General features: G+C 74.7%; 92 protein-coding genes, 2 pseudogenes and 1 riboswitch. Of the genes and pseudogenes, 41 read left to right on the top strand and 53 right to left on the bottom strand.

Annotated features, from left to right (window positions below; genetic code table 11):
• Positions 1-277, top strand: a 277-nt coding sequence (locus ACF1AK_RS31375) for a hypothetical protein (RefSeq protein ID WP_391502235.1), incomplete at its 5' end; no start/stop codon positions are given.
• Positions 278-433: 156 nt separating this feature from the next.
• Here the strand turns inward: ACF1AK_RS31375 and tyrS are convergent.
• Positions 434-1,696, bottom strand: coding sequence for a tyrosine--tRNA ligase (gene tyrS, locus ACF1AK_RS31370; RefSeq protein WP_391502239.1), 1,263 nt, complete (start codon positions 1,694-1,696; stop codon positions 434-436).
• A 303-nt stretch (positions 1,697-1,999) separates the two neighbouring features.
• On the opposite strand from tyrS, the gene ACF1AK_RS31365 reads away from it, so the two are divergent.
• Positions 2,000-2,539 (top strand): HNH endonuclease, encoded by a 540-nt coding sequence (locus ACF1AK_RS31365; protein ID WP_391502234.1) that lies wholly within the window; start codon positions 2,000-2,002, stop codon positions 2,537-2,539.
• Between the two features lie 58 nt (positions 2,540-2,597).
• On the opposite strand, the gene ACF1AK_RS31360 is transcribed toward ACF1AK_RS31365, so the two are convergent.
• The 6 genes from ACF1AK_RS31360 to ACF1AK_RS31335 form a co-directional block, all read right to left on the bottom strand.
• The gene (locus ACF1AK_RS31360; RefSeq protein WP_391502233.1) at positions 2,598-4,343 is read right to left on the bottom strand and encodes a PQQ-binding-like beta-propeller repeat protein; all 1,746 of its coding nucleotides are present in this window, start codon (positions 4,341-4,343) and stop codon (positions 2,598-2,600) included.
• 99 nt (positions 4,344-4,442) lie between these two features.
• On the bottom strand, positions 4,443-4,745 hold the full coding sequence (locus ACF1AK_RS31355) for a 4a-hydroxytetrahydrobiopterin dehydratase (protein ID WP_391502232.1): 303 nt from the start codon (positions 4,743-4,745) through the stop codon (positions 4,443-4,445).
• A gap of 108 nt (positions 4,746-4,853) precedes the next feature.
• On the bottom strand, positions 4,854-5,612 hold the full coding sequence (locus tag ACF1AK_RS31350) for a sulfite exporter TauE/SafE family protein (protein WP_391502231.1): 759 nt from the start codon (positions 5,610-5,612) through the stop codon (positions 4,854-4,856).
• 166 nt (positions 5,613-5,778) lie between these two features.
• Complete coding sequence (locus ACF1AK_RS31345; protein WP_391502230.1) at positions 5,779-6,837, bottom strand: SPFH domain-containing protein; 1,059 nt, start codon at positions 6,835-6,837, stop codon at positions 5,779-5,781.
• 10 nt (positions 6,838-6,847) lie between these two features.
• Entirely contained in the window at positions 6,848-7,258 is a 411-nt protein-coding gene (locus ACF1AK_RS31340; protein WP_380298316.1) for an NfeD family protein, read from the bottom strand.
• Between the two features lie 186 nt (positions 7,259-7,444).
• Entirely contained in the window at positions 7,445-8,236 is a 792-nt protein-coding gene (locus tag ACF1AK_RS31335) for an ABC transporter ATP-binding protein (protein ID WP_380298310.1), read from the bottom strand.
• A gap of 148 nt (positions 8,237-8,384) precedes the next feature.
• Between ACF1AK_RS31335 and ACF1AK_RS31330 the strand changes: the two genes are divergently transcribed.
• Positions 8,385-9,185, top strand: coding sequence for a hypothetical protein (locus ACF1AK_RS31330; protein ID WP_391502229.1), 801 nt, complete (start codon positions 8,385-8,387; stop codon positions 9,183-9,185).
• A 16-nt stretch (positions 9,186-9,201) separates the two neighbouring features.
• Here ACF1AK_RS31330 and ACF1AK_RS31325 read toward each other — a convergent pair whose 3' ends face one another.
• The 3 genes from ACF1AK_RS31325 to ACF1AK_RS31315 form a co-directional block, all read right to left on the bottom strand.
• Positions 9,202-9,852 (bottom strand): response regulator, encoded by a 651-nt coding sequence (locus ACF1AK_RS31325; RefSeq protein ID WP_391502228.1) that lies wholly within the window; start codon positions 9,850-9,852, stop codon positions 9,202-9,204.
• On the bottom strand, positions 9,845-10,939 hold the full coding sequence (locus tag ACF1AK_RS31320) for a GAF domain-containing sensor histidine kinase (protein WP_391502238.1): 1,095 nt from the start codon (positions 10,937-10,939) through the stop codon (positions 9,845-9,847). The genes ACF1AK_RS31325 and ACF1AK_RS31320 overlap by 8 nt, the downstream gene beginning before the upstream one ends.
• Positions 10,940-11,248: 309 nt before the next feature.
• Positions 11,249-13,864: an FHA domain-containing protein gene (locus ACF1AK_RS31315; RefSeq protein WP_391502227.1), complete on the bottom strand. Its 2,616-nt coding sequence runs from the start codon at positions 13,862-13,864 to the stop codon at positions 11,249-11,251.
• A 316-nt stretch (positions 13,865-14,180) separates the two neighbouring features.
• Between ACF1AK_RS31315 and serB the strand changes: the two are divergent.
• Positions 14,181-15,407: pseudogene (gene serB / locus ACF1AK_RS31310) on the top strand (phosphoserine phosphatase SerB); the annotation flags it as partial.
• A gap of 123 nt (positions 15,408-15,530) precedes the next feature.
• Here serB and ACF1AK_RS31305 read toward each other — a convergent pair.
• The 3 genes from ACF1AK_RS31305 to ACF1AK_RS31295 all read right to left on the bottom strand — a co-directional run bounded on the left by ACF1AK_RS31305 (position 15,531) and on the right by ACF1AK_RS31295 (position 17,663).
• Positions 15,531-16,058, bottom strand: a complete 528-nt coding sequence (locus ACF1AK_RS31305; protein WP_391502237.1) for a SixA phosphatase family protein — start codon at positions 16,056-16,058, stop codon at positions 15,531-15,533.
• 112 nt (positions 16,059-16,170) lie between these two features.
• A complete protein-coding gene (locus ACF1AK_RS31300) occupies positions 16,171-16,293 on the bottom strand; it encodes an SGM_5486 family transporter-associated protein (protein ID WP_344333909.1) in 123 nt (40 codons plus the stop codon).
• A gap of 62 nt (positions 16,294-16,355) precedes the next feature.
• Positions 16,356-17,663 carry a CynX/NimT family MFS transporter gene (locus ACF1AK_RS31295; protein WP_391502226.1) on the bottom strand — a complete coding sequence of 436 codons (1,308 nt, stop codon included), beginning with the start codon at positions 17,661-17,663 and terminating at the stop codon, positions 16,356-16,358.
• An 85-nt stretch (positions 17,664-17,748) separates the two neighbouring features.
• Here ACF1AK_RS31295 and ACF1AK_RS31290 point away from each other — a divergent pair, with 85 nt between their 5' ends.
• From ACF1AK_RS31290 to ACF1AK_RS31275, 4 genes are all read left to right on the top strand, one after another.
• Positions 17,749-18,423 (top strand): FadR/GntR family transcriptional regulator, encoded by a 675-nt coding sequence (locus ACF1AK_RS31290; protein ID WP_380287711.1) that lies wholly within the window; start codon positions 17,749-17,751, stop codon positions 18,421-18,423.
• A 125-nt stretch (positions 18,424-18,548) separates the two neighbouring features.
• On the top strand, positions 18,549-18,887 hold the full coding sequence (locus tag ACF1AK_RS31285) for a WXG100 family type VII secretion target (RefSeq protein WP_391502225.1): 339 nt from the start codon (positions 18,549-18,551) through the stop codon (positions 18,885-18,887).
• A 4-nt stretch (positions 18,888-18,891) separates the two neighbouring features.
• Positions 18,892-21,063: a DUF6571 family protein gene (locus ACF1AK_RS31280; protein ID WP_391502224.1), complete on the top strand. Its 2,172-nt coding sequence runs from the start codon at positions 18,892-18,894 to the stop codon at positions 21,061-21,063.
• On the top strand, positions 21,060-22,115 hold the full coding sequence (locus ACF1AK_RS31275) for a hypothetical protein (RefSeq protein WP_391502223.1): 1,056 nt from the start codon (positions 21,060-21,062) through the stop codon (positions 22,113-22,115). The genes ACF1AK_RS31280 and ACF1AK_RS31275 overlap by 4 nt, the downstream gene beginning before the upstream one ends.
• Positions 22,116-22,184: 69 nt before the next feature.
• Here the strand turns inward: ACF1AK_RS31275 and fabI are convergent, their stop codons facing one another.
• Both fabI and fabG read right to left on the bottom strand, forming a co-directional pair.
• Entirely contained in the window at positions 22,185-22,952 is a 768-nt protein-coding gene (gene fabI, locus ACF1AK_RS31270; protein ID WP_391502222.1) for an enoyl-ACP reductase FabI, read from the bottom strand.
• A 3-nt stretch (positions 22,953-22,955) separates the two neighbouring features.
• Positions 22,956-23,675, bottom strand: a complete 720-nt coding sequence (gene fabG / locus ACF1AK_RS31265; protein ID WP_380287706.1) for a 3-oxoacyl-[acyl-carrier-protein] reductase — start codon at positions 23,673-23,675, stop codon at positions 22,956-22,958.
• Positions 23,676-24,047: 372 nt separating this feature from the next.
• On the opposite strand from fabG, the gene ACF1AK_RS31260 reads away from it, so the two are divergent.
• The 6 genes from ACF1AK_RS31260 (at position 24,048) to ACF1AK_RS31235 (ending at position 29,874) form a co-directional block, all read left to right on the top strand.
• Positions 24,048-25,193: an MBL fold metallo-hydrolase gene (locus tag ACF1AK_RS31260; RefSeq protein WP_391502221.1), complete on the top strand. Its 1,146-nt coding sequence runs from the start codon at positions 24,048-24,050 to the stop codon at positions 25,191-25,193.
• Positions 25,194-25,324: 131 nt separating this feature from the next.
• The gene (locus ACF1AK_RS31255; protein WP_391502236.1) at positions 25,325-26,887 is read left to right on the top strand and encodes a TldD/PmbA family protein; all 1,563 of its coding nucleotides are present in this window, start codon (positions 25,325-25,327) and stop codon (positions 26,885-26,887) included.
• Positions 26,884-28,290: a metallopeptidase TldD-related protein gene (locus tag ACF1AK_RS31250; RefSeq protein ID WP_391502220.1), complete on the top strand. Its 1,407-nt coding sequence runs from the start codon at positions 26,884-26,886 to the stop codon at positions 28,288-28,290. The genes ACF1AK_RS31255 and ACF1AK_RS31250 overlap by 4 nt, the downstream gene beginning before the upstream one ends.
• Before the next feature lie 32 nt (positions 28,291-28,322).
• The gene (locus ACF1AK_RS31245) at positions 28,323-28,868 is read left to right on the top strand and encodes an RNA 2'-phosphotransferase (protein ID WP_391502219.1); all 546 of its coding nucleotides are present in this window, start codon (positions 28,323-28,325) and stop codon (positions 28,866-28,868) included.
• Positions 28,869-28,984: 116 nt separating this feature from the next.
• Entirely contained in the window at positions 28,985-29,374 is a 390-nt protein-coding gene (locus ACF1AK_RS31240) for a DUF3099 domain-containing protein (protein WP_391502218.1), read from the top strand.
• Between the two features lie 266 nt (positions 29,375-29,640).
• Positions 29,641-29,874 (top strand): hypothetical protein, encoded by a 234-nt coding sequence (locus tag ACF1AK_RS31235; RefSeq protein ID WP_391502217.1) that lies wholly within the window; start codon positions 29,641-29,643, stop codon positions 29,872-29,874.
• 3 nt (positions 29,875-29,877) lie between these two features.
• Here the strand turns inward: ACF1AK_RS31235 and moaA are convergent, their stop codons facing one another.
• From moaA to ACF1AK_RS31215, 4 genes are all read right to left on the bottom strand, one after another.
• Positions 29,878-30,867, bottom strand: coding sequence for a GTP 3',8-cyclase MoaA (gene moaA / locus ACF1AK_RS31230; protein ID WP_391502216.1), 990 nt, complete (start codon positions 30,865-30,867; stop codon positions 29,878-29,880).
• A gap of 91 nt (positions 30,868-30,958) precedes the next feature.
• Positions 30,959-32,569 carry a cation acetate symporter gene (locus tag ACF1AK_RS31225; RefSeq protein WP_391502215.1) on the bottom strand — a complete coding sequence of 537 codons (1,611 nt, stop codon included), beginning with the start codon at positions 32,567-32,569 and terminating at the stop codon, positions 30,959-30,961.
• A complete protein-coding gene (locus ACF1AK_RS31220; protein ID WP_391502214.1) occupies positions 32,566-32,922 on the bottom strand; it encodes a DUF485 domain-containing protein in 357 nt (118 codons plus the stop codon). The genes ACF1AK_RS31225 and ACF1AK_RS31220 overlap by 4 nt, the downstream gene beginning before the upstream one ends.
• Positions 32,923-33,171: 249 nt before the next feature.
• Positions 33,172-34,215, bottom strand: a complete 1,044-nt coding sequence (locus ACF1AK_RS31215; RefSeq protein ID WP_391502213.1) for a zinc-dependent alcohol dehydrogenase family protein — start codon at positions 34,213-34,215, stop codon at positions 33,172-33,174.
• A gap of 183 nt (positions 34,216-34,398) precedes the next feature.
• On the opposite strand from ACF1AK_RS31215, the gene ACF1AK_RS31210 reads away from it, so the two are divergent.
• Together ACF1AK_RS31210 and ACF1AK_RS31205 are read left to right on the top strand one after the other, a co-directional pair.
• Positions 34,399-35,397: a DEDDh family exonuclease gene (locus ACF1AK_RS31210; protein ID WP_391502212.1), complete on the top strand. Its 999-nt coding sequence runs from the start codon at positions 34,399-34,401 to the stop codon at positions 35,395-35,397.
• Between the two features lie 31 nt (positions 35,398-35,428).
• Positions 35,429-36,226 (top strand): SURF1 family protein, encoded by a 798-nt coding sequence (locus tag ACF1AK_RS31205; protein WP_391502211.1) that lies wholly within the window; start codon positions 35,429-35,431, stop codon positions 36,224-36,226.
• A 20-nt stretch (positions 36,227-36,246) separates the two neighbouring features.
• Here the strand turns inward: ACF1AK_RS31205 and trxA are convergent, their stop codons facing one another.
• From trxA to ACF1AK_RS31190, 3 genes are all read right to left on the bottom strand, one after another.
• Positions 36,247-36,579: a thioredoxin gene (gene trxA / locus ACF1AK_RS31200; protein ID WP_380628038.1), complete on the bottom strand. Its 333-nt coding sequence runs from the start codon at positions 36,577-36,579 to the stop codon at positions 36,247-36,249.
• A 3-nt stretch (positions 36,580-36,582) separates the two neighbouring features.
• A complete protein-coding gene (locus ACF1AK_RS31195) occupies positions 36,583-37,032 on the bottom strand; it encodes a MerR family transcriptional regulator (RefSeq protein ID WP_391502210.1) in 450 nt (149 codons plus the stop codon).
• 113 nt (positions 37,033-37,145) lie between these two features.
• Positions 37,146-37,721, bottom strand: a complete 576-nt coding sequence (locus ACF1AK_RS31190) for a hypothetical protein (protein ID WP_391502209.1) — start codon at positions 37,719-37,721, stop codon at positions 37,146-37,148.
• A 172-nt stretch (positions 37,722-37,893) separates the two neighbouring features.
• Between ACF1AK_RS31190 and ACF1AK_RS31185 the strand changes: the two genes are divergently transcribed.
• Entirely contained in the window at positions 37,894-38,667 is a 774-nt protein-coding gene (locus tag ACF1AK_RS31185) for an SDR family oxidoreductase (protein ID WP_391502208.1), read from the top strand.
• A gap of 16 nt (positions 38,668-38,683) precedes the next feature.
• Here ACF1AK_RS31185 and ACF1AK_RS31180 read toward each other — a convergent pair whose 3' ends face one another.
• The 9 genes from ACF1AK_RS31180 to ACF1AK_RS31140 all read right to left on the bottom strand — a co-directional run bounded on the left by ACF1AK_RS31180 (position 38,684) and on the right by ACF1AK_RS31140 (position 45,783).
• Positions 38,684-39,325, bottom strand: coding sequence for an alkaline shock response membrane anchor protein AmaP (locus ACF1AK_RS31180; RefSeq protein ID WP_391502207.1), 642 nt, complete (start codon positions 39,323-39,325; stop codon positions 38,684-38,686).
• Positions 39,322-40,125 (bottom strand): DUF6286 domain-containing protein, encoded by an 804-nt coding sequence (locus tag ACF1AK_RS31175; RefSeq protein WP_391502206.1) that lies wholly within the window; start codon positions 40,123-40,125, stop codon positions 39,322-39,324. Before ACF1AK_RS31175 ends, ACF1AK_RS31180 begins: the two co-directional genes overlap by 4 nt.
• Positions 40,122-40,481 carry a hypothetical protein gene (locus ACF1AK_RS31170; protein ID WP_391502205.1) on the bottom strand — a complete coding sequence of 120 codons (360 nt, stop codon included), beginning with the start codon at positions 40,479-40,481 and terminating at the stop codon, positions 40,122-40,124. Before ACF1AK_RS31170 ends, ACF1AK_RS31175 begins: the two co-directional genes overlap by 4 nt.
• The gene (locus tag ACF1AK_RS31165; protein ID WP_380287688.1) at positions 40,481-40,672 is read right to left on the bottom strand and encodes a hypothetical protein; all 192 of its coding nucleotides are present in this window, start codon (positions 40,670-40,672) and stop codon (positions 40,481-40,483) included. Before ACF1AK_RS31165 ends, ACF1AK_RS31170 begins: the two co-directional genes overlap by 1 nt.
• A gap of 36 nt (positions 40,673-40,708) precedes the next feature.
• Positions 40,709-41,227, bottom strand: a complete 519-nt coding sequence (locus tag ACF1AK_RS31160; protein ID WP_391502204.1) for an Asp23/Gls24 family envelope stress response protein — start codon at positions 41,225-41,227, stop codon at positions 40,709-40,711.
• A 163-nt stretch (positions 41,228-41,390) separates the two neighbouring features.
• Positions 41,391-42,197, bottom strand: coding sequence for an enoyl-CoA hydratase/isomerase family protein (locus ACF1AK_RS31155; RefSeq protein WP_391502203.1), 807 nt, complete (start codon positions 42,195-42,197; stop codon positions 41,391-41,393).
• A gap of 232 nt (positions 42,198-42,429) precedes the next feature.
• A complete protein-coding gene (locus tag ACF1AK_RS31150; RefSeq protein WP_350548483.1) occupies positions 42,430-42,663 on the bottom strand; it encodes a helix-turn-helix domain-containing protein in 234 nt (77 codons plus the stop codon).
• 388 nt (positions 42,664-43,051) lie between these two features.
• Positions 43,052-44,650 (bottom strand): ribosomal protection-like ABC-F family protein, encoded by a 1,599-nt coding sequence (gene abc-f / locus ACF1AK_RS31145; protein ID WP_380287685.1) that lies wholly within the window; start codon positions 44,648-44,650, stop codon positions 43,052-43,054.
• Between the two features lie 209 nt (positions 44,651-44,859).
• Positions 44,860-45,783, bottom strand: coding sequence for a hypothetical protein (locus ACF1AK_RS31140; protein ID WP_391502202.1), 924 nt, complete (start codon positions 45,781-45,783; stop codon positions 44,860-44,862).
• Positions 45,784-46,182: 399 nt separating this feature from the next.
• On the opposite strand from ACF1AK_RS31140, the gene ACF1AK_RS31135 reads away from it, so the two are divergent.
• On the top strand, positions 46,183-47,310 hold the full coding sequence (locus tag ACF1AK_RS31135; RefSeq protein ID WP_391502201.1) for a glycoside hydrolase family 26 protein: 1,128 nt from the start codon (positions 46,183-46,185) through the stop codon (positions 47,308-47,310).
• Positions 47,311-47,324: 14 nt separating this feature from the next.
• Here the strand turns inward: ACF1AK_RS31135 and ACF1AK_RS31130 are convergent, their stop codons facing one another.
• The 9 genes from ACF1AK_RS31130 to ACF1AK_RS31090 form a co-directional block, all read right to left on the bottom strand.
• Positions 47,325-48,491: a GNAT family N-acetyltransferase gene (locus ACF1AK_RS31130; protein WP_391502200.1), complete on the bottom strand. Its 1,167-nt coding sequence runs from the start codon at positions 48,489-48,491 to the stop codon at positions 47,325-47,327.
• Positions 48,488-49,231, bottom strand: a complete 744-nt coding sequence (locus ACF1AK_RS31125; RefSeq protein WP_391502199.1) for a hypothetical protein — start codon at positions 49,229-49,231, stop codon at positions 48,488-48,490. Before ACF1AK_RS31125 ends, ACF1AK_RS31130 begins: the two co-directional genes overlap by 4 nt.
• A gap of 65 nt (positions 49,232-49,296) precedes the next feature.
• On the bottom strand, positions 49,297-50,421 hold the full coding sequence (locus tag ACF1AK_RS31120) for a glycosyltransferase (RefSeq protein ID WP_391502198.1): 1,125 nt from the start codon (positions 50,419-50,421) through the stop codon (positions 49,297-49,299).
• Between the two features lie 3 nt (positions 50,422-50,424).
• The gene (locus ACF1AK_RS31115) at positions 50,425-51,360 is read right to left on the bottom strand and encodes a polysaccharide deacetylase family protein (RefSeq protein WP_391502197.1); all 936 of its coding nucleotides are present in this window, start codon (positions 51,358-51,360) and stop codon (positions 50,425-50,427) included.
• Complete coding sequence (locus ACF1AK_RS31110) at positions 51,350-53,083, bottom strand: lipid II flippase MurJ (RefSeq protein WP_391502196.1); 1,734 nt, start codon at positions 53,081-53,083, stop codon at positions 51,350-51,352. Before ACF1AK_RS31110 ends, ACF1AK_RS31115 begins: the two co-directional genes overlap by 11 nt.
• A complete protein-coding gene (locus tag ACF1AK_RS31105; RefSeq protein ID WP_391502195.1) occupies positions 53,080-54,399 on the bottom strand; it encodes an O-antigen ligase family protein in 1,320 nt (439 codons plus the stop codon). The genes ACF1AK_RS31110 and ACF1AK_RS31105 overlap by 4 nt, the downstream gene beginning before the upstream one ends.
• An 8-nt stretch (positions 54,400-54,407) precedes the next feature.
• Entirely contained in the window at positions 54,408-55,931 is a 1,524-nt protein-coding gene (locus ACF1AK_RS31100) for an exopolysaccharide biosynthesis polyprenyl glycosylphosphotransferase (RefSeq protein ID WP_391502194.1), read from the bottom strand.
• Positions 55,932-56,264: 333 nt separating this feature from the next.
• Complete coding sequence (locus ACF1AK_RS31095) at positions 56,265-57,419, bottom strand: glycosyltransferase (RefSeq protein ID WP_391502193.1); 1,155 nt, start codon at positions 57,417-57,419, stop codon at positions 56,265-56,267.
• Positions 57,420-57,607: 188 nt separating this feature from the next.
• On the bottom strand, positions 57,608-58,048 hold the full coding sequence (locus ACF1AK_RS31090; RefSeq protein ID WP_391502192.1) for an SRPBCC family protein: 441 nt from the start codon (positions 58,046-58,048) through the stop codon (positions 57,608-57,610).
• A 158-nt stretch (positions 58,049-58,206) separates the two neighbouring features.
• Here ACF1AK_RS31090 and ACF1AK_RS31085 point away from each other — a divergent pair, with 158 nt between their 5' ends.
• Positions 58,207-59,100, top strand: coding sequence for a HipA family kinase (locus ACF1AK_RS31085; RefSeq protein WP_391502191.1), 894 nt, complete (start codon positions 58,207-58,209; stop codon positions 59,098-59,100).
• A 172-nt stretch (positions 59,101-59,272) separates the two neighbouring features.
• Here the strand turns inward: ACF1AK_RS31085 and ACF1AK_RS31080 are convergent, their stop codons facing one another.
• Both ACF1AK_RS31080 and ACF1AK_RS31075 read right to left on the bottom strand, forming a co-directional pair.
• Entirely contained in the window at positions 59,273-60,763 is a 1,491-nt protein-coding gene (locus ACF1AK_RS31080; RefSeq protein ID WP_391502190.1) for a S8 family serine peptidase, read from the bottom strand.
• A 452-nt stretch (positions 60,764-61,215) separates the two neighbouring features.
• The gene (locus ACF1AK_RS31075; protein WP_391502189.1) at positions 61,216-62,676 is read right to left on the bottom strand and encodes a glutamine synthetase; all 1,461 of its coding nucleotides are present in this window, start codon (positions 62,674-62,676) and stop codon (positions 61,216-61,218) included.
• A 498-nt stretch (positions 62,677-63,174) separates the two neighbouring features.
• Here ACF1AK_RS31075 and ACF1AK_RS31070 point away from each other — a divergent pair, with 498 nt between their 5' ends.
• The 9 genes from ACF1AK_RS31070 to ACF1AK_RS31030 all read left to right on the top strand — a co-directional run bounded on the left by ACF1AK_RS31070 (position 63,175) and on the right by ACF1AK_RS31030 (position 74,716).
• Positions 63,175-64,950 (top strand): 3-hydroxyacyl-CoA dehydrogenase family protein, encoded by a 1,776-nt coding sequence (locus ACF1AK_RS31070; protein WP_391502188.1) that lies wholly within the window; start codon positions 63,175-63,177, stop codon positions 64,948-64,950.
• A 179-nt stretch (positions 64,951-65,129) separates the two neighbouring features.
• Positions 65,130-66,035, top strand: a complete 906-nt coding sequence (locus ACF1AK_RS31065; RefSeq protein WP_391502187.1) for a TetR family transcriptional regulator — start codon at positions 65,130-65,132, stop codon at positions 66,033-66,035.
• 359 nt (positions 66,036-66,394) lie between these two features.
• Positions 66,395-67,765: a crotonyl-CoA carboxylase/reductase gene (gene ccrA / locus ACF1AK_RS31060; RefSeq protein ID WP_391502186.1), complete on the top strand. Its 1,371-nt coding sequence runs from the start codon at positions 66,395-66,397 to the stop codon at positions 67,763-67,765.
• 20 nt (positions 67,766-67,785) lie between these two features.
• The gene (locus ACF1AK_RS31055; RefSeq protein ID WP_391502185.1) at positions 67,786-69,813 is read left to right on the top strand and encodes a protein meaA; all 2,028 of its coding nucleotides are present in this window, start codon (positions 67,786-67,788) and stop codon (positions 69,811-69,813) included.
• Between the two features lie 22 nt (positions 69,814-69,835).
• A complete protein-coding gene (locus ACF1AK_RS31050) occupies positions 69,836-70,795 on the top strand; it encodes an HpcH/HpaI aldolase/citrate lyase family protein (RefSeq protein WP_391502184.1) in 960 nt (319 codons plus the stop codon).
• A 28-nt stretch (positions 70,796-70,823) separates the two neighbouring features.
• Positions 70,824-71,327, top strand: a complete 504-nt coding sequence (locus ACF1AK_RS31045; RefSeq protein ID WP_391502183.1) for a MaoC family dehydratase — start codon at positions 70,824-70,826, stop codon at positions 71,325-71,327.
• 158 nt (positions 71,328-71,485) lie between these two features.
• Complete coding sequence (locus tag ACF1AK_RS31040; RefSeq protein WP_391502182.1) at positions 71,486-72,697, top strand: acyl-CoA dehydrogenase family protein; 1,212 nt, start codon at positions 71,486-71,488, stop codon at positions 72,695-72,697.
• 461 nt (positions 72,698-73,158) lie between these two features.
• Positions 73,159-73,851: a phosphatidylserine decarboxylase gene (locus tag ACF1AK_RS31035; protein WP_391502181.1), complete on the top strand. Its 693-nt coding sequence runs from the start codon at positions 73,159-73,161 to the stop codon at positions 73,849-73,851.
• Positions 73,838-74,716 (top strand): CDP-alcohol phosphatidyltransferase family protein, encoded by an 879-nt coding sequence (locus tag ACF1AK_RS31030; RefSeq protein WP_391502180.1) that lies wholly within the window; start codon positions 73,838-73,840, stop codon positions 74,714-74,716. The genes ACF1AK_RS31035 and ACF1AK_RS31030 overlap by 14 nt, the downstream gene beginning before the upstream one ends.
• 78 nt (positions 74,717-74,794) lie before the next feature.
• Here ACF1AK_RS31030 and ACF1AK_RS31025 read toward each other — a convergent pair whose 3' ends face one another.
• Positions 74,795-76,327 (bottom strand): hypothetical protein, encoded by a 1,533-nt coding sequence (locus ACF1AK_RS31025; protein WP_391502179.1) that lies wholly within the window; start codon positions 76,325-76,327, stop codon positions 74,795-74,797.
• Positions 76,328-76,488: 161 nt separating this feature from the next.
• Positions 76,489-77,604 carry an alpha/beta hydrolase family protein gene (locus ACF1AK_RS31020; protein ID WP_391502178.1) on the bottom strand — a complete coding sequence of 372 codons (1,116 nt, stop codon included), beginning with the start codon at positions 77,602-77,604 and terminating at the stop codon, positions 76,489-76,491.
• A 179-nt stretch (positions 77,605-77,783) separates the two neighbouring features.
• A riboswitch (cobalamin riboswitch) is annotated at positions 77,784-77,996 on the top strand.
• A 33-nt stretch (positions 77,997-78,029) separates the two neighbouring features.
• Here ACF1AK_RS31020 and ACF1AK_RS31015 point away from each other — a divergent pair.
• From ACF1AK_RS31015 to ACF1AK_RS30990, 6 genes are all read left to right on the top strand, one after another.
• Positions 78,030-79,016 (top strand): cobalamin biosynthesis protein, encoded by a 987-nt coding sequence (locus ACF1AK_RS31015; RefSeq protein ID WP_391502177.1) that lies wholly within the window; start codon positions 78,030-78,032, stop codon positions 79,014-79,016.
• On the top strand, positions 79,013-80,530 hold the full coding sequence (locus tag ACF1AK_RS31010; protein ID WP_391502176.1) for a cobyric acid synthase: 1,518 nt from the start codon (positions 79,013-79,015) through the stop codon (positions 80,528-80,530). Before ACF1AK_RS31015 ends, ACF1AK_RS31010 begins: the two co-directional genes overlap by 4 nt.
• Positions 80,523-82,631, top strand: coding sequence for a putative cobaltochelatase (locus ACF1AK_RS31005; protein WP_391502175.1), 2,109 nt, complete (start codon positions 80,523-80,525; stop codon positions 82,629-82,631). Before ACF1AK_RS31010 ends, ACF1AK_RS31005 begins: the two co-directional genes overlap by 8 nt.
• A gap of 6 nt (positions 82,632-82,637) precedes the next feature.
• A complete protein-coding gene (gene cobO, locus ACF1AK_RS31000; RefSeq protein ID WP_391502174.1) occupies positions 82,638-83,243 on the top strand; it encodes a cob(I)yrinic acid a,c-diamide adenosyltransferase in 606 nt (201 codons plus the stop codon).
• 21 nt (positions 83,244-83,264) lie between these two features.
• Entirely contained in the window at positions 83,265-84,653 is a 1,389-nt protein-coding gene (locus ACF1AK_RS30995; RefSeq protein ID WP_391502173.1) for a cobyrinate a,c-diamide synthase, read from the top strand.
• Between the two features lie 237 nt (positions 84,654-84,890).
• Entirely contained in the window at positions 84,891-86,366 is a 1,476-nt protein-coding gene (locus tag ACF1AK_RS30990; RefSeq protein ID WP_391502172.1) for a M6 family metalloprotease domain-containing protein, read from the top strand.
• A gap of 241 nt (positions 86,367-86,607) precedes the next feature.
• Here the strand turns inward: ACF1AK_RS30990 and ACF1AK_RS30985 are convergent, their stop codons facing one another.
• The gene (locus tag ACF1AK_RS30985; protein ID WP_391502171.1) at positions 86,608-87,582 is read right to left on the bottom strand and encodes an oxidoreductase; all 975 of its coding nucleotides are present in this window, start codon (positions 87,580-87,582) and stop codon (positions 86,608-86,610) included.
• 80 nt (positions 87,583-87,662) lie between these two features.
• On the opposite strand from ACF1AK_RS30985, the gene ACF1AK_RS30980 reads away from it, so the two are divergent.
• Positions 87,663-88,295, top strand: coding sequence for a TetR family transcriptional regulator (locus tag ACF1AK_RS30980; RefSeq protein WP_391502170.1), 633 nt, complete (start codon positions 87,663-87,665; stop codon positions 88,293-88,295).
• Here the strand turns inward: ACF1AK_RS30980 and ACF1AK_RS30975 are convergent.
• Entirely contained in the window at positions 88,292-88,888 is a 597-nt protein-coding gene (locus ACF1AK_RS30975; protein ID WP_391502169.1) for a TetR/AcrR family transcriptional regulator, read from the bottom strand. The two genes, ACF1AK_RS30980 and ACF1AK_RS30975, sit on opposite strands and share 4 nt — an antisense overlap.
• Positions 88,889-89,002: 114 nt before the next feature.
• Here ACF1AK_RS30975 and ACF1AK_RS30970 point away from each other — a divergent pair, with 114 nt between their 5' ends.
• Positions 89,003-90,217: an FAD-dependent monooxygenase gene (locus ACF1AK_RS30970; protein WP_391502168.1), complete on the top strand. Its 1,215-nt coding sequence runs from the start codon at positions 89,003-89,005 to the stop codon at positions 90,215-90,217.
• 96 nt (positions 90,218-90,313) lie between these two features.
• Here ACF1AK_RS30970 and ACF1AK_RS30965 read toward each other — a convergent pair whose 3' ends face one another.
• From ACF1AK_RS30965 to ACF1AK_RS30945, 5 genes are all read right to left on the bottom strand, one after another.
• Positions 90,314-91,558 (bottom strand): sensor histidine kinase, encoded by a 1,245-nt coding sequence (locus ACF1AK_RS30965; RefSeq protein WP_391502167.1) that lies wholly within the window; start codon positions 91,556-91,558, stop codon positions 90,314-90,316.
• Complete coding sequence (locus ACF1AK_RS30960; protein WP_391502166.1) at positions 91,555-92,349, bottom strand: response regulator; 795 nt, start codon at positions 92,347-92,349, stop codon at positions 91,555-91,557. Before ACF1AK_RS30960 ends, ACF1AK_RS30965 begins: the two co-directional genes overlap by 4 nt.
• The gene (locus ACF1AK_RS30955) at positions 92,346-93,308 is read right to left on the bottom strand and encodes a hypothetical protein (RefSeq protein ID WP_391502165.1); all 963 of its coding nucleotides are present in this window, start codon (positions 93,306-93,308) and stop codon (positions 92,346-92,348) included. Before ACF1AK_RS30955 ends, ACF1AK_RS30960 begins: the two co-directional genes overlap by 4 nt.
• 118 nt (positions 93,309-93,426) lie before the next feature.
• Positions 93,427-94,116, bottom strand: a complete 690-nt coding sequence (locus tag ACF1AK_RS30950; RefSeq protein ID WP_391502164.1) for a class F sortase — start codon at positions 94,114-94,116, stop codon at positions 93,427-93,429.
• Between the two features lie 82 nt (positions 94,117-94,198).
• On the bottom strand, positions 94,199-94,729 hold the full coding sequence (locus ACF1AK_RS30945; protein WP_391502163.1) for a hypothetical protein: 531 nt from the start codon (positions 94,727-94,729) through the stop codon (positions 94,199-94,201).
• A gap of 307 nt (positions 94,730-95,036) precedes the next feature.
• Between ACF1AK_RS30945 and ACF1AK_RS30940 the strand changes: the two genes are divergently transcribed.
• The gene (locus ACF1AK_RS30940) at positions 95,037-95,969 is read left to right on the top strand and encodes an arylamine N-acetyltransferase (protein WP_391502162.1); all 933 of its coding nucleotides are present in this window, start codon (positions 95,037-95,039) and stop codon (positions 95,967-95,969) included.
• 332 nt (positions 95,970-96,301) lie between these two features.
• Here the strand turns inward: ACF1AK_RS30940 and ACF1AK_RS30935 are convergent.
• Positions 96,302-96,511, bottom strand: a pseudogene (locus ACF1AK_RS30935) (TetR/AcrR family transcriptional regulator); the annotation flags it as partial.
• Between the two features lie 127 nt (positions 96,512-96,638).
• Here ACF1AK_RS30935 and ACF1AK_RS30930 point away from each other — a divergent pair.
• Positions 96,639-97,475 carry an SDR family oxidoreductase gene (locus ACF1AK_RS30930; protein WP_391502161.1) on the top strand — a complete coding sequence of 279 codons (837 nt, stop codon included), beginning with the start codon at positions 96,639-96,641 and terminating at the stop codon, positions 97,473-97,475.
• A gap of 79 nt (positions 97,476-97,554) precedes the next feature.
• On the opposite strand, the gene ACF1AK_RS30925 is transcribed toward ACF1AK_RS30930, so the two are convergent.
• Positions 97,555-97,950: a hypothetical protein gene (locus ACF1AK_RS30925; protein WP_391502160.1), complete on the bottom strand. Its 396-nt coding sequence runs from the start codon at positions 97,948-97,950 to the stop codon at positions 97,555-97,557.
• Positions 97,951-98,059: 109 nt separating this feature from the next.
• On the opposite strand from ACF1AK_RS30925, the gene sigJ reads away from it, so the two are divergent.
• From sigJ to ACF1AK_RS30910, 3 genes are all read left to right on the top strand, one after another.
• Positions 98,060-98,983 carry an RNA polymerase sigma factor SigJ gene (gene sigJ / locus ACF1AK_RS30920; RefSeq protein WP_391502159.1) on the top strand — a complete coding sequence of 308 codons (924 nt, stop codon included), beginning with the start codon at positions 98,060-98,062 and terminating at the stop codon, positions 98,981-98,983.
• An 83-nt stretch (positions 98,984-99,066) separates the two neighbouring features.
• Positions 99,067-100,227, top strand: coding sequence for a serine hydrolase domain-containing protein (locus tag ACF1AK_RS30915; RefSeq protein WP_391502158.1), 1,161 nt, complete (start codon positions 99,067-99,069; stop codon positions 100,225-100,227).
• A 645-nt stretch (positions 100,228-100,872) separates the two neighbouring features.
• A complete protein-coding gene (locus ACF1AK_RS30910; RefSeq protein ID WP_391502157.1) occupies positions 100,873-102,270 on the top strand; it encodes a hypothetical protein in 1,398 nt (465 codons plus the stop codon).
• Positions 102,271-102,440 lie beyond the last annotated feature (170 nt).

Genomic DNA, 102,440 nt, shown 5'->3' with positions numbered 1-102,440 from the left:
GAGGACCGAGGCCGGGGATGTCAACATATCTGGCGTTGACTTTTGGCACGCTGTTGAGTTCTCAAGGAACGGACGCTTCCATCGGGCGGCTTTCATACCGACCCTCCGGGCGCTTCGTTCTTTCGTGTTTCCAGCTTACCAGATGTTTTCCGCTCCGTTTTCCGGAGTTTCATTCATCCGATTTCCCGAACTGGCCGGGGTCACTTTCCGCAACGCCCTCCACATTAGCGCATTCCGAGTGTCACTCGAAATTCATGCTGTGAGCGTGACGCGCTGAGTGGGTGGCCGCTTCAGCGACTCGTTCAACACTAGGCCACCTGGAGGACATCGTCAAACATCAGGGGCGGGATCCGGCTGGATCCCGCCCCTGATGGGTGAAGCCGCAGGTCAGCGGCCTTGCGTTTCGGCCATCGCGGCCGGTTCGATCACGTGGTCAGCCGGTCAGCTCGGCCGCGGCCAGGTTGCGCTTGCCGCGGCGCAGGACCAGCCAGCGACCGTGCAGCAGATCGGCCTCGGCCGGCACCGCCTCCTCGTCCGTCACCTTGACGTTGTTGAGGTAGGCGCCGCCCTCCTTGATCGTCCGGCGGGCGGCCGAACGGCTCGGGGAGAGTCCGACGGCGACCAGCAGGTCGACGACCGACTGGAGCTCGGTGACCGCGGCCTTCGGGACCTCGGCGAGCGCGGCGGCCAGGGTGGGGGCCTCCAGGTCGGCGAGGTCGCCCTGGCCGAACAGCGCCTTGGAGGCGGCGACCGCGCGCTCGTACTGGTCGGCGCCGTGCACCAGGGTGGTCAGCTCCTCGGCGAGGGCACGCTGGGCGAGGCGGGCGGCCGGGCGCTCGGTGGTCTCGCGCTCCAGCTCCTCGATCTCCTCCTTCGAGCGGAAGCTGAAGATCCGCAGGAAGTTGGGGACGTCCCGGTCGTCCGCGTTCAGCCAGAACTGGTAGAAGGCGTACGGGGTGGTCAGCTCGGGGTCGAGCCAGACCGTGCCGGACTCCGTCTTGCCGAACTTGGTGCCGTCGGCCTTGACGATCAGCGGCGTGGCCAGCGCGTGCACCGAGGTGCCGTCGGCCTTGCGGATGAGGTCCGTGCCGGCGGTGAGGTTGCCCCACTGGTCGCTGCCGCCGGTCTGCAGGGTGCAGCCGTAGCGGCGGTTCAGCTCCAGGTAGTCCATGCCCTGGAGGATCTGGTAGCTGAACTCGGTGTAGCTGATGCCCGCGTCGGAGTTGAGCCGTCGGGCCACGGCCTCCTTGGCGATCATGTTGTTGACCCGGAAGTACTTGCCCACGTCGCGCAGCAGGCTGATCGCGGACATCCCGGAGGTCCAGTCCAGGTTGTTGACCATGCGCGCCGCGTACGGGCCCTCGAAGTCGAGGAACCGGGAGATCTGCCCGCGCAGGCGCTCCACCCAGCCGGCCACCGTCTCGGGGTCGTTGAGCACGCGCTCGGCGGTGGGCTTCGGGTCGCCGATCAGGCCGGTGGCACCGCCGACCAGGCCGAGCGGGAGGTTCCCCGCCTGCTGGATGCGGCGCATGGTGAGGATCTGGACCAGGTTGCCGAGGTGCAGGCTGGGGGCCGTCGGGTCGAAGCCGCAATAGAACGTGACCGGGCCGTCCGCGAACGCCTTGCGCAGTGCGTCCTCGTCGGTGGACAGGGCGATCAGCCCCCGCCACCGCAGCTCGTCGACGATGTCCGTCACGGTCACGCTTCTCCTTCGGTCGGGCGTCCCGCCCGGTGCGGGCCCGGTTCGGCCGGGCCCCGGTGCGGGACGACTCCAGCGTTGTAGAGCCTACGCGGTCCCGGCCAGCGAGTTTTCGCCGTATCGGCGCGGACGCGCGGGACCGGCCCCGGTCACGACGTGGTCATGCCCCTCCGTGACACCGGAAATTCCGTTGTTCGACGGCGGGGAGCCCCTTCACAGTGGTCCCACCGCCGCGCGGCGGCAGTGACGTGTGTGAGGACGGTCGTGCCGCCGCGGCACGACCGCGGAAGGGTGGCCGAGGTGCGCAGCACGCTGGTTCTGAACGCAAGCTACGAACCGCTGACGACGGTGTCGCTCCAGCGTGCCGTGGTCCTGGTGCTCCAGGACAAGGCCGTCGTCGAGCAGGCCCACCCGCTGCGCACCATGCGCGGGACCGGGGTGACCGTACCGGTGCCGCGGGTGATCAGACTCCAGCGGTACGTGCGGGTGCCGTTCCGACAACAGGCTCCGTGGTCGCGCCGCGGGGTGCTCGTCCGGGACCAGCACCTGTGTGCCTACTGCGGGCGGCGGGCCACCACGGTGGACCACCTGCAGCCCAGGTCGCGCGGTGGCGGGGACACCTGGCTGAACACGGTGGCCGCCTGCTCGGAGGACAACCAGCGCAAGGCCGACCGGACGCCGGAGCAGGCGGGGATGAAGCTGCTGCGCAAGCCGTTCGTCCCGACGCCGCAGGCGACGCTGATGATGGCGCTGGGGCTGCGGGTCTCGGACCTGCGGGAGCTGGCCGACTGGCTGCCGGCGGCCCAGCCGGTCGCCGCGCCCGCGCCGTCCGCCGCCTGAGACGGCCCGGGAGCCGCACCGGGCCGGGGGGAGCGGCCCCCGGCCCCCTGGCCCGGGTTCATTCCTTCGCCCGGAAGCCCGTCGCGGTGCCGAAGTTGGTGGAGTGTTCGGGGACGGCGACGACCCTGCCGCCGCCGATCAGGACCCGGCCGGAGACCAGCAGCGAGCCGGTGCCGGGCGGGAAGCCGCCGCCGGCCGTCTCCTGCCCGCCGTCCAGTGCGAAGCGGCTCAGGTGCGCCGGCTGGTCGGCCCGCTCGTCGACGGCGATCACCAGCGCGCCGCGGTCCACGCCGACGGCCCGGGCGGCGCCCTTCTCCCGGGCGGTGGTCCGCCAGCGCTGCTTGCCGGTGTCCAGGTCGTAGCCGGCCACCGCGACCGGCCCGCCGGCGCCGTTCGCCGGGGCGGGGGTGGTGAGGGTGGTGACCATCGTGCGGTCGTGGAAGAAGACCCCGGGGGTGGCCGAGAACGATCCGTGGGCGACGTCCAGCCGGCCCCCGGCGTCGGCGACCGGGATCTCGGCGGCGGGGTCGCCGGCCGGGCCCCAGGCGAGCACCCGGTCGTCCTCGGGCTTCTCGCCGGTGGTGAGGACGACGGGGGGCTCGGCCGAGAGCACGGTCGCCGTCCTGGGCCGGTTCCCCAGGCCGCGCCACCAGGCGACCTTGCCGTCGGCGGTGTTCAGCGCGACGGCCTGGTCGACGGGGTCGGAGTCGGCGCAGCTGCTGGCCACCAGGACGGTCGTGCCGGAGACGCCGCCGGAGAGGGTGCAGAACTTCCCCTGCCCGGTGTACTGCCAGACGTCGACGCCGTCGGCGGACTGCCAGGCGACGGCGTGGCTGTCGCCGATCGCGATCACCTTGTCGTCCGTGACGCCGACGCGCGCGCCGTAGGCGCCCTTGGCCTCGGTGAGCGGCTTGGTCCAGGCCGTCCGGCCGTCCTCGGTGTCGACGGCGGCGACCAGGGAGCACGGGGCCTTCGGGTCGGCCCGGGGCCGGAACAGCGCGGCGCCGAGGCCGGCCCGGTTGACGGTCGGGGACAGGCCGCACGGGACGGCGCCGGCGGCGGGCGGCTCCACGGCCCAGAGGGGTTTGCCGTCGGTCAGGTCGTAGGCGCGCACGCCGGTGGCGTCGGCGCGCACCACCGCGCCGTCGAGCAGCCAGCTGCCGACGAGGGTGTCGTCGCCGCCGGGCCCGGCGGCCTCGGCCCGGGCGGCCCAGGTCCGGGTGTGGGCGGCGCTGAAGCCGGGTTCGCCGGCGGCGTCGGCGGAGGCGCCGTCGCCCTCGGCGCTCACCGTCAGGCCGGCCGCGACCAGGACGCCGAGTGCGGCGAGGCCGGCGCCGGTGCGCACCAGCAGGGCGCGCCGGCCGGGGGTGTAGCGGGTGGTCCCGGCGTCGGCGGCGGGGCGGGCCCTGGCCCCGCGGGCCTTCCCGCCGCGGCCGGCACGGCGGGAGGGGGCCGGAGCGGCGGCCGGTGCGGGTTCCGGTCCGGGCTCGGGCTCCGGCTCGGGTTCGGGCTCGGGTTCGAGGTGCACATAGCCGTCGTCGGTGTACTCGGCACCGGCGGGCACGTACAGCTCGCCGCCGCCGGGCTGCTGGGGGACGACCACGTACGGCGCGTACTGGTCCTGGCGGTGCGGCCCGTCGTACGCGGGGTACGCGTCCGGGACGTAGACGTCGGGCTGCTGCGGCAGCCGGCCGTGGGGGTGGTACGGGTCGTACGGGAGGTGGGGGGCGTCCGGGACGTAGACGTCGGGCTGCTGCGGGTACCAGGGCTGCGGGTGGCCGTGGCCGAGGGGGTCCTGCGCCATCCGTTCCGTCCCTCCCGGCCGCCTGCACTGCGGCAGCCAGCATCTCACGGCGCCGCAGCGGCACCCGAGCGGCCCGGAGGGGACGGTTCCGCCGCCCTCCTAGCCGGCCGACTCGGCGGCCAGCGCCTCGTCGATCCGGGCGGCGAGGGCGAGGTCGAGGGCGGTGAGGCCGCCGGCGCTGTGGGTGGAGAGGGCGAAGCGCAGGGTGCGCCAGCGGATGTCGATGTCGGGGTGGTGGTCCATCGCCTCGGCGATCGCGGCGACCGCGGTGACGACCCGGATCGCGGCGGGGAAGTCGGGGGCGTCGGCGGTGCGGACGACGGTGCCGCCCTCGCGCGTCCAGTGCGGCAGGCCGGCCAGCCCCGCGGTGATCTCGTCCTCGGTCAGCCGTTCGCGGCTCATCGCCCACTCCTGTCACCGGTCGCTGTCGGTCGTCCGTGCGGAACGCGCACGCGTAGGACGATATAGAGGCCGGGCCGCCGGAGGGCGGCGACACCTCGAAGGGTGTCCTCAGTCGGTGAGCAGCTTGACGACGGCGGCCAGGCCGACGATCACGATGATCGCCCGCAGCACCTGCGGCGGCAGTCTGCGGCCGACCCTGGCGCCGGCCACCCCGCCGACCAGCGAGCCGACCGCGATGAGTCCGGCGGCGGCCCAGTTCACCGTGGAGGTGAAGAGGAAGAACAGGGCCGCGACGCTGTTGACGATCATCGCGAGGGCGTTCTTCACCCCGTTGATCCGCTGGAGGTCCTCCTGGAGCAGCATGCCCATCAGGGCCAGCAGCAGCACGCCCTGGGCGGCGCCGAAGTAGCCGCCGTAGACGCCGGTGAGGAAGATCCCGACGAGCAGCAGCAGTCCGCCGTGCGGGTCGCCGTCGGGGCGGCGGCGGGCGGCGACGGCCCGGGCGACCCGGGGCTGGAGCACCACCAGGACGAGGGCGAGCAGGATCAGTACCGGGACGACGGCGTCGAAGGCGGCGGTGGGCAGTTCGATCAGCAGGTAGGCGCCGAGCACGCCGCCGAGCAGTGAGGCGGTGCCGAAGCGGACGAGCCGGGCGCCCTGGTCGGCCAGCTCGCGGCGGTAGCCGATCACGCCGCTGAGCGAGCCGGGCACCAGGCCGAAGGCGTTGGAGACGTTGGCGGTGACCGGCGGGAGTCCGACGGCGAGCAGCACCGGGAAGGTGATGAGGGTTCCGGAGCCCACGATGACATTGATCATTCCGGCACCGACGCCTGCCGCCAGGACGGCGATCGCCTCCCAGACCGTCATGAGCCACCTCCCGTGGGGGTCCTGTCGCCGCGATCATGCCGGACGGGGCGGCGGGGGTTCCAGAGGCCCCCGGAATTCGGGATGTTCGACACAGTCGGGGCCAGGACGCCCGCGGGCCCGCCCCCGTGCGGTATGGGGGCGGGCCCGCGGGCGTCGGACGGGCCGGTCACTCCGGGTCGGACTTGCGGTACTCGCGGAGCGGGTCGATCCGGGGCCGCGCGGACCCCTTGGTGTCGGTGTCCAGCGGGCGCGGGCCCGCGGACGGGTCGATCGGGACCTGGGTGGCGGCCGGCGGGGCGGCCGGGGCGGCGCTGGGGGCGGCCATCGCGCTGCCGTTGGCACCGCCGCCGTTGCCGGTCAGCCCGGTGAACGCGCCGCCGAGGCCCTTGAGGGCGTCGCCGACCTCGCTGGGGATGATCCAGAGCTTGTTGGCGTCGCCCTTGGCCAGCTCGGGCAGGGTCTGGAGGTACTGGTAGGCGAGCAGCTTCTGGTCGGCGTCGCCCTGGTGGATCGCCTCGAAGACGGTCCGGATGGCGGCGGCCTCACCGTCGGCGCGCAGCACCGCGGCCTGGGCCTCACCCTCGGCCTTGAGGACCTCGGCCTGCTTCTCGCCCTCGGCGCGCAGGATCTGCGACTGCCGGTTGCCCTCGGCGGTGAGGATCGCGGCGCGCTTGTCCCGCTCGGCGCGCATCTGCTTCTCCATCGAGTCCTGGATGGAGGTCGGCGGCTCGATGGCCTTCAGCTCGACGCGGTTGACCCGGATGCCCCACTTGCCGGTGGCCTCGTCGAGCACCCCGCGCAGGCCCGCGTTGATGACCTCGCGGGAGGTGAGGGTGGATTCGAGGTCCATCGAGCCGATGATGTTGCGCAGCGTGGTGACGGTGAGCTGCTCGATCGCCTGGATGTAGCTGGCGACCTCGTAGGTGGCCGCCCGGGGGTCGGTGACCTGGTAGTAGATCACCGTGTCGATGTTGACGACCAGGTTGTCCTGGGTGATCACGGGCTGCGGCGGGAACGGCACGACCTGCTCGCGCAGGTCGATCCGGTTGCGGACGCGGTCGATGAACGGGACGACGATGTTCAGGCCCGCGTTGAGCGTCCGGGTGTAGCGGCCGAAGCGCTCCACGATCGCGGCGCTGGCCTGTGGGATGACCTGAATCGTCTTGATCAGCGCGATGAAGGCCACCACGACCAGGACGACCAGGACGATAAGGACGGGTTCCACGGACTCTCCCCTAGACGACCAGGGCGGTCGCGCCCTGGATTTCGACGACGTCGACCTGCTCCCCCGGCTGGTACACCTGCTCGGGGTGGAGCGCGCGTGCCGACCAGATCTCGCCGTTGAGCTTGATCCGGCCGCCCTCCGCGTCGACCCTTTCCGCGACGACCGCGGTGGCGCCCTTGAGCGCCTCGATGCCCATCTTGATCTGCGGGCCCTTCCGCAGTGCCCGGTAGGCGATGGGGCGGACGACGACCAGTTGCGCGACCGAGGCCGCGACGAAGGTCAGGACCTGCCAGACCGGGTCGGCGCCCAGCGCCGCGACTCCGGCCGCGACGAGCGCGCCGACGGCGAACATGGCGAGTTCCGGCATGGCCGTGATCACCAACGGTATGCCGAGGCCGACGGCGGCCAGGAGCCACCAGATCCAGCTGTCCACGTGTCCATCCTAGGGAGGGAAGGGCCTTCGAGGCGGTCAGTTCCCGCAGGTGGAGGGGCGGAAACCGGTCGCACGTGCGACCGGTTCCGGTTCGGGTGGCTTCAGCGGGGGTTCGACGGGTCCGGCGCGGCCCCGTCGGACCCGCGCCGGACCCGCGCCGGATCCGACGCGGTGTCAGCCGAGCGGCAGGCCCTGGGCAGACCAGCGGTCGCCGTGGCGCTCCAGGGTCAGCGGCAGGCCGAAGCACTTGGAGAGGTTGCGGGCGGTCAGCTCGGTGTCGATCGGGCCGGCGACGAGCACCTTGCCCTGACGGATCATCAGGACGTGGGTGAAGCCGGGGGCGATCTCCTCGACGTGGTGGGTGACCATGGCCATGGCCGGCGCGAACTCGTCCTGGGCCAGTGCGCCGAGGCGGCGGACGAGGTCCTCGCGGCCGCCGAGGTCGAGACCGGCGGCGGGCTCGTCGAGCAGCAGCAGTTCGGGGTCGGTCATCAGCGCGCGGGCGATCAGGGTGCGCTTGCGCTCGCCCTCGGAGAGGGTGCCGAAGCGGCGGTCGGTCAGGCCGGCCATGCCGAGGCGGTCGAGCAGGGCGAGCGCGCGGGACTCGTCGGACTGCTCGTAGGTCTCCTGCCAGGTGACGGTCATGCCGTACGCGGCGGTGAGCACCGTCTGCAGGACGGTCTGCTCGGCGGGCAGCTTGTCGAACATCGCGGCGCCGGCCAGGCCGATCCGCGAGCGCAGTTCGAAGACGTCGACCTCGCCGAGCTTCTCGCCGAGGACGGTGACCTTGCCGGCGGTCGGGAAGAGGTACGAGGACGCGATCTGCAGCAGGGTGGTCTTGCCGGCGCCGTTCGGGCCGAGGATGACCCAGCGCTCTCCCTCGGAGATGGACCACGAGACCTGGTCGACCAGCGCGCGCCCCTCCCGGACCACGGAAACGTCCACCAGCTCCAGCACGTCGCTCATGCCTACGCCTTCCCCAAAAACAGATATCTCGGCCGTCGGTGCGGGCGGGCGGCCACTCCGGCGGCCGGTGGGCACGGAGTGGGTGCGCCGCACACGCATGGGCAAACCTACGCCACGCGGATGGCCGCCGATTCCGTAGGCTGGCCGGATGCTCGCCACTCCTGCCGACAATCCGTACGAAGAGCCCCGTTCGGGGCGGCTGGCCGCCTGGGGCAACGCCCTGCTGGCCGGTCTGGTGCCGCCCGACAACGCCGCGGCGGCGGTGCTGGGGGCCGACGAGAGCCATCGGGTGACCGGCCTTCCCGGCGACGGCCCGGACGAGCGGCACGGGCTCACCTGGGCGCTGGGCCGGCTGCGGGTGCTGGGCGTGACGGGGCTGCGGCTGGCGCTGCCGTCGGCCGGGCACCCGCTCGGCCTGACCGGGCCGGCGCCGTTCAACGAGCGGGCGATGGCGGCCGGCGAGGCAGTGCTGGCGGTCGGCGTGCCGCTGGGGCTGGTGCCCGAGGTGGAGGTGTTCGGCCCGGCCGGGGACCGCTCGGCGATCGTGCTGTGGCGGTGTTCCGAGGTGAACGACGCGCCGCCGGCGGACGTGCCGTCGCTGCACGAGGCGGAGTTCGAGCTGGCGGACGGGCTGCACCGGGCGACCCGGCTGCTGACCCGGCTGGACGTGGCGGGCGCCGGGCCCGAGGCGCTGCGGGCGTTGGAGGCGTACCGGCGGCGCGGGCACGACGAGCTGCTCGCCCCCGGGTACCCCCCGCGCGCGGTGCGGGTGCTGGAGTCGGCGCGGCAGGTGGCGGCGCTGCTGTCGATCGCCTCGGGCGGTCACGGCGCGGCGGTGAGCGCCTCGGAGATCGCGGCCCGGCAGGCGGCGCTGGCGCCGCTGTGGCGCACGGCCCGCCGGGCCCAGGTGGCGGCGTACAACGCGCTGGTGGACGAGCAGCGGGACTGAACCCCGGGGACGGGTCTCAGCGGGTCTCGCCGTTGCGGACGGCCCAGAGCGCGGCCTGGGTGCGGTCGGCGAGGTCCAGCTTCATCAGGATGTTGGAGACGTGGGTCTTCACCGTCTTCTCGGACAGGTGGAGGCTGCGGGCGATCTCCCGGTTGGAGCGGCCGTCGGAGATGTGGCCGAGCACCTCGCGCTCGCGCTCGGTGAGGGTGCCGCCGCGGCCCTGCGGGGCGCGCGGGCCGTCGTCGGCGAGCAGGGCCTCGGCGAGTTCCGGCTGGAGCAGGACGTGGCCGGCGTGGACCGAGCGGATCGCGCCGGCCAGCGCCTCCGGGTCGACGTCCTTGTAGACGTACCCGGCGGCGCCGGCCCGCAGGGCGGGGACCATGGTGCGGTGCTCGGTGAAGCTGGTGACGATCAGGATCCGGGCCCGGCTGCCCTCCTCCTTGAGGGTGCGCAGCGCCTCGATGCCGTCGACGCCGGGCATCTTGAGGTCCATCAGCACGACGTCGGGGTCGAGGGCGCGGGCCCGGTCGACGCCCTCGGCGCCGTCGGCGGCCTCGCCGACCACCTCGATGTCGTCCTGCACCTCCAGGAAGGTGCGCAGGCCGCGGCGGACCACCTGGTGGTCGTCGACCAGCAGGACGCGGATCGCGGGCGCGGTGTCAGGCACCGGGGACCTCCATCTCGACGACCGTGCCCTTTCCGGGGGCGGATTCCAGGGTGAGCCGGCCGCCGACGGCGGCGGCGCGGTCGCGCATCGAGACCAGTCCGAGGTGGCGGCCCGCCCGGCGCACCGACTCCGGGTCGAAGCCCCGGCCGTTGTCACTGATCCGCAGCAGGGCGCCGCGGGCGGGCGTGCCGGCCAGGGTGACGGTGACGCGGGCGGCGCCGGAGTGGCGCAGCGCGTTGTGCAGGGCCTCCTGGGCGACCCGCAGCAGGGCGGCCTCCTGGGCCTGCGGCAGGGCGCGGACGCGGTCGGCGGCGAAGGCGATGTCGGCGGTGTGGGCGCGGTCGAGGACCTGCACCTGGGAGGCGAGGGTGGCGCTCAGGCCGTCCTCCTCCAGGGCGGCGGGGCGCAGTTCGACGACGACGGCGCGCAGTTCGTCGGCGGCCTCGGCGGCGAGCCGGGCGACCTCGGCGAGTTCCTCGCGGGCGCGGGCCGGGTCGCGGTCGACGAGCTTGGCGGCGGCCTTGGCGGTCAGGCGCAGCGAGAAGAGCTTCTGGGAGACGGCGTCGTGCAGGTCGTGGGCGATCCGGGCGCGTTCGCCGGCCAGGGTGAGTTCGCGGCTGCGCTCGTAGAGGCGGGCGTTGGACAGGGCGAGGGCCGCGTGGGCGGCGAGTATCCGCAGGAGTTCCTCGTCGTGGTCGGTGAAGCCGCCGCCCGCCTTGTTGGCGAGGTAGATGACGCCGAGCACGGCGGGTTCGTCCTCGGCGTGGTCGGGGTCGACGATCGGCATGCCGAGGAAGGCGTCCAGTTCGGGGTGGGCGTCGGGCCAGCCGCCGAAGGAGGGGGCGCCCCGGACGTCGTCGAGCCGGACCGGGCCGCCCTCGTCGAACATCGCGGCGAGCACGCCGTGCTGGCGGGGCAGCGGGCCGATCGCCTTCCACTGCTCGTCGGTGACGCCGTCGACGACGAACTGGGCGAAGCCGCCGTGGTCGTCGGGGACGCCGAGGGCGGCGTACTCGGCGCCGAGCAGGCGGCGGGCGGAGGCGGTGATCCGGCGCAGGACCTCGCGCACCTCCAGGTGGCGGCTCATCGCGAGCAGGGCCTGGCTGACGGCCTCGATGCCGGCGAGGCAGGGTTCGCAGGCGGGCAGGGTGCCGTCGGGCGGCGGGCCGACCGGGATCCGGTCGGTGGGCAGCGCTCCGGCGTGCCGGTGATCGCGTGGCACGGTGGGCATGACGCCAACCTACCGCTGTGCGCGGGGCCCGTGCGTCCGTCCCGGGCCCTACCGGGGGCCCGGGACCGCAGACCTAGGCCCTGGCCGCCCCGCCCGGGAAACGCCGGAGGGGCGGCCCTCCCCGGGTGGGGCGGGCCGCCCCTCGGGCGGTCGGCGGGCGGGCGGTCAGCCCTTCTGCATGACCTCGGGCTCGTGGCGGCGCTGGAGGCGGGTCACGACGATGCCGATGACGACCGACATCAGGACCAGGATCCCGGCGTCGAACCAGAACTGGCCGGCGTTGTGGCCCCAGATCGCGTCGTACTCGGGGTTCTGGAAGTCCTTGTTCCAGGGGCCGAGCAGGTGCGAGAGGTCGAGGGTGGTGGCGACCATGCCGGTGCCCCAGCGGGCCGGCATCAGCCAGGCGAACTGCTCCAGGCCGGGCTTGGAGAAGACCTGGAAGAGGCAGCCGGTGAAGACGACCTGGATGATCGCGAACATGACCAGCAGCGGCATGGTCTTCTCGGCGGTCTTGACCAGTGCGGAGATCGCCAGGCCGAACATCATCGAGGCGAAGCTGAGCAGGATCAGGCCGAAGCTCATCTCCAGGACCGGCAGGTTCTTGATCACCAGGCCCTCGGAGGGCAGCTTGCGCGGCAGGAAACCGACGGCGGAGATGATCGCGCCCTGGACGACGCTGAAGAAGCCCAGCACGATGATCTTGGACATCATGTACGCCGAGCGGGACAGCCCGGTGGCCCGTTCCCGCTCGTAGATCGCCCGTTCCTTGATCAGTTCGCGGACCGAGTTGGCCGCCCCGGAGAAGCAGGCGCCGATCGCCAGGATCAGCATGATCGTCGCGGCGCCGCTGTTCAGCCCGAGCTGCGACTTCGGGTTCGGCGCGAGGCCGGCGTCGTTCGGGATCAGCACGCTGACCGCGCCGAGCACCGCCGGCAGCAGCACCGACAGCGCCAGGAAGCCCCGGTCGGAGGCGAGCACCGCGGCGTAGCGGCGGATCAGCGTCCACAGCTGCGAGCCCCAGCTCTGCGGCTTCGGCGGGCGGACGGCCTCCTGCACGATCGGCGCGGACTGCGCGGCGGCGCCGGAGTCCACGTCCGCCGAGTACTGCTGGTAGTGCACCGAGCCGCGGTAGCGGCCGGCCCAGTCGTGGTCCGGGTAGTTCTCGAACGCCTGGAAGACGTCGGCCCAGGTCTCGTACCCGAAGAAGTGCAGGGCCTCGTCCGGCGGGCCGAAGTAGGCCACCGAGCCGCCCGGCGCCATCACCAGCAGCCGGTCGCAGAGGGCGAGTTCGGCCACCGAGTGGGTGACGACCAGGATGGTGCGGCCGTCGTCGGCGAGGCCGCGCAGCATCTGCATGACCTCGCGGTCCATGCCCGGGTCGAGGCCCGAGGTGGGCTCGTCCAGGAAGATCAGCGAGGGCTTGGTGAGCAGCTCCAGGGCAACCGAGACGCGCTTCTGCTGGCCGCCGGAGAGCGCGGTGATCCGGTTGTCGGCGCGCTTGTCCAGGCGCAGCTCGTAGAGCACCTCGTCGATCCGCGCCTCGCGCTCGCGCGCCTCGGTGTCCCCGGGGAAGCGCAGCCGGGCCGCGTACTTGAGGCCGGTGCGGACGGTCAGCTCCTTGTGCAGGATCTCCGACTGCGGCACCAGGCCGATCCGCGAGCGCAGCTCGGCGAACTGCTTGTAGAGGTTGCGGCCGTCGTAGAGGACGTCGCCGCGGTCGGCCGGGCGGTAGCCGGTGAGGGCGCGCAGCAGGGTCGACTTCCCGGAGCCGGACGGGCCGATGACCGCGACCAGGGACTTCTCCGGGACGCCGAAGCTGACGTCGTTGAGCAGGATCTTCTTCCCGCCCTTGTGCTCGACCTCGACCGTCAGGTGGCGGGCGGAGAAGGAGACCGCGCCGGTGTCGACGAACTCCTGGAGCTGGTCGCCGACCAGGACGAAGCTGGAGTGGCCGACCGTCAGCCGGTCCTGGGCACCGATCAGCTGGCGCTCGACGCGCTGGCCGTTGAGGAAGATGCCGTTGTGGCTGCCGAGGTCGACGATCTCGTAGCGGCCGTCCGGCAGCTGGCGCAGCTCGGCGTGGTGGCGGGAGACCTGGAGGTCGGAGACCACGATGTCGTTGTCGAGCGCGCGGCCGATCCGGATGGTCTTCATGCCGGCGGTCAGGTTGCGGATGATCGTCGGCTGCGGGCCGCCGTCGTGCTCGGCGGGCGACGGCTGCGGGAAGCCCTGCTGCTGCGGGAACGGCTGCGGCTGGGCCTGCGGGTGCGGCTGGGCCTGCGGGAACGGCTGCGGCTGGGGCTGGGCGTGCTGCTGCGGCCACTGCTGCTGGTGCGGCGGCTGGGCCTGCGCCTGCGGCGGGTAGGGCTGCTGCGGCGCCGGGGCCTGCCACTGCTGCTGGTGCGGCGCGGCGACGTGCGGCGGCGCGGCGGGGCTGCGGCTGGTGGTCGCCTCGTGCCAGGCCTGCGCCGGTGCGGCGGGCTGGACGGCCGGCGCGGAGAAGGCGAGCCGGGGGCCGTTGTCGGCGTTGCCGAGGTGGACGACGGCTCCCGGGAACAGCTGCGCCTGGAGGGTGCGGGCGCCGCCGGTGAAGGTGCCGTTGGTGCTCCCGTGGTCGTCCAGCTGCCAACCCGCCCCGTTGAAGGAGATGGTGGCGTGTTGCCAGGAGACCCGCGCGTCGTCGAACTGGAAGTCCGACTGCGGGTTGCGACCGATGGTGTAGGACCGCCCGGGTTCCAGGACCCGCTGCTGTCCGTTGATCTCGATGACGAGTTGCGGCACTGCTCGTCTGCCCCGCTCTCTCGGTTCCCCCGATGGTGCGCCCCGGTCAGGTCGGGGCGAAATGATCGTGAATCTGACGGGGGAATCATTCCAGCCCGCCGGGCGCGGGTGAAAGCCGCCCCCGCGGACTGTGACCAGGCGGCAACGATTCGCGGACCACCCGTGGACGGCCGGCTCCGCCGCACGTCGGCGGGCACGTCCGCGGGCCGGTCCGCGGGCACGTCCGCGGACCGGCCGGCGAGCCGGCCCGGACGCCCGTCCACGACCCGGACGGGTGCCGTGGCCGTGACGGGCTGCGGGTAGCGTGGGAGGCACCATGAACGCATCGCCCTTGGCCGCCGAGCCGCTCCCCGCATCGCAGCCCCGGACCGAGGACGGGCGCACCCTGCTCGTCAAGGTGTTCGGCAAGGACCGCCCCGGGATCACCACCGGGCTCTTCGCCACCCTGGCCGGGTACGGCGTCGAGGTCGTCGACATCGAGCAGGTGGTGACCCGCGGCCGGATAACGCTGTGCGCCCTGGTCACCGCTCCCCCGGCGCCCGGCGCGGAGGGCGGTCTGCGGGCCGTCGTGCACCGCTGGGCCGAGGACCAGAAGCTCCAGGCCGAGATCATCTCCGGGACCGGCGACAACCGGCCGCGGCGCGAGGGCCGCTCGCACGTCACCGTCCTCGGCCACCCGCTGACGGCCTCCGCCGTCGCCGCGCTCACCTCCCGGATCACCGGGTCCGGCGGCAACATCGACCGTGTCTTCCGGCTCGCCAAGTACCCGGTGACCGCCGTCGAGCTGGCCGTCTCGGGCGTGGCCACCGAGCAGCTGCGCGCCGAGCTGGCGCAGGAGGCGGCCACCCAGCGGGTGGACGTCGCGGTGGTGGCGGCCGGGCTGGAGCGGCGGGCCAAGCGGCTGGTGGTCATGGACGTCGACTCCACGCTGATCCAGGACGAGGTGATCGAGCTGTTCGCCGCCCACGCGGGCTGCGAGGAGCAGGTCGCCGAGGTGACGGCGGCGGCGATGCGCGGCGAGCTGGACTTCGCCGAGTCGCTGCACGCCCGGGTGGCGCTGCTGGCCGGACTGGACGCCACGGTGACCGAGAAGGTGCGCGCGGAGGTCCGGTTCACCCCGGGGGCGCGCACCCTGATCCGCACGCTGCAGCGGCTGGGCTTCCAGGTCGCGGTGGTGTCCGGCGGGTTCACCCAGGTCACCGACCACCTGGTGGAGCAGCTGGGGCTGGACTTCGCGGCCGCGAACACCCTGGAGGTGGTGGACGGGAAGTTCACCGGCCGGGTGGTCGGCGAGATCGTCGACCGGGCGGGCAAGGCGCGCTGGCTGGCCCGGTTCGCCGAGCAGGCCCGGGTGCCGCTGGAGCAGACGGTGGCGATCGGCGACGGCGCCAACGACCTGGACATGCTGAACGCGGCCGGGCTGGGCGTGGCGTTCAACGCCAAGCCCGTGGTGCGGCAGGCGGCGGACACCGCCGTGAACGTGCCCTTCCTGGACACCGTGCTCTACCTGCTGGGGATCACCCGCGAGGAGGTCGAGGCGGCCGGCGTCGGGGGGGGCCTGGCGGGGGGGGCCCCGCGGGCGGGCGGCTCCCGGCCCCGACCACCCCCGGGGGGGGGGGCGCCCGGGGCCCCCCCGCCCCTCGGTCGTTCATCGGGCCGCGCCCGCTCAGTCCTGCGGCGTGAAGTACGAGACCAGCTCGGCGACGCCCGGCTCCACGCCCTTCCAGGAGCCGGAGAAGCTGAGCACCGCGATGGCGGCGGTCGGGAAGCCGCCGAGGCGCAGCCGCTCCAGTGCGTCCCGGTCGCCCTCGTCCCCGGCCAGCACCTGGGTCAGGCCCAGCACGCCCGGGTTGTGGCCGACCAGGACGAGGTCGGCGTACTCCTCCGGGGTCTCCTGGAGGACGGCGATGATCGCACCGGGGGTGGCCTCGTAGACCCGTCCGTCGTAGACGGTCCTGCGCGAGCGCTTCGGGAGCTCGTGCGCGGCGAGCTTCCACGTCTCCCGGGTGCGCAGGGCGTCGGAGCAGAGCACGTAGTCGGGGTTGATGCCGGAGTCGGCGAGCCAGCGTCCGGCCTCCGGGGCCTGGTGGCGGCCCCGGTCGGCCAGCGGCCGCTCGTGGTCGTCGACGCCGTCCGGCCAGTCGGCCTTGGCATGGCGGAGAACGATGATCCTGCGGGGCGTGTCGGCGCTCATACCCAGCAAGCTTGGCAGAAAAGCCGGCCGGGAGCGCGATGCTGCCCGATGCGGCCACCCGGAGGGGCGGGCGGTGCCGTCGTGCGCGGTCCGCGCGGAGGCCGTCCGGCCGTCAGCCCAGGTTCTGGGCGACGGTCGCGACGATGATCAGCAGGACGACGATGCCGCCGATGATCGCGGCGAGCTGGCCGAGCTTCTTGTGGCCGTCGGTGGGGTTCGGTTCGAGAACGGGCATGCCCGGATTCTCCCACCCCGGACACGCCCGTCCACCACCGCCCCCGCCGGCGGGCCGCCTCGTCAGGCCGAGGCGGCGGCGGCCTGCGCCGGGACGGCCTCGTCCTCGATGTGCCGGGACCGGGCGGCCCGCAGGCCGAACAGCATCTGCGGCACCAGCAGCAGCGCCAGGAAGCCGAGCGGCAGGTACCACTCGCCGGTCGCCTGGTAGAGCCGGCCGATCAGGATCGGGCCGGGGATCGAGATCAGGTAGCCGACGCCCTGGGCGAAGGCCGACAGCTGGGCCACCCCGCCGGCCGTCCGGGCGCGCAGGCCGATCATGGTCAGCACCAGCGGGAAGGCGCAGTTGGACAGGCCCACCAGGACCGCCCACACCCAGGGCGCGGCGGCCGGGGCGAAGGCCAGGCCGAGGTAGCCGGCGATGCCGAAGGCCGCCAGCACCACCACGAACAGCCGCTGGTCACCGCGGCGGGCGGCCAGGTTGGGCAGCACGAAGGAGACCGGTACGCCGATCACCATGGTCAGCGCCAGCAGCACGCCGGAGGTGCCCTCGGAGATGCCGGAGTCCTGGAAGATCTTCGGCAGCCAGCCCATCACCACGTAGGCGCCGGTCGCCTGGCAGCCGAAGAAGCAGGCCAGCGCCCAGGCGGTGCGGCTGCGGGTGATCGGCAGCTTCACCGCGCCGGCCGCGCCGCCGGGCGCCGCGCCGGCCTCCTGGCGCCGGGTGAGCAGCGCCGGCAGCCAGAGCAGCAGCGCGAGGGCGCCGAGCGCGGCCCACACCCCGAGGCCGACCCGCCAGTCCCCGCCGAGCGCGCTGGTCAGCGGGACGGTGACGGCCGCGGCCAGCGCGGTGCCGGCGGACAGCGCCATCGAGTACAGGCCGATCATCGGCCCGACCTTCTCCGGGAAGTACCGCTTGATCACCACCGGGATCAGCACGTTGGCGACCGCGACACCGGCCAGCGCGAGCGAGGTCAGCAGCAGGAAGACGGCCGTGTTGCCCGCGAAGGACCGGGCCAGCACGCCCGCGGTGATCGCGCCCATGCCCGCGGTGACCACCGCGACCGGGCCGAGCCGGCGGGCCAGGCCGGGCGCGGCGAAGCCGAACAGGGCGAAGCAGAGCGAGGGGACGGCGGTGAGCAGGCCGGCCACCGTCGGGCTCATCCCGAGGTCGGCGCGGACCTGGTCGAGCAGCGGACCGAGGCTGGTGACCACGGGCCGCAGGTTGAAGGCGGCGGCGGCGATCGCGAGGGCGAACAGCCAGCCGAGGGTGCTGCGGCCGGCCGGGGCGGCGGACCGTTCGGTCTGCGGCCGGGGACCGGTCCGGGGGGAGGTGGTGGCGGGGTCTGCGGTGTCTGCGGCGGACGACATGCGAGTCATCATAGAATGATGGGATGAATTAGCGCATCCACGAATTGGCATGATGGCCCGACCCGTCCGACCCAAGGAGTCCCCCGTGGCGCTGTCCTCGCCGAGGCGCACCCCGCTGTCCGACCAGGTGATCGCCCAGCTCCGGGCCCAGATCACCTCCGGCGAGTGGGCGGTCGGCTCGCGCATCCCCACCGAGGCCGCCCTCGTCGAACAGCTCGGTGTGGCCAGGAACACGGTGCGCGAGGCCGTCCGGGCGCTCGCCCACAACGGCCTGCTGGACATCCGCCAGGGCTCCGGCACCTACGTCCTGGCCACCAGCGAACTCGCCGGGGTGATGCACCGCCGCTTCGCCGACGCCGACCGCGCCCAGGTCGCCGAACTGCGGGCCACCCTGGAGACCTCGGCCGCCGGCCTCGCCGCCACCCGCCGCACCGACCGCGACCTCGCCCTCATCGACGCCGCCCTCGCCCGCCGCGAGGACGCCTGGCGCGCCGGCGACGCCGAGGACTTCGTGCAGGCCGACGCCGCCTTCCACCAGGCCGTCGTCGCCGCCGCCCACAACGACGTCCTCGCCGCCGTCTACGCCGACCTCGGCGAGGTCACCCGCGCCCACCTGCGCCACGACGTCGGCCCCGAACTCATCGCCGAGCGCTACCTCGGCCACGACAAGATCGTCGACGCCATCCGCGCCCGCGACCCCCAGCGCGCCTCCCACGAGGCCGGCCGCGCCATCGGCGCCTGCAACGACCCCGACGCCTGACCCGTCCCGGTTCCGTGCGCAGCGGCCTCTCACCTTGCGGGGGGCCGCTTTTGACGTGCTAACGTCCCGTGAAAATTCGCGGACGGCCGGACTCCGGCCGGGTGTGGACACCACGGGGAGAAGTGATGGCGGATCCGGACCTGAAACTGGGCCAGGGACCGGGGGGCGGGCCGACGAAGGTGTCGACGCCGGCCCTGGACAAGGCGGCCACCTCGTTGGACGGCATCGCCAACGACAGCACCGCGGCCGGGAAGACGGCCGACGAGTCGACCGAGGCCGCGGCCTCGAAGCTGAGCGGCTGGGACTCCGCGGCCGCGCTGCGCGGGGCGCTCAAGGAGTGGCACGAGCAGGTGTCGCAGCTCAACGGCCGGCTCAACCAGGAGGCCGGGATGATGCGGCAGACCCACAGCAACTACCTGAGCGTCGAGCACGGCATCGCCACGTCGTTCAGCGGAAAGGCGTGATCGCGTGAGCCTGCTCGGTTTCGAGGATGTCATGAAGGCCGACCCGTCCGCGATGGCCAAGGCCGCCGCCGACTGGACGGCGATGGCCGGCAAGTACCAGCAGATCCAGCACCGGCTGGAGACCGAGGTGCTCGCCGTCACCGGCAACCAGGGCCTGTGGATGGGCTCCACCGCGTTCGCCGCCAACGCCCACGTCGACCGGACCCGCCAGCAGAGCATCGACGCGCAGACCGAGGCCAAGGCCGTCGCGTCGATCATCACCGACGCCAAGAACGACTTCGAGGCGGCGCAGCGGAAGCTGAAGCAGACCGTCGCCGACGCCCAGGCCGACGGCATGAAGGTGACCGGCACCGGCGCCGTGATGTTCGACGTCGGCGCGCTCGACCCGGCCACCCGGCAGGAGTACCACCACGACCGGGAGTACCAGCAGGAGCGCAGCCAGGCCGCCGGCCAGTGGGCGCAGAAGATCAAGATCTACGTGGAGGAGGCGACCGCCGCCGACCAGCGGGCCGCCCTCCAGCTGCGCCGCGCCGCCAAGGTCGGCGACCTGGTGAACGAGTTCAACGGCCAGGCCGTCGGCGGCGGCGACGAGGCGGACGGCAAGCGGGCCGCCGAACTCGCCGCCCGGCTCAAGGACGGCAAGAGCCTCGGCCCGGACGAGCTCGCCGAGCTCAACAACCTGATGAAGGCCAACTCCGGCAGCCCCGTCTACGGCCAGACCCTGCTCAACGCGCTCGGCCCCGAGGGCACCCTGCTGCTCGCCGACGAGCTGGAGGTCCGGATCAACGACCGGGGCGGCAAGAACAAGGGCGAGTACGGCGAGCTGCAGACCAACCTCGCCAACACCATCGCCGGCGCCACCCGGGACACCGGCGGCACGTTCTACCGGGACTTCCGCAAGGGCCTCCAGGAAGCCGGCGTCAAGAACGTCAACGAGCGGCACTTCGGCGGCAAGAGCGAGCCGATCTACGGCTACCAGACGCTGGCCACCCTGCTCCAGCACGGCAACGCCGGGTACGGCTCGCAGTTCCTGAACGACCTCGGCACCGACATCCTCGCCGCCGAGCGCGGCGACAAGAACCGCTGGTCCTCGCACCAGTTCAACGGACCGCGCCCGGACCTGGAGTACGACCCGGTGAACGGCGTGCTCAAGCTGATGGGCCAGAACCCGGACGCCGCCACGCAGTTCCTCGATCCCAAGGGCCCCGGCGCCGAGGACCGCCTCACGTACCTGCTGCGCGAGCGCGAGTGGCCCACCTCGTACGTCAACACCCTGTACGGCCCGCCGATGATCGACAAGACCACCCACCAGGACGGCCTCGCCGCCGCCCTGGAGGCCGCCGCCACCGGTGACGTCCCCGGCGAGGGCACCCACAACGGCGGCCCGCACACCCCGGCGCAGGCCCGGGTGATGCAGGGCGTCGTCGACGCGCTGGACGCCGAGGGCAAGGGCGCGGAGGACGTGCACGACGACCTGAAGAAGCCGATCGCCAACGCGCTGTCGGACTACGTCGACGACACGCACCTGATACTCAGCGAGGACGTCTCCACCGCCCAGCACAACGGCGCCTGGGAGAAGAACGGCGAGGGCCACCTCGGCGGCAGCTCCGACCACCTCGTCCGGGTCATGCGCGGCGTCTCCGACGACCCGGAGGCCTATGCCACGCTCTACGGCGCCGAGCGGGCCAAGGCGGCCGAGGCCCTGGCCGCCCTCCCGCCCGATCCGCAGCACGCCGCGGAGGAGCGGGACATCCCGGCCCGACAGGTCGGCACGGCGCTCGGTGCCTACGACGCGATCCGCTCCTCCGTCATCCTGGACGAGAAGGACGACCGGATGGAATGGGCCGAGAAGACCGGCGAGCTCGCCTCCATGGTGAACGGCAACGTGACCGGGTTCATCCCCGAGGTCGGCGACCTCGCGGGCGGCCTCGTCGACCTGGGCATCTCCGAGTGGACCGACAACATCAAGGAGGACGCCCAGAACGCGGGCAACTCCAAGTCCGCCGACGCCCACTACGCCGCGCTGACCCAGGGCAAGGTCATGGCGGCGGGCTGGGGCGAGGCGACCCACGCGAGCAGCGGGGCGGCCAACGTGGTCAACCAGGAGATGGCCACCGGCCACACCACCGGCCACGCGAACGCGATGAGCGCCCTCGGACGGAACGGTCAGAAGTGAGGCTCTCCCGGCGCGCCTGGACGCTCGTCGCCGCCGCCCTCGTCCTCGTGCTGGGGGCCGGCGGCTTCGCGACCTGGCGCTACACCAACCTCTTCGTCCCGGACCGCCTCTGCGACGGCGCCGTCGCGACGAAGGACGTCCAGCGGCTCCTGGGCGACGGCAGGATCGAGGTCGTCCAGAGCCGCCTCGCCGGGGACCGCGCCGCGCCGGAGGGCCGCTGCGTGATCGAGGTCGCGGGCGGCGCCGACCTCACCCTGCAGACCCACGGCGTCGACCGCGCCGACGAGCGCAGTCCCGTCGACCCCGCGATGTCGCAGCCGGACCGGGGGCCGCTCGGCGCCTTCGCCAACGACACCGGCTGGCTGGTCCTGCCGGCGGGCTGCCGCAAGGCCTCGGGCAGCGGGACGGAGGCCTTCCCGGACCGGGACGCCGACATCCTCAGCGCCGATGTGCGCCACCGCGGCAAGCACGGCCTCAGGTGGCAGGACGAGCCGTCGAAGGAGACTCCGGACCAGGAGGCCCGCTCCGCCCTGGCCCGGCTCGCCGCCGACTTCGGCGCGGCGCTCGCCAGGTCGTCCGGCTGCGGCTCCGGCGACGTCCCGGACATGCACCTCACGGCTCCCGGCACGGCCGTCGAGCCCGCCACCGACGGGCGGCTGTGCGGTCTGCCGGGGGTGGGCACCGGCGAGAACAAGCAGGACCTGGCCCAGCGGGTCAGCGACCCGGCGGCGCCGCTGCAGTCCTGCTGGGTCTACAGCCGGATCATGAGCGAGCCCGCGATCCGCTTCACCAGCACCACCGACACCCGCTATCCGGCCTTCGTCGCCCGGCGGGCGACGCTGGACGCCCCCCTGCCGGCGGGCTGGCGGGGCACGGGCTCGCACGGCGACGTCCACGCGCCGTGCGGGAAGGACGACCTCTTCCTCCACCTGTCCGGACGGGAGGACCTCACCGCTCCCCGCGACAGGTCGGCCTTCAGCACGCCGCTGTTCACCTCCTGGGTCAACGCCGTCGCCGCGCAGCGCGGCTGCGAGCCGGTCGCGCCCCGGTAGCACCGACGCCGCGGCCCGGCGCCCCACCCGAGCGGGAGGGGCGCCGGGCCGCGGCGGGTGCGGGAGGCGTCAGGCGCCGATGGCGTGCAGGCCGCCGTCGACGTGGACGATCTCGCCGGTGGTCTTCGGGAACCAGTCCGACAGCAGGGCGACGACGCCGCGGCCGGCCGGCTCCGGGTCGTTCAGGTCCCACTTCATCGGCGAGCGGTTGTCCCAGGTGGCGGCCAGGTCGCCGAAGCCCGGGATGGACTTGGCGGCCATCGAGCCGAGCGGGCCGGCCGAGACCAGGTTGCAGCGGATGTCCCGCTCGCCCAGGTAGCGGGCCAGGTAGCGGTTGGTGGACTCCAGGGCGGCCTTGGCCGGGCCCATCCAGTCGTACTGCGGCCAGGCGAACTGCGCGTCGAAGGTGAGGCCGACGACCGAGCCGCCGTCCTGCATCAGCGGCAGCAGCGCCGTGGTCAGCGACTTCAGCGAGTACGCCGAGACGTGCATGGCGGTGGCCACGGACTCCCACGGCGTGTTCAGGAAGTTGCCGCCCAGGGCGTCCTGCGGGGCGAAGCCGATCGAGTGGACGATGCCGTCCAGGCTCGGCAGGTACTCGCGCACCTGGTCGGCGATGCCGGCCAGCTGCTCCGGGCTGGAGACGTCCAGCTCCAGGACCTTGACCGGGTTCGGCAGCTTCTTGGCGACGCGCTCGGTCAGGCTCGGCCGCGGGAAGGCGGTCAGGATGACCTCGGCGCCCTGCTCCTGGGCCAGCTTGGCGGCGTGGAAGGCGATGGAGGACTCCAGCAGCACACCGGTGATCAGGATGCGCTTGCCCTCAAGGATTCCGCTCATGTCTCAGTGACCCATGCCCAATCCGCCGTCGACGGGAATGACGGCTCCGGTGATGTACGCGGCCTCGTCCGAACCGAGGAACCGCACGGTGGAAGCGACCTCGGCGGGCGCCGCGTAGCGGCCCAGGGGCACGCCGGCGACGATCTCCGCGCGGCGCTCGTCGCTGAGCACCGCGGTCATGTCGGTGTCCACGAAGCCGGGGGCGACCACGTTGACGGTGATGTTGCGCGGGCCCAGCTCGCGGGCCAGCGAACGGGCGAAGCCGACCAGGCCCGCCTTGGACGCGGCGTAGTTGGCCTGGCCCGGGGAGCCGGAGAGGCCGACGACCGAGGAGATCAGCACGATCCGGCCCTTGCGGGCGCGCATCATCAGCTTGGAGGCGCGCTTCACGACGCGGAAGGTACCGGTGAGGTTGGTGTCCAGGACGGACGTGAAGGCCTCCTCCGACATCCGCAGCAGCAGGGTGTCGTTGGTGATCCCGGCGTTGGCGACCAGCACCTCGACGGCGCCGTGCGCGGCCTCGACCTCGGTCAGGGCGGCGTCCACCTGGGCGCTGTCGGTGATGTCGCAGCGCACCGCGAGCACGTCGTACTTGGCCAGCTGCTCGGGCACCTCACCCGACCGGCTGGTGATGGCGACCTTGTCGCCCGCCTCGGCGAAGGCCTGGGCGATCGCGAGGCCGATGCCCCGGTTGCCTCCGGTGACGAGAACCGAGCGGCTCAACGATCCACCTCTCTCCGTTGGGTGCGCACGCCGTGATGCCCGCGCGCCACTGCGTGATGTCCGCGTACGTCGCAACGAGTACGCGATGCTTGACGCTATCGGTCGTTCCCGCGCCGCGACGAATCGGTCTCCCACAGCGCCGCACCGACGGAACTGTCGGTACCCGACAATCCGTGTCCGGCCGGCTTCCCGCTATGCGCCCGGCGGTCCCCGCCGCGTTGTCGTGTCCACTGAGCCGGCCGTCCGGGAACCCCACGCCGGGGCATGCCCGTTGTGCCCCTGGTGCGGCACCACGCCGGGGCCGCCGCACCGGGCCCGCAGCGGCCCGCAGCCGGAAACCGGCCCCGGTGACGAGCGGAGGCGGAGCGCGCAATGAGCGAGGCACGGGCCGGGACCACCCAACGGCGCGGACGACTGGCGGCCCTGGCCGCGCTGGCGGCCGGCGCGGGAGCGGTCGCCTGGGCGCTGCGCGACCTCCCGGCGGCGTTCGGCCGCCGGCCGGACGGCGAGCGGGAGGAGCGGCTGCGCAACTCCCCCCAGTACCGCGACGGGGTCTTCCACAACGCGCCCTCCGTGCTGGCCCGGGCGTCCGCGCCGACTGGCATCGACCCGGGCACGCTGCGCCGGGTGCTGTTCCAGCGCGAGGGCCGCACGCCGGGCCGGCCGGTGCCCACCGTCCGCCCGGCCGACGCCGCGGGCCCGGCCGCCGAGGGCGTGGCGGTCACCTGGTACGGGCACGCCTCGGCGCTGGTGGAGATCGAGGGGTCACGGGTGCTGCTCGACCCGGTGTGGAGCGAGCGCTGCTCCCCCGCCGCGCAGGTCGGCCCGCGCCGGCTGCACCCGGTGCCGGTGGAGCTGGAGGAGCTGCCGCAGGTGGACGCGGTGCTCATCTCGCACGACCACTACGACCACCTGGACCTGGCGACGGTCCGGCGGCTGGTGCGCAGCCAGTCCGCGCCGTTCGCGGTCCCGCTCGGCATCGGCGCCCACCTGCGCCGCTGGGGCGTGCCCGAACACCGGATCATCGAGCTGGACTGGGACGAGACCTGCACCCTCGGCGACCTGGCGCTCACCCTGACCGCCGCCCACCACTTCTCCGGCCGCGGCCTGACCCGCAACACCACCCTGTGGGGCTCCTGGGTGATCGCCGGGCCGGGCCGCAAGGTCTACTACACCGGCGACTCCGGCTACTTCGAGGGCTACGCGCGGATCGGCGCCGAGCACGGCCCGTTCGACGCCGCGCTGATGCAGGTCGGCGCCTACGACCCGGCCTGGGCGGACATCCACATGACGCCCGAGGACGCCGTCCTCGCCCACCGGGAGCTGAACGCCGGACTGCTGCTGCCGGTGCACTGGTGCACCTTCAACCTGGGGCTGCACCCGTGGGCCGAGCCGGTCGAGCGGCTGGTGGTGGCCGCCAAGGAGCAGAGCGTGCCGCTGGCGGTCCCGCGCCCCGGCGAGCGGGTGGACGTCGACAACCCGCCGGAGCTGGACGGCTGGTGGGAGGGCGTCCGGTAGCCGCCCGGCCGCCGCACCGGAAATGCGCTGGCCGAAACCCCCTTGACGGGCAATGATGCGGTTCGGGCGTCCTTGTCCGTATCGGGGCGCCGCACCGCCGTCCGCCCGACCAGGGAGCCCGATTGCCTCCGCTGCCCCCGACCAGCACGCCCGCGTCCCGCGGCGGCGCCGCGCGCGCCGTCGACCCGCTCTTCCTCGGCCACCCGCTGCGCGCCCTCGCCGACGCCGCCCTCACCCGGGCCCGCGAACTCGGCGCCGGCCACGCCGATTTCCGTCTGGAGCGGGTGCGCAGCGCCTCCTGGCGGCTGCGCGACGCCCGCCCGTCCGGCACCTCCGACAGCGTCCAGCTCGGCTTCGCCGTGCGGGTGCTGCTGGACGGCGCCTGGGGCTTCGCCGCCGGGGTGGACCTCACCCCGGACGCCGCGGCCCGGGTGGCCGGGCAGGCCGTCGCGGTGGCCAGGCTCTCCGGCGGGATCAGCCGCGCGGCGGGATCGGCGCAGCGGGTCGAACTGGCCGACGAGCCGGTGCACCGCGACGTCACCTGGGTCTCCGCGTACGACGTGAACCCCTTCGAGGTGCCGGACGCCGAGAAGACGGCGCTGCTCGCCGAGTGGAGCACCCGGCTGCTGGCCGCCGAGGGCGTCTCGCACGTCCAGGCGACCCTGCTGACCGTCCAGGAGAACAAGTTCTACGCGGACACCTCCGGGACCGTCACCACCCAGCAGCGGGTGCGGCTGCACCCGGTGCTGGAGGCCACCTCGGTGGACGGGCGCACCGGCGCCTTCGACTCGATGCGCACCCTGGCGCCGCCGGCGGGGCGCGGCTGGGAGTACCTGACGGGCACCGGGTGGGACTGGGACGCCGAGCTCGCGGAACTGCCCGCCCTGCTGGCCGAGAAGATGAAGGCGCCGAGCGTCGAGGCGGGCCGCTACGACCTGGTGATCGACCCGTCCAACCTGTGGCTGACCATCCACGAGTCGATCGGCCACGCCACCGAGCTGGACCGGGCCCTCGGCTACGAGGCCGCCTACGCGGGCACCTCCTTCGCCACCTTCGACCAGCTCGGCTCGCTGAGGTACGGCTCCGAGCTGATGCACGTCACCGGCGACCGCACCGCCGAGCACGGGCTGTCCACCGTCGGCTACGACGACGAGGGGGTGGCCGCGCAGTCCTGGGACCTCGTCAAGGACGGCGTCCTGGTCGGCTACCAGCTCGACCGCGCGATGGCGGGGCTCAAGGGCTTCGAGCGCTCCAACGGCTGCGCCTTCGCCGATTCCCCCGCGCACGTCCCGGTGCAGCGGATGGCCAATGTCTCGCTGCGGCCGGCCGAGGCCGGCCCGTCCACCGAGGGCCTGTTCGCGGGTGTCGAGAACGGCCTCTACATCGTCGGAGACCGTTCGTGGTCGATCGACATGCAGCGGTACAACTTCCAGTTCACCGGCCAGCGTGCCTACGCCATCAAGAACGGCGAACTCGCGGGCCAGGTCAAGGACTTCGCCTACCAGGCCACCACCACCGACTTCTGGGGCTCGATGGCGGCCGTCGGCGGCCCGCAGACCTACGTCCTGGGCGGCGCCTTCAACTGCGGCAAGGCGCAGCCCGGCCAGGTCGCCGCGGTCAGCCACGGCTGCCCCTCGGCCCTGTTCCGCAACGTCAACGTGCTCAACACCCAGCAGGAGGCGGGTCACCGATGACCGCGACGACGCAGCCCCACGAACTCGTCGAGCTGGCGCTCGGCCTCTCCCGCGCCGACGGCTGCGTGGTGATCGCCGACGAGGAGTCGACCGCCAACCTGCGCTGGGCCGGCAACGCGCTCACCACCAACGGCGTCACCCGGGGCCGGCGGCTCACCGTGATCGCCACGGTGGCCGGCGCCGAGGGCACCGCCTCCGGCGTGGTCTCCCGCGAGGCCGTCGGCCCCGGGGAGGTGGCGGACCTGGTGCGGGCCGCCGAGGACGCCGCCCGCGCGGCCGGCCCCGCCGAGGACGCGCAGCCGCTGGTCACCGCCGGCGAGCAGGCGAACTCGCCGCACTTCACCGAGCCGCCCGCCGAGACCTCGATCGCCGTGTTCGAGGAGTTCGGCCCGGCCCTGGGCCGGGCCTTCGCCCGCGCCGCCGACCAGGGCGAGCTGCTGTACGGCTTCGCCCGGCACGAGCTGGTCACCAGCTACCTGGGCACCTCCACCGGTCTGCGGCTGCGCCACGACCAGCCGACCGGCATGGTCGAGCTGAACGCCAAGACCGCCGACCTGTCCGGCTCGGCCTGGACCGGCGCCTCCACCCGGGACTTCGCCGACGTGGACGTCACCGCCCTGCACGCCGAGGCGACCCGGCGGCTCGGCTGGGGCAGCCGCCGGATCGACCTGCCGGCCGGCCGCTACGAGACGCTGCTGCCGCCGTCCGCCGTCGCCGACCTCATGGTGTACCTGACGTGGTCGGCCGGCGGCCGGGACGCCTTCGAGGGCCGCACGGTCTTCTCCAGGCCCGGCGGCGGGACGCGGATCGGCGAGAAGCTGGCCGGGCTGCCGCTGACGCTGCGCTCGGACCCGCACGAGCCGGGCCTGGAGTGCGCGCCGTTCGTGCTGGCCCCCGCCGGCGAGGGCGAGTCCTCGGTGTTCGACAACGGCCTGCCACTGACCGCCACCGACTGGATCCGCGACGGCGAGCTGACCGCCCTGGTCACCAACCGGCACTCGGCGGCCCTGGGCGGACTGCCGGTGCGCCCGGAGGTCGGCAACCTCGTGCTGGAGACGGCCGGCCAGGAGGACGCGCCGACCCTGGAGGAGATGATCGCCCGGACCGAGCGCGGCCTGCTGCTCACCTGCCTCTGGTACATCCGCGAGGTGGACCCGGCGACGCTGCTGCTGACCGGCCTGACCCGGGACGGCGTCTACCTGGTGGAGAACGGCGAGGTGGTCGGGGCGGTCAACAACTTCCGCTTCAACGAGTCGCCGGTGGACCTGCTCGGGCGGATCACCGAGGCCGGCCGCACGGAGCGCTGCCTGCCGCGCGAGTGGAGCGACTGGTTCACCCGGACGGCGATGCCGCCGGTGCGGGTGTCCGGATTCAACATGAGCTCGGTCAGCCAGGCCTCGTAGCCGGGCGGCCCGACCGGAGAGGAACGACAGGCGTGGACGAGAAGCGCGTGGTGCGGACCAGCAGGATGCTGTCGGGCATCCTGCGGCACGACCCGGGCCGGGTGGGGATCACCCTGGACGCGGCCGGCTGGGTGCGGGTGGACGTGCTGCTCGGCGCGCTGGCGGCCCGGGGCACCCGGCTGACCAGGGCCGAGCTGGACCACGTGGTGGCCACCAACAACAAGCGCCGCTTCGCCTACTCGCCGGACGGCCTGTCGATCCGGGCCAGCCAGGGGCACTCGGTGGCGGTCGACCTCGGTCTGGCCGCCACCGAGCCCCCGCCGGTGCTGTTCCACGGCACCGCGACCCGCAGCCTGGCGGCGATCCTCCGGGAGGGGCTGCGTCCGATGAGCCGCCAGGACGTCCACCTGTCGGCGGACACCGGGACCGCGGTCCGGGTGGGCGCCCGGCACGGCCGGCCGGTGGTGCTCCGGGTGGACGCGGCCGCGATGGCGGCGGCGGGCCACGCGTTCCGGGTGAGCGCCAACGGGGTCTGGCTGACGGACGCGGTGCCGCCGCAGTACCTCTCCCGGGACTGACCGGGGCCGTTCGGGGGACGCCCGCGGACCCGGTCTCGTCGCCGGCGCCCTCCCGGCGTACCGTGAGATGGCCGCGCGGCGAGGCGCGCGGGTGCGTGGACGAGGGCGGTTGGGACATGGGCAAGAGTGCCGGCGGCGGTCGGGTCTACCGGATCACGGGGGCCCGCAGCAGCCTCAGCGAGGACGTCCGCGGGCGGCAGCGCCGGTACGTGGCCTCGATGCTGCTGCGGACGGTCTGCGTGCTGCTCGCGGTGGTGCTGTGGGACGTCCAGCGATGGCTGGCTTTCGCCGCTCTGGCGGGCGGGGTGCTGCTGCCGTACTTCGCGGTGCTGCTCGCCAACGCGGGCCGGGAGCGAGCCCCGGGTCTGCCGTCCACCTTCGACGTACCGCCCACCACGCCGCTGATGCTGGGCCCCGGCGGCTCCGGTCCGCTCGGTGCTGATGTGACGCAGGGTGCTGATGGGGCCGGGCGTGCGCCCACCGATTCTTCACAGGGCCGGAGCTGACCGTCCGTTTTGAGCCACTATCCACCGCTTGTGGGGCCGGAAAGCTCAAAAGAAGCTCAGATTAATCATGCAAGACCTCCCCATACCCACCCCGGGCCGTGACATACTGCGTACGCGCTCCGCATCCCCCGTCGGAGCGACGGACCGACGCCGGGCGGCTCCCCCCGTGGCTGCCCGGCGTCGCCATGCGCGCTTTCTCCCGGCCCCCCGGTGCGTGACAGACTGACGGTGACCACGCCCCGCCGACCGCCCGAGGACGACCGCCGATGCTGCTCCCCGACGCCCCCCAGCCGCAGACCCCGATCTGCTCCGCCAAGGGCTGCCGCGCGGAAGCGGTCTGGGTGCTGGTGTGGAACAACCCCAAGCTGCACACCCCGGACCGCCGGAAGACCTGGCTGGCCTGCGACGAGCACCGCGAGCACCTCTCGCAGTTCCTCGGGGTGCGCGGCTTCCTCAAGGAGGTCACGGCCTTCGCCGAGTGGACCCCCGCGGAGGACTGACCCTCAGCCGCCGATGGCCGACATCGGCCGCTGCGGCTGGTGGAAGTCCGGGTCGTCGATGCCGGCGCCGGCCTTCTTGCCCCACATCGCGGCCCGCCACAGCGCGGCCAGTGCGGCATCGTCGGCGCCCGAGCGCAGGGCGGTGCGCAGATCGGTCTCCCCGGTGGCGAACAGGCAGTTGCGGACCTGGCCGTCGGCGGTCAGCCGGGTGCGGTCGCAGGCGCGGCAGAACGGGCGGGTCACCGAGGCGATCACGCCGACCCGCCCCGGGCCGCCGTCCACCAGCCAGCGTTCGGCGGGGGCCGCGCCGCGGGCGGCGGAGGGCTCGGGGGTGAGGGTGAACCGGGCGGACAGCCGCTCCAGGATCTCCTCGGCGGTGATCATCGCGGAGCGGTCCCAGCCGTGCTGGGCGTCCAGCGGCATCTGCTCGATGAACCGCAGCTCGTAGCCGCGCTCCAGGCACCAGGCGAGCAGTCCGGGCGCCTCGTGCTCGTTGACGCCGCGCATCAGCACCGCGTTGAGCTTGACCGGGGTGAGCCCGGCGGCCTCGGCGGCGGCCAGGCCGGCCAGCACGTCGTGGTGGCGCCGGCGCCGGGTGAGGGCGTGGAAGGTGGCCTCGTCGAGGGTGTCGAGCGAGACGTTCACCCGGTCCAGGCCCGCCGCCCGCAGCGCCGTCGCGGTCCGGGCGAGGCCGATGCCGTTGGTGGTGAGCGAGAGCTCCGGGCGCGGGTCGAGGGCCGCGCAGGCCTCGACGATGCCGACCACCCCGGGGCGCAGCAGCGGCTCGCCGCCGGTGAAGCGGACCTCCCGCACGCCGAGGTCGCGCACGGCGAGGCCCACCAGCCGGACGATCTCCTCGTCGGTGAGCAGCTCGGGCCGGGTCAGCCACTGCAGGCCCTCCTCGGGCATGCAGTAGGTGCAGCGCAGATTGCACCGGTCGGTGAGGGAGACCCGCAGGTCGACGGCGCGGCGGCCGAAGGTGTCGAGCAGCACGGCGGTCCCTTCCCGAGTGAGGTGCCGCCCGGGGCGGCCGGCCCGGCCGCCGTCACGGCGGGACCGGGCCAGCTTAGTCATCACCCGCCGGTCAGTGGGCGCCCAGCCCGGTCAGCGAGCGCACCTCCAGTTCAGCGTACTTCGCCGGGTCGGCCTCGCGGCGGGAGAGCACGGTGCCGACCCAGCCGGCCGCGAAGCCCACCGGGATGGAGACCAGGCCGGGGTTCTCCAGCGGGAACCAGTGGAAGTCGGAGTGCGGGAAGAGCGCGTTCTTCCCGCCCGAGACGACCGGGGAGAAGAGCACCAGCAGCACCGAGGAGAACAGTCCGGCGTAGACCGAGCTGACCGCGCCGGTGGTGGTGAAGCGCTTCCAGAACAGCGAGTACAGCAGGGTCGGCAGGTTCGCCGAGGCGGCGACCGCGAAGGCCAGGGCGACCAGGGCGGCGGCGTTGAGCTTGTCGGCGAACAGGCTGAGCACGATCGCCACCGCGCCGATGGCGGCGGCGGCCCACTTGGCGACGCGCACCTCCTCGCGCTCGGAGACCTTGCCGCGCCGGAAGACGTTGGCGTAGAGGTCGTGGGCGAAGGAGGCCGAGGAGGCGAGGGTCAGCCCGGCGACGACGGCGAGGATGGTGGCGAAGGCGACCGCGGAGATCACCGCGAGCAGCACCGCCCCGCCGGTGGTGCCCGGGCCGCCGCCGAGCTGCTCGGCGAGCTGCGGGGCGGCGGTGTTGCCGGCCGCGTTGGCCGCCTTGATCGCCTTGGGCCCGACCAGGGCGGCGGCGCCGAAGCCGAGCGCGAGGGTCATCAGGTAGAAGCCGCCGATGATGCCGATCGCCCAGAGCACCGACTTCCGGGCGGCCTTGGCGGTGGGCACGGTGTAGAAGCGGACCAGGATGTGCGGCAGCCCGGCGGTGCCGAGCACCAGGGCGAGGCCGAGGCTGAGGAAGTCGAGCTTGCTGGTCTCGGTGACGCCGTACTTCAGCCCCGGTTCGAGGAAGGCGTCGGCCTTGCCGCTGGCGTCGGCGGCGGCGCCGAGCAGGGCGGAGAGGTCGAAGTGATACTTGGCCAGCACCAGGACGGTCATCAGCGCGGTGCCGGCGATCAGCAGCACCGCTTTGACGATCTGCACCCACGTGGTGCCCTTCATGCCGCCCAGGGCGACGTAGAGGACCATCAGCGCGCCGACCGCGACGATGGTCCACCGCTTGGCGGCGTCGCCGCTGACCCCGAGGAGCAGGGCGACCAGGCTGCCGGCGCCGACCATCTGGGCGAGCAGGTAGAAGATCGACACCACGATGGTGGAGATGCCGGCGGCGGTGCGCACCGGGCGCTGGCGCATCCGGAAGGCCAGCACGTCGGCCATCGTGTAGCGGCCGGAGTTGCGCAGCGGTTCGGCGACCAGCAGCAGCGCGACCAGCCAGGCGACCAGGAAGCCGATGGAGTAGAGGAAGCCGTCGTAGCCGAACAGCGCGATGGCGCCGGCGATGCCGAGGAAGGACGCGGCGGACATGTAGTCGCCGGAGATGGCGAGGCCGTTCTGGAAGCCGGAGAAGGCGCGGCCGCCGGCGTAGAAGTCGGCGGCGTCCTTGGTCTGCCGGCCGGCCCAGACGGTGATGCCGAGGGTGGCGAGCACGAAGAGCCCGAACAGGGCCATCGTGAGGCCGCGGTGGTCGGTGGCGGAGCTGGCGAGCAGGTTCATTCGGCGGCCTCCCGGGGGGCGTGGACGACCGCACCGCGCGCCTCGCGGATCGCGGACGCGCCGGGGTCGATCCTCCGGTCGGCGTAGTGCGCGTACCAGGCGGCGATGGCGAAGGTGGTGACGAACTGCATCAGCCCGAGCGCGAGGGCGACGTTGATGTGCCCGACCACCCGGGTGCCCATCAGGGCGGGGGCGTAGCCGGAGAGCAGCACGTAGAGCAGGTACCAGAGCACGAAACCGATGGTGACCGGGAACGCGAAGTTCCGGAACGAGCGCCGGAGGGTGCGGAACTCCGCGCTCTCCTCGATGAGTTGGGTTTCACTGGGGGTGGTGGTGATCGGCGGCGATTCCACTCTGACTCCTCACTCCTTCGGCGTAGCGGTCGCACCAGTGGAAACGATCGAACGTGAGCGAAGTCACAAGCCCGATGGGCGCCGCGCCATGCTAGGAGCGCCGGAGTTCACTCGAAAGAGTTTGACCGTGCTCTGCCAAACATTCACTCCTTCGACGCCGTCCAGTGACCGAACACCACCCGTCCGGGCACAACTGAGGGGTGGCCCGGCGCACCGGACCACCCCTGGTCACCCGTCAACGGCGACGCGTCAGAAAGCGATCCGCACCTTCAGGGCCGAACGGTCGTCCATCGCCCGGTAGCCGTCCGGGACGCCGTCGAGGTCCACCGTGCGGTCGAAGACCAGGCCCGGCTCGATCGCACCGGACAGGACGTCCGGCAGCAGCTCGGGGATGTAGGCGCGGGCCGGCGCGACGCCGCCGCCCAGCGAGACGTTCCGGCCGAACATCTGCCCGATGTCGACGCCCGCGCTGCCGCCGTGCGGCACGCCCACGTAGCCGACCGCGCCGCCGTCCCGGGCGATCGAGACCGCGGTGCGCATCGACTCCTCGGTACCGACCGCCTCCAGCACGGAGTGCGCGCCCCGCCCGCCGGTCAGCTCCCGGACGGCCTCGATCGCCGCCTCGCCGCGCTCGGCCACCACGTCGGTCGCGCCGAACCGGCGGGCCAGGTCGGTACGGGCGGTGTGCCGCCCCAGCGCGATGATCCGCCCGGCGCCCAGCCGGGACGCGGCCAGCACCCCGCACAGGCCCACCGCGCCGTCGCCGACCACCGCCACCGTGGCGCCCGGCCGCACCCGCGCCGAGACGGCCGCGTGGTGCCCGGTCGCCATCACGTCGGACAGCGCCAGCAGCCCCGGCAGCAGCTTCTCGTCGCCCTGCGCCTCCTTGGGCAGCTTGACCAGGGTGCCGTCCGCGAACGGGACGCGCACCGCCTCGCCCTGCCCGCCGTCCGAGCCGACCTGGCCCCAGAAGCCGCCGTGCGGGCACGAGGTCTGCAGGCCCTCGCGACAGAAGTCACACGTGCCGTCCGACCAGACGAACGGCGCCACCACCAGGTCGCCCCGGCGCACGTCGCGCACCTCGGCGCCGGTCTCCTCCACCACGCCGAGGAACTCGTGCCCGATCCGCTGCCCGGCCACCCGCGAGGCGACGCCCCGGTAGGCCCACAGGTCGCTGCCGCAGATGCAGGCGTTCACCACCCGCACCACCGCGTCGGTCGGTTGCCGGACCGCCGCGTCCGGCACCTCCTCGATCCGGATGTCGTGGGGACCGTGGATGACCGTGGCGCGCATCGGGGTTCGTCCTTCGCAGAGGTGCCCGCCGGGGTGCCGCGGGCGACCGGGAAACAATCGACCGGATGTACGACGACTGCACCGTCCACTCTATTCCGGGCCCTGCCGGCCGACCCTGCGCAGGACCCCCGGCGCCGGCGGAGGACCGTCCGCGGTCGGCGGCGGGCCTTATTCTGTTGGGCCATGTACGCGATCCAGCCCGAGACCCCCGGCGCAGCACCGCGGACCGCCGCGGTCCCGGCCCAGCGCTCCGCCGCACCCGCCGGCGGCTTCGCGGTGGTCGACGTCGAGACCACCGGCCTCGGCCGCACGGACCGCGTCATCTCGGCGGGCGTCTACCAGCTGGACGAGGACGGCGACGTCACCGACCACTGGTACACCCTGGTCAACCCGGAGCGCGATCCCGGCCCGGTCTGGATCCACGGCCTCACCGACGACCAGCTGGCCGGCGCGCCCACCTTCCCGCAGATCGCCGAGGAGTTCGCCGAGCGGCTGCGCGGCCGGGTGATGGTCGCCCACAACGCGCTCTTCGACTGGAACATGATCTCCCGCGAGTTCTCCCGGGCCGGCCTGCGCGCCCCGGTCGAGCAGCGGCTGTGCACCATGGTGCTGGCCCGCGACCTGCGGCTGCCGCTGCCCAACGGCAAGCTGTCCTCGCTGGCCGCGTACTTCGGCGTCCACCAGCTGCGGGCGCACAACGCGCTGGACGACGCCCGGGTGCTCGCCGAGGCGTTCCGCCCCAGCCTGGCGCTGGCCCGCTCGGGGGGCGTCCCGCTGCCGCTGCAGTCCTGCGTGGCCGTCACCGACCTCGGCGAGGACGCGCCCGCCTCCCCCGCCCGGGCCTCCTGGACCGGCGCCGCCTACCGGCAGGCCAGGAAGCGCCCGCCGTGCCCGTACCCGAACCCCGGGCGCTGGGAGGACGGCAAGCCGCTCGTCCAGGGCATGCGGGTGGCGTTCACCGGCGACACCGCCACCGACCGCGAGCTGCTGGAGGACCGCGCCGTCGAGGCCGGCCTGCACATCGCCACCTCGGTGAGCCGGCTCACCAGCCTGTTGGTCACCAACGAGCCGGACAGCTGGAGCGGCAAGGCCCGCAAGGCCCGCGAGGTCGGCACCCCGGTGGTCGGCGAGGACGCCTTCCTCCAGCTGCTGCGCGAGGTCGCCCCGCACCCCGGTGCGTGAGCCGGGTGTGAGCAGGGCGTACCGTGCCCGTGTGTACCGTTTTCTGCTCTCCCGGCGCTGGCTGATCGCCCTGTTGATCGCCCTGCTGCTGATCCCCACGACCATCCGGCTGGGGTTCTGGCAGCTGCACCGCCACGAGGCACGGGTCGACCGCAACGAGCTGATCGCCCAGTCCCTCACCGCCGGGCCGGTGCCCTACGACACCCTGTCGGCGGCGCCCGGCTTCGCCGTGCCCAAGGACCTCACCTGGCGGTCCGTGACGGCCACCGGGACGTACGACCCGGCGCACGAGTTCGTGGTCCGCAAGCGGACCGACTCCAGCGGGGACAAGATCGGCTACTTCGTGGTCACCCCGCTGGTGCTGGCCGACGGCCGGGGCACCGTCCTGGTCAACCGCGGCTGGGTGCCCTCCGGCACCTCCGCCACCGACTACCCGGCCGTCCCGGCCGCACCGGCCGGCCAGGTCACCCTGACCGGCCGGCTGCGCGCCGACGAGACCGCCTCCGGCAGCCTGAAGGACCGGGCCGGGCTGCCGGACCGGCAGTTCAACCTGATCAGCACCGGCCAGCAGGCCAAGGAGAGCGGCGCCGCCCTGCTCGGCGGCTACCTGGAGCTCACCGCCACCGATCCGGCCCCGGCCGAGCAGCCCGAGCTGCTGCCCGAGCCCAACCACTCCGACATCGGGCCGCACATGGCGTACGCGATCCAGTGGTGGCTGTTCACCGCGATGATCCCGGTCGGGTTCGTGGTGATGGCGCGCCGCGAGGCCAGGGACCGCCGCAAGGAGGCCGCCGGGGCCGAGGGCGTCGCGGTCGCCGTCCCCGCCTGAGCCGTCCCCGCCGGGCCCTGTCAGAGCACGTCGTCCAGTTCGCGCAGCAGCCGGGCCTTGGCCCGGGCGCCGACCACCGACTTCACCGGCTCGCCGCCGCGGAACACCATCAGCGTGGGCATCGACAGCACGCCGTACGCCGCCTGGGTCTGCGGGTTGTGGTCGACGTCCAGGCTGACCACGGTCAGCCGGTGCGCCTCCTCCCGCGCGATCTCCGCCAGCACCGGCACCATCTGGCGGCACGGCGGGCACCAGTCGGCCGTGAAGTCCACCAGCACCGGCCCCTCGGCCGCCAGCACCTCGGCGGCGAAGGTCTCGTCCGTCACCGCCGCCACCCCTGTGATCTGCACCATGGCCTACCTCTTCTCCCACTCGTCCCGGTCGGGGGCCGCCGGTCGTACGGCCCACTCGCACTGCGGCGGTTCCACCGAGGCCCCCGCGGCGAGCGCGTCGCGCTCCCGCTCGGCCCGGGCGTACTGCTCGGACACCCGGGTGCGGACCTCCTGCAGCCGGGCGATGCACTCGTCCAGCTCGGACAGCTTCTTCCGGTAGACCTCCAGCGAGGCCGGGCAGGAGTCGCCGTGCGGGTGCCCGGCCTGCAGGCACTCGACGAACGGCCTGGTCTCCTCCAGGCCGAAGCCGGAGTCCTTCAGGGTGCGGATCTGCCGCAGCAGCCGCAGGTCCTCCTCGCCGTACGCGCGGTAGCCGTTGCCGGCCCGCCGGGCCGGGAGCAGCCCGAGCTGCTCGTAGTACCGCAGTGCCCGGGTGGTCGTCCCCGCCCGCTTCGCCAGTTCACCGATCCGCATGTCCGGACCCTGCCCTTCCGGCCGCTGTTCGAACGCCGCCGGGAACGACGGTAGACCTTGACGCGGGCGTCAACGCCAGCGCCGGAGCGGACCGGCCGGTGCCGGATGCCGGTTCAGTGCTGGGTGTTGTAGAAGCCGATCAGCACCGCGCCCCACCAGCCGGCCTGCGAGACCAGCGCGGAGGCGGCGCCCCGGGCCAGCAGCGGGGCCGGCGGGCGGCGCTCCCCGTACGCCGCCAGCCGGCGGTGCAGCGTGCCGGCGTACACGCCGTTCAGCGCGATCACCAGCACCAGGACCAGCTTGAGCTGCGTCAGCCCGGCGTCCAGGTGCGGCTCCAGGAGCACACCGGTGAGCGTCAGCCCGAGCAGTCCGCCCCAGACCGGCACGTGCAGCGGGGAGGTGAAGTGCACCACCTCGCGCAGCGAACGGCGGCCGAGCAGCCAGAGCAGCCCGTAGTAGTCGATCGCCAGCACCGCGCCGAAGCCGGCCACCAGCGCGGCCAGGTGGCCGAAGAGCGCGACGGTGTGCAACGCGGGGTCGGTGTGCAGGTGCCCGGCGGTCCAGGCGCTGGCCGCCCACAGCAGGCAGACGGCGGCGGCCGCGGCGGCGACGCGCCCTCTGCGCCGGGCGTCGTCCGGCGCGTCCGCGGCTCCCCCCGGGGCCGGGGCGGTCGGGTGGTACGGGGGCATGACGGCTCCGTGGTCGAGGGGAGGAGGACGCGAAAGCAAGGGTAGGTTTCCCTAACTTTCGTACCGGCGTCAACTTCCGGCCAGTCACCGCAATGATTCGGCCACCCACCATCGGTGGCCGCCGGCCGTGCCCCGCCGTCCGCCGACCGGGGCGACCCGGCAGGATGGCCCCATGGATCTCGGACTGCAGAACAAGGTGTACGTGGTCACCGGCGCGACCCGCGGGCTGGGCCTGGCCACGGCCCGGGAGCTCGCCGCCGACGGCGCCCGGGTGCTGGTCACCGGCCGGAGCCCGGAGGCGGTGGACGCGGCCGTCGCCGACCTCGCCGCCCTCGGCGAGGGGCCGCGGGCGGTGCACGGGCTGGTGGCCGACAACGCCGACCCGGCGACCGCCGAGCGGCTGGTCACGGCGGCCGTGGAGCGCTTCGGCCGGCTGGACGGCGTGCTGATCAGCGTCGGCGGACCGCAGGCCGGCCCGGTCGCCACCGCCCCCGAGGAGGCCTGGCGGGGCGCCTTCGAGTCGGTCTTCCTCGGCGCCCTGCGGATCGCCCGCACCGCCGCCGCGGCGCTCGGCGAGGGCGGGGTGATCGGCTTCGTGCTCTCCGGCTCGGTCCGCCAGCCCATCGCCGGCCTCGGCATCTCCAACGGGCTGCGCCCCGGCCTCGCGATGGCCGCCAAGTCGCTCGCCGACGAGCTCGGCCCGCGGGGCATCCGGGTGGTCGGCCTGCTGCCGGCCCGGATCGACACCGACCGGGTGCGCGAACTCGACGCCCTCGGCGGCGACGCCGAGGCCACCCGCGCCCGCCACAGTGCCGACATCCCGCTCGGCCGCTACGGCACCCCCGAGGAGTTCGGCAAGGTCGCCGCCTTCCTGCTCTCCCCCGCCGCCTCCTACCTCACCGGGGTCATGGTCCCCGTCGACGGCGGCGCGCTGCGCGGGCTCTGAGCACCACCGGGCGGCGTCAGACCACCCGCGGCTGCCGGCCGCGGCGCCGGCGCCGCCCGGTCACCCCGGGCCGGGCCGCGACCACCCGGATCCGCAGGTCGGCGGGCAGATCCGGCAGGCCCAGGCTGGACAGCGCCCCGGCGCGCGGGCCGGACTCGAAGTGCTCGGCGAGCGCGCCCGGATCACCGCCCGGGGTCATCCGCACGGCCGCCCGCAGCCGCAGGTGCCGCGTCCCGCGCACCAGCCGGACGCCCACCCGCTCGACCTCCGGCAGCTCCACCGCCCCGCTCTCCACCGCCTCCTCCAGCGCCCGGGTCCGCAGCCGCAGCCGCAGCCCCGGCGCACCGGGGGTGGGCAGCACCACGCTCGTCGGACCGCTGCGGCGCAGCTGGGCCAGCAGCCACCAGGCGGTGGCGGCGACCACCACGGCCGGCCCGGCGATCACCACCGGCCACCACCAGGACTCACCCGTCCAGCGGGTGCGGGAGTCGGCGCTCACCACCGGCTGGTCGGGCGAGGTGAGCGGCCACCAGGAGGGCGGGTCGACGCCGAGACGCCCGTACAGGTCGAGCCCGCCGGCCAGCACCAGCACCCCGGCCGCCAGCAGCGCCAGCCCGACCACCCCCAGCAGCAGCCGGTTGACCGTGCCGCGGCTCATTCGGCGCCCCCGCCCGGCGCGGCCCTGGTGTCCTTCCCGGGCCCGTCCGCGGACTCCCCGCCCCGCCCGGCGTCCTCGGCCGGCCCGGGTCCATGCCCGGTATCCGCATCCGGCCCGGGCTCACGCCCGGCGTCCTCGGCCGGTCCGGTCGCACCGGGCCGCCCGGGCTCACGCCCGGTATCCGCATCCGGCCCGGGTTCCCCCTGCGGCCTCGCGCGTCCGCGCCGGCCCGCCGTCCGCACGTCCAGGCGCGGCGGCCGGGCCAGGGTGACGGCCGCCAGCTCCTCGCGCAGCCGGCGCTGCACCGAGGCCGGGTCGGCCGGGCCGGTCAGCGCGATCCGCACCCGGCGCCGGCCGACCCGCACCCGCAGGTGCTCGACGCCCGGCAGCACGGCGGCCCGGTCGGCCAGCAGGGCGGCCACCCCGGCGCGGTCGACGGCCGCGGCGGTGGCCCCGTGCGGGCGCAGCGGCAGCCAGCGGCGCAGTCCGGGCGCGAGGGCCAGCCCGAGCAGCAGGGCGCCGAGCAGCACGCCCGCACCGGCGCCGACCAGCACGGCCGGGTCGTCCAGGTGCCGGGTGGCCAGTTCGTCGGCCAGCTCCGCCCGCCACGGCCGGGCCCGGTGCCCGGTCCGCACGGCGATCACGTCGTACAGCAGCGCCCCGGCCACCACCAGCAGCACGGTGGCCACCACGGCGGCGGCCACCGTGCGCGGGGCCCGCGGCCGGCGCACCTTCCCCGTCTGCGCCGCCCCCGCCCCCTCGGCCGCCACGGGGCCGGAGCCGTGCACCCCGGCGCTCACCGGGCGGTCTCCGGGACCAGGTGCTCGACCATCACGACGACCTCGGACACCCGGCTGCCGGTCAGCATGCGGGTGTCGGTGGTGACGCGGTCGCGGACGGCGCGGGCGAGTGCGGCGAGGTCGGCCGGGAAGGGGAGGTCGACGGAGACCCGGACGGTGACCGGGGCGCCGGGGCTCGCGGGTCCGGTGACCGAGACCTTCGGCGGGCCGCCGCGCGCGCTGCGGCCGTGCCAGGCGTCGGCGAGCGCCTCGCGGGCGGCGCGGGCGGCGATCCGGGCGTAGACGCGGTCGGCGAGCCGCAGCCGGCCGCGGGCGCCGGGTTCCCGGCGGGCGGTGACCGGGACGAGGCCCGCCATCAGCGGCGCCGGTCGCGGCCGCGCAGCAGTTCGCCGAGCTCGCCGGGTTCGATGTCGCCCTCCAGCAGGCGGCCGACCACGAATCCGGCCGCACCGAGCACCGCCACCAGCAGGAACGCCGCGAAGCCGCCGAAGTATCCGGCGAAGCCGAGGGCCATTCCCACCACCAGGCCGACGATGGCCAGGTTCATCCGTTCCACCTCGTCTTCCGCCGGTACCGCTACGGACTACTTCAGCTTGGGCCGTTGCCCGGAGGAGGGTTCTTCTTCCTCCTCCTCGACGACGTCGGGCTCGTCGGGCAGGTGGACGTCGTTGACGGCGATGTTGACCTCGACGACTTCCAGTCCCGTCATCCGCTCGACCGCGTCGATGATGTTCTCCCGCACCTGGCGGGCGAGTTCGGGAATGACGACGCCGTACTCGACGACCAGCGCGATGTCGATGGCGGTCTGCTTCTCCCCCACCTCCGCCTTGATGCCGCGCCCGACGCTGCCGCGCCCGCCGGGCACCCGGTCGCGCATCGCCCCGAAGGTGCGGGCGAGGCCGGAGCCGAGGGCGTGGATGCCGCTGATCTCGCGCGCGGCCATTCCGGCGATCTTCTCGACCACGCCGACGGCCAGCGCGGTGCGGCCGCGCTCGCCGACCGTCCTGGCGGCGTCCGGAGCCGCCGATGGGACGGCGGTGTGCGGGGCGCCACCGTGCGGGGCGTTCTTGTGCAGGGTGGCGGGCGTCGGAGTGTCAGACATGGCTCATCTCCCGTCGTGCGGCTCCAGCTATATCGCAAATCGGTCCAACTCTGGCATTTCGCCACGAATCCCGCCCCCGGAGCAGCCGGAAGGCCCGAACGCCGGAGGCCCGGCGCCGTGGGTGCGTCCCACGGGGCCGGGCCTCCGGTGCGGTGGCCTCCGGTCAGTCGCCGAGGCCGGCGAGGTCGCGCAGCCGGCGGGCCTGCGCCGCCCGTTCGGCCGAACGCTGCTCGTCGTAGGAGCGGCCGGCGGCGCCCTGGAGCAGGGCCTTGGTCTCGATGACCGCGTTGCGCGGGGCGGCGAGCAGGGCGGCGGCGAGGTCGCGGGCGGCGGCGTCCAGCTCGGCGGCCGGGACGGCGAGGTTGGCCAGGCCGATCGCGGTGGCCTCGGCCGCGCCGATCCAGCGGCCGGTGGCGCAGATCTCCAGCGCCCGGGCGTAGCCGACGAGCTCGGTCAGCGGCTTGGTCCCGGCGAGGTCGGGGACCAGGCCGAGCGAGGTCTCCTTCATGGAGAACTGGACGTCCTCGGCGACCACCCGCAGGTCGCAGCCGAGGGCCAGCTGGAAGCCGGCGCCGACGGCGTGGCCCTGGACGGCGGCGACGGTCACCAGGTCGGGGCGGCGCCACCAGGTGAAGGCCTCCTGGTAGCCGGCGATGGTCCCGTCGAGCTCCTGGTCGCCGGAGGCGGCCAGCTGCAGGAAGCCGGGCTCGCCGGGGATGCCCTCCGGGGTGAACATCGCGCGGTCCAGGCCGGCCGAGAAGGAGATGCCCTCGGCGCGGAGCAGCACCACCCGGACGGTCCCGGGCAGCTCGCGGCCGATCGCGGCGAGGGCGCGCCACAGCGCGGGCGACTGGGCGTTGCGCCGCTTGGGCTGACAGAGGGTGACGACGGCGAGTTCGCCGTCGATCTCCAGGCGGACGCCGTCCTGCTCCCGGTGCGGGGTCTGCGGATCGGTGACGGGAGCGGTCATGCGGGGACCTCCGGTGGCGAGGGTGCTTGGCTACCGGAGAGTAACAAAACTGGCGGCGCGACGGCAGGGGGCAGCCCGCGGGCGCCCCGGGGCGCCGGACGGCCGGGCCCGCGGACGGCCCCGGCATGACGATCGGCGGCCGGTCCGCTCCGGCCGGGGGCGGACGCCCAACGGCCGTCCCCCCGGTCGACGCCCTGCCGCCGAGTCATCCGTCCAGTCGATTGACGGAGCGTCAGGAACCAGCTCCAGCAGGAGCTTTGTTCTTGCCCCGCGTGGCACCGCCGCGGCCCCGGAGAATCACCCCGGACTCGCTCAGCATGCGGTGCACGAAGCCGTACGAGCGACCGGTCTCCTCCGCGAGGGCGCGAATGCTCGCCCCGGAGTCGTACTTCCTCTTGAGATCGGCCGCGAGCTTCTCACGCGCGGCACCGGTCACCCGGCTGCCCTTTTTCAGAGTCTCGGCCACCCGTGCCTCCTCGTAGCGTTGCTCGGTCAGATTCCCATGATCACCCATCCACCGCGTCCTGGCCACCCATTCGACAAGGTCCATGTCCGCAACGGGCGGTCCTGCGGTGGTGATCCGAGCGCACAAGGGCGCTCACGCTGAGTGCACGCCCCCGGGGACATTCCGCCGTTCGATGCGAAAGGGCTGATCAGCAGCATGCGCCCGACCACGATCGAGTGGCGGGCCGACGAAAGCTCCTCAAACGGAATGCAGGACCGCTTCATTCCCGGACACGCCGAAAGGACTAGTTTTTCTGGCCCAAAGAACGGAGTTCGCGTCTAGCCCCGGCCGGACGGGAAGGCGAAGGCCCGGTCGCCCGTACGGACGACCGGGCCTGTGCGGCACGGGATCAGGCCAGCGTGACCAGGTCCGCGTAGGCCGGGCTCCAGAGGTCCTCGACGCCGTCCGGGAGCAGGATGATCCGCTCCGGCTGGAGCGCGTCGACCGCGCCCTCGTCGTGGGTGACCAGCACGACCGCACCGGAGAACTCGTGCAGCGCGCCGAGGATCTCCTCGCGGCTGGCCGGGTCCAGGTTGTTGGTCGGCTCGTCCAGCAGCAGGACGTTGGCGCTGGAGACCACCAGGGTGGCCAGCGCGAGCCGGGTCTTCTCGCCGCCGGAGAGCACCCCGGCCGGCTTGTCGACGTCGTCGCCGGAGAACAGGAAGGAGCCGAGGATCTTGCGGACCTGGACCAGGTCCATGTCCGGCGCCGCCGAGCGCATGTTCTCCAGGACCGTGCGCTCCGCGTCCAGCGTCTCGTGCTCCTGGGCGTAGTAGCCGATCTTCAGGCCGTGGCCCGGGATCACCTCGCCGGTGTCCGGCTTCTCCACCCCGGCCAGCATCCGCAGCAGGGTGGTCTTGCCCGCGCCGTTGAGGCCCAGCACGACGACCCGCGAGCCGCGGTCGATCGCCAGGTCGACGCCGGCGAAGATCTCCAGCGAGCCGTAGGACTTGGACAGGTCGCTGGCGGTGAGCGGGGTCTTGCCGCACGGCGCCGGGTCCGGGAAGCGCAGCTTGGCGACCTTGTCGTTGGCCCGCACCGTCTCCAGACCGGCCAGCAGCTTCTCCGCCCGGCGGGCCATGTTCTGCGCGGCCACCGTCTTGGTCGCCTTGGCGCGCATCTTGTCCGCCTGCGCGTTCAGCGTGGCGGCCTTCTTCTCGGCGTTGGCCCGCTCGCGCTTGCGGCGCTTCTCGTCGTCCTCGCGCTGCTGCTGGTACTGCTTCCAGCCCATGTTGTAGACGTCGATCGCGGAGCGGTTGGCGTCCAGGTAGAAGACCTTGTTGACGACCGTCTCGACCAGGTCGACATCGTGCGAGATGACGATGAAGCCGCCCTTGTAGGTCTTCAGGAAGTCCCGCAGCCAGGCGATCGAGTCGGCGTCGAGGTGGTTGGTCGGCTCGTCGAGCAGCAGCACGTCGGAGTCGGAGAACAGGATCCGGGCCAGCTCGACGCGGCGGCGCTGACCGCCGGAGAGGGTGTGCAGCTGCTGGTTGAGGATGCGGTCCGGCAGGCCCAGTGCGGCGGCGATGGTCGCGGCCTCGGCCTCGGCGGCGTACCCGCCCTTGGTGAGGAACTCGGTCTCCAGGCGCGCGTACTTCTTCATCGCGTTCTCGCGGGTGGCGCCCTTGCCGTTCGCCATCCGCTCCTCGTTCTCGCGCATCTTGCGCAGCACGCTGTCCAGGCCGCGGGCGGAGAGGATGCGGTCCTTGGCCAGCACGTCGAGGTCGCCGGTGCGCGGGTCCTGCGGCAGGTAGCCGACCTCGCCCGAACGGGTCACCGTGCCGGCGGCCGGAATGCCCTCGCCGGCCAGCACCTTGGTGAGCGTGGTCTTCCCGGCGCCGTTGCGCCCGACCAGACCGATCCGGTCGCCGGGGGCGACCTTGAAGCTCGCCGACTCGATCAGGATCCGGGCGCCGGCACGCAGTTCGAGGCCGTTGGCGGAAATCATGGCTGGGTACTACTCCTGGGACGTGGGCGGGCGACCGGACGCGGTCCGGACCCGGGACGGGGAAGGGGGTCGTCGACGGGGCTCTGCAGGACCGCGCGGGGGCGGCGCCGCTCGCCCGTCATACCCCGGAGAAATCAGCCATGGCGGCTAGTCTACCGGGCCGCGCGGGCGGTCCCGGGAGAATTCCCGCCCGGCCCCCGGGCCCGGCGCTACTGCGGCCGGGCGCCGTCGTCGCCGCAGCTGCCGACCGGGCGCACGGCGGCGAACGGCTCGGCCGGGCTGCCGCAGGCCGCCTCGGGCGCCGCCGCCCAGGTGTCGAAGACCTTCGGCGTGACGATCGGTCCGTCCGTGATCAGCACCCGGCGCGCGTCCAGCGCCTTCATCTCGACCCCGGGGCCCGCGTTGAGCTGCCAGCCGCTGCTGTCCAGCCGGTAGCCGGAGATCCCGCCGGAGACCGGCTGCCCGGTGCTGTTGGTGCAGGTGCGCGGCACCAGCACCGCGAAGTCGGTGGCCACCGTGCGCTCCGGGTCGTAGACGCAGTTGCCGGCCGGCTTGGAGTTGTAGCGCAGGTCACCGTCGGCGTCCCGGAAACCCATCGTCAGCTCCGGTGTGACCACCGCCACCCAGGGCGTGGACTCCCGGACGGTGCGCAGCGCGGCCGCGGCCCGCTCGGCGGCCAGCTGCTTGCGCTGCTCCTCGGTGCGCTTGTCGGCGCCGGGCTCGCCCGCGCCGCGCAGCCAGTCGGCCAGGCCGGGCACCGCGCGGTGCCAGCGCACCTGCTGGTCGCCGGGCCGCACCGAGGTGACCAGGCCGTCGTCCCAGACCACCACGGCGTTCTCGCCGGCCATCGACAGGTGGAGCGCGGTGGCGCCCTCCCGCTGGTAGGACCAGGCGTGCTCGCCGGTGGCCCGGTGGTAGGCCTCCAGGCCCGGGCCGACCCGCAGCTCCAGGTCGGCCGCGTCCAGTGCGGCCGTGGGATCGGCGCTGGTGTCCGCGACGCCCTTCGCGGCCACCCGGTCGCCGAACGGGACCGGCTTGTTGGCGTGTGCGGCGGCGCCCGCCACAAGGACCAGCAGCACCGCCAGGGCAGGGAGGATCGATCGGGGGCTGAGGGCACGCGACTTCCAGGACACGGGCGGAGCGTACCTTTCGCCGCCCGCGCGAGTCAGCCGGGCTTTCCCGTACGGCCGAACGGCCGAACCCCGTCCGCCGGTTCCCCGCGACCCTCGCGCGCCCGCCCGGCGACCTGCGCCGTCGGGCCCCGCGCCGCCCCGCCCGGCCCCGGCCCGGGGCGCCCCGGTAGGGCGACCGGGGGCCCGAGGACTGTTACGGAGGTGATACACGGCACACGCCGGACGGCTCCGGACGGCGTTCGAATATCGCCCACTTTAGGGTGACATTCGGCTTTTCCCCGCCCGCCCGGCCCTACTGTCGGCGAGGGATCCGCCACGCAGCGTGTCCTCCCCGCTCCGCCCCGCCCTGCTCCGCCCCGCCCGTGGCACCGTCCGGGGGCCGCCGCCCGAGGAGAGACCATGCGATTCGGCCGCCTGGCGCTGGCCGCCGCCACCCTGCTGCTGCTCGCCACCGCCAGCGTGCCCGCCGGGACACCGCTGGGCCAGACCGAGCGGCACGCCCTCTCCTCCGACGCCGTCGCCCCGCACGGCGCGGCCCCCCGCCCGGCGGTCCAGCGCCCGGCGCACGAACCGCCGTTCGGGGCCTTCGTCGGCTCCTGGGACACCTACATCCCGCAGATCGGCCGGTACGCCCAGTGGCTCGGCGACGCCAACCTCCAGGTCGGGCACACCTATCTGGCGGGCAACGGCTGGGCCGACATCGAGGGCGAGCCGATGGTGCTCGCGATGTGGTCGCAGTGGCGGCTGGCCGAGCCGTCCCGGATGCTCGTGCTCGGCGTGCCGATGCTGGCGCCCAGTGAGGCGGACGTGCCGGACGGCGAGGTGGCCGCGCTGCTCGGCCAGGGCGCCCGCGGCGACTTCGACCGGCACTTCCTGAAGCTGGCCCGCCGGCTGGTGGCCCTCGGCGGCGCCGACACCGTGCTCACCCTCGGCTGGGAGATGAACGGTGTCACCTACACCCACCGCTGCAAGCCCGACCCGGCCGCCTGGAAGACCTACTGGCGGCGGATCGTCACGGTGATGCGCTCGGTGCCCGGGCAGCGGTTCCGCTTCGACTTCGCGCCCAACCGGGGGCTGGACGCGATCCCGTGGACCAAGTGCTACCCGGGCGACGACGTGGTCGACATCATCGGCATGGACAACTACGACCAGCCGGCCGGCGGCACCTTCGACGACTACGTGCGCGAGCCCTACGGGCTGCAGGACCAGGTCGAGTTCGCGGCCAAGCGCGGCAAGCAGGTCTCGTACCCCGAGTGGGGGCTGTTCCGCAACGGGGACAACCCGGAGTTCGTGCAGCGGATGGTGGAGTGGATCCGCACCCACGACACCGCGTACCAGACCGTCACCGACTACTGTCCGCACGGCTTCTGGCAGTGCGACCGCAACCCGCGCTCCAGCGAGCGGTTCCGCCTGCTCATGACGGGCTCCCCCGGAGCGCCGGCCCCGGCCCCCACCCCGGCCCCGGGGGCGCCGACGCCCCCGGCAGCCCCCGCCGCCCCGGTGCCACCCGGCCCCGGGGCGCGGTAGCGGGGCCGCGCCGGTCAGTTCCGGCGGCGGGCGGCGAGCGCTTCCTTGAGCCGCGGCGCACGGGTCGCGAGCAGGTGCACCGCGGCCCGCCGGGCGCGCACCGCCCCGCTGCGGGCCGCGGCCGTCGGGGCCGCCCCGCGCGGACCGAACAGCAGCCGCTGGTTGGGCAGCTGGTCCGGACGCCAGCGCTGCTTGTACGGCTCCTGGCCGCGCAGCAGGCTTATCACCGGGATCCCCGCGCCCAGCGTCTCGTCCAGCGCGGCGCCGAACAGCAGGCCGGCGATGTCCAGCCGCTCCCGCAGCGCCGGGTGCGCGCCGTACAGGTAGAGGCCGCTGAAGGAGGGGCAGAGCAGCACCAGGTCGACCGCCACCAGCTCGCCGTCCAGCCAGAACCGGTGGACGGCCGCGCGGCCGGTGGCGACCAGCCCGACGGTGGACTCGGTGAGGTGCCGGCGGAACCGCTCGGTGCGGTGCTCCGGGGTGACACCGCGCTCCTGCCACTGCAGGACGTGCAGCCGCAGCAGCCCGTCCAGCGCCTGCGGCACCTCCTGCGGAGCGGTCGCGCGCACCTCCACGCCGGACTCGGCGATCTTGCGCAGCTTGACCCGGCTGCGCTGGGCGGTCCGGCCCGGCACCCGCTTGAGCAACTCGTCCATCGGGGCGGCCGGCAGGTATTGGCAGAGCGAGTCGGGGAACCGGCGGCGGCGGCCGTGCCACTGCTCGAACACCCGCTGGACGGCGGCCTCCGGACGCACCTCGCGCAGCTCCAGGCTGTGCCAGGGGCGGGTGAGCGGCAGGGCGGCGGCGAACTCGGCGGCGGCGCGGTCGGCGCAGTCGTCGTCGAGCAGGACGTCGGTGAAGTCGATCAGCCCGGCGCCGAGGCCGGTCAGGCCGCCGAACGGTCCGCCGCGCCGGTGGAACGCGCCCGCGCCGACCAGCCGGCCGTCCCGGCGCACCAGGACCACCAGCAGCGCGCCGGGGGTGCCGTACTGGCGCCACCAGGAGCACTGCCAGGCGGCCGACTGGAAGAAGGTCGCCGTCCGGCAGCGGGCCACCAGGTCGTCCCACTCCCCGGCCACGGCGTCGAGGGCGTCGTCCTCGCGGTGCAGTTCGGTGGTCCAGCGCGAGGAGCGGGCCGGGGCGGGGAGGCCGGCGGCGGGCGCGGCGGCCCCGGTGCTCATCGCTTGCTCCCGGCGCCCGCCCCGGCCCCGGCCCCGGCGAGTTCGGGCGCGGGCCCGGCGGCGGGCTCCGTGGTGTCCGGCTCCCCGGCGGCGGCCTCCGCGGTGTCCGGCTCCCCGGCGGCGGGCTCCGCGGCGGCGGCCTCCGTGATGTCCGGCTCCCCGGCGGCGCTCCCGGTCGGCGCGGCCCTGCGACGGCGGGTCATCATCACCAGCGCGCCGATCAGCACCCCGGCCGAGCCGCCGACCGCGACGTCCAGCTTCCCGGACGGCGTGGTCGGCCGCTCCGGCTCCGCGGCGGCGGCCAGCGGCACCAGCCGCACGCCGGTCTCCCGGCTGCTGGTGTTGGCGAAGGCGACCAGCGAACGGGACACCGCCTCCGCCGCCCGGACGGCCTCCTCGGGCCGGGGGCCGGTGCCGGTGATCTCGATCATCGGGGCGTCCGGCGAGGTGGTGCCGTGCACCAGGGACGCCAGCTCGGCCGTGCGGTGCCCGGTCTCGGCGGCGGCCGTCGCCAGCACCTGCGGCTGACCGGCCAGCCGGCCGTACGCCTGGGCGAAGTTGACCGCGGCGACGGTCTCGCCCGGGGTCTCGGGCACCACGATCACATAGGAGTTGGCGGCGTACGAGGGGTGGGCGACGACGGCGTACCCGGCGCCGGCCACGGCGCCCAGCGGCACCGCGAGGACCACCGGCCACCAGCGGCCGACCAGCCGGCGGGCGATTCTGCGCGGTTCGGTCATGGGGAACTCCTTGGCTGTGCGGGCCGCCCGGCCGGCGGCCCGGTGGCGGCGGGGGTGCTGCCGGCTCACGCCCGGGCCAGCCGGTCGTAGAGGGCGCCGAGGTCGGCGGCCACCCGGACGATGTCGTAGTGGCCGACCGCGGCGGGCCGGGGCAGCGGGTCGGGGCCGGGGCCGCCGAGGCCGCGACGATCGCGCAGCTCGCGCAGCGCGGCCGTGTAGGCGGCGGCCCCGGAGGGGATCCGGCGGGCCTGCGGGGCGGCGCCGGGCGGCAGCTCGTCCAGCGCCGGGCAGGCGCTGTGACGCACCGGCAGACCGGCGGCGAGCCCCTCCAGCACGCCGAGGCCGAAGGTCTCCTCGGTGGAGGGGGCGGCGAGCACGTCCAGGGCGGTGAGCAGCTCGGGCACGTCGTCGCGCTCGCCGGTGAGCACCAGGCGGTCCCGGACGCCGAGGGCGGCGGCCCGCCGCTCCAGGGCCGACCGCTCGGGGCCCTCGCCGACCAGTACCAGGCGGGCCGTGCCGTCCAGCCCGGCCAGCGCCTCCAGCAGGACGTGGAAGCGCTTGCCCGGGACCAGCCGGCCGATCCCGCCGATCACCCAGCTGTCCGGCGGCAGGCCGAGTGCGGCGCGGGTCCGGGCGCGGGTGGCGGCCCGGTCGGCGGGCGGGCGCCGGAAGCGGGCGGCGTCGATGCCGTTCGGGATCAGCTCCACCCGCTCCGGCGGGACGCCCCAGGAGTGGAGGGTCCGGGCGACCTGCCGGGAGACCGCGACGGTGGTGGTGCCGAGGCGTTCGGCGGCCAGGTAGAGGCCCTTGACGCCGCGGGTGACCGGGCGGCCCTCGATCACCCCGGCGTGCAGCGAGTGCTCGGTGGCGACCACCGCCCGCACCCCGGCCAGCCGGGCGGCGAGCCGGCCGTACAGCCCGGCCCGGAAGAGGTGGGTGTGCACCAGGTCGTAGCGCCCGGCCCGGACCCGGCCGACCAGCCGGGGCAGCGCGCCGGCGTCCCGGTTGCCGCGCATGCCGAGGTGGTGGACGGTGACCCCCTCGGCGCGCAGCGCGTCGGCCACCGCGCCGGGGTTGGTCAGCGCGAGCACCTCGCAGTGCTGGTGCGCCGGCAGATGGCGCAGCAGCGGGGGGAGCTGGCGCTCCGCTCCCCCGGAGGAGAGCCCCGTGACGATGTGCAGAACCCTCACCGGTCAGCCGCCCGCCCGCTTGCCCGCCCGCTGGCGCAGTTCGGCGACGGTGTCGCGCAGGCGGTGGCGGCCGCGCTTGGCGCGCAGGCGCCAGGCGCCGTCGCGGTCGCCGACGTAGCAGCGGGGCAGCGCGAAGCGGCCGGTCAGCGGGGAGTGCGCGATCGCGCAGGCGTAGTCGTACCCGGCGTCCCGCACGGCCTGGGCGGCGGCCGCGTCGACCGCGCCGTACGGGTAGCAGAAGCCGGTGACCGGGCCGCCGACCACCTCCTCCAGGACCCGCCGGCTCTCCCGGGTCTGGGCGGCGAGCACGTCGGCGGGCAGGCCGGTCAGCGCCTGGTGGCCGAGTCCGTGCGAGCCGATCTCCCAGCCCGCGGCGGCGAGGTCGGTGACCTCCTGCACGGTGAGCAGGGTCTTGCGGGGGCCCTCGCTGTCCCAGTCGTTGGCGCGGCCGAGCAGGTCGGCGACCACGTACGCGGTGGCGGTGAAGCCGTACGCCTGGAGAATCGGGACGGCGTGGCGGGCGAAGTCGGCGTAGCCGTCGTCGAAGGTGAGGCCGACCAGGTCCTCGGCCCGCCCGGCCGCCCTGGCCCGCATCAGCTCCCGCACCGAGACGCCGCGCCGCCCGCGCCGGTGCAGCCAGGCGATCTGCTCGGCGAACCGCTCGGGGCTGACGGTCAGCTGGTAGGGGTCCTCCTTCTCGACCGCCACCGAGTGGTACATCAGGATCCACGGCGAGGTGGTCCCGGTGACCGGCGCCTCGGGCAGCGGCCGCCGGCTCCCGGGCAGCCGGGCCGGGGGTCTGCGCAGGCCGGAGGGCGGCGCGCCGGTCCGTGGTGCGTCGGCCCGTGGCAGCTCGGTGCGCGGGCCGCCGGCCACCGGTGCGGCGGGGCCGCGCACACCGGACGGGACCGACCGGACTGATCCCCGTTCAGCATCCATGGGGAGGCTTCCCTTCATCGGCGACAGGAGACGGTCCTGGGACCGGTCCCAGGACCCGCAGGGCGGCCCGGACCGGGCCCCGCACCTCGCGGGCTCCGAGGCCGGTGCCCAGGGCGGCGAAGGCCAGCGCGACGGTGAGACCACCGAGCGCGGTGGACAGCAGGGGGTCGGCGGCCAGACCGGCGGCGGGCGTGCCGAGCGCGGCGGCGCCGGCGGCCGCGGCCAGCAGCCGGGCGTGGCCGCCGAGGACCCGCCGCAGCCGCAGCGGGATGCCGCGCAGCACCAGGCCGTGCAGCAGCAGCGCCGCAGTGGCGGTGATGCCGGCCGCGTTGCCGGCGGCCAGGCCCAGGGCGCCGAACCGGGGGGTGGCGAGCACGCCGACGAGGACGGTGACGACCAGGCCGAAGGCCATGGCGGCGGCCGGGTACCAGTCGAGCAGCCGGCGCCCGCCGTCCTCGGGGCTGGGGTCGCCGGCCCGGCGCACCACCGGGCGCAGCGAGAAGTAGGGGCGGATCATCACCCCGATCAGGGCCTGGGCGAGCAGGCCGAAGCTGTAGACCCGGATGACGGCGGCGGTGGCGGCGGTGTCCCGGGGGCCGAAGGCGCCGCGTTCGAAGAGCAGCGCGACCACCGAGGGCGCGCAGGCCATCAGGAAGGCGGTGCCGAGCAGGACGACGGCCGCCGCCTGGCCGAGGTCCTTCTCCACCCGGTCGCGGGCGGCGGTGACGTCCCCGGCGGCGAGCGCCCGGGCGACCAGCGGGAAGGTGACGGTGCAGATCAGGATCCCGGCGGTCATGGCCAGCTGGGAGACCTTGGCCGCGTAGTTGAGGTGCGAGATGGTGCCGGGCGGCAGCGCCGAGCCGAGGAACCGCTCGATGAAGACCTGGGCCTGGCGGGTCAGGGTGAACACGCCGACCGGCAGCAGGGCGAGCGGGATCAGCACCAGGGCGTTGCGCGAGCGCCGGCCGCGGGCCGGGCGTCCGCCGCCGCCCCGCAGCCGGCGCAGGAACGGCCCGACCAGCAGGCCGGCCATCAGCAGGCCGCCGAAGGCCACGCCGATCGCGGCGGCCCGGACGCCCCAGAGCGCGTGGCAGGTGAGCAGCACGCCGAGGATGCCGAGGTTGTAGGCGACGTAGATGCCGGCCGGGGCGGTGAACCGGTGGTGGGCGCGCAGGGCGGCGGCGAGGTAGCCGGCCACGCCGAACGGCAGCACGGTGATCGCGGTGATCCGGGTGCAGGTGACGGCGAGCCGGGGGTCGGCGAGGCCGGGGGCGAGCAGGCCGACCAGCCGGGGGGCGCCGAGCGCGGCGCCCAGCGAGAGGGTGGAGAGGGCGAGCAGCAGCCAGGGCAGGGTGGCGCGGACCAGCTGGCGGACCGGGTCGGGGCCGTCGGGGCGTTCCTCGCGGAGCACCAGGGCGAGCGCGAAGGCGGGCACCATGAGGAAGGACATGGCGTCCTCGATGAGCAGCGGTGCGGCGGTCTCGGGGACGGTCCAGGCGACCAGGAACGCGTCGGTGCCCTGGTTGGCGCCGAAGTAGCGGGCGAGCAGCAGGTCGCGGAGCAGGCCGAGGGCGGAGCCGGCGGCGCTGAGGACGGCGGTGACGCCGAAGGCCCTGGCGAGGAAGCCGCGGCGCGGGCCGGCGGCGGGCGCGGCGGCGGCCGGCGCGGGCCGGGGGGCGGGCAGCGCCGGGGAGCCGAGCGCGGTGGGCCGGTCCGTGGTCATGCGACCGCCTCGCGGGGACGCGCGGCACGGGCGGCGAGGCCGAGGACGACCGAGGTCAGCACGGTGGTGGTGCCGCCGATGTCGGCGTAGAGGAAGTCGACCAGGACCCAGGTCAGCAGGGCGAGGGCGGCGAGGCCGGGGCCGCGGGCGGTGCGCAGGCAGCCGAGGAGCAGGCCGAGGAGGAGCAGGCCGTAGGCGGCGATGCCGATGAGGCCCTGCTCGCTGAGCACCAGGAAGTACATGTTGTGCGGGGAGAGCAGCGGTTCGCGCTGGAAGCCGATGGTGGCGTCGGCGGCGTCGCTGCCGGAGGAGAGCCGCAGCGGGGCGTGGCTGTCGCGCAGGCGCTGGAAGGCCTTGGGGCCGGCGCCGGAGACGGGGTGGTCCTGCCAGATCCGCCCAGCGGTGGCCCACAGGTCGTAGCGGTCGGAGACCGACTGGTCGGGGGCCTCGGAGACGGAGCCGATCGAGGTGAGCCGGGCGGTGACGCCGGAGCCGCCGAGGCCGAACCCGCCGACCAGGACGACGGCGGCGGCCGTGGCGAGGACGGCGCCGCGCACGGCGAGCCGGGCGTCGGCGCGCAGCAGCAGGACGGCGGCGGCCACGGCGGTGGCGATCCAGCTGCCGCGGCTGAAGGAGACGGCGAGCGGCAGGACGAGGAACGCGGCGGCCGCGAACAGGGCCCGCCGCAGCCGGGCGTTGCCGTCCGGCCCCCGTTCGGCGACGGCGAGGGCGAGGGCCGCGAGCAGGCCGTAGCTGACGACGGTGGACATCGCCATGATGTCCAGGGCGCCGAAGGTGCCGACGGCGCGGATCGGGCGGCCGGTGTAGGAGGCGCCGGTGCCGGTGAGGAACTGGTGGGCGCCGACCACGCCCTGGACCAGGGCGGCGGCCACGAAGGAGCCGAGGACGAGCCGCTGGTCGGTGCGGTCGCGCAGGGCGCACAGCACGGCGGCCGGGACGAGCACGAAGACCTGGGTGAGCCGGACGAAGCCGGTGAGGCTGGTCGCGGGGTCGGTCGAGCCGACGGTGGCGACGGCGGCGGCGAGCACGACCGCGCCGAACCGGACGGCGTCGCCGCGGCCGATCGCGGGGGTGCGGCCGCGCAGCAGGTGCACGGCGGTGAGCGCGACCAGGGCGAGCGAGGCGAGGTCGGCGGCGGTGACGTGGACGGCGGCGGCGACGTCCTTCTCCCCGGTGGGGACGCAGACCAGCAGCACGGTGGCCGCGGCCACCAGGCTGGGGCGCCGGTGGACGACGCCCCCCGCGCGCCGTAACAGCCCGGCGGGGCGCGGGGGTGCGGCGAGGGTCAGGGCCACGGCGTTGATCAGCTCCCGTCCGGGTGGAGCATGAGGGCCGCGGTGCGGCACAGGATCTTGACGTCCTGCCAGAGGCTCCAGCTCTCGATGTAGCGGTTGTCGAAGCGGGCCCGGTCCTCGATCGAGGTGTCCCCGCGCAGGCCGTTGACCTGGGCGAGGCCGGTGAGGCCGACCGGGACGCGGTGGCGGTCCGCGTACTCGGGGTAGGCCTGGCTGAACCGCATGACGAAGTAGGGGCGTTCGGGCCGCGGGCCGACCAGGCTCATGTCGCCGCGCAGCACGTTCCACAGCTGCGGGAGCTCGTCGAGGGAGCTGCGGCGCATCAGCCGCCCGACGGTGCCCATCCGGTGGTCCTGGGAGATGTTCCAGCGGGTGGCGGACTCGTGCTCGTTGCTCGGGCGCAGGGTGCGGAACTTGAGGAGGGTGAAGACGCGGCCGTCGAGCCCGGTGCGCTGCTGGCGGAACAGGACGCCGGGGCCGGTGTCGAAGCGGACGGCGAGCGCGCACAGGGCGAGGACGGGGGCGAGCAGGAGCAGGCCGATCGCGGCGGCGGTGACGTCCAGGGTGCGCTTCGCGGCCCAGCCGGGGCGGCGCATCGCGGCGCGGCCGACCGGCAGGCAGGGGAAGCCCCAGACGTGGTCGGCGCCGGCCAGCCGCCCGGCGGCGAGCGAGCCGTACTCGCGCAGCGCGGGGACCAGCCAGACCTGGCAGCCGAGCCGGGCGGCGTCGCGCAGGGTGGCGGCGGTCTCGGCCTCGTCGGCGGCGCCGGCGGTGGCGACCACGTGGTGGACGCGGTGGCGGCGGACCTCCCGCTCCAGGACCTCCCGGCCGCCGAGCACGGGCAGGTCGGTGTCGCCGGCGAACAGCGGCGGGTCGGCGTCGAGGAAGCCGACCGGCCGCATCCCGTACTCGCCGCGCTCGCTGAGGGCGGCGGCGACCCGGCGGCCGAGCCGGCCGGCGCCGAGCACCAGGACCGGGCTGGGGCGGTTGCGCCGGACCCGGCGCACCAGGTGGTAGAGGACGGCGCGGCCGCAGACGGCGAGCACCAGCTGGGTGCCGAGCAGGACGGTGAGCCGGGCCGGGGTGGCGGGGCCGGAGGCGGGCCAGTGGCCTTCCAGGCAGCCGGCCAGGCTGATGGCGAAGGCGGTGGCGACCAGGGCCCGGGCGGTGAGGGCGGGCAGTTCGTCGAGCACCGAGAGGGTGAGCCGGGCGCGGTAGAGGCCGCCGGCCAGGTTGAGCAGGATCAGCAGGGGCAGCAGGGCGGCGACGCCGAGCAGGGGTGCGACCCGCACGGCGGGGTCGAGGGCGCGGTTGGCGGTGCCGGTGGCGGTGCAGAGGGCGAGCGCGTCGACGGCGACCAGGGCGGCGGGCAGCGCGAGCCGGGAGCGGACCGGGCGGCGGTGCCGGCGGGCCGGCGGGGCGCTGCGGACCTGGGCGGAGCGCGTCGGGCGGTCGAGCAGCCCGGTGGCGGGGCGGCGCGGGCCGGACAGGGGGCGACCGGGCCGTGGCACGCTGTCGTGGTCAATGGTCATCGGCGGACGAACTCCCCTGCTGTGTGCCCGGGGTGACGGCGCTCCGGCACGGGGTGGCCCGGCGCGGCCGTCCAGGCCCGGTGAGCGCGGTCCTGACAGCACCTGCTACCGCTGGCGACTTTCGGTTTTCTCGCGAATTCCCGGCGTGAAATCGAAACGAAGCAGGCAAAATCAGACGTTACCGAAAACCGCCTTGAATGCTGGAAGTTGACTTGCCGTTTCATTCCAGCCGCCCATTAATAGGTATGTCTGATTTGGCCCTCGTCCACAACCGGTGGAGGGTGCGAATACGGCAGCGCCGAGGCGGCGGGGCATTCACGGCATGTGAAACGATCAGATCCGCTGCGGGACACGGGCGCGGCGCCGCCCGGGCACCCGGCCGGCCCCCAGCAGGTCGCGGTAGAGCGCGTCGACCTGTTCGACCACCGATCGAACGTCATGACGGGCCGCGGCGTGCTCACGCAGCCGGGTGCCGCGTCGCTCGCACTCGATCGGATCGGACAACGCTTCCGCCATCCGGGTGATGAGCGCGGACACGTCCTCCGGGGGCACCAGCGCGGACGCGCGTTCGGACGGCGGCAGGCACTCCCGGGCCCCGGGCACATCGGTCAGCAGCACCGGCCGCCCGCAGGCCATCGCCTCCAGCGGGGCCAGCGCCATGCCCTCCCAGCGCGAGGGCAGCACCACCAGGTCGGCCGCGGCCAGCCAGGGCCGCGGGTCCGCGACGTCCCCGACCAGCCGGACCCTGGAACCCTCGGCGCTCTCCCGGACCATGGCGGCCAGCCGGGCCCCGTCCGGGCCGCCGCCGACCAGCGCCAGCCTGGCCCCCGGCACCCGGCGGCGCACCTCGGGCCAGGCGGTGAGCAGCACGTCCTGGCCCTTCTGGCGGCAGAGCCGGCCCACGCAGACCGCGAGCGGCCCGGCCGGCTCCAGGCCCAGTGCGATCCGGGCGGCCCGGCGGTCGGCGGGCGCGTAGTGGCGCACGTCCACGCCGTTGGGCACCACCGCCCAGTCGGCGTGCAGGCCGGCCGCGACGCCGTCGGTCCGCTCCTGGACGGAGACGCAGAGCAGCCGGTGCGCCCAGCGGGTCGCGTAGCGCTCCCAGCGCTGGGTGGCCGCGGCGAGCGGGCCGTCCACGGCGGCGAAGGACCAGGCGTGCGGCTGGAAGACGGTCGGCACCGCGCCGCGCACGGCCAGCCGGCCGGCGAGTCCGGCCTTGGCGCTGTGCAGGTGGAGCACGTCGGGCGCGGCGGCCCGGACGATCCGGCGCAGCCGCCAGGCCTCGGCCGCGGTGGTGGCGCCGGGCGGGCGACGGGCCGGCCAGTCCTGGACCAGCGCGCCCACGGCGGCGGCCTCCTCGGCGAGCCGGCCGCCGCGCGGGCAGGCGACCAGCACCCGGTGGCCGGCCTCGCGCTGGCCGCGGACCAGGTCGGCCACGACGCGGGCCACTCCGCCGTCGACGGGCTGCGAGATGTGAAGGATCGTCATATGCACGGCGGCGAGCCTAGGGTGGCCGCGCCGCGCGCGGAGGCCTCGTCACCCGCAGGTGGCGGGGCGTCCACCCGTACGGCGCGCCGCTCGTACGGGTGGACGAACTCGTCGAATTCCTGGACGAGTTGAGGGGGAGGTCCAGAAGGACGGAACTCCGGCGGGCTCCGGCGGAACCCGGGCGGGGCTCAGCGCACCTCGGCGGCCAGGTTGGCGAGCACCTGGTCGTGGATCCGGTTGAGGCCCTTGGGCGCGAAGGTCCGCTCGAAGAAGCCGCCGATGCCGGTCGCCCCCTGCCAGGTGGCCGTGACGGTGACCTTGGTCCGGCCCTCGCCGGCCGCCGCGACGGTCCAGGTGATCACCATGCTGGAGTTGGCGTCCTTCTCCACCAGCTGGTCCGGACGCGGGGACGAGACGGTGAACAGGCAGTCGCGGATCCGCTTCTCGGTGGCCTGGAGCTTCCAGTGCACCTGGGTGCCCGCGCCGGTGCCGCCGACCCGGACCTCGTACTCGCTGTACTGCTCGGGCAGCAGCTTGGGGCGGGTCACCTGGTAGTCGGCCAGGGCCTCGTACACCCGCTCGGGGGCCGCGTCGTAGACCCGCTCGGTGGTGGCCTGCACCTGTCCCATGGTCGTGCTCTCCTTGTACGGTCGTCCGGCGTGCGGTCGTCCGGCCCACGGTCGTCCGGGCCGGGGTGTCGTCCGGGTGGTACCGGCAAGCCAATCACAGCGGACCGCCGGCGGCGGGCGGCGCCCTCCCGGACGGAGCGGGCGTTAGGGTGGCGGATGTGCTCGAACAGGTGACAGCAGTGCGCTACGTCGACCCGCTGCGGGCCGGCGGTTCCGTCCCCGGCGTGGTGGAGACCGACGACCTGGGCACCTACGTGGTGAAGTTCACCGGGGCCGCCCAGGGCCGCAAGGCGCTGGCGGCGGAGGTGATCGTCGGCGAGCTGGCGCGCCGGCTCGGCCTGCCGGTGCCCGAGCTGCGGCTGGTGGACTTCGACCCGGCGGTCGCCGACGGCGAGCCGGACCCCGAGATCCAGGACATCCTGCGGGCCAGCCACGGGATCAACCTCGGCATGGACCTGTTGCCCGGCGCCCGCGACTTCCGGCCCGGCATGATCGAGGTCGACCCGGTCGAGGCCGGCCGGGTGGTCTGGCTGGACGCGCTCACCGGGAACGTCGACCGGACGGTGCACAACCCCAACCTCATGGTCTGGCACCGGAAGCTGTGGCTGATCGACAACGGCGCCGCGTTGGTCTTCCACCACCGCTGGTCCGCCGCCGAGGCCTCCGTCGGAAAGCGGTACGACCTCAGCGCCCACGCCCTCGGCGGGTACCACCCGGACGTCCGGCTGGCCGACGAGGAGCTCGGGCCGCAGGTCACCGTCGGGCTGCTGGAGGAGGTGGTGGCGCTGGTGCCGGACGCCTGGCTGGCGGACGAGCCGGGCTTCGGCTCGGTCGGGGAGCTGCGCCGCGCCTATGTGAACCACCTGGCGGCGCGGGCGGTGCTCTCCGCCGAGTGGCTGCCGGAGGGGTTCTCCACCCCCGAGCAGCTGCGCGAGGCGGAGCGGCGGCGGGCGGCGCGGACCAGGGCGGGGCGGCCGGCCTGGCTGCAGGAGGTGCCGGACCTGCACGGCAAGCCGTCGGTGGAGACGGTCTGGGAGCACCACTTCGAGTGAGCCGGCGGCGCCGGGCCGACGGGACGGCGGGCGTCACGGCGTCCGGAACGGCACGCGGAACGGCAGGCGTCACGGCGTCCGGAACGGCACGCGTCACGGCACGCGGACGGGGGCGGGACCCGAAAGTCCCGCCCCCGTCGCGCGTTCAGGGTGTCAGCCGGTCAGCCGTGGCTCACCGCCACCACTGGGCCGCCTTCTCGGCGTTGATGATGCCCGCGCCGTAGAAGCCGTTGTCGTCCGCGCCGCCCTCGCAGGTGGCGGTCCACTCGCCGGCGCCGCCCGGGTTGTACGGGGCGGTCGGGCAGGCGTGCGACTCGGCCTGGTTGGTCAGCAGCTCGGTCAGCTCGTCCGCGTTGGCCCACGGGTGGGTGCTGGCGAGCAGGGCGAGCACGCCGGCGGCGTGCGGCGAGGCCATCGAGGTGCCCTGCATGTAGCCGTACTTGCCGCCCGGGATGGTGGACAGCACGCGGCCGTTCTTGTCCGGGGTGTCCGGGATCTGGTAGCGGCGGTCGCCACCGGGGGCGGCCACGGTGACCTTGCCCTTGCCGTAGCTGGAGTAGTACGACTTCTCGCCGTTGACGCCCACCGAGGAGACCGCCACGACGCCGTCCAGCTCGGTCGGCAGGTTCAGGCAGTCCTGGGTGATCGGGCGCTCGGCCGGGGTGGTGTCGTCCGGGCTGGCGACGTCCTTGGTCTTGTGGGCCAGGTCGATGTTCTCGTTGCCCGCGGCGGCGACGTTGAGGACGCCCTTGCGCTGCGAGAACTCGACGGCGCGGCGGACGGCGGTGGTGATCGCCGCCTGGTCGGCGTCGTTCTGGCAGTTGAACATCCACGGGTCGACGAAGTAGCTGTTGTTCGTGACCTTGAACTTGTGCTCACCGGCCCAGACGAAGCCGCAGATGGCGTACTCCGGGTAGATGAAGCCGCCGTCGTCGACGACCTTCACCGCGGCGAGCTTGACGTTCGGGGCGATGCCCTCGATGCCCTTGCCGTTCTTGGCGGCGGCGATGGTGCCGGCCACGTGGGTGCCGTGGTCGCCGTCGACGCCCGGCTGCCAGGCCTCCCAGGCGGTGTTCGGCTTGCCGCCGTCGATGCAGGAGACCGACTGCGAGGCGTCGATGTTGGCGGCGAGGTCCTCGTGGGTGCCGTCGATGCCGGAGTCCAGCACGCCGACGGTGACCTTGTTGCTGCCCAGGGACAGCTTGTGGGCCTTGTCCACGCCGATCTGGCGCATGTCCCACTGGTTGGCCCACAGGGGCTCCTCGCCCGCGGCGGCGGTGCCGGCCGGAGCGGGGGCGACCTCGGCGACGCGGTCCTCGGAGGCGGTGATGCCCTTGGTGCGGCTGGCGCCGACCGACTCGACGCCCTTGGCCTGCCGCAGCTTGGCGGCGAACTGGGTGTCGTTCGAGCGGGCGATCACCACGCCGATCTGCTCGTACGAGTACACGACGGTGCCGCCGAGGGTCGTGATCGCCTTCTCGACCTTCTGCACCTGACCGTGGTTGGCCTTGGTGTTGACGACGTAGCTGAGCAGCGGACCGGTCGTCGACTCCGGCCCGGAGGCGGCGACGGCGGTGCCGGACGGCAGCGCGAGGGCGCCGGCGGTGGCGAGGACGAGGCCCACCGCCGCATACCGGGTCCGGCTGATCCGAGGAACACTCATAGGGGTTGGCCCTCCCGAGTCGTCATGCAGCAGCTGCGGTTGGCAGGTGCACTTGGAATGATCGGGACGTTAGTGAACAAGTGTTGCAATCCGCAAGAGGTAGTCATCTAATCGCCACAAGTCGGCCACCGGCGGAAGGTATGACTCCGCTTCTGCTGGGCAGGAGGGGTCGCCCGGCGGCCCTGAGGGCACAGCACGCCGGAAGGCACACCCTAGTCAGCCGGGCCGAGGGCGGAACAGGCGTCCGGGGCGGCCGGAAACGGCCAGTGGCGGATCGCCGCCAAGCGGGGGCGGCGGACGGTCAGAGCGCGTACAGTCGCCCGGCATCGGCCGCGGGCGGCCGGGCGGACCCGGCGGGCGGACCCGTCAGGGCGTCGCCGGCGGGCCCGGCCGTCGGCGTGGTGCGGCCGCGGTGACCGGCCGGCGCGGGGAGGCCGGGCACGGTGCCCGGGTCAGTACCGCCAGCGGGTGGCGGCGGCCAGTTCCTCGGGGGTGGCGGTGGCGTACTGCTCGCTCTCGGCCTGGCGGACGGCGAGCACGGCGCCGTGGAGCGGCTCGCCGAGGGCCTCGCGCAGCAGGGCGGAAGCGCGGTAGGCGGCGAGCGCCTCGCCCGGGCCGGCGGGCAGCCGGGGGACGGCGCCGGGGGCGGCCTGCGCCGGGTCGCCGGTGAACTCCGGCGGCAGCGCGAGGCGTTGGTCCAGCCCGGCGAGGCCGGCGGCGAGCACCCCGCCGACCGCCAGGTAGGGGTTGGCGGTGGCGTCGAAGCACTTGATCTCGGCGTTGGCGGCGGAGGCGCGCTCGCCGGTGGAGCCGGTGACCAGCCGCAGCGCGGCCTCCCGGTTCTCCAGCCCCCAGCACTGGTAGGCGCCGGCCCAGTGCGAGGGGACCAGCCGCAGGTAGCCGGCCGGGCTGGAGCAGCCGAGCACCAGCAGTTCGGGCAGCGCGCCGAGCACCCCCGCGAGGAAGCCCTCGGCCTCGGCGGTGAGGCCGTGCGGGCCGGGGCCGCCGTGGGCGAGGTTGCGGCCGTCGCGCCAGAGGCTGAGGTGGAGGTGGCCGCCGTTGCCGACCCCGCCGGCCTCGACCACCGGGGCGAAGGAGACCCGCAGGCCGTGCCGGGCGGAGACGGCGCGCACGGTGTGCCGGACCAGCACGGAGGTGTCGGCGGCCTCGACCGGGCCCTCGGGGGCGACCGAGACCTCGAACTGCCCGGCCGCGTACTCGGGGTGGATCTGGAGCACGGTCAGGCCCTGCTCACCGAGGGCGCGCAGTACGTCGCGCAGGTAGTCGGAGAGCTCGGTGACCCGCTGCATGCCGTAGGCCGGGCCGGCCGTCGGGTAGCGGGGCTCCTCCCCGGGCGGGCCGGCCAGCGCGGCCACCCACTCGATCTCGATGCCGGCCTTCAGGGTCAGCCCGCGCTCGGCGGCGGCCGCGACCGCGCGGCGGGCGAAGAGCCGCTGGCAGCCCGGGTGCGGGGCACCGCCCTGGGTGTAGCGGTCCCCCGGCGCCCAGGCCCAGCCCGGCTGGGCGGCGAGCGGGACGATCCGCTCGACGTCGGGGTAGAGCCGCAGGTCCCCGGTGGGGCCGCCGATCAGCGGGCTGGTGACGATGGTGTCGTCGGCGAGGAAGACGTCGAAGCAGGGGGCCGTGCCGATGCCCCACTGGGCGGCGTGCACCAGGCCGCCGAGCGGTACGGCCTTGACCCGGGCGATGCCGGCGTTGTCCACCCAGGTGACGGCGACCGCCTCGACCCCGGCGGTGCGCAGCCGGTCGACCGCCGCCCGGGCCCGCTCGCCGCGCTCGGCCCGGTCGGCCCGGGGCGGCGGCACGGCGCCGTCCTCGGCGTGCCCGCCCGCCCCGGGGCCGGACCCGGGGGTGGGCTCGGGACGGTCCGTGGCAACGGCTCCAGTGGTCATGCCCCCATGCTGCCCAGCGCCGAGGGGGCGCGTAACTCCCCTATCGGGTGGTCCGAACGGACGTCCGTCCACCGTCCTCACCCGCACGGGTGATCGCCCCGCCGCGAGCCGTGGAAATCCGGCCCGCCACCCCCTTCCTACTGGCGAGTAGCTTCGCTACAGTGTCGGCACGCACCACCGTCGGGCTTCGGGAGCCGCACCGACGGGGGCGCCGTCCGCCGCGCGGGACTCGCGCGGAGCGGGCGGCGCGTGGCGGTGCGTTCGTTCACCGGCGGGTGCCGCGGACCGCGGCCGCAGCCGGGACCTCCTTCCTCTGTGTTCAGAGCCGTCTCCCGTGTCGAGCGCCTGAGTACCACGGCACACCCGCAGCACCGCCGGAGCGGACCGGCGGCTGCGCGGTGGCCGCAACCGTCATCCCCCGCCCCGCGCGCGGACCCTCCTCCGGGGGCGCGCCCTCCGGAGCGCGCGCGGGCCCTCCATGACAAGGAGTCAGGACAGATGAAGCGTCCCTTCCCCACGGTCGCCGTGGTCGGACTCGGCACGATGGGCGCCGGCGTCGCGGTCGCCGTCGCCAGGAGCGGCCGCCGGGTGCTCGGCATCGAGGCCGACGCGGCCTCGGCCGCCCGGGCGCTGGCCCGGATCGAGGAGGCGACCGCGCACGCGGTGGCCCGCGGGCGGCTCGCCGCCGAGGAGCGGGCCGGCCTGCTGGCCCGGATCTCCGTCGGCCACGCGCTGGACGCCGCCGCCGGGGCGGACCTGGTGATCGAGGAGGTCCCCGAGCGGCTGGAGCTGAAGCGGGAGGTCCTCGCCGAGCTGGACCGGATCTGCCCGCCCGGGACCGTGCTGGCCACCGGCACCACCGCGCTGTCGGTGACCCGGATCGCCGCCGCCACCGCCCGCCCGGACCGGGTGCTCGGCCTGCACTTCTTCAACCCCGTGCACACCATGAAGCTGGTCGAGGTGGTGCGCACCGTGCTCACCGGCCCGCAGGTGGCCGAGGACGCCGCGGCCTTCGCCCGGGACCTCGGCAAGGAGCCGGTGGCGGCCGGCGACCGGGCCGGCTTCGTGGTCAACGGCCTGCTCTTCGCGTACCTCAACCAGGCCGCCGCGATGTACGAGTCCCGGTACGCCACCCGGGAGGACATCGACGCCGCGATGCGCCTCGGCTGCGGCCTGCCGATGGGCCCCCTCGCGCTGCTCGACCTGATCGGCGTGGACACCGCCCGCACCGTCCTGGAGGCGATGTACGAGCAGTCGGGGGACCGGCTGCACGCACCGGCACCGATCCTCGGCCAGCTGGTCGCGGCCGGGCTGCTGGGCCGCAAGAGCGGCCGCGGCTTCTACACCTACGAGGCGCCCGGCTCCTCGAAGGCCGTCGACGCCGCCACCGGCCCGGCGGAGCCGGCGGTCCCCGGCCGCGCGGTGCGCGGCATCGGCGTCTGCGGCTCGGGCACCATGGCCACCGGCATCGTCGAGGTCTTCGCCAAGGCCGGCTTCCCGGTGCTGCTGGCCGCCCGCAGCCAGGAGAAGGCGGAGCGGGCCAAGGCGCAGCTGGCGAAGTCGCTGGAGCGCTCGGTGACCAGGGGCCGGCTGACCGCGGAGCAGCGGGACGCCGCGCTGGCGCTGGTCACGCCGGTCGGCCGGTACGACGCGCTGGCCGACGTCGACCTGGTGGTCGAGGCGGTCGCCGAGGACCTCGCGGTCAAGCGCGAGCTCTTCGCCGCCCTGGACGCGGTGGTCAGGCCGGGCGCGGTGCTGGCCACCACCACCTCCTCGCTGCCGGTGATCAGCTGCGCCTCGGCGACCTCCCGGCCGCAGGACGTCATCGGCATGCACTTCTTCAACCCGGCGCCGGCGATGCGGCTGGTCGAGGTGGTCTCCACGGTGCTGACCGCGCCGGACGTCACCGCGACCGTGCTGGAGCTGTGCGCGAAGGTCCGCAAGCACCCGGTGGAGTGCGGGGACCGTGCCGGGTTCATCGTCAACGCGCTGCTCTTCCCCTACCTGAACGACGCGGTGCGGATGCTCCAGGAGCACTACGCGACGGTGGACGACATCGACACCGCGATGAAGCTCGGCTGCGGGTACCCGATGGGCCCGTTCGAGCTGCTGGACGTGGTCGGCCTGGACGTCTCGCTGACCATCGAGCAGGTGCTGCACCAGGAGTTCCGCGAGCCGGGCCTGGCGGCGGCGCCGCTGCTGGAGCACCTGGTGGCGGCCGGCTGCCTGGGCCGCAAGACCGGCCGCGGTTTCCGCGACCACGCCCGCCGATGACCGCCCCGCCGCCCCACGGGGGACAGCCCGGCCGGCCGCCGTTCCGCCCGGAGCGGGCGGGCTGGGGGCCGGGCGCGGTCTCGGCGCACTGGCCCCGGCCCGCGGCGGGCGGCCCGGTCCCCCCGGTGCGCCGGGGAAGGCCGCCGGGCGCGCCGCCGGGGGCGTGTAGCGTTCCGGGCATGGATCGGGTTCAGTCAGTCTCCCCGCAGCAATCCGCCCCGGCGCGCGACGGCCGGCCGGCCGTGACCGGCCAGGACGGGGGGCCGGGCGGCCGGCGGGCCGCGGCGCAGCGCCAGCAGATGCGCCAGGACCTGGCCACCGCCGCCATGGAGCTGTTCGCCTCGCAGGGCTACGAGGAGACCACGGTCGACCAGATCGCGGCGGCGGCCGGGGTGGCCCGGCGGACCTTCTTCCGGTACTTCCGGTCCAAGGAGGAGGCGATCTTCCCGGACCACGACGACACCCTGGTCCGGGTGGCCGACCTGCTGGCCAGCGCCGAGCCGGAGGAGCACCCGCTGGACGTGGTGTGCCGGGGCATCAAGGAGGTGCTCCGGATGTACGCCTCCACGCCCGGGGTCTCGGTGGCCCGCTACCAGCTGATCCGTCAGGTGCCGGCGCTGCGCGAGCGGGAGATCGCCGTGGTGGCCCGGTATGAACGGCTGTTCACCCGTTACCTGCTCGGCCGGTTCGACACCGCCGGGGAGATCCCCTCGGGCTGGCAGCGCGCCGGCGAGGACGACTCGATGCTGGCCGAGGTGTCGGCGGCGGCCGTGGTCGCGGCCCACAACCACGTGCTGCGGCGCTGGCTGCGGGCGGGCGGGCGGGGTGACGTCGAGGAGCAGCTGGACCACTCCTTCGAGGTGATCCGGCGGACCTTCTGGGCGTCCAGCGCGCCGGGGCCGCGGCGGCGCGGTGCCCTGGTGGCACCGGGTGCCAGTGGGACGGAAGCGGAAGCCGCGACGGCGAGCGCACTGAGTGCCAGCCCCGGAGGTGAGGTGCTCATCACAGTCGCCCGGACGGACGCCCCGCTGGACGTCGTGGTGGACGCCGTACGGGCCGCCCTGGAGGGCGCCAAGCGGGCCTGAGAGCCAGGGTTCCAGCAGGTCAGCGCAGTTTTCCGGGCCCGTGCCGAGCGATCGGCACGGGCCCTCGCCATACCCGCCGGCGACGGCGCGGCGGGGGTCGCGGCCGGCCGGAATTGCTGGCACGCCGTGTCTTTACGAGTGGCACAGGGTGCCACTACCTTGTTACCCACCAGTCGCGGCGCCGCGGCTCCCACCTCGGCGCGCCGTCGTACCGGCGCTCCCCCCACCCCCGGGAGCGAAGCACCTCAGCGCAGGCCCACCAGCCACCCACCCACCACCCCGTTCCTCGAAGCCGGTGTCCGCTCCCGGCTCCCCCAGACGCCCTGTGCCCTCACACAGGTACGCCTTCGGAGGCAGCCATGAAGGAAATCCTCGACGCGATCCTCAGCCCCGACAGCACCACGGCGGACTTCGCCCACGTGAAGCTGCCGGAGTCCTACCGGGCGGTGACGCTCCACAAGGACGAGGAACAGATGTTCGCCGGCCTCGCCAGCCGCGACAAGGACCCCCGCGAGTCCCTCCACCTCGACGAGGTCCCGCTGCCCGAACTGGGCCCCGGCGAGGCCCTGGTCGCCGTGATGGCGAGCGCCGTGAACTACAACACCGTGTGGAGCTCGATCTTCGAGCCGGTCTCCACCTTCGGCTTCCTGGAGCGCTACGGCCGGCTCTCCCCGCTGACCAAGCGCCACGACCTGCCGTACCACGTCGTCGGCTCCGACCTCGCCGGCGTGGTGCTGCGCACCGGCGCCGGGGTCAACGCCTGGAAGCCGGGCGACGAGGTGGTCGCGCACTGCCTCTCGGTCGAGCTGGAGTCCTCCGACGGCCACAACGACACGATGATGGACCCGGAGCAGCGGATCTGGGGCTTCGAGACCAACTTCGGCGGACTCGCCCAGCTGGCCCTGGTGAAGACCAACCAGCTGATGCCCAAGCCCGCCCACCTGACCTGGGAGGAGGCCGCCTCCCCCGGCCTGGTCAACTCCACCGCCTACCGCCAGCTGGTCTCGCAGAACGGCGCCGGCATGAAGCAGGGCGACAACGTGCTGATCTGGGGCGCCAGCGGCGGCCTCGGCTCCTACGCCACCCAGTACGCGCTGGCCGGCGGCGCCACCCCGATCTGCGTCGTCTCCAGCCCGCAGAAGGCCGACCTCTGCCGGGCGATGGGCGCCGAGGCGATCATCGACCGCTCCGCCGAGGGCTACCGGTTCTGGAAGGACGAGCAGACCCAGGACCCGCGCGAGTGGAAGCGGCTCGGCGGCCGGATCCGCGAGCTGACCGGCGGCGAGGACGTCGACATCGTCTTCGAGCACCCGGGCCGGGAGACCTTCGGCGCGAGCGTCTACGTCACCCGCAAGGGCGGCACCATCGTCACCTGCGCCTCCACCTCCGGCTTCATGCACCAGTACGACAACCGCTACCTGTGGATGTCGCTGAAGCGGATCGTCGGCTCGCACTTCGCCAACTACCGCGAGGCCTGGGAGGCCAACCGGCTGATCGCCAAGGGGAAGATCCACCCGACCGTCTCCAAGGTGTACCCGCTGGAGCAGACCGGGCAGGCGGCGCTCGACGTGCACCACAACAAGCACCAGGGCAAGGTCGGCGTGCTCTGCCTGGCCCCCGAGGAGGGCCTGGGCGTGCGCGACGCCGAGCTGCGCGCCCGGCACCTGCCGGCCATCAACCTGTTCCGCGAGCTCGACGAGCGCACCGTCCGGCCCGGCCGGGACATCTGAGGAACAGGACACGACACCTGATGAGCGATCAGAAGCGCGACCGGCCCTGGCTGATGCGCACCTACGCCGGGCACTCCACCGCCGAGGACTCCAACGCGCTGTACCGGCGGAACCTGGCCAAGGGCCAGACCGGCCTCTCGGTGGCGTTCGACCTGCCGACCCAGACCGGCTACGACTCCGACCACGTCCTCGCCCGCGGCGAGGTCGGCCGGGTCGGCGTGCCGGTCGGCCACGTCGGCGACATGCGGACCCTGTTCGACGGCATCCCGCTCGAACGGACCAACACCTCGATGACCATCAACGCCACCGCGATGTGGCTGCTGGCGCTCTACCAGGTGGTCGCCGAGGAGCAGGGCGCCGACATCGCCGAGCTCACCGGCACCACCCAGAACGACATCGTCAAGGAGTACCTCTCGCGCGGGACGCACGTCTTCCCGCCCGGCCCCTCGGTGCGCCTGATCACCGACATGATCGCCTACACGGTCGGGAACATCCCGAAGTGGAACCCGATCAACATCTGCAGCTACCACCTCCAGGAGGCCGGGGCCACCCCGGTCCAGGAGATCGCCTTCGCGATGTGCACGGCGATCGAGGTGCTGGACGCCGTCCGCGACTCCGGCCAGGTGCCGGCCGAGCGGATGGGCGAGGTCGTCGCCCGGATCTCCTTCTTCGTCAACGCCGGGGTGCGCTTCGTCGAGGAGATGTGCAAGATGCGGGCCTTCGGCCGGCTCTGGGAGAGGATCACCCGCGAGCGGTACGGCGTCGAGGACCCCAGGCAGCGCCGCTTCCGCTACGGCGTGCAGGTCAACTCGCTCGGCCTGACCGAGGCGCAGCCGGAGAACAACGTCCAGCGGATCGTGCTGGAGATGCTCGCCGTCACCCTCTCCAAGGACGCCCGTGCCCGCGCCGTGCAGCTGCCCGCGTGGAACGAGGCGCTCGGCCTGCCCCGCCCGTGGGACCAGCAGTGGTCGCTGCGGATCCAGCAGGTGCTGGCCTTCGAGTCCGACCTGCTGGAGTACGAGGACATCTTCGCCGGCTCCGAGGTGGTCGAGGCCAAGACCGCCGAGCTGCTGGCCGGCGCCGAGACGGAGATCGCCAAGGTGCTGGGGATGGGCGGGGTCATCCCGGCCGTGGAGTCCGGCTACCTGAAGGCCGCCCTGGTCGCCTCGCACGCCGCCCGGCGGGCCCGGATCGAGTCCGGCGAGGACCGGATCGTCGGGGTGAACTGCTTCGAGACCACCGAGGAGAGCCCGCTGACGGCCGACCTCGACACCGCGATCATGGTCGTCGACCCGGCCTCCGAGCAGTCCGTGCTGGCCTCCCTGGAGGCCTGGCGCGGCCGGCGCGACGAGGCCGCCGCGCTGGCCGCCCTGGAGCGGCTCAAGGCCGTCGCCGCGACCGACGAGAACCTCGTGCCGGCCACCCTGGCCTGCGCCCGCGCCGGGGTCACCACCGGCGAGTGGGCCTTCGCCCTGCGCGAGGTGTTCGGCGAGTACCGCGCCCCCACCGGCGTCGGCGGCGCCCCGGTCGCGGTCGCCGCCGAGCCCGGCGGCGAGCTGGCCGCGGTCCGCGAGGCCGTCGCCGCGACCGCCGCCGAGCTGGGCACCGGCAAGCTGCGGCTGCTGGTCGGCAAGCCCGGCCTCGACGGGCACTCCAACGGCGCCGAGCAGATCGCCGTCCGGGCCCGCGACGCCGGGTTCGAGGTGGTCTACCAGGGCATCCGGCTCACCCCCGAGCAGATCGTCTCGGCCGCCGTCGCCGAGGACGTCCACTGCGTGGGCCTGTCGATCCTCTCCGGCGCCCACGGCGAGCTGGTCCCGGACGTGCTGCACCGGCTGCGCCGGGCCGGGGTGGAGGATGTCCCGGTGATCGTGGGTGGCATCATCCCGGCAGCGGACGGCGAGGCCCTCAAGGCCGCCGGCGTCGCCGCCGTGTTCACCCCGAAGGACTTCGGCATCACGACCATCATCGGCCGGATCGTGGACGAGATCCGGCTGGCCAACAGGCTCCAGCCCTGGACGCCCGCCCCGGCCGCCACGACCAGCTGACCCCCGGAAGGACCACCCTCTGATGACGACGAACCGCCTGCGCCCGCGCCGCTCCTGCCTGGCCGTGCCCGGCAGCAACCCGCGCTTCCTGGAGAAGGCCCAGGGCCTGCCCGCCGACCAGGTCTTCCTCGACCTGGAGGACGCCTGCGCCCCGCTGGTCAAGGAGAGCGCCCGGCACAGCATCGTCGACGCGCTGAACAACGGCGACTGGGGCGGCAAGACCCGCGTGGTGCGGGTCAACGACTGGACCACCCACTGGACCTACCGCGACGTGATCACCGTCGTCGAGGGCGCCGGTCAGAACCTCGACTGCATCATGCTGCCCAAGGTCCAGGACGCCGAGCAGGTGAAGGCGCTCGACCTGCTGCTCACCCAGATCGAGAAGACCATGGGCTTCGAGGCCGGCCGGATCGGCATCGAGGCGCAGATCGAGAACGCCAAGGGCCTGATCAACGTCGACGCCATCGCCCAGGCCTCGCCCCGGCTGGAGACCATCATCTTCGGCCCGGCCGACTTCATGGCCTCGATCAACATGAAGTCGCTGGTGGTCGGCGAGCAGCCGCCCGGCTACCCGGCCGACGCCTACCACTACATCCTGATGCGCATCCTGATGGCCGCCCGCGCCCACGACCTCCAGGCGATCGACGGCCCCTACCTCCAGATCCGCAACCAGGAGGGCTACCGCGAGGTGGCCGGGCGCGCCGCCGCGCTGGGCTTCGACGGCAAGTGGGTGCTCCACCCGGACCAGGTCGCCGCCGCCAACGAGATCTTCTCGCCCTCCCAGGAGGACTACGACCACGCCGAGCTGATCCTCGACGCCTACGACTGGTGCACCTCCGAGGCCGGCGGCTTCAAGGGCTCGGCGATGCTCGGCGACGAGATGATCGACGAGGCCAGCCGCAAGATGGCGCTGGTCATCTCCGGCAAGGGCCGCGCCGCGGGCCTGCGGCGCACCTCCGCCTTCGAGCCCCCGCAGGCCTGAGAACGCCGACCCCAAGGAGCACTGACCCATGCAGTTCGGACGCACCTACGAGGAGTTCGAGGTCGGCGCGGTGTACAAGCACTGGCCCGGCAAGACGGTCACCGAGTACGACGACCACCTCTTCTGCCTCCTCACCATGAACCACCACCCGCTCCACCTGGACAGCAATTACGCGGAGCGGACGACCGACTTCGGCCGGAACGTGGTGGTGGGCAACTACGTCTACTCGCTGCTGCTCGGCATGTCCGTCCCGGACGTCTCCGGCAAGGCGATCGCCAACCTGGAGATCGAGTCGCTGCGGCACGTCGCGCCGACCTTCCACGGCGACACGGTCTACGGCGAGACCACGGTGCTCGACAAGTGGCCGTCCAAGTCCAAGGACGACCGCGGCATCGTGTACGTCGAGACCACGGGCTACAAGCAGGACGGCACGGTCGTCTGCATCTTCCGCCGCAAGGTGATGGTGCCGACCGCGGCCTACACCGAGGCGCGCGGCGGCGAGCAGCCCGGCCGCCCCGCCCCCCTCGGCTGAGCCCCCCCCCCCCCCCGAGCCCCGGACGGGCCGGCCGCCGTCATCGGCCGTGCCCCCACCCGGTTCACGGGGGCTCCGCGGAAGCCACGCCCGCGGAGCCCCCGTCCACCCACGCCCCCCCACTCCTCTTTTCCCTCAGGCATGACAGGAGCCGCACGATGGGACGCCTCGCACAGACCGACGGCCTCACCGAGATCCAGCGGGACATCCTCGCCACCGTGCGCGAGTTCGTCGACAAGGAGATCATCCCGGTCGCGACCGAGCTGGAGCACAAGGACGAGTACCCGGCCGCGATCGTCGAGGGCATGAAGCAGCTCGGCCTCTTCGGCCTGACCATCCCCGAGGAGTACGGCGGCCTCGGCGAGTCGCTGCTCACCTACGCCCTGGTGGTGGAGGAGATCGCCCGCGGCTGGATGTCCGTCTCCGGCATCGTCAACACCCACTTCATCGTGGCGCACATGATCAACGCCCACGGCACCCAGGAGCAGAAGGACCACTTCCTCCCGAGGATGGCCGCCGGCGAGATCCGCGGCGCCTTCTCGATGTCCGAGCCCGGCCTCGGCTCCGACGTCGCCGCGATCACCACCAAGGGCGTGCGGGACGCCGGGGGCGGGGACTTCTACGTCCTCAACGGCCAGAAGATGTGGCTCACCAACGGCGGCACCTCCACCCTGGTCGCGGTGCTGTGCAAGACCGACGAGGGCGGCTCCACCCCCTACAAGAACATGACCACCTTCCTGATCGAGAAGACGCCGGGCTTCGGGCCGAACCCGGCCGTCCCCGGCCTCACCGTGCCCGGCAAGATCGAGAAGATGGGCTACAAGGGCGTCGACACCACCGAGCTGGTCCTCCAGGACGTCCGCGTCCCGGCCGACCGGATCCTCGGCGGGGTCCCCGGCCGCGGCTTCTACCAGATGATGGACGGCGTCGAGGTCGGCCGGGTCAACGTGGCCGCGCGCGGCTGCGGCGTCGCCCGCCGGGCCTTCGAGCTGGGCATCGCCTACGCCCAGCAGCGCACCACCTTCGGCAAGCGGATCGCCGAACACCAGGCGATCCAGTTCAAGCTCGCCGAGATGGCCACCAAGGTCGAGGCCGCCCACCAGATGATGGTCATGGCCGCCCGCAAGAAGGACGGCGGCGAGCGCAACGACCTGGAGGCGGGCATGGCCAAGTACCTGGCCTCCGAGTACTGCAAGGAGGTCGTCGAGGACGCCTTCCGCATCCACGGCGGCTACGGCTTCTCCAAGGAGTACGAGATCGAGCGGCTCTACCGGGAGGCCCCGATGCTGCTGATCGGTGAAGGTACTGCGGAGATCCAGAAGATGATCGTCGGGCGCCGGCTGCTGGAGGAGTACCGCATCGCGGAGTGATCCGCGGGCCCGGAGAGCCGCCGGACGACGGGCGTGCGGGCCCGTCCCGGCACCCGCCGTGCCCCCGCCCGCCCGGCCTGGTCCGCCGAACGGGTCCGGCACGGCCCACCGAAGCGGCCACAGGGCGTACAGCTGCTGTCACACGCCCTGTGGCCGCTTCGGCATGCCCTCGCCGGGTCCCCCGCGGGTGCCCGGCGGGCAGCTCCGCACCGGCCCGCCGGGCACGGTTGAGACATGAGTCACCAGCTTCGCCCGGTCCCTTGGGAACCGGAGCGGGGCCAGCTACGGTCGTAGAGGAGGGGCGCGACTGCGCCTCCGCCAGGTCACCTGACGAGCAGGCGGGTTGCCCACCCACCGGCTGGTCCCGATAGCATCCACCGGGACAGCAGACGTCCCTCTCTTACCCGATCCCGCGGTGGCCCCCGTCCAGCGGCCATGATCCCCCGCGACAAAGGTCTTCGATGCCCATCAGCCCGTCCCCTCACACCTCCGTCACGGACCGCGATGCCCTCGCAGCCACGACGGCCGGTCGTCGGCCCCGCGTGACCATCGCGCGCGGAGCCACCCCCTGGTTCGTCCCCACCCTCGCCACGGCCGCCGTGACCACCGCCCTCACCCGGCGCAACGGCGCGTGGGCCCTGGCGGCGGTACCCGCCTGTGCGCTCGGCGCCGGCATGCTGTGGTTCTTCCGCGACCCCGAGCGTGAGATCGGCACGGGCAGAGTGATCTCCCCCGCCGACGGCGTGGTCCAGAGCATCGACGCGTGGCCGGACGGCCGGACCCGCGTGGCGATCTTCATGAGCCCGCTCAACGTCCACGTGAACCGGGCCCCGCTGCCCGGCACGGTGACCTCCGTCGAGCACGTGCCCGGTGGCTTCGTGCCCGCGTTCAACAAGGACAGCGACCAGAACGAGCGGGTCGTCTGGCACTTCGACACCGAGCTCGGCGACATCGAGATGGTGCAGATCGCGGGCGCCGTGGCGCGCCGCATCGTGCCGTACGTGGACGCCGGTACCAAGGTCGAACAGGGCGAGCGGATCGGTCTGATCCGGTTCGGGTCCCGGGTCGACACCTACCTGCCGGCCGGCGTCGAGGTCGGCGTCGAGGTCGGCCAGAAGACCACCGCCGGGGTGACACGCCTTGACCGTGACTGATCCTGAGACGATCGTCGGCCTCGACGACGAGGAGACGGCCCTGCGCCGCCGCCGCTGGGCCCGCGACCGCGAGCTGCGCGCGCCGCGCTCGCCGCAGCACCTGTCCACCGCCGACTTCCTCACCCTCGGCAACGCCGTCTGCGGCTTCCTGGCGATCTACTCGATCACCACCGGGGTGCTCGTCCCGCACATCACCAACCCGGACGCCGCGCCGGACAAGCACAGCGCCGCCACGGCGGTGACGCTGCTGCTGATCGGCTCGATGTGCGACCTGTTCGACGGGCTGGTGGCGCGCAAGCTGCGTTCCTCCGCGCTCGGCGCCGAGCTCGACAACCTCGCCGACCTGATCAGCTTCGGGATCGCCCCGGCCTACTTCGTGGCGGTCTGGGGCATGGTCTCCCCGGGCTCCAACAGCCGGCTCTCCGCGCTGATCGCGCTGACCGTGCTGCTGGCGGTGGTGCTGCGGCTCGCCCGCTTCTCCGCCGTGAAGATGCGGCCCGGGGTGTTCCAGGGCATGCCCTGCCCGATGGGCGCAATGACGGTGATCGCCATCGTGCTGCTCGACCCGCCCTTCCTGCCCGGTCTGCTCGCCATCTTCGGCGCGGCGTACCTGATGGTCAGCCGGATCGAGTACCCGAAGCCGCAGGGGCTGCTGGCCACCGCGACGCTCTGCTGGATCGTCGTCTCGATCGGCTGCCTGGCGGCCTGGGCGACCGGCCTGCCGGGCGGCGACAACCTGCTGCACATCGGCGCGTTCGCACAGATCGCGCTCGCCGCGATGGCGCCGCTGCTGGTCATCCGCCGCAAGGTGGGGCAGAAGGTCGGCGACGTCCGGGCGCGCCGCGCGGAGTCGCGGATCGGCTGACGGCCGCAGGACATGCGCAAGGGCCCGGCTCCCCGAGGGGAGCCGGGCCCTTGCGCATGTCCTGCGCGCCGTGCGGGGCTACGCGCCGCCGCGGTGGACGCTGAAGGCCGAGCGGCGGGCCGCCCGGGCCACGCCCGGGTCCGGGTGGACGCCGGAGACGGCGGTCAGCACCGAGGCCGCCCGCGGGTGCCCGGACTGCCGGGCCCGGGCGAACAGCCGCACCGGGTCGCCGGCCGAGGCGCCCTCGACATGGCCGACGAGCAGTTCCGTCTCCCCGTGGTCGAGCACCGCCGCGGCGGTGTCCACCCAGAGCCAGGCGGCGTCCTCCGCGCCCAGCACATCGGCCGGGGAGACCCCTTCGTCCGAGCGCTCGGCCAGCCAGAGCAGCGCGTAGGGGCGCAGCACCGGCTCGTCGACGGCGGCCCGGACGGCCTGCTCGGCGGTCACGCCGGCCACCCGCAGCGCCTCGAAGGCCAGGCCGCGCACCAGCGCGTCCTCGCCCTGCGCGGCCTCCAGCAGCTCGGCCACCGCCCGGTCGGCCGGGCGGGCGGCCAGCCAGGCCCGGTACTCGGCGCGGGCCGGGCCGGGCGAGTAGTCGGCGCAGGCGCTCAGCAGCTCCAGCGCGCTCTGCTCGATGTGGCCGGCGGCGGTCTGCGCGACGGTGCAGATCTCCTCCAGCTTGGCCCGCACCGCCCAGTTCCCGAGCGGGGAGAGCTCGGCCGCGTTGTCCCGGCGGGTCAGCGCGCCGACGGCGGCCAGGCCGTCCAGCATCCAGTCCAGGACGGCGGCGACGTCGGCGGGCGAGGCCGGGGTGTCGATCTGCGGCTCGCGGCAGGTGCCGCGGACGGCGGAGACGGCGGAGGCCGCGTGCGGGACCGGCGAGAGGCCGAAGGCGCCCTCGCCGCCGCCGACCCGGCGCTCGTCCAGGCCGCGCCGCAGCAGCTCCAGCAGCTCGATGTCGGCCACCGGGCCGTCCACCAGGTGGAGGAAGGAGAGCAGCTGCGGGGCCTGGTCGACGGCCTGCCCGGCGAGCACCGCGAAGACGCCGCGCAGGGCGGCGGGCGGCACCGGGGCGAGCAGCGTCCAGGCGTCGAACAGGGCCGACCAGCCGCGGACCACCGCCTCGTCGTCGTGTTCCCAGGCGTGCAGGCGCCAGCCGGGGCCGGCACCGCCGTCCCGGGCCTCGACCAGGCCGACCAGCAGGGCCTGGCCCCACGCCTTGGCGGCGGCGCCCACCGTCATGGCGAGGGCGCGGCCGGCGGCGCGGGCGTCGTCGGGGAGCAGCTCGCCGCGCTTGTCGACCTCGTCGAGCTCGCCGGCCCAGCGGGCGATCCGGACGGCGTCGACCAGCATGCGGCGGGCCAGCGGGGCGAGTTCGGCGGGGGCGGGGAAGCCCTCCGGCACGGGGACCCGGCCACGGCCGGGTGCGGGGGCGGGGCCTCGTCGGCGGGGTACGCCCGGGGCCCCCGGCCTGGCGCCGGCGGGGCGGTGGGCCGTTCCGGGGAGACGGGTCACCGTCGCACCGGTACCGATCGTCGGCGGGAGCGGGGCATCACGGTCGCGCGGATTCCGAGACGTCACGTCGAGCAGTCTTCCCCTTGTACCGGCCATCTGTCACATCCGGTTGTCCGCGGGGGGCGGGCGGGGGGCGCGGGGGCTCGACAAGATCGGGCAACAGAGGCCAAACCGACTGGCCTGATCCTTGTGGCGGGTCCATGCCACGAAGAACGGGTGCGCCGCGGAATTCCACGCGAGGGGGGGATCGGAACGGCTCAGCAGAACGGAGTGAGCCAGCGGCGCAGGGTCTCGGCATAGCGGTCCGGGGCGGTGTTCCACAGCGCTGCGTGATCACCCCCGGGAAAGGCCTGGAGGTTGACCACGTCCGGTCGGCGGCGGGCCAGCCGCTCGGCCGCGGCGAACGGGGCCACCGGGTCGTCCGGGCCGTGCAGCACCAGGGTCGGCACCCGCAGGCCGGTCCCCTCGGCGATGCGGGCGAAGTCGGCCAGATCCACGCCGGTGCGGCCCTGCGCCGCGAGCGCGCCCAGTTCGGCGGCCGCGCCCCGGAAGCCGGAGCGGGCCGCGCCCCGGCGGGCGGTGGCCGGCCAGTCCAGCACCGGCGAGTCCAGGACCAGGCTGCTGATCGCGGGGGCGAGGTCCGAGCGGGCGGCGGTGTGCAGGGCCATCGTGGCGCCGAGCGACCAGCCGTGGAGCACGACCCGGCCCGCGCCGGCGTCCAGGGCGGTGCGCACCGCCGCCTCGACGTCCCGCCACTCGGTCTCGCCGAAGTGGCCGAGGCCGTCCGGGGAGGCGGGGGCGCCGGCGTCGCCGCGGTAGGTGACGACCAGGGCGGGCAGGCCGAGGCGCTGCAGCTCGGGGAGGACGGGCAGGGTCTGGGCCCGGTCGGCGTCCGGCCCGTGCACCAGGACCACCCAGGTGCCCCGCTTGCCGCCCAGCCGCCAGGCGGGCATCGCGCCGAGCTCGCCCTCGACGGCGGTCTCGGCGAACGGCAGCCCGAGCGCCCGGCCCGGGTCGCCGAGGTGGACGCGGGGGGTGAAGCGGACCTCGGTGCCGGGGGCGAGGGTGCCCCGGTCGGCGCGCACCAGCCGGCGGGTGACCCCCTTCTCGTCACGGTGCAGGACCTCCTCGACGACCGCATGGCCGTCCTCGCCCCACTCGACGGCCCAGCGGCCGGGGCGCTCGCTCACCGGCGTGCGGGTGAAGGTGACCCGCCCCGCGCCGAGGGCCTGGACGCGCACCGGGCCGGTCCGCACGCGGGCGGCCCCGGCCGGGCGGACCATCCGCTCGGACGCCCGGCGGCCGATCACCAGGACGGCGGCCCCGGTGCCGACGGCGGCGGCCGCCACGGTGGCCGCGATTCCCCAACGCATACTCGCTCCCCGGTGCTCGGTGTCTGGCTCGGTGTCCGGTCTCGCCGCCCCGACCCACCCTCAGTCCACTCGCGCGGGCGCAGGGAGGCCAGCAGGACACGGCCGTACGGGTAGTTCCGGGAGGAAAGTCACAGCGGCGCGGCGGGACGGCCCGGCGTGTGACCAACACCCCCGACGACCTCGGTTGACTCCCGGTTCGGGCCCGTGATGGGATCCTTCAGCCAATACGGAGGCATGCAGAGGAAGCCGGTGCGAGTCCGGCGCGGTCCCGCCACTGTCACCGGGGAGCACGACCGGAACACGCCACGGCGGGCCGTCAGAAGCCGCTGGAAGGCCCGGGAGGTGCGTTCGACCCGGAAGCCAGGAGACTCTCGCCCCCGGTTCGTCGATCCAGGGCGCGGACCCTGAGTGAGGACACGCACGCGATGCTGCGCCCTGCCGTGCGCCCGTTGACCCGGGCCGCCGCCTTCGGCGCCGGCGCGGTGGCCGGGTACCTGGCCGACGCCCGGTTCGCCGACCCGCGCCGCGGCCACCCGGTGGCCGGCTTCGGCACCGCCGCCGCCCGGCTGGAACGCCTGCTCTGGCGCGACCACCGCGCCGCCGGAACCGCCTTCACCGCCCTGGCCGTGGGCACCGTCGCGGCCGGCGCCCTCGCCGCCGACCGGCTGCTGGCCCGCCGCCCGCCCGCCCGGGCCGCCCTCGCCGCCGCCGCGACCTGGACGGTGCTCGGCGGCACCTCGCTGACCCGGGAGGCCCGCACCATCGGCCGTTCGCTGGCGGCCGGTGACCTGACGGCGGCCCGGGAGCGGCTGCCGCACCTGTGCGGACGCGATCCGAGCGCGCTGGACGAGCAGCAGCTGGCCCGCGCGGTCGTCGAGTCGGTGGCCGAGAACACCGCCGACGCCGTGGTCAACGCCCTGCTCTGGGGCGGCCTCGCGGGCACCCCCGGCCTGCTGGCGTTCCGCGCGGTGAACACCCTGGACGCGATGGTCGGTCACCGCTCGCCCCGCTACGCCCGGTTCGGCTGGGCCTCGGCGCGGCTGGACGACGTGGCGGGCTGGCCCGGCGCGCGGCTGACCGCGCTGCTCACGGTGGCCGCCGCCCCCGAACCGCGCACCGCCTGGCGGGTCTGGCGGCGCGACGGCTCGGCGCACCCCAGCCCGAACGCCGGGCAGGCCGAGTCGGCGTTCGCCGGCGCGGTGGGCGTGCGCCTCGGCGGGACGCTGCGCTACGGCGAACGGGTGGAGCACCGCCCCGTGCTGGGCGGGGAGCTGCGGCCGGTCGGGGTGGACGACATCGAACGGGCCTGTGTGCTCTCCCGGCGGGTGAGCGCGCTGGCGCTGGGTACGACGGTCGCCGGGCACCTGCTGCTCCGGGCGGCCCTGGGCGGGATGCGGAGGAGTGGGGCATGAGCAAGGCGCTGCTGGTCGCCGGGACGACCTCGGACGCCGGCAAGAGCGTGGTCACCGCGGGCATCTGCCGCTGGCTGGCCCGGCAGGGTGTCGCCGTCGCGCCGTTCAAGGCGCAGAACATGTCGCTGAACTCCTTCGTCACCGCCGACGGCGCCGAGATCGGCCGCGCGCAGGCGATGCAGGCGCAGGCGGCCCGGGTGGAGCCGGAGGCGGCGATGAACCCGGTGCTGCTCAAGCCCGGGGCCGACGGCCGCAGCCAGGTGGTGCTGCTGGGCCGGCCGGTCGCCGAGGTCGGCGCGCTGGACTACCGCGAGCGCAAGCCGGTGCTGCTGGAACGCGCCCTGGAGTGCCTGGCGGACCTGCGCCGGCGCTTCGACGTGGTGGTCTGCGAGGGCGCGGGATCGCCCGCCGAGATCAACCTGCGCGACCGCGACATCGCCAACATGGGCCTGGCCACCGCCGCCGGACTGCCGGTCGTGGTGGTCGGCGACATCGACCGCGGCGGGGTGTTCGCGGCGATGTACGGGACCCTGGCCCTGCTGTCGGCCGAGGACCAGCGGCATGTGGCGGGCTGGTTCGTCAACAAGTTCCGCGGCGACGCGCGGCTGCTCGCCCCGGGCCTGGAGATGCTGCGCGGGCTGACCGGCCGTCCGGTGCTGGGCACCCTGCCGATGCTGGCGGACCTGTGGCTGGACGCCGAGGACTCGCTCGACCTGTCCACCGTCGTCGACCGGACCGCCGCGCGCGGCCCGCTCGGCGCGGACGTGCTGCGGGTGGCCGTGCTGCGCTTCCCCCGGCTGTCCAACTTCACCGACCTGGACGCGCTCGCCCAGGAGCCCGGCGTGCTGGTCCGCTGGGCCACCCGCCCGGAGGAGCTGGCCGACGCCGACCTCGTCGTGCTGCCCGGAACCCGGGCCACCGTCGCGGACCTCGCCTGGCTGCGCGAACGCGGCCTGGAGCCGGTGCTGAGGGCACGGGCGGCGGCCGGGCAGCCGCTGCTCGGCGTCTGCGGCGGCTACCAGATGCTGGCGCACTCGATCGTGGACGAGGTCGAGTCGAAGGCGGGCGCGGTGGACGGCCTCGGGCTGCTGCCGACGCGGGTGCGGTTCGGCGCGGAGAAGGTGCTCGGCCGGCCCGTCGGCGAGGCCTACGGGGAGCGGGTCGAGGGCTACGAGATCCATCACGGCGTCGTCACGGTGGAGGGCGGGACACCCTTCCTGGACGGCTGTCGGCTGGGCTCGGTGTGGGGAACCACCTGGCACGGCGCGCTGGAGAACGACGGCTTCCGGCGCGCGCTGCTGCGCGAGGTCGCGGCGGCCGCCGGCCGGGCGTTCGTGCCCGCGCCGGACACCTCCTTCGCGGCCGCGCGGGAGGCCCGGCTGGACCGGCTGGGCGAGCTGATCGAGGAGCACGCGGACACCGACGCGTTGTGGAAGCTGATCGAGGGCGGGGTGCCGGCGGCCGGATCGCTGCCGTTCCTTGCGCCCGGGGCCCCTGGGAGCATGCATGACTGACGTCCGTTACCCGTTCACCGCGATCGTCGGCATGGCCGACCTGCGGCTCGGCCTGTTGCTGAACGCCGTCTCCCCCGCCGTCGGCGGGGTGCTGGTGCGCGGCGAGAAGGGCACCGCCAAGTCGACCATGGTGCGCGCGCTGGCCGGGCTGCTGCCGTCCATCGCGACCCTCGACGGCTGCCGCTTCGCCTGCGATCCGGCGGCGCCGGACCCGCAGTGCCCGGACGGCCCGCACGCCGGCGCGCCGTCCTCCTCCGAGCGCCCGGCCCGGCTGGTCGAGCTGCCGGTCGGCGTCTCCGAGGACCGCATCGTCGGCTCGCTGGACCTGGAGCGGGCGCTCGCCGAGGGCGTCAAGGCCTACGAGCCGGGCCTGCTCGCCCAGGCGCACCGCGGCGTGCTCTACATCGACGAGGTGAACCTGCTCCAGGACCACGTGGTGGACCTGTTGCTGGACGCCGCCGCGATGGGCCGCTCCTACGTGGAGCGCGAGGGCGTCTCGGTGCGGCACGCGGCGCGCTTCCTGCTGGTCGGCACGATGAACCCGGAGGAGGGCGAGCTGCGGCCGCAGCTGCTCGACCGGTTCGGCCTGACGGTGGAGATCGCCGCGACCCGGGAGCCGGCCGAGCGCGCCGAGGTGGTGCGCCGCCGGCTCGCCCACGACGCCGACCCGGCCGCGTTCGCCGCCCGCTTCGCCGAGGACGAACGCGCGCTGGCGGCCCGGATCACCGCCGCGCGCGACCTGCTGGCGCAGGTGGAGCTGACCGACGCGGCGCTGCGCCAGATCACCGCCGTCTGCGCGGCGTTCGAGGTGGACGGGCTGCGCGCGGACATCGTGATGGCGCGCACCGCCGTCGCGCTGGCCGCCTGGGCGGGGCGCACCGAGGTGCTGACGGAGGACGTCCGCACGGCCGCCCGGCTGGCGCTGCCGCACCGCCGGCGGCGCAACCCCTTCGACGCGCCCGGGCTGGACGAGGAGCAGCTCGACCGGGTGCTGGAGGAGCACGCCGAGCAGGAGCCGCAGCCCCGGCCCGCGCCCGCGGACGCCGAGGGCCCCGGGGACGACCCGGACCCGGAAGGCGGTCCGGACGGCGACGGCCCGCAGGACGGCGGCCCCGACGGCGGTGGGGGCGGCCGCGCGCCGGAGCCCTCGGGCCCCGACGGCCCGCCGCTGGAGCCGGCCGACCCGGCCGACGGGCCGGACGGCGCCGCCCCGCAGCCCGTCCCGGCCCAGCACCCCTCCCCCGCCCGGGAGTCGGCGCCGGTCGCGGCCGGCGACCCGTACCGCACCCGGCTGTTCGCGGTGGACGGCACCGGGCGCGGCGCCCAGGGCCGCCGCTCCCCCGCCGAGACCGACGGCGGCCACACCGTCCGGGCCCGCCGCCCGCGCGGCCGGCTCGCCCGGCTGCACCTGAGCGCCACGCTGCGCGCCGCCGCCCCGCACCAGGTGGCGCGCGGGCGGTCCTCGCGCGCGCTGGTGCTGCACAAGGACGACTTCCGCGAGCAGGTGCGCCAGGGCCGGGAGTCCAACCTGGTGCTGTTCGTGGTGGACGCCTCCGGTTCGATGGCGGCCCGGCAGCGGATGACCGCCGTCAAGGGCGCGGTGCTGTCGCTGCTGATGGACGCCTACCAGCGCCGCGACAAGATCGGCATGATCACCTTCCGGGGCGCCTCGGCCGAGCTGGCGCTGCCGCCCACCTCCTCGGTGGAGGTCGGCGCGGCCCGGCTGGAGTCGCTGCCCACCGGCGGGCGCACCCCGCTGGCGGCCGGCCTGCTGCGGGCCCACGAGGTGCTGCGGGTCGAGCGGCTGCGCGACCCGGACCGCCGCCCGCTGCTGGTCGTGGTGACCGACGGGCGGGCCACCGGCGGCGGCCGGGACGCCGTCGCGCAGTCGCACCGGGCGGCCGGGCTGCTGGCCGCGCAGGGCGTGGCGGGCGTGGTGCTGGACTGCGAGTCCGGCCCCGTCCGGCTCGGCCTGGCGCGCACCCTGGCCGGCCGGCTGCGGGCCACCACCGTGACCCTGGACGAGCTGCGCGCCGACGGCGTCGCCTCGCTCGTCCGCGAGAACCGTCCGACCACCAACGCAGCGCGAAAGGCGGCCTGAGCCGACATGCCCAAGGGTGTCCCCGAGAGCGTCCCCGACGACGGCCTGACGACCCGTCAGCGTCGTACCCTGCCGATCACCGCCGTGCACACCGGGCCCGGGAAGGGCAAGTCCACCGCCGCCTTCGGGATGGCGCTGCGCGCCTGGAACCAGGGCTGGCCGGTCGGGGTGTTCCAGTTCGTGAAGTCCGCCAAGTGGAAGGTGGGCGAGGAGAACGCGCTGCGGGTGCTCGGCGCCTCCGGCGAGGGCGGCACCGTCGACTGGCACAAGATGGGGTCCGGCTGGTCGTGGATCCAGCGCACCGGCGCGATGGAGATGGACAGCGAGGCGGCGGCCAAGGAGGGCTGGGAGCAGGTCAAGCGCGACCTCGCCGCGCAGACCTACCGCTTCTACGTGCTGGACGAGTTCACCTACCCGATGCACTGGGGCTGGGTCGACCCGGAGGAGGTGGTGGCCGTGCTGAAGGACCGCCCGGGCAGCCAGCATGTCGTCATCACCGGCCGGTACGCACCGGAGGCGCTGACCGCGTTCGCCGACCTGGTCACCGAGATGACCAAGGTCAAGCACCCGATGGACGCCGGCCGCAAGGGCCAGCGCGGCATCGAGTGGTAGCCGGAGAGCACTGAGAGCCGCATGGACATCCCCCGTCTCGTCGTCGCGGCGCCCTCCTCGGGCGCCGGCAAGACCACCATCGCCACCGGCCTGATCGCCGCGCTGACCGCGCGCGGGCTGGCCGTCTCGCCGCACAAGGTCGGCCCGGACTACATCGACCCGGGCTACCACGGGCTGGCCGCCGGGCGGCCGGGCCGCAACCTGGACGCGTTCATGTGCGGGCCGGAGCGGATCGCCCCGCTGCTGCTGCACGGCGCGGCCGGGGCGGACGTCGCGGTGGTCGAGGGCGTGATGGGGCTGTTCGACGGCGCCTCCGGCCGCGGCGAGCTGGCGTCCACCGCGCACGTGGCGAAGCTGCTGCGGGCGCCGGTGGTGCTGGTGGTGGACGCCTCCTCGCAGTCCCGGTCGGTGGCGGCGCTGGTGCACGGCTTCGCCTCCTGGGACCCGCAGGTGCGGCTGGCCGGGGTGATCCTCAACCGGGTCGCCTCGGACCGGCACGAGCAGCTGCTGCGGGAGGCGCTGGAGGAGGGCTCGGGCGTCCCGGTGCTGGGCGCGGTCGGGCGCTCGGCGGCGGTCGCCACGCCGTCGCGGCACCTGGGGCTGGTCCCGGCCGTGGAGCGCTCCGCGGAGGCGCTGCGGGCGGTGGCGGACATGGGTGCACTGGTCGCCGGCTCGGTGGACCTCGACGCGGTGCTGGCGCTGGCCCGCACGGCGCCGCCGCTGACCGGCGTCGAGCCGTGGGATCCGGCGGCCGAGGCGGGCGGGCGGCTTCCCGGGCCCGGCGCGCCGCGGATCGCGGTGGCCGGGGGCGCGGCGTTCTCCTTCTCGTACGCCGAGAACGCCGAGCTGCTGGCCGCCGCCGGCGCCGAGGTGGTGCCCTTCGACCCGCTGCACGCCGACGGCCTGCCGGAGGGCACGGCGGGCCTGGTGATCGGCGGCGGGTTCCCCGAGCTGTACGTCCGGGAACTCAGTGCGAACGCTCAACTGCGCTCTGCGATCGCCGCGTTCGCCGCCGCGGGCGGCCCGGTCTCCGCCGAGTGCGCCGGACTGCTCTACCTCGGGCGCGAGTTGGACGGTCTGCCGATGTGCGGGGTGCTGGACACCTCGGCCCGGATGACCGAGCGGCTGACCCTCGGGTACCGGGAGGCCGTGGCGCTGCACGACTCGCCGCTGGCCCCGGCCGGGGCCAGGCTGCGCGGGCACGAGTTCCACCGGACGGTCTGCGAGCCGGGCGCCGGCGAACGGCCCGCCTGGGGCTGGCGGTTGCCGACCGGTCCGCGCACCGAGGGATTCGCGGGCGCGGCGGGCGCCGAGAATGTTCACGCTTCGTATCTGCACCTGCACTGGGCGGGATACCCCCAGCTCGCCGCGTCCTTCGCGGCGGCCGCCGCGGCGTTCCGGGCCGGCTGAGCCGCACCCCACGGAAACCGACAGGCCCCCGGGTCTGGTCAGGCGACTGTGCGGAGCGTCAAAATAGGGACAGACAACCACATATCGCCCCATTCACACCCGGGACCGGCCAGACCCGACCACCTCTCGGCGAGCCGACCGATTGCCGGCGACCGCCCACTCGGCGGGGCGCCGACCACGCCCCTGTGGCGCCGTACACGCCCCGGCGGGGCGAGCAGGCTCGAAGGAGCCGTCACGATGCGTTACACATTAACCCCGCTGCGTCCCAGCCCCTCCACCGATCTCCCCACCCCCCACCACCCCCACGCCTGCCCGGTGCCGCTGTCGCCGGACGCGCTCCAGGCGCTCCACGACGAGTACCTGCGCCTGATCGAGACCCGCCGGCTCCCGAAGTTCATCACCTTCGGCCAGTACTACTACGTCTGGCGCTCCCGGGTGCGCGGCGAGAACGTCGTCGGTCTCGACGACGGCGCCACCCGCCCCGGTCCCAGCACCGACGCCCAGCTGATCACCCGTCCGAGCAAGAGGCTCAAGGGCGTGGTCCGCACGATGGTGCTGCTGGTGGACTTCCCCGACCAGCCGCACGACCCCGCCCACACCCCCGCGCACTTCGAGGAACTGCTCTTCAGCTCCGGCACCTTCGCCACCGGCTCGATGCACGACTTCTACCGGCTGGTCAGCGGCTTCGACCCGAACGACGCGACCGCCGGCGGCATCGACGTCCAGGGCGAGGTGCACGGCTGGTACCGGCTGCCGCACCCGCTCTCGTTCTACACCGACAACCAGTCCGGCCAGGGCAACGCCCCGAGGAACGAACAGGGCCTGGCCGCCGACGCCATCACCCTCGCGACCCAGCAGGGCGTCACGTTCACCAAGGACCTCGACGCCCTCGGCACGGGCCACGTCACCGCCCTGTTCATCGTCCACGCGGGCACCGGCGCCGAGGCCGTGGAGGACCCGGCCAAGGTCAAGGACGCCCTGTGGAGCGCCAAGTGGGTCAACGAGAAGCCCACCACGGTCGCGCCCGGCCTGGCCGTGCAGACCTTCCTGACCGTCCCCGAGGACTGCAAGGTCGGCGTCTGCTGCCACGAGTGGGGCCACCTGGCCTGCGGCTACGCCGACTACTACGACACCGGTGACATCGAGTTCAGCAAGTCCAACGGCCTCGGCAACTACTGCCTGATGGCGGCCGGTTCCTGGGGCAACGGGGGCGACACCCCGGTCTTCCCGAACGGCATGCTGCGGATGTTCCAGGGCTGGACCACGCCGCAGAACATCGACACCACCACCAAGGACATCACACTGCGCCCGGTCGCCGAGGGCGGCGACATCCTGTTCGTCCGCAGCCCGCGGATGACCCCCACCCAGTACATCATCGTCGAGTACCGGCGCCAGAGCGGGCAGGACGCGTTCCTGCCGGACCAGGGCATCGCCGCCTACGTGGTGGACGAGAGCATCGACAACGTCAACGACGAGAAACACCTCGCCATCGAGCTGATGCAGGCCGACGGCCGGCGCGACCTGGCGAAGATCTTCGGCCAGGGCAACCGCGGTGACGACACCGACCTCTACCCGGCGCTCGGCAACACCAGCATCGGTGAGCACACCCACCCGGCGCTGGACGAGCCCGGCGGCACCTGGAGCGGGGTCACCCTCGACGTCGCCGGCACGCCCGGGGCGAGCCAGATGGAGGTGAGCGTGACCATCGAGTGAGGCCGTCCCGCCGCGGGGAGCGCCCGCACCGACGGGCCGTCGGGAACCCCGCGGACGGACATGCCGATCGCCGCCCTGCCCGCCACGCCGCACGGCTCCAGCGGTGGCTCCGGTGGAGCCGTGCCCGGCGCGGATTGGTGAGGCCGGACCGGGCAGCGGCGGCGTTCCGGCCTGTCCGGCCACCCGCCCGGCGTCCCCGACGGCCCGTCAGGCGGCTTCCGGGCCCGCAGCGTTCGGACCGTCAGGCGGCGTCGGGGGTCTCGGCGAGGCCGAACCGCACGCCGGTCAGCTCCTCCGAGAGCGCCCAGAGCCGCCGGGCCGCCGCGGCGTCCTGCGCCGTCGGCGCGAGCCGGACCCGGGTCGGCGCGCCGCGCAGTTCGCCCCGGCCGTCCGGGCCGATGAACTCCCCGCCGCGCGCGGCCGGTTCGGTCGCCGCGTAGAGCTGCGGCAGGGCGCCGTCCGCGGGGCGCTGGGCGAGCGGTCTGAGCAGCCGCCCGAAGAGCAGCCGGGTGAGGCCGGTCGGGCCGCCGGTCTGCAGGCCGGTGGCGGTGTAGCCGGGGTGGGCGAGCAGGCTGCGCACCGGGCTTCCGGCCGCCGCCAGCCGGCGGTGCAGCTCCCGGCCGAAGAGCGCGTTGGCGAGCTTGGACTGGTCGTAGAAGGCCATCGGCGCGTAGCCGCGCGCGCCGTCGAGGTCGTCGAAGCGGATCCGGCCCTTGCGGTGGTTGAGCGAGCTGACGGTCACCACGCGCGGGTCGCGCCCGGCGGCGAGGGCGTCGAGCAGCAGGCCGGTGAGGGCGAAGTGGCCGAGGTGGTTGACGGCGAACTGCCGTTCGTGGCCCTGCGGGCTGAGCGTCCGGGGCGGGGCGAACACGCCCGCGTTGTTGACCAGGACGTCCAGCCGGGGGTGGTCGGCGCGCAACCGGCCGGCGAACGCCCGGACGGCGTCGAGGTCGGCCAGGTCGAGGAGGCGGACCTCCAGGCGCTCGTCGGCGCCGGGGTCCGCCAGCTCCGCGGCGATCCGGGCGGCGGCCTCGCGCCCCCGCCGCTCGTCGCGGACCGCCAGGACCACCCGCGCCCCGCGTCCGGCCAGCGCCCGGGCGGTGGCCAGGCCCAGCCCGCTGTTCGCGCCGGTGACCACGAACACCCGCCCCCGCTGGTCCGGGATCCGCCCGGCGTTCCAGCCCGCCCCGCCGCCTGTTGTCTCCGAAGGCTTCATGTGGCAGATGCTGCCGTTCGTGTCACTCGGTGTCAAGGTGCTCCTTGGTGACACTTCCGGCATGGCGTTACCATCGTCGGGTGACCTCCCGACCCGCCGTCAGCCTGGCCCAGCGCAAGCGCCAACTCGTCGTCGACGAGCTGACCGAGGCCGCCTTCCGGCTGCTCGGCACCCAGGGCTTCGACGCCGTCACCGTGGACGAGATCGCGGCCGGCGCCGGGGTGTCCAAGCGGACCTTCTTCCGCTACTTCGCGTCCAAGGAGGACGTGATCGTCCGGTTCCTGGCGGACCTGGGCACCGGCATCGCCGCCGAACTGGCCGCCCGTCCCGCCGCCGAGCCGCCCTCGGCCGCCCTGCGGCACGCCGTCTCGGCGCCCCTGGCCGCCTGCGGCGAGCACGGCGACCGGGCGCTGCGCGCCGTCCGGCTGATCCTGCGCACCCCCGCCCTGCACGCCCGCTTCCTGGAGCGGCAGGCCGAGTGGCGCGCGGAGCTGTCGGCCGGGCTGGCCCGCCGGCTGGACCGCGACCCGGCCGTCGACCTCTACCCCCGGCTCGCCGCCGGAATGGCGCTCACCGCCTTCGGCGCGGTGCTGGAGCGGTGGAGCGAGAGCGACGGCGCCGCCGACCCGGCCGCGCTCACCGCCGAGGCCTTCGCCCTCCTCGCCCCGGCCCTGGACGCCCCGCCCGCCGGGACCCGGGGCGGCACGGCCTAGCCGAGCAGTGCGGCGAGGTAGCAGGAGACCTCGGCGCCGAGTTCGGCCGGGTCGGGGACGCGGCCGGCGCCGCTGCCGGCGGTGACGTTGAAGAGCACGCCGTCGGCCCAGCGGACCAGCCGGCGGGCGTCCGCCTCGGGCGCGTGCGAGCCGCACTGGGTCAGCAGCGCGGTCGCGAGGGCGAGGAAGCCCGCGCCCAGGCGGTCGTAGACGGCGCGCAGTTCGGGGCGCCGGGTGGCTTCGAGGGCCAGCTCGAAGCGGGCCACGGTGAGCGTGCGGCCGGTGGTGAGCGCCTGGTGGACGGCGTCGGCGGCGAGCTGGGCGAGCAGTTCGCGGGCGTGCCCCGGCGTGGGTGTGCGCAGCGTCGCCGCGAAGCCCGGGGACTCCAGTTCCGCGATCCGGGTGATCGCCAGCTCCAGCAGCGCCGCCCGGGTGCGAGCCAGGTTGGAGGTGGAGCCGGTCGGCAGGCCGGCCGCCTCGTCGACGGCGCGGTGGGTGAGCCCGCGCAGGCCGCGCTCGGCGATCAGCGCGACGGCGGTGTCGGCGATCAGGGTCTGGCGCTGGGGGCCGGCGGGCGCGGCGCTGCTGGTCATGGGTCCGATCATCGCCGCTCCCCGGGCCGCCGCCCAATTCTCACTACAGCTGTAGTACGGTCGGAGCCGCACCCGGAACTACAGGTGTAGTTCCGGCGTCCGAGAGGAGCCTCCATGGACCACCGCGACCTGCCGGAGCCGTCGTCCCCGCACGCCGTCGTCATCGGGGGCGGGATCGGCGGCCTCGCCGCCGCGCTCGCCCTCCACCGCCAGGGCGTCCCGGTCACCGTCCACGAACGCGCCGCCTCGCTCGAACCCGTCGGTGCCGGACTCGCCCTCGCCCCCAACGCCCTGCGCGCCCTGGACCTGCTCGGTGTCGGCGAGCGCCTGCGCGCCCTCGCCGCCCCGCACCCCGCCGTCGGCATCCGCCGCCCCTCCGGCCGCTGGCTGGCCCGCACCGGCACCGACGCCGTCGAGGCCTTCTTCGGCGAGAAGCTGATCGCCGTCGCCCGCGCCGCCGTCGTCGACGCCCTCGTCGAGGCGCTTCCCGCCGGCACCGTCCGCACCGGCTCGCCGGCCGAACTCGTCGACCCCGGCGACGCCCGCACCCCCGCCGTCGTCCGCACCGCCGAGGGCGAGCAGCGGGCCGCCCTGGTCGTCGGCGCCGACGGCATCCACTCCGCCACCCGGGGCCTGCTCTTCCCCGGCCACCCCGGCCCGCGCTACTCCGGTTTCACCACCTGGCGCTCCGTGACCGACCGCCCGCCGCGCCCGCCGTTCGCCGCCGGGGAGGTCTGGGGCCGCGGCCGCCTCGCCGGCGTCGTCCCGCTCGCCGACGGCCGGGTGTACGTCTACGGCGCCGCCCTCGCCCCGGAGGGCGACCGGGCCGCCGACGGCGACGAACGCGCCGAACTCCTGCGCCGCTACGGCGACTGGTGCGCGCCCGTCCCCGAACTCCTCGCCTCCCTCGACCCGGCCGGGGTGCTGCGCCACGACGTCCGGGAGCTCGCCGAACCGCTCCCCGCCTACCACCGCGGCCGGGTCGCCCTGCTCGGCGACGCCGCCCACGCCATGTGCCCCTTCCAGGGCCAGGGCGCCTGCCAGGCCGTCGAGGACGCGGTCGTGCTGGCCGCCGGTGTCCGCCCCGGCGAGGACCCGGCCGCCGGCCTGCCCGCCTACACCGCCGCCCGCCTCCCGCGCGCCACCGCGGTCGTCGACGGCTCCCGCGCCGTCGGCGCCCTGGTCGCCCGCCGCTCGCCGCTGACCGTCCTCGCCCGCGACCTCGCGCTCACCGCCGCCGGCCTCCTCCCCGACCGCGTCCTGCTCGGCCGGGCCGCCGCCGCCTACGACTGGCACCCGCCGAAGCCCGCCCGTCCCCAGGCCGATTGACGGGAACGGGACGGGGGCGGCTCCGCCGGTCGCGGAACCGCCCCCCGGGTACGTCGGGCCTCCTCGCGGAAGATTCTTTCGGACCCGACCGACATGTCACCGCGGGGGTGATTCGCCGCCGAACTCCTCGTCGGCCGGAGGGAGGGTGAGGGTGGCCAGCGCGCCGCCGGCGGGGTGGTTGGCGAAGGCGAGGGTGGCGCCGATGACGCGGGCGTGGCCCTGGGCGATGGTGAGGCCGAGGCCGTGGCCCCTGCCGCGTTCGCGGACGCTGGTGCGGAAGCGCTGCGGGCCGTCGCGCAGGAGTTCCCCGGGGAAGCCGGGACCGTGGTCGCGGACGGTGATCCGGTGGCCGTCGACGCGCAGCAGGATGGTGCCGCCGCCGTGGCGGTCGGCGTTGAGGATCAGGTTGCCGAGGATGCGGTCGAGCCGGCGCAGGTCGGTGCGGACGGACGCGTCGGCCGCCACCTCGACCGTCACGTCCAGGCCGGTCAGCGCGACGGTGCGGCGCACCGCCCGTTCCAGCGGCACCGCCGAGAGGTCGGGCAGTTCGGCGTCGGCGTCCAGCCGGGAGACCTCCAGGAGGTCCTCGACCAGCGCGCGCAGCGCCTGCACCCGGTTCTGCACCAGCTGGGTGGGCCGCCCCGGGGGCAGCAGTTCGGCGGCCGTGACCAGCCCGGTCAGCGGGGTGCGCAGCTCATGGGCGACGTCCGCGGTGAACCGCTGCTCGTCCTCCAGCCGCCGGTGCAGCTCCCGGGACATCAGGTCCACCGCCGCCGCGAGGTCGGCCACCTCGTCCCGGCCGTCGACGAGTTCGCCGATCCGGGTGTCGGTGCGCCCGGAGGCGATGCCGCGGGCCGCCGTCGCCGCCGTGCGCAGCCGCCGGCTGATCCGGTCCGCGACCAGCACCCCGACCAGCACGGTGGTGAAGACGGAGGCGGCGACGGTGATCAGGATGATCCGGTCCAGGTCGGCGATCGCCCGCCGGTCCTGGGCGAAGTCGATCCGCACCGAGAGCACCCCGTCGCGGACGGCGCTCGCCGCCCACACCGACTCGCCCTCGGGCCCCTCGGCGAGCAGCGAGCCGCGCCGGCCGCCGGCCGCGAGGGTGCGCAGCCGTACGGGCAGCCCCGGGTCGTCCAGCGCGGCGTGGCGGCCGCCGGCGGCCACGTCCTCGCCGCGCCCGTAGGCGCCGAGCGCCGCGTCCAGCGCGGTGAGCGCCGAATCGCGCGCCTGGCCGACGTGCTGGCGGACCATCGCCTGGTGGACGAGCAGGCCGACCGCCACGGCGACCAGGACGGAGATGGCGGCGACGGCGGTGGCGATCTGTCGGCGCAGCGTCATTCGGGGCGCCGCAGCTTGTAGCCGAAGCCGCGGACGGTCTCGATCCGCCCGCCGCCGATCTTGGCGCGCAGCCGCTGCACATGGACGTCGACGACCCGGGTGTCGGCGCCCCACTCGTAGTCCCAGACCCGTTCCAGCAGCACGGCGCGCTCCAGCACGATGCCGGGCGCGGCGGTGAACTCCAGCAGGAGGCGCAGCTCGGTGGGGGTGAGCGGGACGAGCCGGCCGTGCACGCGGACCTCCATGGAGTCGGTGTCCACCTCCAGGCCGTCGAAGCTGCGGACGGGTGTGCGGGGTTCGGGTGCGGCGGGGCCGGGTGCGACGGGCCCGGCGGGTTCCGGCGCGGCGGGTCCGGCGGGAGCGGGTGAGGGTGAGGGTGAGGGTGCGGGCACGGACGCGGCCGGGACGACCCGGATGCGGCGCAGCACGGTGCGGATCCGGGCGACCAGCACGGCGCTCTCGAACGGCTTGACGACGTAGTCGTCCGCGCCCGCCTCCAGGCCGGACACCACGTCGACCGGGTCGGTGCGCGCCGACATCATGAGGATCGGCAGCTGGCTCTCCTCCCGGATCCGCCGGCACAGGCCGACCCCGTCGAGCAGCGGCAGCATCACGTCGAGCAGCACCAGGTCGGGCCGCACGGCGTGGAACATCTCCAGCCCCTCCAGCCCGTCGGCGGCCGTGGACACCGGGAAGCCGTAGCGCTCCAGGGCCATCCGGGTGGCCTCCCGGATCACCTCGTCGTCCTCGACGATGAGGATGCGGGGGTGGCTGGGTGCCGTGGGGTTCATGGCGTGGTCTCCGAGCGGGCGGGCGGCTGCGCGGTGGGCTGCTGGGCGGCGGGCGAGGGGGCGGCGGGCTGCTGAGTGAGGGGCTGCTGCGCGGTGGGCGCGGCCGTGGGGACGACCGGACGGGGCTGACCGGGCTGCGGCACCCTGGGGGCGGGCACGGGCGTGGCCGTCGGGGCACCCGCGCCCGAACCCGAGCCCGGCTCGGAGCCGTCGGGTCGGCGGACCACCGGCACGCTCGGCCAGGGGGCGGGGGTGGCGCCCGTGCCCGGGCGGAGGTTCGGCCGCTCCCCGGGGGTGGTGCTCGGCGTCGGCTCGGGCTCCTGGACCGGCCCGACGCCCTCGACCTTCTGCTCGGCCAGGACGAGCCGCGCGCCGTCCCAGCTGTAGCGGCGGATGGTCCGGGACCAGCTGGTGGTGGACTCGTACAGCAGCAGGTCGGTGCCGAGCGTCTCGGCGCCGAACCGTTTCAGCAGCTGCACCCGCAGCACGGGCAGCAGCCGGTCGGCGGCGGCGGTGTAGACGTGCAGCACGTCGGTGTCGACGAGGCCGACGACGACCAGCAGCTCGGGCCGTCCGTCACCGGTCAGGTCGCGGTGCTCGGCGGGGCGGATCTCGCAGCCGGTGCAGGGGTCGAGGGCCCGCCGCTCGTCCTGGCTCACCCCGGGGTCCTTGGCCAGCAGCGTGCGGACGTCCACCGTCGCGACGTCCTGCCCGGGGACGGTCAGGTCCGGGACCGGCTGCGGCGCCGGCTCCGGGGTGCGGGGCCCCGCGGGCTCCGGCGACGGGGCGGTGTCCTGGCCCGGCCAGAGCGGCATCCGGGCCGGCGGGCGCGCGACGGCCTCGGCCGCGCCGTGGTCGCGCAGCTCGCCGGGGGCGCCGCAGCCGACCGCGAGGGCGAGCGGCGCGGCGGCGAGCACGGCGAGGAGGGGGGCGGGTGCGCGACGCGGGGCGGTGCTCATCCTCCGGTGGCCCTCCTGGTCCGCGGTGGTGTCGGTTCGTGTCCGGTCGGTAGGTCGCCCGGACGGCACCCGCCGGTTCCCCGGCGGGTGCCGTCCGGGCAGCGTAGCCGCAGCCCGGTCAGCCGGCGGAAGGGGCCGGTCCGGCCAGGTCCGCGAGGACGATGATGTTGTCCGTCCAGTGGCCGTCGGTGCCGATCCGGCCTCCGCAGGTGATCAGGCGCAGCGCGGGCGCCGCCGTGTTCCCGTACACCAGCTCGGTGGGGAAGGCGTCCTTGGCGGCCTGGACCAGCTCGCGGACCCGGAAGTCCACCGTGCTGCCGTCCTCCCGCCGCACCTGGATCCGGTCCCCCGCCCGCAGCTTCGGCAGCCCCCGGAAGACCGCCGGGCCGTGCGCGGTGTCGTAGTGACCGATCAGGACGGCGGGCCCGGTCTCCCCCGGGGTCGGGCCGTTGCGGTACCAGCCGACCTCACCGGCGCGGTCCGCGGCCGGCACCTCGACGGTGCCGTCGGCGTTCAGGCCGAGGCCGGTCACCGGGGCGTCGACGCCGGCCGCCGGGACGAGCAGGCGGGTCGGCGGCGAGGCCGCGAACGGGCGCGGCGCGGCGGTTCCCGTGCCGGTGGCCGCGGCTCCCGTGCCGTCGGCGGCGGGGGCCGTCGCCGGTGCGACCGGTGCCGCGCCGCCCCCGTCCGCGCCGCCCGCGCCCTGACGGGCCGAGGTCTCCACCCGGACCACCGGGGGCTCCCGCGGGTCCGAGAGCGCGACGGTCGCGCCGAGCGCCAGGCAGAGCAGCCCGGCCGCCCCGAACACGCCGCGGTTCAGCCCGCCCGGCCGCGGCCCGCCGTGCCGGGCGCGCCGCCGCCCGCGGCGACGCCCGCCCCGGTGGCCGTCGTCAGCCGCGCGCACCGGAGCGGCGGCGCAGCACGGCGAAGCCGAGCGCCCCGGCGCCGATGGCGGCGACGGCGCCGCCGCCGATCAGCTGCAGACCGGAGGAGTCCTCGGCGGTGGAGCCGTCACCGGCCTGGGCGGCGCCCTTGGGCACCTCACGGACCTGCGGCTGCCCCGAGGCCGGGGCGGGGGCGGGCGCGCCGGCCTCGGCCTCGCGGGTGAGCGACGGCAGCGGAGCGGCCGGGCGGGTGGCGTTCTTCGGCACCGGCGAGATCGTCGGGACCGCGGAGACGACGGGCGACGGGACGGCGGTCGGCGGGGCCGGGGCCGGCTGGGCGGCGCCGCTGCCGGTGCCGCCGGCCGGGGCCGGGGCCTTGGCGGTGGGGGTGGCCGAGGTGACCGCCGGGGCGGGGGCGGGGCCGCCGTCGGCCCAGGCCTGGCCGCCCGTGACGGCGGTCAGCAGTGCGGCGCCGGTCATGGCGCAGACGGCCGTCAGCCGCAGAACGGCACGGTTCCTGGTGGTGCGCGTGGCCATGCGAACTCTCCATTCGTCCTGGTGACGCGGTGGCCGGCCCGGTGTGGCCGGTGCGTCGAGAGCGACGGTAGAAAGCCCGTGTCGCGGTCCCCGGCCGGTCGTGTCACAGCGGCTCATCGGCTGCGTAACGACTCCGGCGGGCCGGGTTCCCCCGGCGCGCAGGAGGCGGACCCGGCCCGGGTACCGGCGCGAAGGGGACCGGCGCGCCGGTGCGACGGCGGCTCCGCCGGGTCGTACGCCGCACGGTCCACCGCGAGCCGCACCGCAGCCCGTGGCCCGGGCGCCGCTCGCTCCGTACGGTGGCGGTATGAGCGTCGACCTCGACAAGTACTTCGCGCGGATCGGGTGGGACGGCGGGCGGGCGCCCACCCTGGCCACGCTCCGGGGGCTCCAGTACGCGCACGTGCTGGCCGTCCCGTTCGAGAACGTCGACGTGGTGGCCGGCACCGTGCCGTCGCTGGAGGTCCCCGATCTGGAGGCCAAGATCGTCACGGGCGGGCGCGGCGGCTACTGCTTCGAGCAGAACACGCTGTTCGCCGCCGTGCTGGAGCAGCTGGGCTACGGCGTCGTCCGCCACACCGGCCGGGTCCGGGCCGGCGCCCGGCCCGGGGAGGTCCGGCCGCGCACCCACCTGGTGCTGGTCGTCCGGGTGCCCGGGGAGGGCGGGCGGCGCCACCTGGCCGACGTCGGGTTCGGGTCGGCGGACGCGCTGCTGGAGCCGCTGCCGCTGGTCGCCGGCCCGGTCCGGGACGGCCGGGGCCGCCGGCACCGGCTGGTCCTGGAGGAGACGGACGGCCCCGTCCGGGTGTGGGTGCTGCAGATCCGCAAGGACGACGCGTGGCGGGAGCTGGTGGCGTTCACCCTCGACCCGGCGCTCGCGCCCGACATCGGCATGGCCAACTGGCACGTCGCCACCCACCCGCGCTCGCCGTTCCGCCGCCTCTTCGTGCAGCGGACCCTCCCCGCCGGCCACCTCGCCCTCGACGGCGCCAGGCTCACCCGCACCGCGCACGACGGCGCCGTGACGGTGCGGGAGCTCGACGGCGCGGAGGAGATCCGCGCCGTCCTGGGGGCCGAGTTCGGCATCACCGCGCCGCCGGACGTCCGGTCCGGAACGGATCAGCCCCCCGCCGCTCCGGGCGCGGTCAGGCCGGCCGTCAGGAACGCGACCACGGTGGACAGTTCGGGGAACGACGGCTCCGCGGCGGAGTCCGCCTCGGCGGCGAGCGGCCGCCCGTAGGCCTCCAGGAGGGTGGTGAACGCGAGCCGCCAGCGGTCGGTGATCTCGCGGACGGACAGGTCCGGCAGGGCCCGGCCGAGGACGACCTCGAACGGGGCGGTGCCCGCCCACGGCGAGCCGCTGAGCGGCCGGTCGGCGGTGAGCATGGTCTGGGCGAGCAGGCGGCACAGCATCCGGCCGCGCTCGGTGCGCACCAGTTCGTCGAACGGTGCGGCCACGGCCGTGACGAGGGTCCGCACCTGCTCGGGCCCCGTCGTCCCGGCGCTCAGGGTGGCCGCTTCCAGCCGCCCCTGCCAGAGCGGCCACAGCTCGCGCCCGAGCAGCGCCGTGACCAGGCCCTCGCGGGAGCCGAAGTGGTAGTGGACCGCGCCCGGGTTGAGGCCGGCCTCCGCGTTGATCGCGCGCACCGAGACCTGGCCCGCACCGCGCTGGAGGAAGAGCCGCTCGGCGGCCGCGAGCAGCCGGTCCCGGGTGGGGGCGGCGTCCCGGGGCGGGGCGCCGTCCGGGGTCGGGTTCTGGTCCTGAGCTGTTCCGTCCGGCATGCCGCCATTGCACCACAGGAGTCCGGGTTACCATCCAATCAGTGATTGAAATCCGATTGGCAGGTGTTCGGAACGTCGCCCGCCAGTCCGCGCGCTCCCTGCGCACAGTGATCGAGAGGCTCGCACCATGGGTATCTACGCCGTCACCGGCTCCGCTTCGGGAATGGGCGCCGCCAGCGCCGCCGTCCTCCGGGAGGCCGGCCACACCGTCATCGGCGTCGACCTCCATGACGCCGACGTCACCGCCGACCTCGGCACCGCCGAGGGCCGCCGCTCCGCCGTCCGGGGGATCCTGGACGCCTCCGGCGGGCTCCTGGACGGCGTGGCCGCGGTGGCCGGCGTCGGCCCCGCGATGAAGGACCCCGCCGCGGTGGCCTCCATCAACTACTTCGGCCCGGTCGAACTGCTGGAGGGCCTGCGCCCGGCGCTCGCCCGCTCCTCCGCGGGGCGCGCCGTGGTGATCGGCTCCAACTCCTCCACCACCGTCCCGATGATCGACGGGACGCTGGTCGGGCTGCTGCTCTCCGGCGACGAGGACGCGGCCCGCGAGCACGCCCGTGCGGCCCTGGCCGCGCTGCCCGCCGAGGCGGCGCGGGCCGCCGGGGGTGCGCCGAGCATCTCCGCCTACGCCACCTCCAAGTTCGCCCTGGCCCGCTGGGTGCGCCGGACGGCCGTCACCCCGGCGTGGGCCCGCGAGGGCGTGCTGCTGAACGCCATCGCGCCCGGCGCGGTGATCACCCCGCTGATGCTCGGGTCCACCGGCGCGGGCGAGGAGCCGGACGCCGACGACTTCCCCACCCCCATGCCGCTGGGCGTCTTCGGCCGCCCCGAGGACATCGCCTTCTGGGTGCACCAGTTCCTGCGGCCCGAGGCCCGCTTCACCACCGGCGCCACGCTGTTCGTGGACGGCGGCACCGACGCGGCGGTACGCCCCGACGCCCAGCCCACCGCGCTGACCTCCTGAGCCGGCGCGGGCGGCGGCCGGGCCGGGAGCGGTCCCTCCCCGGCCCCGCCCGCCGGCACCACCCGCCCGCCGGCCGCCGCTACCGCCCGCGGCGCGCGGCGGCGGACAGGCTGCGGCCCAGGTCGAGCACGCTCAGGCCGAACATCAGCACGCCCAGGGGCACGTGCGCCGCCGGCGCATGGGCGATGCCCAGCACCACCTGGACCGAGGCGAGCACCAGGAACCCGGTGGCGTGGAGCACCGGCCGTGCCGGGCCGCCGCCGGGCCGCCAGGCCAGGACCGCGGCCAGCAGGTAGAGCATCGAGGCCCCGTACATCACCCGCGCCCCGACGCCGTGCAGCGTCTCGCCGTACGTCGTGGAGAGCAGCAGGCCCGCGGTGCCCGCCTGGAAGAGGATCGCCAGGGTCTGCAGGGCGACCGCGACCTGCGGGAAGGTGAAGCTGCGGCGTTCGACGGCGTTGCCCGGGATGGCCATGGTGCGGTCCCTCTTCCTGCCTCGCGGCGGTGGATCGGTAGTGTCCCGGTGATTCGACGAAACGGGCCCGCGAAGTGTGAGGCGGGCGGGCACGAGCGGGGGGACCGGCATGGACACCGGGGACGGACGGCCCACGGACGCGGCCCTCGCCGAGCGGCGCCGGCTGATCAACCTCGCCTACCGGATGCTCGGTTCGCCGGGCGACGCGGAGGACGCCGTGCAGGAGGCCTACGCTCGCTGGTACGCGCTGTCCGCGGCGCGGCGGCGGGCGGTGGCGGCACCGGGTGCCTGGCTGACGACGGTGGTCAGCCGGGTCTGCCTGGACGTGCTCGGCTCGGCACGGGTCCGGCGCGAGCGCTACGTCGGGGAGTGGCTGCCCGAGCCGCTGCCGGACCGCACCGAGTGGCCCGGCGGCTCCGGGGGCGGCTCCGCCGACCCGGCCGACCGGATCACCCTGGACGAGTCGGTGGGCATGGCCTTCCTGGTCGTGCTGGAGTCGATGACGCCGGCCGAGCGCGTGGTGTTCGTCCTGCACGACGTCTTCCGCTACCCGTTCCCCGAGATCGCGGCGATCGTCGACCGGACGCCCGCCGCCTGCCGTCAGCTCGCCTCCTCGGGCCGCCGACGGGTCGGCGCCGCCCCGGCGCCCGACCCCGGGCAGGCCCACCAGGCCGGTGTGGTACGGCGGTTCAGGCAGGCCTGGGAGTCCAAGGACATCGAGGCGCTGGTCGGTCTGCTCGACCCCGCCGCCACGATGGTCGCCGACGGCGGCGGCCTGGTCGGCGCGGTGCTCCGGCCGGTCGAGGGCGGCGCGAACATCGCCCGGTACCTCGTCCTGATGGCCGAGCGGGCACCGGGCCTCACCCTCCTGGAGCGCACCGTCAACGGCCGTCCCGGCCTGGTCGCCCAACGCGACGGCGTCACCGCGACGGTGGCCGCCCTCGATCTCGTGGACGGCCGGATCAGCCGGATCTGGGCGGTCCGCAACCCGGAGAAGCTGGGCCGCTGGGCGGCGTCCGCGGGCACCTGCTGAACGGCGGGAACCACCCTGCGCGGTCCGGCCGTTGGCCCGGTCAGCGGGGGGCGGGCGATGATTCGGACCTTCGGGAGGTCGGCATGGCTCGGCAGGGGGCGCTTCGGCGCGGATCCGGTGCGGTGGCGGTGGCCGTCGCGGTGACGATGAGCGTGACCTCGGGCACGGTGGCGTCGGCCGCGGCGGCCGGCGCCGGTGGCGGACACGGGGGGCACGGCGACGGCGCCCACGGGGCGACGCGGGCGGCGATGGCGGAACTCGTCCGGGCCGAGGGCCTGCCCGGGACGATAGCCGGTGTCCGGGAGGGCGACGACAGCTGGTCGGCGGCCGTCGGGGCGGCCGACACCGCGACCGGGCGGCCCCGGTCGCCCCGGGAGCGGTTCCGGATCGGCAGCCTGACGAAGACCTTCACCGCCACCGTGGTGCTCCAGCTCCGGGCCGAGGGACGGCTCGGCCTGGACGACCCGGTGGAGCGGTGGCTGCCCGGTGTGGTGCGGGGCAACGGGAACGACGGCTCGGCGATCACGGTGCGCCAACTGCTGGGGCACACCAGCGGGCTGTTCTCCTTCGACGAGGATCCGGCGATGATCCAGCGGCTGGCGAGCCCGGACTTCCTGCTCCACCGCTATGACACCTACCGGCCCGAGGACCTGGTGCGCACGGCACTCGCCCACCCGCCGCTGTTCCCGCCGGGCACGTCCCGCGCGTACTCCAACACCAACTACCTGCTGGCCGGGATGATCATCACCAAGGTGACCGGCCGCTCGTACGGCGAGGAGATCGAGCGGCGGATCATCCGGCCGCTCGGCCTCTCCGCGACGACCCTGCCCGGCACCGCCGCCGGCCTGCCCCGGCCGCACGCGCTCGGCTACTCCACGCTGTTCGGCGGCTCGCCGACGCCGCTGGAGACCACCGAGCTCAACCCCTCGTGGGGCGGGGCGGCCGGGGAGATGATCTCCACCACCGCCGATCTGACGCGCTTCTACTCCGCCCTGATGCGGGGGTGGCTGCTGCCGCGGGCCGAGCTGGACGAGATGATCCCGGCCGCCGGCGGGCCCGGGCTGGGCATCGGCAGCGTGAAGCTCCACTGCGGGGCCGTCGTCTGGGGCCACACCGGCACCATCCACGGCTCGTCGACGGTGGCCCTGGCCACCCGCGACGGCCGGCACGTGGCCGCGTTCAACACCAACGCGGACTGGGTGGAGGGCGAACGCGCCCTCGCGGAGGCCGAGTTCTGCCGCTGAGCGGCGCCCGTTCCGACCGCCGTCCCGGCCCCTCGCGCTCCGCTGCGCGAGGGGCCGCAGTCCAGTCCCGGCACGCGAGTCCGGCGGGCGCGACGTCCCGCTCCCGGCGTGTGCGGCGCCAGGGGGCGTACGCCGGGGGGCGCGCGAGCAGGGGCCGCGCGCTGGCAAAGGAAGGCCCGGCCGACGCGGTCCGTCCGCGACGAATCCGCTGGTCATACATGGTCACCGAGCCGTACGGGAGTTCGATCAACCCCCGCCCGCCCGCCGTTTCCGGGCCGACGCGAGCTTGCGGACGGAAAACCTTGCCCCGGCGTGCGCCGGTGGGCCACGATGGCGACGCGGCCGGTTCCGCAGGACCGGTCGTCGGCCTGAACCTCCGGCATATGCCAACGGGGAGCGGCCCCGTGTGACCCGGGCAGGCGTCCGACCGCCGCCTGACTCCCGGACGGATCCGCCACCCTCCGTACGGCGTGCCCCTCCTGGCCCGCACACCGCATCCATCGATGCCGTCATGCGGCCAGACGTTCCCACACCGATCCTTCCCTCCGGCCCGCTCGGGCATGCGCGCAAACGGAGCGCGCCCGTGGGCACCCACCACTTCCCGGGCACTGCCCGGCCTCCCCCTCAGCGAAAGAGGAGTCTGTCATGCGCATGATCAGCGCGCGCCGCCTCGCCGCCGCGACCGGCGTCGCCCTCGCCCTCGTCACCGCCGTCCCCGCCAGTGCCACCCCCGGGGCGCTGGACACCACCTTCGGCACCGGCGGCAAGGTGACCACCGACTTCGGCGGCACCCCCTCGCTCCCCGACATCGGCAACGCCCTGGTGATCCAGCCCTCCGACGGGAAGATCGTCACCGCCGGGCGCGCGGGCCTCAACCTGCCCGGCGCGGGCGGCAACGCCCAGTTCGCCCTGGCCCGGTACAACACCGACGGCAGCCTGGACACCACCTTCGGGCCGTCCAGCACCGTCCCCGGGACCGTCGCCTTCTCGTTCCTCGCGCCGCCCAACACCAACTTCGCCCGGGCCGTGGCGATCCAGCCCTCCGACGGAAAGATCGTCGTCGCGGGGCTCGCCGGACCGAACGAGCAGACCGCCAGCGTCGCGATCGCGCGGCTGAACACCGACGGAACCCTGGACACCGGCTTCGGCACCGGCGGCAAGGTCCTGCTCAACGTCTCCGGCGGCCTCGGCGACGGCATCCGCAGCCTGGTCGTCCAGCCCGACGGAAAGATCGTCGGCGCCGGCGCGGCCGGACCCAACGCCCTGCTGGTGCGCCTGAACTCCAACGGCACCCTGGACTCCACCTTCGGCGGCGGCCTCGGTCTCACCACGCTGCAGCTCGGAACCACCAGCCACTTCTTCGGCCTGGCCCAGCGCAACGACGGCAAGCTCGTCGCCGGCGGGTTCTCCGTCAATGCGCTGACCAGCGTGGACAACTTCCTCGCCGCCCGGTTCAACCCCGACGGCAGCCTGGACACCACCTTCGGCACCGGCGGCTCCACCAACGTCTCCTTCGGGCTGCTGTCCGACCTCGCCTTCAGCCTCGCCCTGACCAACGGCGGCAACAACGGCAAGATCGTCCTCGCCGGGCTCGCGCAGTCGCCCGACCCGTTCAACATCATCGGGGCCGGCGCCTTCGGCCTGACCGAGCTGAACGCCGACGGCAGCCTCAACACCACGTTCGGCACCCTCGGCAAGACCACCACCAAGGTCACCCTCCTCGGCGACGAGGCCCGCTCCGTGGCCATCGGCCCCTCCGGCAAGATCTACGCGGCCGGCGAGAGCGGCGAGATCTCGCCCTTCCCGCTCGACCCCAACACCGGTGTGCAGACCGTGATCCGCTACACCTCCAACGGGCTCCTCGACACCAGCTGGGGCGCGTCGGGCATCGTCACCACCTCGTTCGGCACCGGCGGCGCGTCCGCCCGTGGCGTCGCCCTCGACTCCGGCAACCGCCTGGTCACGGCCGGGACCGCCACCGTGACCAAGCCCGACCTCACGCCCGGTTTCGACTTCACCGCCGCGCGCTACCAGACCAACTAACCCCGAGCAGACGGACCCCGGGGCCCGGAACCAGCCGGTTCCGGGCCCCGGGGTGTGCTGCTTTCGGTTCGGGTCATTCGGCGGGGGTGCCGCGGAGGAGGAAGGGGAGGTGGATGCCGCGGGTGAGGGCGGTGAGGGCGTGGGTGGTGCGGCGGTGCTGGTCGGGGGTC

It is taken from the genome of Kitasatospora sp. NPDC015120, assembly GCF_043080305.1.
In the GTDB taxonomy this organism is placed as follows: Bacteria; Actinomycetota; Actinomycetes; order Streptomycetales; family Streptomycetaceae; genus Kitasatospora.
The sequence above is the reverse complement of the archived record's forward strand: the minus strand, read 5'-3'. Positions and strand labels throughout refer to the sequence as shown.

Bases quoted from the DNA above. Each gene is read 5' to 3' on its own strand.
- ACF1AK_RS31020 (WP_391502178.1), bottom strand. From the start codon at position 77,604: ATGCGTTGGGGAATCGCGGCCACCGTGGCGGCCGCCGCCGTCGGCACC.
- ACF1AK_RS31225 (WP_391502215.1), bottom strand. From the start codon at position 32,569: ATGAACCTGCTCGCCAGCTCCGCCACCGACCACCGCGGCCTCACGATG.
- ACF1AK_RS31065 (WP_391502187.1), top strand. From the start codon at position 65,130: ATGGATCGGGTTCAGTCAGTCTCCCCGCAGCAATCCGCCCCGGCGCGC.
- ACF1AK_RS31300 (WP_344333909.1), bottom strand. From the start codon at position 16,293: ATGCCCGTTCTCGAACCGAACCCCACCGACGGCCACAAGAAGCTCGGC.
- ACF1AK_RS31095 (WP_391502193.1), bottom strand. From the start codon at position 57,419: ATGACGATCCTTCACATCTCGCAGCCCGTCGACGGCGGAGTGGCCCGC.
- ACF1AK_RS31170 (WP_391502205.1), bottom strand. From the start codon at position 40,481: ATGGCGGGCCTCGTCCCGGTCACCGCCCGCCGGGAACCCGGCGCCCGC.
- ACF1AK_RS30985 (WP_391502171.1), bottom strand. From the start codon at position 87,582: ATGAAGCCTTCGGAGACAACAGGCGGCGGGGCGGGCTGGAACGCCGGG.
- ACF1AK_RS30960 (WP_391502166.1), bottom strand. From the start codon at position 92,349: ATGAACCCCACGGCACCCAGCCACCCCCGCATCCTCATCGTCGAGGAC.
- ACF1AK_RS31125 (WP_391502199.1), bottom strand. From the start codon at position 49,231: ATGACCGAACCGCGCAGAATCGCCCGCCGGCTGGTCGGCCGCTGGTGG.
- ACF1AK_RS31160 (WP_391502204.1), bottom strand. From the start codon at position 41,227: ATGTCTGACACTCCGACGCCCGCCACCCTGCACAAGAACGCCCCGCAC.
- ACF1AK_RS31025 (WP_391502179.1), bottom strand. From the start codon at position 76,327: ATGGCCGGTACAAGGGGAAGACTGCTCGACGTGACGTCTCGGAATCCG.
- ACF1AK_RS31130 (WP_391502200.1), bottom strand. From the start codon at position 48,491: ATGAGCACCGGGGCCGCCGCGCCCGCCGCCGGCCTCCCCGCCCCGGCC.
- ACF1AK_RS30965 (WP_391502167.1), bottom strand. From the start codon at position 91,558: ATGACGCTGCGCCGACAGATCGCCACCGCCGTCGCCGCCATCTCCGTC.
- ACF1AK_RS31350 (WP_391502231.1), bottom strand. From the start codon at position 5,612: ATGACGGTCTGGGAGGCGATCGCCGTCCTGGCGGCAGGCGTCGGTGCC.
- ACF1AK_RS31075 (WP_391502189.1), bottom strand. From the start codon at position 62,676: ATGACCACTGGAGCCGTTGCCACGGACCGTCCCGAGCCCACCCCCGGG.
- ACF1AK_RS30955 (WP_391502165.1), bottom strand. From the start codon at position 93,308: ATGAGCACCGCCCCGCGTCGCGCACCCGCCCCCCTCCTCGCCGTGCTC.
- ACF1AK_RS31295 (WP_391502226.1), bottom strand. From the start codon at position 17,663: ATGTCGTCCGCCGCAGACACCGCAGACCCCGCCACCACCTCCCCCCGG.
- ACF1AK_RS30945 (WP_391502163.1), bottom strand. From the start codon at position 94,729: ATGGCCACGCGCACCACCAGGAACCGTGCCGTTCTGCGGCTGACGGCC.
- ACF1AK_RS31190 (WP_391502209.1), bottom strand. From the start codon at position 37,721: ATGCCCCCGTACCACCCGACCGCCCCGGCCCCGGGGGGAGCCGCGGAC.
- ACF1AK_RS30940 (WP_391502162.1), top strand. From the start codon at position 95,037: ATGAGCGTCGACCTCGACAAGTACTTCGCGCGGATCGGGTGGGACGGC.
- ACF1AK_RS30925 (WP_391502160.1), bottom strand. From the start codon at position 97,950: ATGGCCATCCCGGGCAACGCCGTCGAACGCCGCAGCTTCACCTTCCCG.
- ACF1AK_RS31285 (WP_391502225.1), top strand. From the start codon at position 18,549: ATGGCGGATCCGGACCTGAAACTGGGCCAGGGACCGGGGGGCGGGCCG.
- ACF1AK_RS31070 (WP_391502188.1), top strand. From the start codon at position 63,175: ATGAAGCGTCCCTTCCCCACGGTCGCCGTGGTCGGACTCGGCACGATG.
- ACF1AK_RS31115 (WP_391502197.1), bottom strand. From the start codon at position 51,360: ATGGATGCTGAACGGGGATCAGTCCGGTCGGTCCCGTCCGGTGTGCGC.
- cobO (WP_391502174.1), top strand. From the start codon at position 82,638: ATGCCCAAGGGTGTCCCCGAGAGCGTCCCCGACGACGGCCTGACGACC.
- ACF1AK_RS31250 (WP_391502220.1), top strand. From the start codon at position 26,884: ATGACCGCGACGACGCAGCCCCACGAACTCGTCGAGCTGGCGCTCGGC.
- fabI (WP_391502222.1), bottom strand. From the start codon at position 22,952: ATGAGCGGAATCCTTGAGGGCAAGCGCATCCTGATCACCGGTGTGCTG.
- ACF1AK_RS31180 (WP_391502207.1), bottom strand. From the start codon at position 39,325: ATGAGCCGCGGCACGGTCAACCGGCTGCTGCTGGGGGTGGTCGGGCTG.
- ACF1AK_RS30910 (WP_391502157.1), top strand. From the start codon at position 100,873: ATGCGCATGATCAGCGCGCGCCGCCTCGCCGCCGCGACCGGCGTCGCC.
- ACF1AK_RS31215 (WP_391502213.1), bottom strand. From the start codon at position 34,215: ATGCGCGCCACGGTCATCCACGGTCCCCACGACATCCGGATCGAGGAG.
- ACF1AK_RS31035 (WP_391502181.1), top strand. From the start codon at position 73,159: ATGCCCATCAGCCCGTCCCCTCACACCTCCGTCACGGACCGCGATGCC.
- ACF1AK_RS31045 (WP_391502183.1), top strand. From the start codon at position 70,824: ATGCAGTTCGGACGCACCTACGAGGAGTTCGAGGTCGGCGCGGTGTAC.
- ACF1AK_RS31010 (WP_391502176.1), top strand. From the start codon at position 79,013: ATGAGCAAGGCGCTGCTGGTCGCCGGGACGACCTCGGACGCCGGCAAG.
- ACF1AK_RS31360 (WP_391502233.1), bottom strand. From the start codon at position 4,343: ATGGCGCAGGACCCCCTCGGCCACGGCCACCCGCAGCCCTGGTACCCG.
- ACF1AK_RS31110 (WP_391502196.1), bottom strand. From the start codon at position 53,083: ATGACCACGGACCGGCCCACCGCGCTCGGCTCCCCGGCGCTGCCCGCC.
- ACF1AK_RS31235 (WP_391502217.1), top strand. From the start codon at position 29,641: ATGCTGCTCCCCGACGCCCCCCAGCCGCAGACCCCGATCTGCTCCGCC.
- ACF1AK_RS31305 (WP_391502237.1), bottom strand. From the start codon at position 16,058: ATGAGCGCCGACACGCCCCGCAGGATCATCGTTCTCCGCCATGCCAAG.
- ACF1AK_RS30975 (WP_391502169.1), bottom strand. From the start codon at position 88,888: ATGACCAGCAGCGCCGCGCCCGCCGGCCCCCAGCGCCAGACCCTGATC.
- ACF1AK_RS30995 (WP_391502173.1), top strand. From the start codon at position 83,265: ATGGACATCCCCCGTCTCGTCGTCGCGGCGCCCTCCTCGGGCGCCGGC.
- ACF1AK_RS31320 (WP_391502238.1), bottom strand. From the start codon at position 10,939: ATGAGCCGCCACCTGGAGGTGCGCGAGGTCCTGCGCCGGATCACCGCC.
- abc-f (WP_380287685.1), bottom strand. From the start codon at position 44,650: ATGATTTCCGCCAACGGCCTCGAACTGCGTGCCGGCGCCCGGATCCTG.
- ACF1AK_RS30990 (WP_391502172.1), top strand. From the start codon at position 84,891: ATGCGTTACACATTAACCCCGCTGCGTCCCAGCCCCTCCACCGATCTC.
- ACF1AK_RS31355 (WP_391502232.1), bottom strand. From the start codon at position 4,745: ATGAGCCGCGAACGGCTGACCGAGGACGAGATCACCGCGGGGCTGGCC.
- ACF1AK_RS31090 (WP_391502192.1), bottom strand. From the start codon at position 58,048: ATGGGACAGGTGCAGGCCACCACCGAGCGGGTCTACGACGCGGCCCCC.
- ACF1AK_RS30970 (WP_391502168.1), top strand. From the start codon at position 89,003: ATGGACCACCGCGACCTGCCGGAGCCGTCGTCCCCGCACGCCGTCGTC.
- ACF1AK_RS31055 (WP_391502185.1), top strand. From the start codon at position 67,786: ATGAGCGATCAGAAGCGCGACCGGCCCTGGCTGATGCGCACCTACGCC.
- ACF1AK_RS31080 (WP_391502190.1), bottom strand. From the start codon at position 60,763: ATGAGTGTTCCTCGGATCAGCCGGACCCGGTATGCGGCGGTGGGCCTC.
- ACF1AK_RS30915 (WP_391502158.1), top strand. From the start codon at position 99,067: ATGGCTCGGCAGGGGGCGCTTCGGCGCGGATCCGGTGCGGTGGCGGTG.
- ACF1AK_RS31330 (WP_391502229.1), top strand. From the start codon at position 8,385: ATGCTCGCCACTCCTGCCGACAATCCGTACGAAGAGCCCCGTTCGGGG.
- trxA (WP_380628038.1), bottom strand. From the start codon at position 36,579: ATGGTGCAGATCACAGGGGTGGCGGCGGTGACGGACGAGACCTTCGCC.
- ACF1AK_RS31155 (WP_391502203.1), bottom strand. From the start codon at position 42,197: ATGACCGCTCCCGTCACCGATCCGCAGACCCCGCACCGGGAGCAGGAC.
- sigJ (WP_391502159.1), top strand. From the start codon at position 98,060: ATGGACACCGGGGACGGACGGCCCACGGACGCGGCCCTCGCCGAGCGG.
- ACF1AK_RS31050 (WP_391502184.1), top strand. From the start codon at position 69,836: ATGACGACGAACCGCCTGCGCCCGCGCCGCTCCTGCCTGGCCGTGCCC.
- ACF1AK_RS31210 (WP_391502212.1), top strand. From the start codon at position 34,399: ATGTACGCGATCCAGCCCGAGACCCCCGGCGCAGCACCGCGGACCGCC.
- ACF1AK_RS31015 (WP_391502177.1), top strand. From the start codon at position 78,030: ATGCTGCGCCCTGCCGTGCGCCCGTTGACCCGGGCCGCCGCCTTCGGC.
- ccrA (WP_391502186.1), top strand. From the start codon at position 66,395: ATGAAGGAAATCCTCGACGCGATCCTCAGCCCCGACAGCACCACGGCG.
- ACF1AK_RS31185 (WP_391502208.1), top strand. From the start codon at position 37,894: ATGGATCTCGGACTGCAGAACAAGGTGTACGTGGTCACCGGCGCGACC.
- ACF1AK_RS31135 (WP_391502201.1), top strand. From the start codon at position 46,183: ATGCGATTCGGCCGCCTGGCGCTGGCCGCCGCCACCCTGCTGCTGCTC.
- ACF1AK_RS31165 (WP_380287688.1), bottom strand. From the start codon at position 40,672: ATGAACCTGGCCATCGTCGGCCTGGTGGTGGGAATGGCCCTCGGCTTC.
- ACF1AK_RS31335 (WP_380298310.1), bottom strand. From the start codon at position 8,236: ATGAGCGACGTGCTGGAGCTGGTGGACGTTTCCGTGGTCCGGGAGGGG.
- ACF1AK_RS31240 (WP_391502218.1), top strand. From the start codon at position 28,985: ATGGGCAAGAGTGCCGGCGGCGGTCGGGTCTACCGGATCACGGGGGCC.
- ACF1AK_RS30930 (WP_391502161.1), top strand. From the start codon at position 96,639: ATGGGTATCTACGCCGTCACCGGCTCCGCTTCGGGAATGGGCGCCGCC.
- ACF1AK_RS31195 (WP_391502210.1), bottom strand. From the start codon at position 37,032: ATGCGGATCGGTGAACTGGCGAAGCGGGCGGGGACGACCACCCGGGCA.
- ACF1AK_RS31005 (WP_391502175.1), top strand. From the start codon at position 80,523: ATGACTGACGTCCGTTACCCGTTCACCGCGATCGTCGGCATGGCCGAC.
- ACF1AK_RS31100 (WP_391502194.1), bottom strand. From the start codon at position 55,931: ATGACCATTGACCACGACAGCGTGCCACGGCCCGGTCGCCCCCTGTCC.
- ACF1AK_RS31260 (WP_391502221.1), top strand. From the start codon at position 24,048: ATGAGCGAGGCACGGGCCGGGACCACCCAACGGCGCGGACGACTGGCG.
- ACF1AK_RS31040 (WP_391502182.1), top strand. From the start codon at position 71,486: ATGGGACGCCTCGCACAGACCGACGGCCTCACCGAGATCCAGCGGGAC.